This window comes from Pseudomonas sp. HR96, from assembly GCF_034059295.1.
Classification (GTDB): Bacteria; Pseudomonadota; Gammaproteobacteria; order Pseudomonadales; family Pseudomonadaceae; genus Aquipseudomonas.
Window position 1 is genome coordinate 2,943,527 of sequence record NZ_CP139141.1, and the last position, 115,343, is coordinate 3,058,869.

Consider the following 115,343-nt stretch of genomic DNA (forward strand, 5'->3'; position numbering starts at 1 on the left):
TGGCGAGCACGCCGGACATGTTGGCGATGGTCTGCTCCAGGGGTAGGTCCTTGCCGGCGATGCAGGTGCTGGCCTGGCCGGCCTGCTGCGGCATCAGCAGGGCCTGGGCGTCGGCGTCGAGGTTGTCGACTTCCTCGATGATGAATTCAGGGCCGGCCTGGACCACTTTCTTTACCGTGCAGCGGTCGATCGAGCGCAGGATGCCCTGACGGTCCTTGGCCGAGATATCGGCGGGCAGCTCGACCTGGATCTTGAAGATCTGGTTGTAGCGGTTCTCCGGGTCGACGATGTTGTTCTGCGACAGGCGGATGTTGTCGGTGGGAATGTTGCGGGTGTCGCAGTACAGCTTCACGAAGTAGGCGGCGCACAGCGCCGAGGACGCGAGGAAGAAATCGAAAGGTCCTGGCGCCGAACCGTCGCCCTTGTAGCGGATGGGTTGGTCGGCGACCACGGTGAAATCGTCGAACTTGGCTTCAAGTCTGAGATTGTCGAGAAAATTGACCTTGATTTCCATGCGGGATGAACCTGATAAAAGACGCAAAAAGTGCCGTCGATTATCCCGGTTTTGCCGAGCAAAGTCTTGCTTGCAGGCCGGCGCCCGTCGACGCCGGCCAAGGCGTTGCCGTTCAGGCGAGCTGTTCGAGCCACTTGGCCACGTCGTCGCCGCTGCTCAGGGCCGGCTGCACCAGGCCGTCGACCATGAAGGTCGGCGACACGTGGATGCCGTTCTGGCGGGCGTATTTGGTGTGCCACTTCATCGCGTGCTGCAGCTGAGGGTTGGCAAAGGCTTCGGCCAGGGCCAGGCCACTGTAACGCTCCAGGCGGGCGATGATGTCGTTGGGCGTGGCGTCCATGTTCGGCCCGGCGGCGTGCTGCTCGAATTCGAACTCCTCGCGGTGGGCCGCCACCGCCGCCATCACCGCTTTGGCGCTGTCCTTGCCGCCAGGCAAGGTCGCGGCGGCGAGGATGGCCCGCACGATGACCGGCGAGAACAGGTGCCAGGGTTGCGAGTGCAGGACGATCCTGAGTGTCAGCCGGTCCTCACCGGCCTGGGCCAGCAAGGTATCGAGCTTGAGAAAGGCCTTGACCGAGAATGGGCAGGTGGGTTCGAGGAAGACTTCGAACAGTCGAGGGCCATGGCCCCAGGTGAGTACATTGGCAGGCATGGTGGATAGCTCCTGGGATCGGCATTGGCGATCGGTATGGGTGAGGGTCACAGCTTAGCAACCCAGCCGGGCTCCAGGGAGGCTACGCAGGCTCCTGCACTGAGCCGGGGTGCGCCACAAATCGCGTAGGCGCCGGCGAAGCTGGCGAGCGAAGCACCTCCGCACGCCAGGCTTGATTGGCCATGGGCTGCGATTCCGGCAAATGATCCGTCCGGCCTTCGAGGTGATGCCCTCGCCAGCTGCGCCGGCTCCTACACGGCTCCGCGATGCCCCACAGGTCGCGTAGGAGCCGGCGAAGCTGGCGAGCGAAGCACCTCCGCACGCCAGGCTTGATTGGGAATGGGCCGCAATACCGACAGATGATCCGTCCGGCCACCGAGGTGATGCCCTCGCCAGCTGCGCCGGCTCCTACACGGCTCCGCGATGCCCCACAGGTCGCGTAGGAGCCGGCGAAGCTGGCGAGCGAAGCACCTCCGCACGCCAGGCTTGATTGGGAATGGGCCGCGATACCGACAGATGATCCGTCCGGCCACCGAGGTGATGCCCTCGCCAGCTGCGCCGGCTCCTACACGGCTCCGCGATGCCCCACAGGCCGCGTAGGAGCCGGCGAAGCTGGCGAGCGAAGCACCTCCGCACGCCAGGCTTGATTGGGAATGGGCCGCGATACCGACAGATGATCCGCCCGGCCACCGAGGTGATGCCCTCGCCAGCTGCGCCGGCTCCTACACGGCTCCGCGATGCCCCACAGGCCGCGTAGGAGCCGGCGAAGCTGGCGAGCGAAGCACCTCCGCAGGCCAGGCTTGATTGGCCATGGGCCGCAATACCGACAGATGATCCGTCCGGCCACCGAGGTGATGCCCTCGCCAGCTGCGCCGGCTCCTACACCGCTCCGCGATGCCCCACAGGCCGCGTAGGAGCCGGCGAAGCTGACGAGCGAAGCACCTCCGCACGCCAGGCTTGATTGGCCATGGGCCGCGATACCGACAGATGATCCAACCGGCCACCGAAGTGATGCCCTCGCCAGCTGCGCCGGCTCCTACAAGGCTCCGCGATGCACCACAGGCCGCGTAGGAGCCGGCGAAGCTGGCGAGCGAAGCACCTCCGCACGCCAGGCTTGATTGGGAATGGGCCGCGATACCGACAGATGATCCGTCCGGCCACCGAGGTGATGCCCTCGCCAGCTGCGCCGGCTCCTACACGGCTCCGCGATGCCCCACAGGCCGCGTAGGAGCCGGCGAAGCTGGCGAGCGAAGCACCTCCGCACGCCAGGCTTGATTGGGAATGGGCCGCAATACCTACAGATGATCCAACCGGCCACCGAGGTGATGCCCTCGCCAGCTGCGCCGGCTCCTACACGGCTCCGCGAAGCACCACCGCACGCCAGGCTTGATTGGGAATGGGGCGCGATACCAGCAGATGATCCGTCCGGCCACCGAGGTGATGCTCTCGCCAGCTGCGCCGGCTCCTACAGGGATCGGGGTGCGCCACAGCTGGCGGGGAATCCACCCAGCCACCGAAGGTATGCCATCGCCACGCCCGATGCTTTGAGCAAGCCGACTGGACCGACGCCAGCGCTCTAGCCTGCGGCATTGGGCCTACCGTGATGATCAAATGGCCCCCAAATTGCTTCGATTGATATCAGATTGCTACATCTGCTGAATCTATCTGGAGTTTGATACATGTTGCGCAGTGAATCCATGCCCTTGTCGCCCTCGGAAAGAAGCTGGCTGCCCTAGTGGGGCAGCACGGGCAAGTTGAGCATGGGCTGGTTCTGCCGGGTCAACCGCAGTCAGTACCCGGTGATCGAGCAGACGTTCGAAGGCATCGCCCAGACGCGGGTCAAGCTGCTGCAAGCCTGGGCCCAGGAGTATTGGGACCATCTGGCCGAACTGGCGCTGGGCGTGTGCCTTTGCCCTTCCCGCTTTGCCATGCGAACGAAGCGGGCGGCGGCAAAGCCTACCAGAGGCCGTCAGGCCTGCCTGATTCCTTCATTTGTCGCTTCAAGTGCACAGTTGTACACTCGGATTTTTCGTCACCGAGCCCCTTGCAATGCTCTACCTACTGCGCCTTCTGCTGCTGGCCGTGCACTTCGTCGCGGTCGGCATCATCGGTCTGCTGATCGGCCTGTGCCGCCCGTTTCATGTCGACAACACCCGCCGCTTCGCCCGCCTCTATGGCCTGGCCACCCGCCACATTCTAGGTATCCATGTGCGGGCCGAGGTCGAGCCCCTGCATCGCCTGCCACCCGGCTACGTCATCGTTGCCAACCACCAGTCCAACCTCGACCTGTTCCTGATGGGCCGGCACATCGCGCCGCGTACCGTGAGCATGGGCAAGAAAAGCCTGAAATGGCTGCCTTTGTTCGGGCAATTGTTCTGGCTGGGCGGCAATGTGCTGATCGACCGCAGCAATGCCTACCAGGCCCAGCGTGCCTTGGCCACCACCAGCCGCGCGCTGGCCGAGCAGCACACCAGCATCTGGGTGTTCCCGGAAGGCACGCGCAACCGCGGGCCACGCTTGCAGACGTTCAAGAAAGGCGCTTTCCAGATGGCCGTGGACGCCGGGGTGCCGATCATCCCGGTGTGCATCAGCCGTTACGCCGGCAGCTTGCGGCTCAACCGCTGGGTCAGTGGGCAGGTGCGGATCAAAGCGTTGCAACCGATCGCGACGTCAGGGCTGACGCGCAAGGACGTGCGTGCACTGGCTGAGCAGTGCCAGCGGCAGATGCAGGCCTGCATCGACGGCCTGCAGGATCAGGCCCCAGATCGGTGATGGACAAGCAGCTGGCACGGTCCGGGCACCTGACGCGCCCGGACCGTGCCGCCAGCCTTACACGAGGTTGGCGATGACCACGTGCGGCTCGACGTCGGCCTCGTAATCGACACCTTCGACTTCAAAGCCGAAAAGGCGCAGGAACTCGGTCTTGTAGCCGGCGAAGTCGGTCAGCGTGTTGAGGTTGTCGTTGTTGACCTGCCCCCACAGCTCGGCCACCTTCTGCTGCACCTGGGGTTGCAGCTCCTTGTAGTCGGCGCGCAGGCGACCTTCTTCGTCGAGGATCGGCTGCGGGCCGTACAGGCTGTCCTTGAACAGGCCGTAGACCTGCTCGATGCAGCCTTCGTGGGTACCCTGCTCTTTCATTACCTTGAACAGCAGCGACAGGTACAGCGGCATGATCGGGATGGCCGAGCTGGCCTGGGTGACCACGGCCTTGAGCACCGAGACGCGGGCATCGCCGCCGTGGCGGGCGAGTTTTTCGCGGATGCTGACGACCTTCTGGTCCAGGTCCTTCTTGGCCGCGCCAATCGAGCCGTTCCAGTAGATGTCGTGGGTGATCTTCTCGCCCAGGTAGGTGAACGCGGTGGTCTTGGCGCCGTCGGCGAGCACGCCGGCGGCGTCCAGGGCGTCGATCCACATCTGCCAGTCTTCACCGCCCATGACCGCCACGGTGCCGGCAATCTCGGCCTCGGTGGCCGCTTCCAGGGTGGTGTGCTTGACCACTTCCTTGTCGGTGTCCAGGCCCAGCTGGGTCACCGACTGGCCAATCGGCTTGAGGGTGGAGCTGAGCACTTCACCGGTCTTGGGGTGGGTACGGCGTGGCGCGGCCAGGCTGTAGACCACCAGGTCGATCTTGCCCAGGTCCTGTTTGATCAGGTCGATGGTTTTCTGCTTGATCTCGTCGGAGAAGGCGTCGCCATTGATGCTCTTGGCGTACAGGCCTTCGGCCTCGGCGAATTTGTGGAACGCTGCAGTGTTGTGAAAGCCCGCCGTGCCGGTCTTGCCCTCGACGCTTTCGCGCTCGAAGAACACGCCCAGGGTCTTGGCCCCGCCCGCGAACGCGGCGGTGATGCGCGCGGCCAGGCCGTAGCCGGTGGAAGCACCGATCACCAGGACGTTTTTCGGCGCATCGCTGATCGCGCCTTCGCGCTTGACGTAGTCGATCTGATGTTTGACGTTGGCTTCACAGCCGACGGGGTGCGTCGTCACGCAGACGAAGCCGCGAACGCGCGGTTTGATGATCATGCAAGAGCTCCTCTTTATATAGGCCCCCGCCACGCAGGGCCGGGGCCATCCAGACTGACAAGGTGTAGACGCCAAAACCGCCGCGGCGTCACGCCACCTGCGCCAAAGGCCGCCATTCTACCGGGAAAACTGCCGTTGCACCGCTGCGGCATATCGACTGCGCCCTGGCGCCGGCCGGTCACGGGCAACTGTTGGGCTTTTGCAGCCACTTGTAGACCACCGGCCACTGCGGCCGCGACACGCCGTTGACCGGCTCGATGGCCACCGGGTCCTTGCCCCACCAGGGGCCGGCGGCCCAATAGGCCAACGGCACGCAGTGGTCGTGCAGGTAGGACAGCAGGTTGTCCATGGCGGTCAGGTAGCGCGGGTCGTTGTCTGGCACACCGAATTCGCCGAACTGGCCGCGTTTCTTGTTGCGCGCCAGCCATTCGACGAAGGGCTTGGCCCGGTTGACCCCGATCATCGGGTCGAAGGTGCCGGTAATGGGCTTGGCATAGGCGCCGGCGCTGCCCTCGTCGAGGTACAGGTGCGCCGAGTAGATCAGGTTGTTGGCCGGATCCTTCAACAGCAGCAGGTCGCCGTTGAGCGTGGGGTACTGGGTGGTGCTGGAGAAGCCGCGCCCGTCGACGTAGATGGGGTGCACCTTGTCGTAGGCGCGCACGCCATTGATGCCGGCCTGGGCATTGGCCCCCCAGTACTTGTCGGCGTCGCCGTAGGGTTCGTTCATCAGGTCGTAGCCGTGCAGGCCCGGGTTGTTGCCCCAGCGCTGGGCAATGCGCGCCATCAGGTCCTGGTAGGCCGAGGTCGGCACTGCGCTGGTGCCGATGATCTTGTTGTAGTAACGCCCATAGTTGTGCACGTCGATGATCACGCCCATGTCACGCGCCGCGGCCTGGGCCAGGAAGGTGTCGAGGCGCTGCGCGTAGGTGCTGGCGAACGCGCCATTGGCGGTCGGCTGCAGGCGTTCCCAGAGAATGCCGAAGCGGATCACGCGAATGCCCGCTTTCTGCCATTTGTTCAGGTAGCTGGCGTCGGGGAAAACATAGTTGCGGTTCTCGATGCCCGGTATTGCCGTACCGCCCCAGCCGGCGGCCGCGACGTTGAGGTGGATCAACGGCGCGCCCTTGCCGTCGGTGAGTGGCTGGGCGGCTTGGGCTGGGAGCAAGGCCAAGGGCAAGGAAAGACAGGCGGTTGCCAGGGTGATGGCTTTCAGCAGATGTCGCATGCGCAGTTTCTCCTCAAGGTTTGACCACAGTCATTGACCATAGCAGGTCGGGTTTTGCGCCCGCGTGCCGGCCGACGCCGTGGCAGCCTCGCCTTGGGTGGGGCGACCTTGTTGCCGGTTCACCGCCGGCCGAGGTTCGCACCCAGGCGCGCCAATCTCGGGTACAGGTCCCGCAGCCGTGGGTAGAGATCGGCATAGACCCCCAGCAGTTCCTGATGAAAGGCCCGCAAGTCAGGGTTGGGTTCGAAGGTTTCACCGCCCTGGGTCATCGCCCCGGCCGCTTCGGCAAAGCTGGAGTACCACCCTGCCCCGACCGCTGCGGCGATCCCGGCGCCCAGGCTGGAGGCTTCCTGGGTAATGGCGCGGATCACCGGGCGGTCGCTGACGTCCGCCATGATTTGGCACCACAGCCGCGAACTGGCGCCGCCGCCGATGGCGATGAAGGCCTCTACCGGCTGCCCGGTGGCGGCGACCACCGCGCGGGTGGCCACGGCCTGTTCCAGAGCGATGCCTTCGAGCAGCGCGCGGTAGATGTCGCCGCGGCCATGGTCGGGCGACAGGCCCAGCAGGCAGCCGCGGGCATGGGCGTCCCAGTAGGGGTTCATCACGCCGTTCCAGTACGGCAGCAGGATCAGGCCGTTGCTGCCGGGCGCCACCTGCTCGGCCAGCGCCTCGAGTTCCAGCAGGCGCTCGGGCGTGGCGGCCACGTCGATGTCGAAGAACTGGCGCAGCAGGCTGTTGACCAGCAAGGTGCCGGCGCGCAGCGAAGTCTCGAGGATGTAGCCCTCGCCCGCCACTGCGCACATCGTGCGAAACGCCTGGGAAATCTGCACGGTCTCGGCGTACACGCCGGAAACGATGGCCGTGCCGATGTTCAGGTAGGCCATGCCCGGGTGCACCACGCCGATGCCCAGGCCGCCGGCCTGGCCGTCGCCGCCACCGGCCACCAGCGCCACCCCGGCCGGCAGCCCGGTCAGCGCGGCGGCCTCTGGCGTAATGCGGCCCAGCACCGTGCCGGGCGCCACCGGCGTGGCAAAGCAGCCCGCCGGCAACGGCGTGGGCAATGCCTGCAGGACCGCGTCGGCCCATTCATGGCGGTGCAGGTCGAAGGCGCCGAAGGGGTCGGCGCTGGCCCAGCTGGTGGCGAACTCGCCACTGAGCTGGCGCACCAGCCAGGCGTGGGGGTCGTAGACGTGGCGCACCCGGGCAAACAGCTCGGGTTCGTGGCGGGCCATCCACACCAGGCTGTAGATCGCCGGCGCCCAGTCGTGGGGCTTGCCGGTCAGGGTGTGCAGCGCGGTGTCGCCGAGCACCGAGGACAGGCTGTCGACCTCACCCTTGCGCCGCTCGTCGAGCCATAGGAAGGCCGGGCGCAGCAGGCGGTCATCGGCGTCGGTGACCGCCACGGTCTCGCGCTGGTTGGCGATGGCCACGGCCTGTACGGCATTGCCGTCGATCTGCCGGGTCAACGCCTGCAATGCCGCCTGGGCGGCGCGCCACCAGTCGTGGGGATCCTGCTCGTAGGCGCTGGCCTGCGGCCGGCTCATGCTCAGTGGCGAGCGCGCCTGCGCCAGCAGCTGGCCCTGGGCGTCCCAGGCGATGGCCTTGCAGGTGGTGGTGCTCAGATCGATACCGATGACGATTGGCTGCATGGGGAAGTCGACTCTTGTTATAGGTGTTGTAGTGCTCAACGAGGTGCCTGCTGCTGAGCCTAGCTCAGCCGTTTGCCGGTGCTGGCGGGTGTGCTACCGTCAGCGCAACGTCCAGTATTCGCCGAGCCCATGAGCAAAAAAGTCCCCGTCACCGTCAGCGACATCGCCCGCCGCGTCAACATGACCTCGCAGACCGTGTCCAGGGCCCTGAACAAACCCGACCTGGTCAAGCCGGCAACCCTGGCGAAGATCCTCAAGGTGGCCCAGGAGCTCGACTATGTGCCCAACGCCTTCGCCCGCAGCCTCAAGCGCAGCGAGAGCCTGATCATCGGGCTGATCACCGCCTCGGTGGACAACCCCTTCTACAGCGAGATGATCAAGGCCATCTCGCGCGAGGCCAAGAAGCACGACTACACCATCATGCTGATCGACACCGACGGTTCCGAAGCGCTGGAGAGCAAGGCGGTCGACACGCTGCTCGGTTACCGGGTGGCGGGTATCGTGCTGTCGCCGGTGTCCGACGAGCCGCATTACCAGCCGCCCTACCTCGGCCGCCTGAGCAACGGCGACATGCCGGTGGTGCAGCTGGACCGCGCGCTGCAGGGCAGCCCGTTCAGCCACGTGGTGCTCGACAATTACGAGAGCGGCTTGAAGGGCGGGCGCTACCTGCTGGCCTGCAAACCCGAGCTGCGGCGCCTGCTGGTGTTGACCGGGCCTGCCCGCTCGCAGATTTCCGAGGAGCGTCTGCGAGGGGTCGAGGCGGCGCTCCAGGAGGCCGGCCGACCGGTGCAGCTGACCGTCTGCGCCGGCGACTACACCCTGGAGCCCTCTTACGCCAGCACCTTGGCTTACCTGCAGGGCGAGGGGCAACCGGACGCCATTTTCGGTTTCAACCAGCTGATTACCCTGGGGGCCATGAAGGCCCTGCGTGATCGCGGCATCGCTCATGAACAGGTGGCCATCTGCGGCATCGATCGGCTGCCGTTTGCCGACATCTTCGGTATCCCCATCGCCTGCATCGCCCACGACGCGTCACGCGCCGGCAGCCAGGCGGTGCAATTGCTGCTGGCACGGATTCAGGACCGCAGCCTGCCGCGCAGCCAAATAGTGATCGGCGGCGAGCTGGAGAATGGGCTGCCCGCCGCCTAGGTGGCGCCCACACGCACCTCGCCCCCGCTCTTACCTTCACCGACTGGTATAGCCCCCGTCGATCGGCAGCGACACGCCGCTGATCATCGACGCTGCGTCGCTTAGCAGGAACAGGATCGGCATGGCCACTTCCACCGGCTCGGCGAAGCGCCCCAGCGGTATCCCGGCCAGCGCCGGGTCGCGTTTGGCCGGGGCGCTCCACACCTGCACGGCCATGGGCGTCAGGGTGACAGTGGGGTTGACGCTGTTGACCCGGATGCCATGGCGCCCCCATTCGCCGCACTGTACCCGGGTCATGGCGTCCATGGCGGCCTTGGACGCGCAGTAGGTCAGGTGGTCGTCGAGCGCCACCAGTGCCGACTGGCTCGAGACGTTGACCAGGCTGCCGGCGATACCGGCGGCAATCATGCCCCGGGCGACTGCGGCGGCGACCTGCGCGGCGGCGCGCACATTGACCGCCATGACGTGATCGAAGCCTTCGCTGCTGAAGGCGCTGGCGGCTTCGATCAGGGCGATGCCAGCGCAGTTGACCAGGCCGTGCAGCGCCGGCAACCGCTGCAACTCTGCGTCCAGCGCGACGCTGTCGGCCATGTTCACCCGAACCGTATGGCAGCCCAGCGCCGCGAGGTTTTCCAGAGCCTGGGGGTCACGGCCCATGGCCCACACCTCGGCGCCGGCGGCCAGCAGCGCCTGGGTCACTTCCCAGCCGATGCCGCTGCTGGCGCCGGTGACCAATACCCGCTGGCCGTTGAAGTCGAACGTCGGCTGGCTCATGAGGCGGCCTCCTGCAGGTCGTGCATGATGGGTTTGAGGGCCGGGTACAAGGCCACGTAATCCTGGTACAGCCGCGAGTACAGGGCCACGCGTTCGGCCTGCGGCTCGGCGCGCGGACGCAGCCGGACCCAGCCGCGATGCACCTGCGCTTCGTCCACCAGGCCGGCGCTGTGGGCCGCCAGCAGGGCCGCACCGAGGGCCGCCTCGACTTCCTGAACGATGGTGTCCACCGGGTAGCCGGTGATGTCGCTGATGATCTGCATCCACAGGTCCGAATGGCTGGCACCGCCCACCACGATCAGTCGCCGGTCCAGGCGCTGGGCACCGCGCTGGCCCGCCTCGATATTGTGGCGCAGCGCAAAGCCGACCCCTTCGAGGACCGCGCGGTACAGGTGGATGCGGCTGTGATACAGGCTCAGGCCGACGAAACTGCCGCTGGCGCGGTCGTCCCATACCGGGCTGCGCTCGCCCATCAGGTAGGGCAGAAACAGCAGCCCGTCACTGCCGGCGGGGACCTGCACGGCGGCGCGCTCGAGAATGACGTGGCTGTCCTCGCCGCTGTCGCGGCCCTGTTGCGCCTCGGCCTGGCAGAACTGCTCGCGAAACCAGCTGACCGAAGCGCCGGCGGTGATCGCCCCGCCAAAGATGTACAGGTCGCGCGCGCCATTGAACACGTGGGGGAAGCTGACCAGGCCGTGGCGCGCGTCCACCTGCTGGTTGAGGTAGCCCCAGCACATGCTGGTGCCGATCATCGCCACATGGTTGCCCGCCCGGGTCACCCCGGCGGCGAAGGTGGCCATGGCTGCGTCCACCCCGCCCGCCAATACCGGCATGCCCGCCGCCAGCCCCAGCCGCTGGGCCCACGCTGGCAACAGGCCGCCGACCACCTCGCCCGAGTGCAGCAGGCGCTCGGGCATCAAGCCGGGCTCGATGCCCAGCGCCTCGAGCATCGGCCGCGACCATTCGCGCGCGGCCATGTCGTAGACACCGCCGATGTTGCCCGCCGAGCTGTGGTCCACCGCCAGCTCGCCGGTCAGGCAATGGTTGACGTAGCTGTTGGGCGGCAGCAGATAGCGCGTGCGCGCCCACACCTCGGGACGCTGCTGCTTGAGCCAAAGCATCTTGGTGAAGCCGTAGTAGCTGTCCACGCCGTTGCCGGTGATGGCGTACAACTGCTGCAGGTCGACGTGTTGGCGGACCCACTCGACCTGTTCGCCGGCGCGCCGGTCCATCCAGATCAGGCAGGGGTGCAGCGGCTCGATCTGCGCGTCCACGGCAATCCCGGAACCACCGTACAGGCTGCTGATGCACAGCCCCTTGATCCGCTCGGGCGCCACGCCCGCGCTGCGCACACATCCCGCCACGCACTGTTCGACCGCCTGCAGCCAGACCTGCGGCCACTGCTCGGCCCAGCGCGGCCTGGGGGTGTCGACCTTGTAGCCGTGGCTGTGCTGGGCGACGATGGCGCCCTCGCCGTCCACCAGCAGGGCCTTGGTGCTCTGGGTGCCGATGTCGACCCCGATGACGTAATCCATAGCTGCGTTCTCTTGTTATGGTGGTCACGCTTGACTTAGCGGCCACGGCCGGCCGCGGCATCAGGCGGGCTTGAGCAGTACCTTGATCGAGCGCGTCGAGTTGGCCAGTTCGAACGCCTCGGCGTAGTCGTCCAGACCGAAGTCGTGGGTGACGATGCCCTTGGAGGTCACCAGCCCGCGCTCGAACAGGTCAATGGCCACCGGGTAGCAGTACGGACCCAGATGGGCGCCGCGCACATCCAGCTCCTTGCGGTCACCGATGATCGACCAGTCGGCGCTGGTCTCGGCGCCGAACACGCTGAACTCGACGAAACGGCCCAGCTTGCGAATCAGCTCCAGGCCCTGGGTGACGCCCACCGGCACGCCGGTGGTTTCAATGTAGACGTCGCAGCCGTAGCCGTCGGTGAGGCTGTGGATGATCGCCTTGGCGTCGTCGCGGCCGGGGTTGATGATCACGTCGGCACCGTATTGCCGGGCCAGCTCCAGGCGCTCGTCGACCATGTCGATCACCACCAGCTTTTTCGGCGTTTTCAGCGCCGCCACCTGCACCATGCACAGGCCCAGGGTGCCGGCCCCGGCGATCACCAGCACGTCGTCCAGTTGCACGTCACCGCGGTTGACGGTGTGGATGGCGCAGGCCATCGGTTCGATCAGGGCCGAGTCCTCCAGCGACACCGACTCGGGAATGCGGTGCACGATGGCGGTTTTCGGAATGCGCATGTACTGGGCCATGCCGCCTTCGGCGACGTCCTTCTGAAAGCCGAAGATGTTGTGCACCTCGCACATCCAGTATTTGCCGGACTTGCAGAAGCGGCACTTCTCGCAGGGCACGATCTGCTCGGCGATCACCTTGTCACCCAGCGACACCCCGAAATGCTCCTCGGCGCCCTCGCCGACCTGCTCCACGTAGCCGAAGAACTCGTGGCCGGGAATCACCGGCGCCTTGACCCAGGGGCTGTCACCGCCCCAGAACATCGCCGCGCCCGAATGGCACTTGCAATCGCTGGCGCAGATGCCGCAGGCGCCGATGCGGATCACCAGTTCCAGAGCGCGCGCCTGGGGTTTGCCGATGCGCTCCAGGCGGTAGTCCTTGGGGGCGTGGCAGACGACGGCTTGCATGCTGTTGTTGTTGTTGTTGTTGTTGTGGTCTTGCATGTCGATTCACCTTTTTGCGGACGAAGGAAGGCCCGGTGGCCGGGCGGGCCACCCTGGGCGAGCAGCGTGTTACTTGTGGCGTTGCCGGCTGATGAAGATCGCCAGCAGGATGATCGCGCCCTTGATCACGCTCTGTACGTAGGGCGAGACGCCGAGCATGTTCAGGCCGTTGTTGAGCACCCCCAGCAGCAGGGCACCGACCAGGGTGCCGACGATCACCCCGCGGCCGCCGGCAATGGACGCTCCGCCCAGCACCACGGCGGCGATGGCGTCGAGCTCGAAGCCGACCCCGGCGTTGGGCTGGCCGCTCATCAGCCGCGACGACAGCACCAGCCCGGCGATGGCCGCAGTCAGGCCGCTGATGGAATACACCAGCAGCTTGAAGCGCGATGCGCGCACTCCGCTCAGGCGCACGGCTTCCTCGTTGCCGCCAATGGCATAGATGTAGCGGCCGATGCGCGTGTGCTGCAGCAGCACCCAGGCGAGGAAATAGGTGGCGAGCATGATCAGGATCGGCACCTGGATGCCCCACAGGGTGCCGCGGCCGAACCAGGCGAACCAGTCGGGCATGCCGGCGATCGGGTAGCCGTCGGTGTACATCAGGCCCAGGCCCCGGGCGATGCCCATGGTCGCCAGGGTGACGATGATCGGCGGCATTTTCAGGTAGGCGACGAACACGCCGTTGCCGACGCCGAAGCCGACGCCTACCAGCAGCCCCACCAGCATGGCGATGGGCGCCGGCACCCCGGCCACCATCAAGCCGGTGGTCAGGGTCCCGGCCAGGGCCATGACCGGCCCCACCGACAGGTCGATGCCGCCCGTGAGGATCACGCAGGTCATGCCCACGGCGATGATCGCGTTGATCGACACCTGGCGGGCGATGTTTTCCAGGTTGGCGCCGGTGAGGAACTTGTCGCTGGCGAAGATCATGAACAGGGTCACCACCACCAACCCGACGAAGGGGTAGAAGGCCGGCGAGCGGATCAGCTGCGCGAAGTCCTTGCGCAGGCCATGGGCGGCATGGCCGGCGGGCTTGGCCGGCGCATTCTTAATGGACGTGAACACTGTGGCGACTCCCGGTGGCGTGACGCATCACCTCTTGGGGGTTGACGTTGGCGGCCTCGAGTACATCGACGATGGCGCCCTTGTTGAACACGGCGACGCGGTCGCACATGCCGATGATCTCCGGCAGCTCGGAGGAGATCATGATGATGGCGAAGCCCTGCTCGGTCAGCCGGCGCATCAGCGTGTAGATTTCCGCCTTGGCGCCGACGTCGATGCCGCGGGTCGGCTCGTCGAAGATCAGGATGTCGCAGTGATGGTTGATCCAGCGCGCGATCACCACCTTCTGCTGGTTGCCGCCACTGAGGTTGAGCACCCGGCTTTCGCAGGTCGGCGCCTTGATCGCCAGCTGCTTCATCAGCTCGGTGGTGGTCAGGTCTTCCTTGCGCCGGTCGAGCAGGTGGCCATGGCCCTCGTACTTGCCCAGGTTGTTCAGCGAGATGTTCTCGCGAATGCTGAAGTCGACGATCAGCCCTTCGCTCTTGCGGCTCTCGGGCAGCAGGCCGATGCCGTTGGCCAGCGCCTGGGCCGGGTCGCCCAGCTGCACCGGCAGGCCGTGCAGCAGCACCTCCTTGCTGACCACACCCAAGGCCCCGATGACGCCCAGGGCCAGCTCGGTGCGCCCGGAGCCCACCAGCCCGGCGAAGCCGAGGATCTCGCCGCGGTGCAGTTTGAAGTGATTGTGCGGGCCGTTGCGCACCAGCTGGATGTCGCGCACTTCCAGTACCACCTCGCTGCTGGGGGTGCTGGTCTTGGCCGGAAAGCTGGCCTCCAGGCGCCGCCCGACCATCATCTCGACCAGGGTGTCGATGTCGCTGTCGGCCACGGTCAGGGCGCCGACGTTGCAGCCGTCGCGCAGCACGCTGATGCGGTCACAGACCTGGAAGATCTCCTCCAGGTGATGGGAAATGAAGATCACCGCCACGCCCTGGCTTTTCAGCTCGCGCATGATGTCGAACAGCAGCGCCGCCTCGGTGGGCGTCAAGGTAGCGGTCGGCTCGTCGAGGATCAGCAGACGCGCCTCCAGGGCCAGGGCCTTGGCGATCTCGACGAACTGCTGCTCGGCCACGCTCAGGTGCTGCACCGCGCAGTCAAGGTCGATCTGCACGCCGAGGCGGTCGAACAGGGCAATGGCCTTGTCGCGCATCGGCTGCTTGCGCAGCAGGCCGAAGCCGTTGACCAGCTCATGGCCCAGGAAGATGTTTTCCACGGCATTGAGGTAGGGGATCAGGCTGAATTCCTGAAAGACGATGCCGATGCCGGCGGCGATGGCCTCATGGTAGGTCGCGAAATGCTGCTGCGCGCCGTCGATCAGGATGCTGCCCTGGTCCTGGTGCTCGACGCCGGCGAGGATCTTCATCAGGGTCGATTTGCCCGCGCCGTTCTCGCCGAGCAAGGCGTGGATCTCGCCGCGCTCGACCCTGAGGTTGATGGATTTGAGCGCCTGCACGCCCGGGTAGCTCTTGCAGATGTTGTCCAATTGCAGAAGGCTGCTCATAGGCACCTCGTCGAACCGCAATCGTGGGGATGGCGCCCGCCAGCCGAGGCGGCAGGCGCAGCGGGCTTACCAGCTGAAGGTCTTGGCCTTGGCCTGGTCGACCAGCAGGATGTCCACCGGGATGGCCTTGGGCACCTGGGCGCCCCACTTCCTGGCCAGCGCCACGCCGAGGGCCAGGCGCACCTGGTCACGGGGATACTGCGCGGAAGTCGCGATGAACTTGCTGCCCGGCTTCTGGATTTCCTTGATGGCTTCCGGGGCGCCGTCGACGCTGGTCAGCTTGACGTCCATGCCGCTGGACTCGATGGCGGCCAGGGCGCCCAGCGAGCCGTTGTCGTTGACGCTGAACAGGCCCTTGAGGTTGGGTTGCGCCTGCAGCATGTTCTCGGTGACGCTGAGGGCCTGGTCACGCTCCTGCTTGCCGTTCTGGATGCTGACGATCTTGATGTCCGGGTACTTGCCCAAGGCGTCCTTGCAACCGCGCACCCGTTCCAGGATCGGCACCACGGCAATGCCGTCGAGAATGCCGACATCGCCCTTGCCGCCGATGTTTTTGGCCAGGTAGTCGCAGGCCTGCACGCCGGCGTCGTAGTTTTTCGAGCCGACGAAGGAATCCAGCGGGCCATCGGCCTGGGCGTCCACCGCGACCACTACCACCCCCTTGTCGTGGGCCTGCTTGACCGCCGACTGCACACCGACCGAGTCGGTGGGGTTGATGATGAGGATATCGATGCCCTTTTGCAGCATGTCCTCGATGTCGCTCAGCTGCTTGGAGACGTCGTGGCGCGCGTCGGTCACCAGCAGGTCGGCGCCGATGCTCTTGCTGGCATCCTGCAGGGCGTCCTTCATGGTGACGAAGTAGGGGTTGTTGATCTCTTGAAACGACACGCCGATCTTGTACGGCCCGCTCTTGCTGGCGTCGGCGGCCTGTACGCAGGGCGTGGAAATCGCGGCAACGGCTACGGCGAGGGAACAGACGGCGGCACGAAGGCCGTGGGGCAAGCGGATTGTCATGGCGAAGATCCCGTTTTTGTTATTTTTAAGCGGAAATGTCATCGTTAACATTCTGGAAATTAGCAGAGAAATATGTCAGGTGCAATGGCCTCATTGGACATCAAGCCCAGCACCTTCCAGACTGCTGAAAAAACAATAGCTCCCGCAGAGGCCCCTCCCCCCCATGAAAAAAATCATCAACGACCCGCAAACCGTCGTCGGCGACATGCTCGAAGGCCTGGCGCTGGCCAACCGTGACCTGGTGCTGCTGGAGGGCCAGCACATCATTGCCCGCCGCGATTTCGCCGAGCGGGCCGCAGCGGGCCAGGTGGCGATCATTTCCGGCGGGGGCGCCGGGCATGAACCGGCGCATGCCGGCTATGTCGGCCCGGGGCTGCTGACCGCCGCAGTGGCGGGCGAGGTTTTCACCTCGCCCAGCGTCGATGCCGTGCTCAGTGCGATCATGACCGTGGCGGGGCCGGCCGGGGTGCTGTTGATCGTCAAGAACTACACGGGCGATCGCCTCAACTTCGGCCTGGCGGCGGAAATCGCCCGGGCTGCCGGGGTCGCCGTGGAGCTGGTGGTGGTCGGCGACGATGTCGCCCTCGACGACAGTGGCTCGGTGGGCCGGCGCGGGATTGCCGGCACGGTGTTCGTGCACAAGGTCGCCGGGGCGGCCGCCGCGACCGGACAGCCTCTGGCGGCGGTCCAGGCTGCCGCCGAGCACGCGGCGGCCGGGCTGTTCAGCATGGGTCTGGGATTGGGCGCCTGCACGGTGCCAGCGGCTGGCGAACCGGGCTTCAGCCTTGGCGCCGACGAGGTGGAATATGGCCTGGGCATTCATGGCGAAAGCGGCGTGCGCCAGGCGCCGCTGGAGCGAGCCGAGCGGATGGTCAAGGCCCTGCTTGACCGCATCGTGCTGCGCGCTGGCCTGCAGGCGGGTGAGCGCGTGGTGGTGATGGTCAACAACCTCGGTGGCACGGCGGTGCAGGAGCTGGACATCGTCGCCCGCCAGCTGTTGCTGGGTTGCCGCAGCCAGGGTTTGCAGGTCGAGGGGGTAATGGTCGGCACCTTTCTGACCGCGCTGGAGATGCCCGGCGTCTCCATCAGCCTGCTGCGGGTCGACGATGCCACCCTGGCGCTGCTCGATGCGCCGACCCAGGCCGCCGCCTGGCCGGGGCTGACCCGCCCGGCGGCGAGCCTGACGCGCCAGCCGACGGTGTCGGTGCCGGCCGAGAAGCTGCCCGCCGGCGCGGCCTGGCGCAAGGGCGACCTGCTGCGCAAAGTGCTGCTGAACGTCTGCAAGACGCTCAAGGCTCAGGAGTCCCCTCTTACCCAGCTCGATTCGCTGGTCGGCGACGGCGATCTGGGCATCAGCCTGAGCCGCGGCGCCACGGCCATCGAGGCGGCCATCGACAGCTTCGACCTGGAGCGCCCGGCGCTGGCGCTGCAGCAGGTCTCGGCAGTTTTGCGTCGCTCGCTGGGCGGCACCTCGGGCCCACTCTATGCGATGTTTGTGTTGAGCGCCGGCACTCACCTGGCCGGGGCCCAGGTCACCCAGCTGGCCGCCTGGAGCCGCGCCTTCCAGGCCGGCTGCGACGGCGTGATGCGCCTGGGCGGTGCCCAGGCCGGTGAACGGACCATGCTCGATGCCCTGCTGCCGGCCGCCACCGCCCTGCGCAACCGCGGCCAGGCCACCGATGCTGCGCAGTGCGCGGTACTGGCGGCCAACGCCGCTGCCCAAGGCGCCGAAGCCACACGGCAAATGCTGCCGCACAAGGGGCGCTCGTCGTACCTCGGCGAACGCGCCCTGGGCCATGTCGACCCGGGGGCGTTTGCGGTGGGCTTGTGGCTGGCGGCGGTGGCCGAGGCCCTGGCCTGAGCGCCAAGCCTTGGATCAATGCCCTTCGGAACCCCCGAACATGGTCTTGGCATAGATCAGCCCCAGGCCATAGGCGCCGCCATGGGCAATCGAGGTCTTCACAGTTTCATCGTAGGTTTCACCGCGCGCCCAGTCGCGCTGCAACTCCAGCAGGTACTGCAGCGAAGTCATCGGCCGGGCGCCCAGTTGGACCATGCGCTGGATGGCCATTTCATGGGCTTCCACGGAAACGTCGCCGCAGGCGTCGGCGATGAAGTACACCTCGAAGCCCTGGTCCAGCGCCGACAAGGCCGGGCCGACGATGCACACCGAGGTCCACAGCCCGGCCAGAACGATCTTGGGCTTGGCGTGGCGATTGACCTCCACGGCGATGCGCGCGTCTTCCCAGGTGTTCATGCTGGTGCGGTCGATGACCTTGAGGTCGGGGAACACCGATTTGATTTCGTCGAAGATCGGCCCGCTGAAGCTTTTCTCGGCGACGGTGGTGAGAATGGTCGACACGCCGAACTCGCGGGCGGCCTTGGCCACCAGGGCGGCGTTGTTGCGCAGGGTCACGGCGTCGATGGATTTGGTGGCAAACGACATCTGCGACTGATGGTCGATCATGATCAAGGTGTGATCGAGCGGGCTGAGCAGGGTTTTGCCGGGGACGGCTGAGGCGACAGGCATACTGGGTAGCTCCAATGACATAGGTGGATGACCCGGTCATTGTCGCCCTGGGCTGGGCGGGCGGCTTGCAGCCTTGTGCTCGGTAACTGGCCTCGCGTGCTCCGAGGAGCGGAACACGGAGAAAAAATGGCAGGGGCGGCTGGATTCGAACCAACGCATGGCAGGATCAAAACCTGCTGCCTTACCGCTTGGCGACGCCCCTGTGATGCGGTTGTTGCCGATGCTGCCGGCCTTTGCAGGCGTTGCAGCAAGGAACGGGCGAGAATTTAACAGCTTTTGTTACAGCAGAAAAGCACCTTGGCAAAAATTTTTCGCCAAAACAGCCACTTATCGAGTCAATGCTCGACTGCGGCGGCGGTCGCCTGCTCATTGGAGGCGGTGATCACGCAGCCGGCGCAGGCAATCACGATGCCGACGATGGCCGCCCACTGCGCCAGGCCAAGGTGCTCGCCCAGCACCACCAGGCCGATCAGCGCGGCCACTGCCGGCTGGGCGCTGCTGAGCAGGCCGAAGACCTTGGGTGGGGCATTGCGCAGGGCGACCATGTCCAGGCTGTTGGGCACGATGCTCGACAGGCAGGCGATGCACAAGCCGGCCAGCAGCACCGCCGGCTGAATCAGCAACGCGCCGCTCTGCGCTAAGCCCATGGGCAGGGCGATCAACGCGGCGACCAGCATGCCCCAGCTGACGGCACTGCTGGCGTTGTGTTTGACCCGGTTGCCGAAGACGATATACAGCGCCCAGCAGGCCGCCGCGCCGAAGCCGAACAGGATGCCCACCGGGTCGAGCGGCGCGCCGCCGGTCTCGCTGGGCAGCAGCAGGGACAGCGAAGCGATCGCGACAATCAGCCAGACGCCGTCGACCCAGCGCCGCGAGGACAGCATCGACACCGCCAGCGGCCCGGAGATCTCGATGGCCGAGGCCACCCCCAGCGGCAGGCGCTGGAACGCCTGGTACAGGCACAGGTTCATCCCGGCCAGCATCACCCCGTAGATCAGCACATAGCGCCACTGCTGGGCATCCAGGCGAAACCGCCAGGGCCGCACCACCGCCAGCAGCAGCAACGCGGCCAGGCCGATGCGCAGGGTCGCCACGCCAGAGGTCCCGACGCTGGCGAACAGGGTCTTGGCCAGCGCCGCGCCGGCGTTGGCGGAAAACTGCGCGGCCAGCACAGCAGAGCTGGCGGCGAGCGGCGAGAGTGTGGTTTTGGTGGAAGTCATGGCGGCCGAGCATACCGGGGCAGACCGGGGCGAATCCAGCGCAATCATGCGCTAGTGATCAAGGGCTCGGCTGTACGACGGCGGCGCACTCTCGAACTTGCCCCAGACTCGCCGCAAGTGCCGGGCCGAGCCGAAGCCAGCGCGCTGGGCCACGGCTTCCATGTCCAGGGTCGACTGGGCGAGCAATTCACGCGCCAGCCCGACCCGCAGGCGGTGCAGGTAGTCCAGCGGGCTGGCCTGGGCGTGCTCGTGAAACACCCGCCCCAAGTGGCGGGCGCTGGTGCAGGCGATGGCTGCCATGCGCTCGACGCTCCACGGCTCGGCAGGTGCCGCCGCGAGTGCATCCTGCACCCGATGCAGCGCCGGGTGCAGGTGATTGCGGCCGCTGAGCCAAGCCGACAGCTGCGGGTCGGCGCCGGCGCGGCGCATGTACACCACCATGTCGCGGGCCACCGCGCAGGCGACCTGCGGCCCCACAAGGCCGGCCAGCAGATGCAGCATCAGATCGATACCCGCCGTGATGCCGGCGCTGCTGCTGATCGGCCCGTCGATCACGTAGAGCCGGTTGTCGAGCACCCGCGCCTTGGGCGCCAGCGCTTGCAGGGCGCCGCACAGGCTGTGATGGCTGGTGCATTGGCGCCCGTCCAGCAGCCCGGCACGGGCGGCCGTCAGGGCGCCGGCGCAGACGCACACCAGCTGCGCGCCGCTGGGTTGGTAGACATCGCGCAGCCACTGGCAGACCTGCGCCTGGGCCTGCTCGAACGCCGCCTGCTCGCCAGCGCCAAGCTGCGTTGTGGAACCCACCAGTACCACCAGGCTGTCGGCCGCCAGGGTCGCCGGCAAGGGCGCCAGGCCGCTCAGGGGCAGGCCGATGGAGCTGTGCACGCAGCTGACCGGGCTGACGTACTGCAGCTGGAAACCGACGCCCTGCCCCGCTCCCGACTGCGTCGCCAGGCGCAGGACCTCGGCAGGCCCGGCCAGGTCGAGCATCAGCACGTTGGGCAGCAGCACGAACAGCACCGGTATCGCCATGCTCAGCCCTCCAGTGCCTGGGCCACGTCGAGGATGCGGGCGAAGCGCCCTTCCAGCACCAGTTCGGTCTTCTCGCGAATCTCGGCCGCGCTGTAGCTGCGCCCGGACCGGGCATGAGTCATGGCGAAAGTCAGGGTCGCCTCGCTGACGAAATCTACCGCGTAGCCGGCGTCCGAGGCCTGGCGGGTGGTGGTCTCGCAGCATTGTTCGGTGCGAATGCCGCTGACGATCAGCCGGTTGATCCCTCGCCCGGTCAGCCAGGCGCCCAGCTCGGTGCCGGCCAGGGCGCTGTGGTGATGCTTGTGGAAGATGACTGCAGGTTCGATGCGCAATCCTTCCAGTGTGCGCACAAACCCCGCCGCCAGGGAAAAATTCCCCTGGTCTTCGACATGGAAGATCTGCACCACCGGGATGCCCTTGGCCACGCAGCCGTCGATCAACGCCTGCTGCCGGGCAAGGTAGTCGGGCAGGTCGGTTTCGGACCAGTAGGGCGAGTGGCGGAAAGACTGCTGCGCGTCGATCACCAGAAGGGCGGTATGGTTGGACATGAGGTTTACCTTGGCTGGGCCATGCAGTGGATGATGGTGCCATGGTAAGGGTCCTGCAAGTGCCGCGAGACACCTGCAGAGGACCGATGCCGGACCGATTCGGACATATCGCGCTCAGCCAGCGAAGCGCTGCTTGTACTGCTCATAAAACAGCAAGGTCGCCTGATTCTTGTGCTTGGCCTCGAACATGATGTCGAAACGATCAAGAAACTGCAGGGCATAGTCGTTGGTCCAGCGGTTCCACATCACCTCGCTGTGGCCGTACAGGTCGCGCTTGTTCAGCACCTTGAGCAGCTCGGCCATCTCCAGCTTGCGCTCGGCGGCGAAACCCAGTTCCTGCAGGCGTTCCTGGGGCTGCGAGTAGTGCATGGTCGGGCGCACGCCGCGCCAGCTGTCGATGATCCGCGCCACGCGCGGGTCGTGGGGGTCGATATAGTCGTTCTCGTTGACCCAGCAATGGTGAATATCCAGCACCACGGGGGCGAGATCGGCCAGGGCCAGGCAGTCATCGACGCCGTAGACCTTTTCCTCGTTCTCGAAGGTGATGCAGTGGCGCGCCACTTGCGACAATCGCGGCCAGACCGCCCGCACCCCTGCCCCTCCCAGGCGCCCGGCGATGTGCACATTGCACTTGAAGTCCTGAAAGCGCTGGCCGTAGCCCATCATGCGAATCATGTCGGCGTGGTATTCGAACTCGGCCAGGCTGTTCTCCACCACCTCGGGCTTGTCCGACCCCAGCACGCAGAACTGTCCGGGATGAAACGACAGCCGGATGTCGGCGCCACGCGCCAGCTCGCCCATCGCCGCGAACCGCTCCCCCAGCCACGCCTGCCGCTCGACGCCCTGATAGAAGTCGCGCACCCGCGGGTGGCTGTAGAACGGCAGCAGGTCACTGCTCAGGCGCAGCATGCGTAGCGCCGGCGGCAGCTCGGCGACATAGGCCAGCAGGCGCAACTGCGCCGCAAGGTTGTGGGTCACCACCTCGAGCAGCTTGTCCTGGGCGACCTGCGGTGAGACGCCATCCATCCAGCGCAAGGTCGTGGTCCGCGTGTTGCACGCGGTTTCCAGGACCTTGAGCTCAGCGAGGGAAAGGCTGCGGATGGCGTGCCGATACTGACAGGCGAAGCCGATACGAGGGTGGGTCATGGGAAGCGGGCTCTGGAAGTTGTCATGGGTGGACAACCGGGACAGCCCGATTTCCCAAATTGGCTCATGCCTGACCTCTCCAATGCCCTGCCATCCTCGATATCAAACCTCGAAGGCCACCTTGTCCGGATAGAACGCCACATGTTCACTGATTTCCGCCAGCGCCGGGTACGGAGCTTCGTAGCTCCATGCGGCGTTCTCGGCGGTCTCGCCGTCCACCACCAGGCTGTAATAGCTGGCATCGCCCTTGTACGGGCAGTGGCTGGTGTGTGGGGTGCGCGAGAAGTATTTGGCGTTGATGTGCGCGCGGGGCACGTAGTAGACCGGGGGGTAGTTGGCCTCCTGCACCACCAGGGTTTCGTCGGACTGGGCGATGACGGTGCCCTTGAATCGGACGGTCAGGCGCTGCGGCAGGGTCTGGAGGGTAATCGGGTGTTGGTCACTCGGCAGTTTCATAGGCGTGAGTCTCTTGTTGTGATGTCACCGGAATTCGCGCATCGGCGCACCCTCGCAAGATTAGTCCATACAGGCCCTTTGCATTCGGCCATCCAAACGGATAAAGTTGTCTTCTGAGTCAGGTTTTTCTGCCAGCGTTTCACCCCTCACCCGCAACGGCAAGGGTCTGCGCCTGCTCTCGAACCACAAGACGAAATCAAAACAATGACATGGGCGGATCCCGATACCGCTCAGAGGATGATGCATGTCCAACCGCGAACTCTCTCGGCGCTCCTTTTTGCAAGGAGGGCTGATCGCTGGCGTGACCGTGACGCTGGCACCCCTTGGCAGTCAGGCCATGGCGGCGCTCAAGGAAGGCAGCGTGGCCGCCCCCTCGGAAAAATGGATGGGCCATAACGGCAAGGCGCGCTCGCGTAACGACGCGCTGTCCAAGGTCTGCGGCAGCAAGGTGTTCTCCCGCGACATCCGCGCCATGGACATGCAAGGCTGGCCGCAGCAGCAAGGCCACGCCATGCTGCTCAAGATCACCAAGGTCGACCGCCTTTATGCAGGCTTCGACCTGTCGTGGCTGGGCAGCGAATTGCAGCCGGACCGCATCGTCACCGCCGACGACCTGAAAAAGGACGGCATCGTCTTTCCCGAGGAGCACGACCCGGACCCGCTGCTGCCGGTCGGGCAGATCCCCATGTTCATCGGCCACCCGGTCGCGATCCTGATCTGGCACGACTTCGAACGCTTCCGCCAGGCCAAGAACAAGCTCAAGTTCAACGACAAGGCGATCCGCTACGGCGACAAGGCGCCGCTGTACGAGCGCGACCCGTACGGCAGCTTCCGCTATGTCCGCGTGGGCGGCGCTACCTCGGCCGACGAGGACGAGTTCGCCAGCCTGAAAGACTCCATGCTCTTTCCGATGCTGCGCAACCGCCGCCCGGTCTGGGACTCGCAGCCCAACCTGCACGGCAACCTGACCGAGCGTGGCCTGTTCTACGCCGAGCGCATGCGCCAGCAGCTGGCCAGCCCGCCGGACAACTGGCTGATCTTCGACGAGCGCTACAAGACCCCGTCCATCGAACCGGCCGCACTGGAGCCGGACAACGGCAACGGCTGGTACGACCCGGCCAGCAAGACCCTGCACTTTGTGGTTGCGACCCAGTGCCCGCTGGAGGCGGCCACCGAAACGGCGAAGATGATCGCGCCGTCGCGCTTCGGCCTGAGCAATCTCAACATGCACCCCGGCTACACCGTCGGCTACGGCTCCAAGGACCACAACATCTTCGTCTACTACGCAGCCCTGGCCGCGTTGTACGGCGCGGGCGTACCGATTCGCCTGGCCAACGACCGCTATGAACAGTTCCAGAGCGGCATCAAGCGCCACCCGTTCGACATCCGCTACCGCCTGGCCGTGGACAAGAACGACAACAGCTTCAAGATCTTCCTCGCCGACATGGACGTCGACGGCGGCGGGCGCATCAACTACAGCCCCTCGGTGGCGGCAGTCGGGGCCACCGCCTCGCAGTCGATCTACTACATGCCGCAGAACGACCTGCAGGTTACCGCCTATTATTCGCGCGGCGTCGAGGCCGGCTCCATGCGCGGCTACGGCACGCTGCAGAGCATGGCCGCCACCGAGATGATGGTCGACGAGATCGCCGGCCGGCTGGGCGTCGACCCGCTGGAACTGCGCCGCCGCAACGCCATGCGCACCGGCATGAAGAACACCCAGGGGGCGATTCCTGCAGGTGCCCTGCGCCTGCACGAGATCCTCGACAAGGCTGCCGAGCACCCCGCCTGGAAGAACCGCGACGCGCTCAAGCTCGACCGCGAGGCCAAGGACCCTGACCACTGGCACGGCATCGGCTTCGCCATCTGCCAGAAGGACTTCGGCACCGGCTCCGAAGCGCCCATGGCCAGCATCGAGTTCAATGCCGACGGCCACATCACCCTGCGCCATATCGGTATCGAGCTGGGCACCGGCATGTCCACCTCCCAGGCCCTGGTGGTCGCCGATTTCCTCGGCCAGGCGGCCAACGAGGTCAAGACCGCTGTCACCGACTGGCCGGAGCTGCAGCTGATCAGCAGCGGCAACCCTTACATCATGAGCCAGAGCGACCAGGACAACCTGCTGCGCAACCCGCGCTGGGTCGGCAAGGTGGCGTCTGCCTCGTCGGCGACCAACTCGGCCTACTATTTCAGCCACGCCACCCGCGAAGCGGCACGCGTGCTGTTCAACAATGGCATCTGGCCGGCGGCGCTGGAAATCTGGGGCCAGGGCCCCTACGGCGGCTCGGCCAACCCCTATGTGCTGCGCCGCGAGGACGCCCACTGGGTCGACGGCCAATTGACCGCCGACGGCATGCAGCCGCTGCCGTTCGCCCAGCTGGCGCGCCGCGCCCATGAGCGCGGGCTGGTCACCGGCGCCACGGTGCACGGCTTCAACCGCTGGATGTGGGCACAGGCCGACTACAGCATCGACGGCGTCAAGGAGCGCCTGCCGCTGGACGGCCTGGCGGTGAAATACGGCGACGGTGCGCCAAGCGCGAAAAAGGCGCTGATGAGCACTGCCGGCTTCCACCTGCTGGACCGCCAGAACGTGCATTACCCCGACGTGCAGCTGAACAACGCCATGGTCACCTACTACAGCCCGGTGGCCACGGTGGTGGAGCTGCGGGTCAACAAGGGCTCCCATGAAGTGCAAGTGCTCAACCACCACTCCTGGGTCGAATGCGGCCGGGCGCTGGTGCCCGAACTGGTCAAGGGGCAGCTGGAAGGCGGCATCGCCATGGGCATCGGCCACGCGTTGACCGAGGAAATGCCGCTGTACGAGGGCGGCCCCGGTGAAGGCGACTGGAACTTCAACCGCTACCGCCTGCCCATGGCGCGGCATGTCGCGGTGTGGACGCAGACGTCGGAGATCCTCCCGCCGCTGTCGCCCAGCGACCCCTCCAAGGGCATCGCCGAAGTGGTGATGATCCCCATCGTCGGCGCCATCGGCAATGCCGTCGCCCACGCCATCGGCAAGCGCGTGCGCGACCTGCCGATCACTTCCGCTCGCATCAAGGAGGCCCTCAATGGCTGACCGTCCGCTCAACATCACCCTCAACGGTCAAGCCACCGGCATAGTCACGGTGCCGGACGACCTGCCCATGGTCGACTTCCTGCACGAGTACCAGAACCTCACCGGCTCGCGCCTGGGCTGTGGCCAGGGCATCTGCCACGCCTGCGTGGTGATCGTCGACAACCCCGACGGCACCAGCGAGGAAGTGCGCACCTGCATCACCGGCGCGCACTACTTCGACGGCAAGAAAGTGCGCACCATCGAAGGCCACGCCCGCCGCGACGAGAGCGGCCAGGTGGTCGAGCTCAACCCGATCCAGCAGCGCTTCGTCGACGAGTTCGCCTTCCAGTGCAGCTACTGCGCGCCTGGCTTCGTCAACGCCGCCACGGTGCTGGTGGAAAAGCTGCAGCGCAAGCCAGTGGTCAAAAGCCAGCTGGAGCAGGTGATCGAAGAGAGCCTGGGCCACCACATCTGTCGCTGCACCGGCTACGTGCGTTACTACAACGCCACGCGCCTGGTGCTCAACGACCTCGGCCTGGTCACGGAGGGTTGAGCGTGAAGCCATTACTGTCCCGCCTCGCGTTGGCGGTGGCCCTGTGCGGCCCGCTGCTTTGTGCATCTGCCGCCGACAGCGCGCCCAGCGAACAGGTCAAGCGCGGTGAATACCTGGCCCGCGCCGCCGACTGCATGGCCTGCCACACGGCGGTCGGCGGCGCGCCGTATGCCGGCGGCCTGCCGATCGTCTCGCCGTTCGGCACCATCTATGGCACCAACATCACCCCGGACAAGGACTACGGCATCGGCCAGTACAGCGATGACGAGTTCTACGCTGCCGTGACCCGCGGCAAGCGCCGCGATGGCGCCAATCTGTACCCGGCGATGCCCTACGCCTCGTATCACCTGATGCCGCGCGAGGAGGTCGATGCCATCCATGCCTACCTCAAGACTGTGGCGCCGATCCACCGCCCTGCCCCGGAAACTCACCTGACCTTTCCGTTCAACGTGCGCCTGGGCCTGACCGGCTGGAACCTGATGTACGGCGACGCTTTGCAGCTGGCCCCGACCGAGGGCAAGACTTCGGCCTACCAACGCGGCCAGTACCTGGTCGAAGTGCTCGGACACTGCGGTGAATGCCACACCCCACGCGGCCTGTCCGGCGCCATGCAGCTGGACAAGCGCTTGACCGGCGGCATGCTCAACGGCTACCTGGCGCCCAACCTGCTGGCCCCGGAACTCGCCGCGCGCGGCTGGAACACCGACGACCTGAGCACCTTCCTCAAACATGGCATGAGTGCCCAGGGCAGCATGTTCAACGAAATGTTCCCGGTGTTCCATAACAGTACCCAGGGGCTCAACGACGACGACCTCAGGGCCATGGCCACCTACCTGCTCGGCGACAACCCGCCCGCGCCGCACAGCCCGGCGCCGGTGGCCATGCAGCAGTTGACCGCCAGCGCCCAGCGTGGCCGCCAGCAATACCTCAACCTCTGCGCCGGCTGCCACGCCCCTGAAGGTGACGGCAAGCCGCATATCGCGGTGGCCATGGTCGGCAATACCACCCTGCGCCTGGAGGCGCCGGACAACCTGCTGCGGGTCATCGAGGACGGCATCGGCGAACAGAAATTCCAGGGCTTCGAGCGCATGCAGCCGATGCCCGGGTTTGCCGACAAGCTCAACCACGAACAGCTCGCCGACCTGCTCAACTACCTGCGCCAGGCCTGGGGCGGCCAGCCCGGCAACCTCAACGCCGGTGACGTCGAGCGGCTGCGCGCCGACGCCCCGGCCACCGAGCACAAGGTGCATTGAGATGCAGCACCTGGACCTGCAGGTGATCGAACGGGCCGGGCACTGGCTCGCCGAGGGGCAGCCGATCTGGCTGTGCACGGTGCTCGCCACCTACGGCTCGGCGCCCCGGGCGCCAGGCTCGATGCTGACGGTCAACAGCGCCGGGCAGTGGCTCGGCTCGTTGTCCGGCGGCTGTGTGGAGGAAGATTTTCTCGCCCGGGTCGCCGACGGCGAGTTCAACGAGGCGGTCTGCGTGGTGCGCTATGGCGCCGGCGACGAACCGCGCACCCGGGTCAGACTGCCCTGCGGCGGCGTGCTCGATGTGCTGGTCGAGCGCCTGCCGGCCAACTGTGCCAGCCGTGAACATTTGCATCAATTGCAGTCGGCGCTGCGCGGCCAGGTGCGCTTGATTCGCCAGATCAACCTGGCCGACGGCGCGCTGCAGTTGCTTGCCGACCCAGCCCAGGGGCCGCGCATCGAGCGCGAGCCGCACAGCGTGCGGGTTCGCGTCGGCGCTGCGCAACGCCTGCTGCTGGCCGGTTATTCCAGCGTGGCGCAAATCTGCGCGCAGTTCGCCGTCAGCCTCGGCTTCGAAGTGATTTTGTGCGACCCACGGGACGAAGTCCTCGCCGGGGTCAGCCTGGAGGGTGTCGAGATCCGTCGAGAGCTGCCCTCGGTGTTCATTGCCCAGGGCGGTTGCCACCGCGACACCGCCGTGGTCGCCCTGACCCACGACCCGCGCATCGACGACCTGGCCATGATGGAGGCGATTCACACCGAGGCTTTCTATATCGGCGTGATGGGCTCGCAGCAGACCACACGCAAACGCTTCGAGCGGCTGCGGCGCATTGCCGGGCTGAACGATGAGCAACTGGCGCGCATCCACGCACCCATCGGCCTGAACCTGGGCAGCAAGACCCCCGCCGAGATTGCCCTCGCGGTGCTGGCCGATATCGTGCGAATCCGCAGCGGAGTGGCCCGCGACCGGGTTTGAGCTCACAGTCAAATGCTCACACCGCCCCACCGTGGGAGGGGCAACGCCCCGAGCTCTTGATTCTTTTGCAGACCACACCGGCCTGGCGCCCTATCGGGGTCGTCCCCCACCGTGGGAGGGGCAACGCCCCGAGCTCTTGATTCTTTTGCAGACCACACCGGCCTGGCGCCCTATCGGGGTCGTCCCCCACCGTGGGAGGGGTAACGCCCCGAGCTCTTGATCCTCCTGCAGACCACACCGGTCTGGCGCCCTATCGGGGTCGTCCCCCACCGTGGGAGGGGCAACGCCCCGAGCTCTTGATTCTTTTGCAGACCACACCGGCCTGGCGCCCTATCGGGGCCGCCCCCCACCGTGGGAGGGGCAACGCCCCGAGCTCTTGATCTTCCTGCAGACCACACCGGCCTGGCGCCCTATCGGGGTCGTCCCCCACCGTGGGAGGGGCAACGCCCCGAGCTCTTGATTCTTTGGCAGACCACACCGGCCTGGCGCCCTATCGGGGTCGTCCCCCACCGTGGGAGGGGTAACGCCCCGAGCTCTTGATCCTCCTGCAGACCACACCGGCCTGGCGCCCTATCGGGGTCGTCCCCCACCGTGGGAGGGGCAACGCCCCGAGCTCTTGATCCTCCTGCAGACCACACCGGCCTGGCGCCCTATCGGGGTCGTCCCCCACCGTGGGAGGGGTAACGCCCCGAGCTCTTGATCCTCCTGCAGACCACACCGGTCTGGCGCCCTATCGGGGTCGTCCCCCACCGTGGGAGGGGCAACGCCCCGAGCTCTTGATTCTTTTGCAGACCACACCGGCCTGGCGCCCTATCGGGGCCGCCCCCCACCGTGGGAGGGGCAACGCCCCGAGCTCTTGATCTTCCTGCAGACCACACCGGCCTGGCGCCCTATCGGGGTCGTCCCCCACCGTGGGAGGGGCAACGCCCCGAGCTCTTGATTCTTTGGCAGACCACACCGGCCTGGCGCCCTATCGGGGTCGTCCCCCACCGTGGGAGGGGTAACGCCCCGAGCTCTTGATCCTCCTGCAGACCACACCGGCCTGGCGCCCTATCGGGGTCGTCCCCCACCGTGGGAGGGGCAACGCCCCGAGCTCTTGATCCTCCTGCAGACCACACCGGCCTGGCGGTGATGCCTCAGCCCATCACCACCACTGCCTTGCCGATCATCTCCCGCGCCTCGATCCGCGCATGCACCTGGGCCACCTCGTCCAGGCGGTAGCGGCCTTCGATCTGCACCTGCAACGACCCATCCAGAATCGCCGCGAACACCGCGTCCGCCCGGCGTTGCACCGTGACTCCGTCGGCCATGTGATCGGCCAGCCGCGGCCGGGTGAGAAACAGCGAGCCGGCCTCGCCCAGCTCGATCGGGTCCAGGTCGCGGACCGAGCCCGACACATTGCCGTAATTAATGACCAGGCCCCGCGCCCGGCAGGCGCGAAAGCTCTCGCGCAAGGTGGCCTTGCCCAGCGAATCGAAGACCACATCCACCCCGCAGCCCCCGGTCGCCGCCAGCACCTGATCGGCGAAATGCTCGTAGCCCATGGCCTGCTCGGCGCCCAACCGCCGGGCGACGGCGCATTTGCTCGGGCTGCTGCCGGTGGCCAGCACCCGGGCCCCGCACCGATGGGCCAGTTGCACCAGCAACTGGCCAATGCTGCCGGCAGCGGCATGAATCAGACAACTGCTGCCCGGCGCCAGGCGGGCGATATCCTGCACCAGATAATGCGCGGTCGAGCCCTGGAAAATCGCCGCTGCCGCGACGTCATAGCCGATGCCGTCCGGGATCTTCGCCAACCGTGCGGCCGGCACGCTGACATACTCGGCGAAGCTGCCCCAGGCGATGCACCAGGCCACTCGATCACCGGGGCGAAAGTGCCCAGCTCCCTCCCCGACTTCGACCACCTCGCCAGCGCCCTCCATGCCCAGGGTGCACGGCAGGCGAACCGGGTAAGTGCGCGAAAGGGCGTATTTGCCCTGGCGCGTGTGCACGTCCATGAAATTGATGCCGGCGCAGGCCACCTTCACCAGCACATGCCCTGGCGCGGCGCCAGGTCGAGGCAGGTCGGTGCGCAACTGCACAACCTGCGGACCGCCATAGCGGTCGATATATAAGCCCTGCATCAAGCTCGTTCCCGTCTGATCAGCATTCGCAACTATGGTAGAGCGAACGCATCTGTACCAGAATTCCCCAATCGCGCACTTCATCCGATTGGAATCTCCCCGATGTTCGACTGGCAGGATCTGTACTTCTTCACCGTACTGGCGCGGACCGAGTCGCTGTCCGCCGCTGCCCGCGAGCTGCAGGTCGAGCACGCCACCGTGGGCCGGCGGCTCGATGCGCTGGAGCGTGACCTGGGCCTGCGCCTGGTCGAGCGCCTGCCCCGCAGCCGCCCGCTGACCGCCGATGGCCGCGCCCTGGCCCGCGTGGCTGGCGGCATGGCGGGCATCACCGGCGAAGTCAATCGCCTGGCCCGCAGCGCTTCGCTGAACCTCACCGGTACCGTCCGGGTGAGCGCCCCGCCGTCCCTGGCGACCTATTGCATCGCCCCACAGGTCGCCGCCCTGCGCCAACGCTACCCGCAGCTGGACCTTGTCCTGCTGCCGTCGACCACCCTGGCCTCACTGGACAAGGGCGAGGCCGACATCGCCTTGCGTACCGTGCGCCCCGAAGAGCCAGCATTGGTACGGCGCAAGATCGGTGCGGTGCGTTTTGCCCTCTACGCCAGCGCCGCGCTGACGCAGCGACCTGCCGCGCAATGGTCGTTCGTGGCCTACGACGCCTCCCACGACCACCTGCCCCAGCAGGCCTGGCTGCACGAGCTGCGCGGCCAGCGCCCGATCCTGTTCGCTGCCAGCGACCTGGCCAGTCAGCAGATGGCCGCTCGCCACGGCGTCGGCGCCATCGTGCTGCCAACCCTGGTCGGCGACCAGGACCCGGTATTGCAACGCGTGGCTACCCCCACCCCAGCGCCGCTGCGCGATATCTGGCTGACCGTTTACCCGGACCTGCGCCGCGCGCCGGCGGTCAGGGCCGTCATGGAGTTTCTGATCGAATGCGTGGAGGGTCAGGCGCAGTTGGCGATTGAGGTCAGGCCAGAGGCAGATGGATTGTAGAGGGGGTGGGCAGGACTCGACGTGGCGTCTGCTCGCTTTGAAGGTGTGTCGACCAACAATCATACTGAACTCAATCCGGTGCAGTCCTGGATTCCAGGTCGATGTCCTCCGGCCACTTAACCTTGGGCGCCAGGCGTCGGGCGATATTCAAGGTGTCATCCTCGTTGTTCCAGTCGCGGGGCGGACGATCAAAGGCGGGGATGGCGTGTGGGCCCTGCTGCATGAACAGCTGGGCGATAGCCCAGTAGGATTCACCATCCTCCTGGCTGCCGGCAAACTTGAATCGATCCCTGGCAATATTGGTCCCGGGCTCACGGACAGCCAGCATGACGAACTCGATCTTGCCACCGCTTCCCATCGGGCCGTAGGCACTGCAGTACTCGGCGTGCAGGTCGTCCCAGTCGAAGACATCGACATGGACGCCCCATTCGGTGCGGCTGAATAATCTGAAGGCGTTGCTGCGGAAGCGGTAGACATAGACTTTGCGGCGTACTCGATTGAAGCGGATGGGCTCGTCTCGAGGGCATTCGGTGTCGAGCCGCCAGCCCCAGATCGCGGTCCCAGTAGCAAGCAGTAATAAACAATGAACAAAAAGACTTATAGTCAGCCCCTCGAAACTTCGAGTGCAGAACAACAGAGCATCGAATAAAAAAGCTCCTGCTACTGTCAAAAACACCATCATGACAATGGATATAATTGCTAAAGGTCCGCGAAAATTTAATGTACCTCGTGGTAATTCCAGATAAATTTCGTCAAAATAATTAGGTGGGTTGGAAATGAATTCGGTAGAAAACACTTTGCCAGGTAGCTCGTTCGGCGCTGAGAGGTCTTTCTTCCAGCCCGGGTGCCGGGGATGTAATAGCGGTTGCTTTTTGATGCGCATCAAGGTGCTGTCCTCGATTCAAAATCGATATCTTCCGGCCACTTCACCTTGGGCGCCAGGCGACGGGCGATATTCAAGGTGTCATCCTCGTTGTTCCAGTCGCGGGGCGGGCGGTCAAAGGCAGGGATGGCTTGTGGACCTTGCTGCATGAACAGCTGGGCGATGGTCCAGTAGGACTCGCCATCTTCCTGGCTGCCGGCAAACTTGAATCGATCCTTGGCGATATTAGTCCCGGGTTCGCGGACGGTCAGCATGACCATCTCGATCTTGCCACCGGTTCCCATGGGGCCGTAGGCGCTGCAGTATTCGGCATGCAGATCGTCCCAGTCGAAGACATCGACCTGCACGCCCCATTCGGTACGGCTGAATAATCTGAATGCGTTGCTGCGGAAGCGGTAGACGTAGACTTTGCGGCGTACTCGATTGAAGCGGATGGGCTCGTCTCGAGGGCATTCGGTGTCGAGCCGCCAACCCCAGATCGCGCTGCCGGCGGTGAGCAGTAATCCACTCAAAAACATAAGGTCGGCAATGAGGTATTCAAGGCTTGGGTAGTCTAATTCCAGCGTAAGAAAATATAATGCTGTTCCTAACACAAAAAGTATCATCAGGCCAATGGCGAGTATTGCTATGGGTCCGCGAACATTCAAAGTTTGGCGCGGTAGTTCCAAGTAAATTTGGTCGAAACAATTCGGCGGATTCGATATGTATCTTGTGGTCACCACTTCGACAGGTTTATCGTTTGGCGCGGCGAGGTCCTTTTTCCAGCCGGGAGCACGAGGGTGCAATAACGGCCTTGCTCCGTTAACTGTCATGGAGCCGTCCTTGATTCGATGTCGATATCCTCAGGCCACTTAACCTTGGGCGCCAGGCGTCGGGCGATATTCAAGGTGTCATCCTCGTTGTTCCAGTCGCGGGGCGGACGATCAAAGACGGGGATGGCTTGTGGGCCCTGCTGCATGAACAGCTGGGCGATGGCCCAGTAGGATTCACCATCCTCCTGGCTGCCGGCAAACTTGAATCGATCCCTGGCGATATTAGTCCCGGGTTCGCGGACGGCTAGCATGACGAGCTCGATTTTGCCACCGGTTCCCATGGGGCCGTAGGCACTGCAGTACTCGGCGTGCAGGTCGTCCCAGTCGAAGACATCGACATGGACGCCCCATTCGGTGCGGCTGAATAATCTGAAGGCGTTGCTTCGGAAGCGGTAGACATAGACTTTGCGGCGTACTCGATTGAAGCGGATGGGCTCGTCTCGAGGGCATTCGGTGTCGAGCCGCCAGCCCCAGATCGCGCTGCCGGCGCCGACTATCAGCAGACTCAGCATTATTAGATCTGCAATCAGAAATTCAAAGCTGTGAATAGGGAGTGCCATGACGAAGAAAAACAGTGCCGCCGTCACGAGAGTTATCATCATCATGATTATCGATGAAATGGCTACAAAACCCCGGGAGTTCAGGGTCGCGCGCGGTAGTTCCAGGTAGATGTCGTCAAAGTAGTTGGGTGGGTTCGATATGAAGCATGTATAGAGTAACCTACCAGGTTCATCGTTTGGGCCGGAAAGATCTTTCTTCCAACCCGGGTGGCGGGGACGTAATAGTGGTGCCTTCATGCTCCTCATTATGGCGCCGTCCGCGATTCCAGATCGATATGCTCAGGCCACTTCACCTTGGGCGCCAGGCGACGGGCGATATTCAGGGTGTCATCTTCGTTGTTCCAGTCGCGGGGCGGGCGATCAAAGGCGGGGATGGCGTGTGGGCCTTGCTGCATGAACAGCTGGGCGATGGCCCAGTAGGATTCGCCATCCTCCTGGCTGCCGGCAAGCTTGAATCGATCCTTGGCAATATTGGTCCCGGGCTCGCGGACGGCCAGCATGACCATCTCGATCTTGCCACCGGTTCCCATAGGGCCGTAGGCGCTGCAGTATTCAGCGTGCAGATCGTCCCAGTCGAAGACATCGACATGAACGCCCCATTCGGTGCGGCTGAACAACTTGAAGGAGTTGCTGCGGAAGCGGTATACATAAACTTTGCGACGCGCTCGGTTGAAGCGAATGGGTTCGTCTCTGGGGCATTCGGTGTCGAGTCGCCAGCCCCCAAGTGACCAGCCGACGCCCATCAACATTGAGCATAGAGCAAGGAAGCAGGGAATGAAGTCACCGAAATTTCTGATGTGGACAATGAGGACGTACATCACGAAGGCGGCCCCTAATATACAAGATATCAAGAGGATCATGGAAAGGATGGCTATGGGGCCGCGGAAATTCAACGTTGCACGTGGAAGCTCCATGCAGTGTTCGTCAAAAAAATTGGGAGGATGGGATATGAATTTTGTAATAAGTAAGTTTGTAGGTGAGGAGTTTGGGCCAAGCAAATCTTTCTTCCAGCCAGGGCTGCGAGGGATCAATAATGGTTTTCTGGACGCCATGGGTACTTACCTTGGAACAACTGTAAGCGGCCACCCTACCCCATTGAACAAGGACGGAGGCCTTGGTAGTGAAATCAGTTTGGCCAGCGAGATTGCGAAATTATCGCCGCGTAGCTATCGGCGTCACTTCTATCCGGCCAATATGTCAGCGTAATCGTCACTGCTTCGACCGCTGGTCTGCTTTTTGAGGGGAGCAACTCGATCGTGCCGCGAAAATCTTTCGTGCTAGGAGAATGAGCGTCCTTAGTATTCAACGCTCGAATCGAAGCTATCTGTGATTTGGAGTTTAGATAATAATCGACATTCTTCGGAAAGTTCGCTTCAAGTCGTTGTAACCACTCACTCGGTGGTGTTACTACGTCCAAAGCAAAAAATTGTTCCTGGAGAATTGGCTCTCCAGCGATGTATTCGCCGAGTGACTGATCACGCCCCCGATGCAGCACAATGGTCCAACTATAGGCTGAGTGAGCCTCATCGAAGAATGGCAATCGAATCGCGTATTCCCAAGTGCGAGTTGCAGTCGGAGGGGCTGTACGGACAAGCCCTCCAAGGTGAAGCATCCCGCTGTCGACAATCTTTGTCCGCCGGGTAATGTCTAGCGTCATACCAAGCGTTGCAGCGTTAAGCTCACCCAATGCAATGGCGGCATCTTCAGCCTTGATCCAGTGAACCTTGGGGTTTTCATTGGCGATACCGAAAAAGCTACGTCTTGCCCAGGTTTCAAACACATCAGATTCCCCAGCTCCTGCGGCTTTGAAAAGTGCGTACGCGACGATGCTGAAAACAATCGCAGCCCCTAATGGCCCTGCTAACACAGAGCTCAAGGACTTCGCAGCTGTTATCCCGAACCAAGCGCCCCATCCCGCACTGAATGCAGATGCGGCGTATAGAACGGAAGCAAACCTGTCACCTCGATTCCAGACTTGGTAGCTAGCTAAGGCTGCTTTCATCGCATCGAACACACCACCGACGGCTATGATCACCGCCCCAGCCCGCTGCAAATACAACCCGGCGTCCAAAGCAATTTTCACCCCAGGCCCCACTATCAACCCGGACTTCTGCACTCCTGTAGCACCACTCTTCAAAGCCAACCCCACCATCTCCACGCCACCGCCAAGCACCCCCAGCATGCTCCCCTGAAGCGCAATCAACGCTTCCGCCGACTTGTCCCCAACCGTCTCTTCCGCCGACTCAAGGCTCTTGCTCAGCGCATCGCCCATCAGATACATCGAGCCAATCGCTACCAGCAGCTCCGCGCTTGCAGCCACTCCGCGCAGCCCGGCAAAGCTGGTTCTGACCCAGCGGCTGGCCTGCCACGCCGGGACCTTGAAGTGGCTGATGCCCCTGACCACCTGCGGGTCCAGGGTGCCGAGGCCGACGGTCACCATGCTCAGCGCCGAATACGCGGCCACCGAGGAGTAGTCGCCCGACACGGGCTTGTCCTTGTCGCTGTTCATGGCCGCCATCAGGTCGTCCGCCGTGCCTTCGAACCACAGCGATACCTTGACCATCAGGTCGGCGAGCTTGGGGTCCAGGACCACCAGGCTGAGCACGCCGCCCTGGATCATCGGGCGAATCTTCGGCCGGGTGCCGGCCACCATCCGGTCGGCGCCGTTGGCAAATTTATGTTGCAGACTGCGGACCACATCCGATTGCAGGGCGTAATACTCGCGAAGCTTCATCTGCACGTTCAGCTCGATCAGGCTGATGCGGTTGTACAGCAGCTGGCTGGCGGTATTGACCCGCGAGATGGCGAAGTTCACCCCAGGTCCGACAAGGTCCTTGAGGCGGGCCTGGGCGCCGTTGACGGCACCCAGCAGCTGGGCGATGGCTTCCTGCAGCGGCGCCTGCATCAGGCGTCTGCTTTCGTCGCTGGCGATGGTCCGGGTCAGCAGGTCGTACAGCCTGAGGCTGTCGTTCCAGGTGGTGGACTCGCTGAAACTGGGCAGCAGGGCCGCCAGCAAGGGCGAGTCGCGCCGCAGCAAGGCCTGATAGGCATGACTGTGCGGATCCTGCAGTAGGGTCTGCCATAGCTGTGCCGTGGCGCCGCCGGGGTTGTCGGGCGCCTCGCTGATGCCGCCGCGCAGGCACAGGGCCATGGTCTTGCTGTAGGCCTCGCCCGACTCTTCGTCGGCACCGTCGTAGTCGTGGGTCATGGCGACTTGGAAGTCACGGGTCAGGAAGGCTTCGGCGTACAGCCTGCCGTAACGATCGATCTCCTGCTGGTAGGCCTGCAGGGTGGTTTCATGAGCCTGCTGGAAAGCGGCGCGTCGGGGTTCGTCGTAGCGTTGCTCCAGCCGCTGGTTGGCGTCCAGGGTGTGGCTGTCGACCACCCGCTGGCGCTCGATTTCGGGGCTGACGAACACCGGCGGGCCGTCGCCGCTCATGGGCTCGAACGACGGCACCCGGTGTTCGGCCCACTGCCGATGCATGGCCCGGATCGCCAGGAGGATCTGCGAAGTCTGCTGCTGGTAGGCCCGCTCCGGCTCTTCCAGCCATGCCTGCCGGGCATGCGCCCAGCTGGCACGCAGGCCGTTGTACTCCTGGACCAGGCCGATGGGGTCGTCGATGTCGATCATCAGCACGCCTTGCCGGCCATCCGCGCCCGGCGCCATGTTTTGCAGGTAGTTGCGCAGGGCCAGGCGCGAGCGACCGCGGCTGTGGAAGGCGTGCACGCTGTCGAAGCCGGGCACGAAAGCCTCGTATTCGTAGACTTTGTGGTGCACGAGCGGCTGCTCGGCGGTGAGGAAGTCGCCCAGTTTGCCGGGGTTCTGCTGGGCGGTGGTCAGGTCGAACATCTGCATGCGCTCGATGTTGTTCAGCGCCTTGTAGGAGTCGAGCACACTCCTGGGCCAGGGGTCGCTGGCGAAGGCCATGGAGACGGTCTGGTATTTGTCGGTGTCGATGTTGATGAAGGACGCCGGGATGTGGTGGTCGGCGTTGACGCAGGCCCAGGGCAGCAGGCGTGTGTTGGCGGCCGGGGGTTTGTAGGGGTTGAACTGGCGCAGGTAGCCGTCCGGGGTGACCTGATAGGCATGCCAGACCTTGTCGTCCAGCAGCAGGTAGACGTAGCCGGCGCGCAGGGTGCGCAGGCCGAGCTTCATGTCGGTGAGCTCGGGTTTGGGGCGGTGGTAGGCGGTGTGGGCCTTGGGCACCAGCGCCGTGCGCACCAGCAGGATGGGCAGCCCCTTGCGCTCGCAGAGTCTGCAGTCGCCGTGGGAGAAGGCGTTTTCGGCGATGCGCACGGCCATTTGTTCCCTGAAGTTCATTGGGCGGCTCCATGATCGAGCAGCAAATGAAGGCACGCTTCGTGTGCAGGGAGGGCGATCATGAGGGCTGATGCCGGATGGCGATTCATGACGCTTTACCTCGGTAGCACTGGAATCGTGCCACAGGGGCGTAGCGCAGTTGTGCTGGTCGTGCCATGGAATCCCGTCCATTCTTTTATTTTTGACGTCGGGAAAATGACATACCTGTAAATGGGTTCCAGCCGAAAATTGTAAGTAATTGAGAAAAGTACGTTAATTCAGGTAGATAGTCGGCCACCCGGAATCAGAAGCTCGCGGCTTGCCCGCTGGGGCCCTTCTGGTGAATCACCCGCATAGCGGTCACAAATCAACCGCATTGCGGACACCCACCCATCAGCGCTACCCTGACACACCTTCCCCACCTGGCCATACCCATGCGACTCGACCCCCGCAGCAGTTCGTTCACGCTCTTCCTTGGGGTGCTCGCCGCCCTGCCGCCCGTGGCCACAGACATGGCGTTGCCGGCGCTGGCCGATATAGGCGCCAGCCTGCAGGCCAGGGCCGGGCTGGCCGGGTTGACCTTGAGCCTGTTCATGGCCGGGTTTGCCTTAAGCCCGTTCTTTTATGGGCCGCTTTCGGATCGCTATGGGCGTCGCCCGGTGTTGCTGGTCGGGTTGCTGCTTTTCGCCGTCAGCGGCGTGGCGGCGACGCTGGCGCCGAACATAGGCCTGCTGCTCGCCGCCCGGCTGGTACAGGGCATGGGGGCTGGGGTGGGCATGACGTTGGCGATGGCCATGGTCCGCGACCTGTTCCATGGCCGCGAAGCACAGGCGCGGTTGACCTTGATCACCATCGTGATCAATACCGCACCCATGCTGGCGCCGGCAGTGGGCGCCGAGGTCGCGGGTTGGCTGGGCTGGCGTGGCATCTATGCGGCCATTGCCCTGTGGGGGCTGGCGAGCCTGGCGGCGGCGTGGCTGTGGCTCGGCGAGACCGCCACCCTGCCCCAGGGTCCGCAGCCGCCGCTGCTGGGCGCTGTGCTGGCGGGCTATCGACGGGTGCTCGGCCATGGCAGCATCATTGCCCACGTGTTGCTCAACGCTTGCGGGTTCGGCTGGATGTTCGCCTACGTCGCCGCCTCGCCCTGGTTGCTGATCGAGACCTTGCACGTGGCGCCGGGGTTGTACGCGGTGCTGTTCGCCTGCACCGGCGGCGGCATCGTGCTGGGCGCCATGGGTGGCGGGCGTCTGGTCAAGGCCGGGGTAGCGCCGCGCAAGGTGCTGCTGGCGGCGGTGCTGCTGGCCCTGGCCAGCACCCTGGTGCTGCAGGCGCTGGCGGCCAGCGAGCACATCTCTGTCGCCCGCTGCATGCCGCTGCTGGTGCTGGCCACCGCCGCCTTCGGCATGACCGCGCCCACGGCAGCGGCCGGCGCATTGGCGCCGCTGCCAGAGCTGGCCGGAGTGGCTGGCGGGCTGCTGACCTCCTTGCAGATGCTGGCCGGAGCGGCCGCCAGTGCGCTGGTGGCCATGCTGTTTCCTCATCTGGGCGTACAGGCCATGAGCCTGACCATGGCTGGCTTCGCCATCGTCGGCGGCCTGCTGGTGCTGTGGATCTGGCTGGGCGATACCGCCAAACGCGCCGCTCGGCAAGCGGCCTAGGCGCTGCCCGGCGAAGCCAGCCGCTGCAGGCACTGCTCGCGGCAGGCCAGCAGCGCCTCGCTGATGGCCGGCAGCACGGCATCGAAGCGAAACGCCGGCACCACCACGGAAATCGCGTAGGGCCGCAGGCCGGGCACGCTGATGCTGGTGGCGATGGCGCAGACCCCCGGGGCGTGCTCTTCGCGGTCGCTGGCGATGCCTGTGGCGCGCACCTGCTGCAGTTCGCGGGCCAGTGCGCTGCGCGAGGTCAGGGTGTGAGCGGTCAGAGCCTGGAGGCTGGCTGGCAACAAGCGCTCGACTTCCTGTGGCGCCTGGCAGGCCAGGATCGCCTTGCCGTTGGCCATGGCATGGGCGGCGAAGGGTCGGTCGAGCATCGGCACCACGCGCACTTCCTGATCGGACACGAAGCGCTGCACAAAGCGCATCTGCGCCCCTTCCAGCACCGACAGGTCGACCGTCTCGCGGGTTTGCTGGAACAGCGCCTCGAGCGGTTCGCGCAGCTGGCTGACGACGCTGTCGGCGACGCAGTCGCCCAGCTCCTTGAGCCCCCAGCCCAGGCGCACCCCGCCCTCGCCGGCTTCGAGCAGGCGCTCGGCGACCAACGCATCGACGATGCGCTGCACGGTGGAGCGCGGCAGCCCAGTGCGCCGGGCCAGCACGGCCAGGCTCAGGGTGTCGCCGCCCAGGCAGCGCAGCAGGTGGGCGGCGCGGGCGATGACCTGAATGCTGCTGTTGTCGCGGGTGGGCTTGGCGGTGTCTTGCGGCTGGTTCACGTCAGGCGGCTCTTGGCGCAAAGCGTCGATCATAGCACCGCCAGAGGCCCAGGCTATCGATCGGCATCCTGCGGCAGGTCGCTGCCCTGGCGCTCGGCCTCGGGCACCACGCTGGTGTCGATGCTGACCACCACCGACATGCCCGGGCGCAGGCGCTGCGCCTCGGGCTGCCCGGCATCGACGCTGATGCGCACCGGGATGCGCTGGGCGATCTTGACGAAATTACCGGTGGCATTGTCGGCCTGCAGCAAGGCGAATTCGGAACCTGTGGCGGGCGCGATGCGCTCGACGTGGCCGTTCAGGCGCAGGTGGTCGAGGGCATCGACGGTGAAGCTGGCGGGCTGGCCGACGCGCACATCGTCCATCTGGGTTTCCTTCATGTTGGCGATCACCCAGTGCACCTGCGGCACCAGCGCCATCAACTGCGCCCCGGAGTTGACGTAGGCCCCCAGGCGCACGCCGATCTGGCCCAGCTGGCCGTCACGCGGGGCGGTCACCCGGGTGTTGCTCAAGTCGATGCGCGCCAGTTCCACAGCGGCCTCGGCGTTGGCCACCGAAGCTTCCAGCGAGGCGCGGTTGACGATCACGGTCTGCAGGTCCTGGCGGGCGATCTCGACGGCCGCCTTGGCTTGATCGAGCGCCGCCACGCTCTGCGCGTTGGCCGCGCGGACCACGTCCAGGTCGCGTTTGGACACCGAGCCGTCGGTGATCAGCTCCTCGTTGCGCTTGAGGTCGGCGGCGGCCTTGCGCACCTGCGCCTGGTTGTCGGCCACCGCGGCCAGGCGCTGGGCGATGGTCGCCTCGGCGCTCTTGCGCTGCTGGATATTGTTGGCCAGCGCGGCCTTCTGCACCGCCACCTGGGCCACCGCCTGGTCCAGGCGCTGGCGGTAGATGCGATCGTCCAGGCGCACCAGCAGGTCACCGGCCTTGACGTGCTGGAAATCCTGCACCGGCACTTCGAACACATAGCCGGCCAGTTGCGGGCCGATCACCGTGACCTGGCCACGGACCATGGCGTTCTCCGTGCTTTCGATGGCGCTGCTGAACGGTGGCAGCTGCCAGGCATAGAGCACGACGAAGATGCCCAGCAGGGCGATGGCCGCGAAGATCAGCGAGGACAGCACCTTGACCCGCAACGAGCGCGGCTGGGTGCTGGCGGCCGGCGGCGGGGTCACACCCTCGGGGGTCGAAACGATGGCATTGGTGGTGGTCGTGCCGGTCTGGGTGTTCGGGTCGGTCATTTTGCGGTCGCTGCCTGGGTGGTACTGCGCAGCCACAGGCTGCGGATGAATATCCAGATCATGGTCACGACGGCGATCGCCGCCATCAGCATGAACACATCGTTATAGGCCAGCACGTTGGCCTCGCGGGTGGTCGCGGTGGCCAGCGACTGTATGCCCAGGGTGTTGCGCAGGCCGCTGTCGGCGATGACCCCGGCATAGCCGGCGCCGCCGCTCTGGATGCGGGCTGCGACCAAGGGTTGGCTGAGGGCCATCTGGTCGGTGAGGATGCTGGAGTGAAACTTCTCGCGCACGATCTGATAGGTGCCCAGCAGCGCCGAGCCGATCAGCCCGCCCAGGTTGTTGGCGATGCCGAACAGCACGGAAAAACTCACCAGGTTGCGCGGGTTGGTCACCACGTTGCGCGTGCCCAGGGCCATGGTCGGGCCGAGAAAGAAGGTGCCGCCGAAGGCCAGCAGAAACTGGCTCAGGTACATCTGCGCCGGCCGTGTGAGGTTGTTGGAGAAAGCGTCCATGCCGGCGCCGGTGGCCATCAGCGCCAGGGAAATGATCAAGGGCATGAACAGATGCTGCGGGTTGATGGTCAGGGCACTGACGGCCAGGCCGGCCACCGCGCCGGCGAGCATCACCCAGTACAGGCTGCGCATCTGCTCCTGGCTCATGTTCAGGGCCTGCAGGAAGCCGACGGCGCCGGTGGTCTGCTCGGACAGCACCATGCGAATGAGGATCACCGCCAGGCCCAGGCGGATCGCCACGCCGCTGCCCAGCCAGCGGGTCATCAGCATCGGGTTGCTGCGGTTGTGTTCGATGCCCAGGCCGAGCAGGATCAGGCCGATCGACGCGGCGCTGGCCACGCCGATCCAGCGCGCCTCCAGCCACCAGTCGATGCGCCCCAGCGACAGCACCGCGCACAGCAGCGCCACGCCTGTGAACAACACGCCGAAGGTGAGGAAGTCGAGCGGCTCGAAGGTCCGAAAGCGGTCACCCGGCGGCAGTTTGAGCATAAAGACGCAGCCCAGCGCGGTCAGCGCCAGGCCCAGCTCGAACAGGTACAGGCCGCGCCACTCGCCGATCTGCAGCAGGTCTTCGGAAAAGATCCGCGCCAGCGGCAACGCCAGCTGCGCCGCGCCCAGGCCGAGCACCAGCGCCTTGAGCCGCCACTTGGCCGGGAACGCCTGGATCATGTAGTACAGCCCCAGCGAACTGAGCGCGGCGCCGACCATGCCATGGGCGGCGCGCACGGCGATGGCCGAGCCCAGGTCATTGACGAACAGGTGGGCGAAAGTCACCAGCGCGTAGAGCACCAGAAAGACCTCGGTGAAGGCGCGCAGGCCAAACTGCTGGCGAAATTTCACCAGCAGCAGGTTCATGGACACGTTGGTCATCACGTAGGCCGCCGGCAACCAGGCCATTTCCGCCGTGGTGGCGCCGAGGGCGCCTTGCAGAAACAGCAGGTTGGCGGTCACTAGCGCGTTGCCCAGCCCGCCGGTCAGGGCCACCAGCAGCCCCACGGCGGCGTAGGCGAAACGCTTGTGCGTCGGGTGCCAGGGGGTCGACGGCGACCCCGGCAGGCTCGGCCGCTCTTCGGGTTGCCACGGGTGCGGGGCGTAGCGATCCATCGAATATCCTGAGTGCGCTGGAGGTGTGGCTGCTGGCTATGACTCCATAGTGGCACAAAGGTTTGCAATCGGCAGTGCAAAGCACCGTGGCAGTTCCCGCCCCCTTTACGCCGCCGCGCTGTAGCGTAGCAAACTGGGTCGGCGCAGGAGCCGGCGACTGCCGCTACGGCACCAGCACCACCTTGTCACAGGCCCCGCTGTTGACCTCGGCGTAGCGCGCCAGCCCTTCGCTCAGCGGCGCCTGGACCACGCCTTGGGGCAGCGGCAGGCGGCCTTCGTCGAAGTAGCGGCCCACTTGCTCGAGCATCCGCGCGCAGGCGGCGCTGTCGTACAGCAGCGAGTTGACCCCCACCACCGAACCGCCCTTGCGGTACAGCGCCAGCGCGGGCAATTGCACCTGGCCGTCCAGCGGCGCGGCGATGATGGCGATGCGACCAAACTGGGCGAGCCCGGCAACGGCCGCAGGCAGCCAGAAACCGGTGGTGTCGAAGATCACCTCGGCGCCGCCGGCGAATACGGCCTGCACCTGCTCCCCGAGCGCCTCCGGTGCTTGCAGGACCAGCGCCTGGAAACCTTGACGGCGAAGGGCCTCGGCCTGTTCGGCGCGGCGCACTGCCACCAGCACCTGGGCGCCACGCACCTGCGCCAGGTTCAGTGCGGCCAGGCCCACGGCGCCAGCGCCGATCACCAGCACCCGGGTGCCTTCGCCGACCTGGCTGCGCTGCAGCGCATCCCACGCCGTGGTGTAGGGCACGCCGAGGCTGGCGGCCTGAGCGAATGACAGGCTCTGCGGTTTCAGCGCGACGCCGGTGGCCGGCAAGGTCAGCAGGCTGGCGTGTGAGCCATCACGAAAGAACCCGGGCTCCTTGCCGGTGCCCCAGACTTCCCGCCCGACCAGCTCGGCAGGCCCCTGCACGACCACTCCGGCGAAATCACGACCGGGAACCCGCGGCAAGGTGGTGTAGGGAAAACGACCCAGCACGTTCTTGACGTCCGAGGGGTTGAGGCCGGCGGCCTTGACCTGGATCAGCACTTCGCCGGCGGCGGGCACCGGGTCGGGCAGTTCGACGAGCTGCAAGGCGGCGAGGTCGCCGGTACGAGAAAATTGCAACGCTTGCATGGCTTGGCTCCTGGGGAAGGTGGTGGGGCCAGTCTAGCGGCGCCTAGCCAACAGGATCGGCCAAAGGCTTCTGTTTTTCGGCCATGCCTGCGACATACCTCGACGGTGCATAGCCGAACTCCCGGCGAAACATGTCGGTGAAGCTGCTGGGCGAATAACCCAGCGACAAGGCGATGCGGTTGACCGGCATGCCTTGGATCAACTCCGCCAGCGCCGTGGCCAGTTGCACCTGCCGGCGCCATTCGGCGAAGCCCATGCCCAGCGCCGCGCTGAACAGCCGCGACAGGGTGCGCACGCTGGCTCCGGCCTGTTCGGCATGCTGCTCGAAGGCGATATCCAGGCTCGGCTGGGCCAGCACCGCCTGGCACAGGCGGCTCAGGCGCCGATCGGAACCGTCCGGCATCGGCACCCGCGCCTGGCTGCGCGGTGCGCGCTTGAGCTCGAGCAAGGTCAGGCTGGCCAACGCCTGGTAGTAATCGCCAGAGGTCGCGGCGCCCTGCTCCACCAGGCTGACGATCAACTCGCGCAGCAGCCCGCCCACCTCGATCACCTGCGCCTCGCCGTGCAGCTGGCGGGCCAGACTGGGGCGCAGGTAGATGTTGCGCATCTGCAGGTCGCTGACCACGCGGATGCCATGGGGGACCCCGGCCGGCAGCCACACCGCGCGTTGCGGCGGCACCACCACGGCGTATTCGGGCATCTGCACCCACATGACCCCGCTCAGCGCGTACAGCAGCTGGCCCCACTCGTGCTGGTGCGGTTCGATGAACAGCCCGCGTGCATAGGTCCGCGCCAACGGCGTCAGGGTGGCGCCGGGAAGCGTCAGGTCGGGGGGTGCGGCCAAGGCCATGGCAAGGGCTCACGAAGGCTGGAAAGCGCCATGATAGCGCGCCGCGTTTTGACTCGCAGGCGCCAAGCTGCTAACACTGCCAGCAGTCATTACCCTTCACCCTTCTCGCCAGCATTCGCCGGAGCGCCAACTGATGAACCTCGTCAATGCTCGTCTTCGCCATCAACCCGGCTTGCACACCCTGCGCTGGTCGGCCCAGCGCATCACCGCCATCACCACCCAGCCCGCCGCCATCGAGGCGCTGCCCGGCGACCTTGACGCCCGTGGGCAGCTGGTGATCGCGCCGCTGGTGGAACCGCACATCCACCTGGATGCCACCCTGACCGCCGGCGACCCGCAGTGGAACATGAGCGGCACGTTGTTCGAAGGCATCGAGCGCTGGGGGCAACGCAAGGCCACCATCACCCATGACGACACCAAACAGCGCGCCCATACCACCATTCGCATGCTTGCCGAGCATGGCATCCAGCACGTGCGCACCCACGTCGACGTCACCGACCCGACCCTCGGCGCGCTCAAGGCCATGCTCGAGGTGCGCGAGGAAGCCCGGCCGCTGATCGACCTGCAGATCGTCGCCTTTCCCCAGGAAGGTATCGAGTCGTTCGAAGGCGGTCGCGCATTGATGGAACGTGCCATCGCCATGGGCGCCGACGTGGTCGGCGGCATCCCGCATTTCGAGAACACCCGCGAGCAGGGGGTCAGCTCGATCCACTTTCTGATGGACCTGGCCGAGCGCACCGGCTGCCTGGTGGACGTGCACTGCGACGAGACCGACGACCCGCATTCGCGCTTTCTCGAGGTGCTGGCCGAGCAGGCGCGGGTGCGCGGCATGGGTCCGCGGGTCACGGCCAGCCACACCACGGCCATGGGCTCCTACGACAACGCCTACTGCTCCAAGCTGTTTCGCCTGCTCAAGCAGGCCGACCTCAACTTCGTCTCCTGCCCTACCGAGAGCATCCACCTGCAAGGGCGCTTCGACACCTTCCCCAAGCGCCGCGGCGTGACCCGCGTCGCCGAGCTCGACCGGGCCGGGCTCAACGTCTGCTTCGGCCAGGACTCGATCAAGGACCCTTGGTACCCGCTGGGCAACGGCAACATCCTGCGGGTGCTCGACGCCGGCCTGCACATTTGCCACATGATGGGCTTCGAGGACCTGCAACGCAGCCTCGACCTGGTCACCGACCACAGCGCCCGCACCCTGAACCTGGGCGAAGGCTACGGGCTGGCCGTCGGGCGACCGGCCAATCTGGTGGTGCTCAATGCCGAGAACGACTACGAGGCCGTGCGCCAGCAGGCCAAGGCGCGCATTTCGGTGCGTGGCGGGCAGGTGCTGATGACCCGGGAGCCGGAGCGCATCGAGTTCCCCGGATTGTGAGGCTCAGCCCTGCCGCCCCAGCCGCTGGACCACGAATTCGACGAAACAGCGCAGCTTGGGCGAGCGATAGCGATCCTGGCCATACAACAGATGCACCGGCCGCGCCGGCAGCTGGAACTGCTCGAGCAGGGCCACCAGCCTGCCAGCCGCCAGGTCATGCTGCACCAGTGCATCGGGCAACATGGCGATGCCCAGGCCACCCAGCACGACGTGGCGCAGACCGGCCGCGCTGTTGGCCTGCAGCCGGCCGCTGATGTCGACCACCACCTCGGCGCCGTCTGGCCCGCGCAGGCGCCAATGCTTGCCGGACCAGCGCCAGTCGTCTCCGGCCTGGTAAGCGAACGACAGGCACTCATGCTCGCCCAGTTGCTGCGGCTGCTGCGGCCAGCCATGGCGTTGCAGGTAGGCGGGCGCTGCGCAAAGCGTGAGGCCGTAATCCACCAGAGGCCGGGCGATCAGGCTCGAGGGTTCCAGCGCCCCCAGGCGTATCACCGCATCGAAGCCCTCCTCGATCAGGTCCACCAGCCGTTCGGTCAGCACTACATCGAGCTTGACCTGCGGGTAGCGCTGCATGAATTCGGGCAGCAAGGGCATCAGTGACTCGCCGCCGAAGGTCGGCGGCGCGCTGATGTGCAAGGTGCCGTGAGCCTGGGTCTGCTCCTGCTGGGCCAACTGCTCGGAGTCGTTGACCAGCCCCAGCACCTCGACGCAACGCTGGTAGTAGCTGCTGCCGAATTCGGTGAGGTTCTGCCGGCGGGTGGTGCGCTTGAGCAGGCTGACGCCCAGGCGCTGCTCCAGGGCGCGCAGGTGGTTGCCGACCATGGTAGTGGAGATCCCGCTCAGCTCGGCGGCGCGGGTCAGGCTGCCGGATTCGACCACCCTGACGAACACATTCATTGCCTGGAACAGATCCATTATCAAGCCCTGCTGACAAGTCTTCAAAGCCGGGCAAGGTTTATCCCGGCAGCCTGGCTAACGATACTGGAAAAAACCCGCCACATGGAGTGCTCCGCCAATGTCCGCCGCCAGCCTGATGCGCACCTACAATCCTCTGCCACTGACCTTCGCCCGAGGCCTGGGCTGCCGCCTGTGGGACACCGAGGGCCGCGAGTACCTGGATGCCACTGCGGGCGTGGCGGTGACCGGCGTTGGCCATGCGCACCCGCGCATCGTCGCGGCGATCCGCGAGCAGGCCGGCCTGCTGCTGCACACCTCCAACCTCTACGGCATCGAGTGGCAGCAGCGCCTGGGCGCCCGGCTGGCCGGGCTGAGCGGCCTGGATCGGGCTTTTTTCAACAATTCCGGGGCCGAGGCCAACGAGACCGCGCTGAAACTGGCCAGGCTCTATGGGCGCCATCGCGGCATCGAGCGACCGCTGATCGTGGTCATGGAAAACGCCTTTCATGGCCGCACCCTGGGCACGCTGGCCGCCAGCGACTCGTCGTCGGTGCGCCTGGGCTACCAGCCGTTGCCGGGCGAATTCGTAAAGGTGCCGTTTGGTGACCTCGATGCCCTGGCCCAGGTCACCCAGGCGTTCGGCCAGCGTATCTGCGCGCTGCTGCTCGAGCCCATCCAGGGCGAAAGCGGCGTGCGCCCGGCCCCGCCCGGTTACCTGCGTGCCTTGCGCGACTGGTGCAGCCGGCATGCCTGGCTGTTGATGCTCGACGAGATCCAGACCGGCCTGGGTCGTACCGGGCAGTGGTTCGCCTACCAGCACGAGGACATCAGGCCCGACGTGCTGACCCTGGCCAAGGCGCTGGGCAATGGCGTACCGATCGGCGCCTGCCTGGCCCGCGCGGCGGTCGCCGACCTGTTCACCCCGGGCAGCCACGGCAGCACTTTTGGCGGCAACCCGCTGGCCTGCCGGGTGGCCTGTACGGTGCTGGACATCATGGCCGACGAGGACCTGGTGGCCAATGCCGCGCAGCGTGGCGAGCAGCTGCTGGGCGCTCTGCGGGCGCGTTTCGGCGCCGACCGGCGGGTGCGGCAGATTCGCGGCCAGGGCCTGATGGTCGGCATCGAACTGGCCGAGCCGGCCCGCGACCTGATGGCCCGGGCGGCGCTGGAGCACGGCGTGCTGATCAACGTCACGCGCGGCACGGTGATCCGCCTGCTGCCGCCGCTGACCATCGATGCGCAGCAGATCGAGCTGCTGGTCGAGGGCCTGGCCGCGCTGCTGCAGGGTTCAGTCCCTGAGGAAGCCGTCCACCAGCCGGGCGAACGCCTCTGGCCGGTCGCTCATGATGAAGTGCAAGGCGTTGGCGATGCGCACCCGCTTGACCCCCGGCAGGCCGCGGTAGCCTTGCGACCATAATTCGTCGACCTGGTCGGCCGGGCGCCCGGCATCGGTGTACACCGCAGTCACCGGCGTGGTCATGTGCGGCAAGGCTTCTCGCACGTCGGTGAGCATGGCTTCACGCAACGCGGTGGCCACCGCATGGCGGTCGCTGGCCAGCGACCATTGCACGATCTGCTGCTGCATGCCGACATCGCGGGTCATGCCCTGGGCCACCAGGGTCTGCCGGTCGCGGTAGGTGTTGTCATCCAGCGCGAGGATTTCCGCCGCCGCCTGCTCGGCCAGCGGCCGCGCCTGCTCCACCGTGGTGCCGGGGTAGAGCAAGGCGCTGTAGAACGGCAGGGTCTCGACGGTCATCACCCGGCCAACGTCCTGTGCATGGGCCTGGGCCAGCATCAGTGCGCACAGGCCGCCCAGCGAATGGCCGATGATGGCCGGCGCCCTGAGGCCGTTCTGCTGGATGTAACGGTCCAGTTCCTCGACCACCGGCTGCAGGAACGGCTCGTCGGCATGCCACCAGGGCTCGCCGGCGAACCCGGCCAGTTGCACCAGATGCACCCGGTAATGGGCCGACAGCCCATTGGCCAGCGGCCGCCAGACTTCGCGGGACGAGGCCAGGCCCGGGATCAGGATCACGTCGGGACCGCTGCCCACCACTTCCACACTCAGGCGGTCGGAAAGGAAAGTGGCTTCGTCGGCGCGGGCCGCACTGGCGAACATCAGGGTCAAGCTGGCGAGCAACAGCAGCGCCAAGCGTTTGAGCAGGGTGGTCATGGTTGGGCTGGGTGTTCCTGGCAGGTCGGCGGGCGATTGTAACCTGCGCCGTGATATTGAGAATGTTCGCGGTGAACTTTGCGCCGAGGCGGCCCTATCGGGCATCAAGCGGGCCGCCTCACGGCAGATAGCGCACATGCACATGGGGCACCCGGCTGACCTCGGCGCGCACGCCATACACCTGGGCGATCAACGCCGGGGTCAGCACCTGGGCCGGGCTGCCGCAGGCCACCAGGCGGCCCTGGTGCAGCACCGCCAGCTGGTCGCAGAACATCGCCGCCAGGTTCAGGTCATGCAGGGCCATCACACAGGCCAGCGGCAGCTGGCGGATCAGCCGCAGCAGTTCCAGCTGATGGCCGATGTCCAGATGGTTGCTCGGCTCGTCCAGCAGCAGTTCGCTGGGTTGCTGGGCCAGGGCGCGTGCGATCTGCACGCGCTGGCGTTCGCCGCCCGACAGGCTGTGCCAGCGGCGCTCGCGCAGGGCCAGCAGGTCGGTCTGGCGCAACACCTGCTCGACCACTCCATCGGCGCCTGCGCCCTGCAGCCAGCCGGCATGGGGGGTGCGCCCGAGGGCCACCACGGCCTCGACGCTGATGTCCAGCTCGGTGCCGCTGTGCTGCTCGACCAGCGCCACGCGCCGCGCCAGCGCGCGGCGGCCAAGGCCACCCAGGGCCACGCCGTCGAGCGCCACCCTGCCCTCATCAGGCCGGCGCAAGCCGGCCAGCAGGCGCAGCAGCGAGGACTTGCCGCAGCCGTTGGGCCCGATCAGCCCCAGCACCGTGCCCGGGGCCAGTTGCAGGCTGACGTCATCCAGCACCAGGCCGCCGCCGGCACGCCAACGCACATTGTGCGCCGTCAGGCTCATGGCCGGCTCCGGGTGCGGTAGAGCAACAGGGCAAACAGCGGTGCCCCCACCAGTGCGGTGACCACGCCGATCGGCAGCACCTGGCCGGGCACCAGCAGGCGCGAGGCGATGTCGCACAGCACCATGAAGTGCGCGCCCAGCAGCGCCGCCACCGGCACCAGCCGCCGGTGCCCGGGGCCGAACAGGCGGCGCGCGGCGTGGGGCACCACCAGGCCGACGAACCCCACCGCCCCGACCACGCCCACCAGGGTGGCGGTGATCAACGCGGTAAGCACGAACAGCCCCAGGCGCAGCGGTGCCACCGGCACGCCGAGGCTGGCGGCGGCGTCATCGCCAAAGGTGAAGGCGTCCAGGGCGCGCCGGCAGCCCAGCACCATCAGGCCCCCTGCACCGACCACCCCGGCCAGCAGGTAGACGTCCGGCCAGCGCACCCCGGCCAGGCTGCCGAGCAGCCAGAACATCACGCTGCGGGCCTGCTCGGCGTTGGCCGAAGTGCTGACGATGAACGCCGTCAGGGCGTTGAACAACTGCGAGCCGGCCACGCCGGCGAGGATGACCTGGCCGGCCGCCCCATGCACGCCGGCGGCCAGCAGCAGCACCAGGGCGAACGCCAGCGCTGCGCCGAGAAAGGCGCCCAGGCTGATGCCGACCACCCCGCCGCCCAGGCCGAGCAGCATCACCAGCACCGCGCCGGTGGAGGCGCCGGCGCTCACGCCCAGCACATAAGGTTCGGCCAGAGGGTTGCGCAACAGCGCCTGCAGCACCACCCCGCACAGGCTCAGACCCGCGCCACAACAGGCGGCCACCAACGCCCGGCTCAGGCGGTATTCCCAGACCACGCCCTGCTGCAGTCGGTCGACGGCGAAGTCGGCCCAGCCCAGGCCGTTCAACACCGCCTTGGCGGTCACGGCCAGGGGAATGCGCATCTCCCCCAGCGAGGCCGCCAGGGCGATCACCAGCGCCAGGCTGGCCAGCCCGACCAGGGCCAGCAGGACCCCGGCAGGTTTCACGGGGTCGCCAGCCCGGCCGAGATCTGTTCGATGGCGTCGACCACCGCCATGGACGGGTTGAGGGTCTGCGCATCGACAATGATCAGACGGTTGTTGCGCACCGCCTTGAGTTGCCGGGTGACCGGGTCGCTGCGCAGAAACGCCAGCTTGCGCTCCACGTCATCGGCCGGGTACAGCCGGCGCTGCATGCGGGTCAGCACGATGACGTCGGGGTCGCGGGCGGCAATGGTCTCCCAGCTGACGGCGGGCCATTCTTCATCGCTGTCGACCACATTGCGCAGGCCCAGCACCTGGGCGATGTAGCCGGGCGCGCTGTGCCGCCCGGCAACCCAGGGGTCGCCGGCGAGACGGCTGCTGGAGAACCAGTACAGCACCGAGAGCGGCCGGTGCTGCTGGCGTGCGGCGCTGGCCTGGGCGTCGGCCACCCGCTGGCGCAACCTGGCCGTCAGGCGTTCGCCCGCAGGTTCCACATCAAATATCGACGCCAATTCTTTGATTTCTTTGTAAACCAGATCCATCGAGAACAGCTGGTCGCGGCTGCCGTCGGCGTTCGACGTGGCCGTCACGGCCTTGCCATCGCAATCGGCTGGCGACACATACGCCGGTATGCCCAGGGTGCCCAGTTGCTGCGGCGTCGCCACTTCGCCGGTGGGGCCGATGTGATAGGTGTACTGGGCGACGACCATGTCCGGCCGGGTACTCAGGACTTTTTCCAGGCTCGGGGCGTTATCGGCCAGGCGCGGCACCTGGGCGCCGGACGCTTGCAGTTCAGCCGGCAAGGCGCCGAACCAGACGCCGCTGCCGACCATGCGCGGTCCCAGGCCCAGCGCCAGCAACAGCTCGGTGCTGGCCTGGCCCAGGCTGACCGCGCGCTGCGGCGGCGCGGCAACGGTGACGGCCCGGCCGCAGTTGTTCAGCGTAAGGGGGTAATGCGCGGCGGCCTGGGCGGCCCCCGACAGGGTGAGGGCAATGGCGCCCGCGAAAATCAAGCGGCGAATCATGAGTACTGCTCCCTGGATGGCGCGTCCGTGGAATCGGTGATCGGAACGGGGAGCAAGGTCTGGCTTTCGACCGGGTCAGGTCGATCACAGTGGCGCGACCGCGCCGGAGTTGCACCGGCTTCCTGCTGCCCGCAGTTGAAGGCGGCAGACGGTAGGGCAGTTGCCGGCAAAGATCAACTTGCAATGTGTTGCCGTGCATACCATATTGCGACCGAAATATAATAGGGAAGCCGCTCCATGACCGCCACCGATGCCCCTGCCAAGTTGTACCTGGACGACCTCAAGGTCGGTGATCGTTTCACCAGCGCCAGCACCACGCTGGATGCCGCCCAGATCAAGGCATTCGCCAGCCAGTTCGACCCGCAACCCTTCCACCTGGACGAAGACGCCGCCGCAGCCAGCTTCTTCGGCGGCCTGGCCGCCAGCGGTTGGCATACCGCTGCCCTGACCATGCGGCTGCTGGTGGACAGCGTGCCGCTGCACGGCGGTCTGATCGGCGCCGGCAGCGAGATCAGCTGGCCGCAGCCGACCCGCCCTGGCGATCGCCTGCACGTGCAAAGCGAGATTCTCGACATCACCCCTTCGCGCTCCAAACCGGACCGCGGCCTGGTCACCTGCCAGACCCTGACCCTCAACCAGCACGGTGAAGCCGTGCAGCGCTCGCTGGCCAAGCTGCTCGCGTTTCGTCGCCCGCCGCAGGCCCAGGCCACGACCTAGAGCACTTTCTTGGGCAAAGCGGGTCATTCTCTCTATGCTTGAATATTTCGCTGGCTAGGGAGTCATCCATGAAAGTCGGACTTATCGGCCTGGGCAACATGGGCAGCGCCATCGCGCTCAACCTGATCAAGGCAGGCCACAAGGTCAGCGTCTGGAACCGTTCGCGCGACAAGGCCGACGCGCTGCTCCAGGCGGGCGCGACCTGGGCGGCCAGCCCGGCGGAAGCCGGCGAGGCCGAAGTGGTGTTGAGCATGCTGGCCGACGACACGGCGCTGCAGGCCGTGGTCTTCGGCGCCGCCGACCCGCAGGGCAATCCGCTGCCGGGCACCTTGCAAAGCAAGGCGCCGGCCTTGCACCTGTCGCTCAGCACCATCAGCATCGAACTGGCAGACCGCCTCGCGCAAAGCCACGCCGAGGCTGGGCGCGGCTTCGTCAGCGCGCCGGTGTTCGGCCGCCCGGCGGCGGCCCAGGCGGCCAAGCTGTTCATCGCGGCTGCCGGCAACCCGGCGCATCTGGCCCTCTGCGAGCCGCTGTTCGACGCCATCAGCCAGCGCGTGTTCACCATCGGCGAGCGGCCGTCCATGGCCAACGTGGTCAAGCTCAGCGGCAACTTCATGATCATGGCGGCGGTGGAGGCCATGGCCGAAGCCATGACCCTCTGCGAGAAGTCCGGGGTCGCCAAGAGCACCCTGTTCGACGTGCTGACCAACACCCTGTTCAATGCCCCGGTGTACAAGACCTACGGCGAGATCCTCGTGCAGGGCCGCTATCGCCCGGCCGGCTTCGCCGCGCCTCTGGGCCTCAAGGACATGACCCTGGTCAGCAGCGCCGCCCAGCGCAGCGGTACGCCGATGCCGGTGCTGGGGGTGGTGCGCGACCATCTGATCGAAACCATCGCCTGCGAAGGCGAGGACATCGATTGGTCCGGGGTCGGTATCACCGTGGCCAAGCACGCCGGCCTGTAGCGCCATTGAGCCGCTCAATCGGCCGATCAAAACAGCCGATTGGCGATCCGCAAGGCCAGGCAGTACCTTGTGCGCATCGCTGCGACAGATCAGCACAGCCCGCCCTGCCCCACGGATTGCCTTCAAGAGATCGGAAGCTCACCTGGCCCTCGCCAGGCATGACTGGCGCCTGCGCGCGAGTCGTCGAGCGCTGTCCCTTTACGCAAGCAGAGCCCGAACCATGTCCTTGAACACCCCGCAACAAATCGCCGAACTGGCCGTCGAAGCCGGCAGCAAGAAAGCCGTGCTGCCGGTGCCGGCCATCATCATCCTGGGTTTTCTCGCCGGTGCCTTCATCGCCCTGGGCTTTCTGCTCGACATCCACGTCAGCACCATGATTCCGGCCGACTGGGCGTCGTTCGGCAACCTGCTGGGCGCTGCGGTGTTTCCGCTGGGCCTGATTCTGGTGGTACTGGCCGGCGGCGAGCTGCTGACCGGCAACATGATGACCCTGCCCATGGCCTTGTTCGCCGGGCGTATCGGGCTCGGTCAGCTGCTGCGCAACTGGTTGCTGGTGACCTTGGCCAACCTGCTGGGCGCGCTGTTCGTGGCCTACTGCTTCGGCCACCTGGTGGGTCTGACTGAAGGGCCGTTCCTGGCCAAGACCCTGGCCATCGCCAACGCCAAGGTCAGCGCCGACTTCGAACACGCGTTCATCTCGGCCATCGGCTGCAACTGGCTGGTGTGCCTGGCGGTGTGGCTGAGCTACGCCAGCAAGGACGTGGTCGGCAAGGTGGTGGGCATGTGGTTCCCGGTAATGGCCTTCGTCGCCATCGGTTTCCAGCACGTGGTGGCAAACATGTTCGTCATCCCGGCGGCAATCTTCGCCGGCGCCTTGAGCTGGAGCCAGTTCGCCGGCAACTTTATCCCGGTATTCCTCGGCAACGCCGTGGGCGGCGCGGTATTCGTGGGGCTGGCGTACTATGTGTCGTACGCCAATGCCGCAACTGGCGCGTCGTCGCTGTCCAAAGAGGCAGACACGTCAATCATTCAGCCGTAAAGCAGTCGGTAGAGGTTCAGATGGCACAGCGTACGTTGCAGGACAGCTTTTCGCGCAAGGTCGATTACTTGCGGATGTCGGTGACCGATCGCTGCGATTTCCGCTGCGTGTACTGCATGGCCGAGGACATGACCTTCCTGCCGCGGGCACAGATCCTCACCCTCGAAGAGCTCTATCAGGTGGCCAGCAGCTTCGTTGCGCTGGGTACCCGCAAGATCCGCCTGACCGGCGGCGAGCCGCTGGTGCGCAAGGGTATCGTCGAGCTGTGTGGCAGGATTGCCGCGCTGCCCGGCCTGCAGGAGCTGTGCATGACCACCAACGGCTCGCAGCTGGGCAAACTGGCCCAGCCGCTGCACGATGCCGGGGTCAAGCGCCTGAACATCAGCCTGGACAGCCTGCAGCCGGCCTTGTTTCGTGAACTGACGCGCACCGGCGACCTGGCTCAGGTGATCGCCGGTATCGATGCGGCTGGCGCCGCCGGTTTTACCCGGACCAAGCTCAACTGCGTAGTGATGCAAGGGCGCAACGATGGCGAGGTGGCGGATCTGGTGCAGTTTGCCATCGATCGTGGCCTGGACATCTCCTTTATCGAGGAGATGCCCCTGGGGCATATCAGCGAGCACAGCCGCCGCGAGACATTCTTCTCCAGCGAGCAGATCCGCCAGCGCCTGGCCGAGCGCTTCACCCTGCTGCCCTCGACCGAATCCACCAGCGGGCCGTCGCGCTACTGGCGAGTGGCTGGAGCGGCGGACAGCCGGATCGGCTTCATTTCACCCCACAGCCAGAATTTCTGCGCCACCTGCAACCGCGTGCGCCTGACCGTCGAGGGTCGCTTGCTGCTGTGCCTGGGCAACGAACATTCGGTGGACCTCAAGGCCGTGCTGCGCGCCCACCCCGGGCAACCCGAGAAGCTGGAGCGCGCCATCGTCGAGTCGATGAAGATCAAGCCCTGGAGCCATGATTTCCGCCTGGATGACCAAGTGCAGGTGGTGCGCTTCATGAACATGACGGGCGGCTGATGTAGCACGGCCCAGCCCTGGGCCTCGCCGCCACACCCCTCACGACCTGGCCATGCAGCGCACCCTGCGCTCGTCCACCCGCTGGGCGAACCAGGCGGTGGTCAGGTGGCGGGTGATCTTCGGGCTTTCCAGGGTGATGCCCGGCAGGATCGCCCGGGGCAACGGCCGCCCGGCCACCTGCTCGGCAAGGGCGAAGACCCGCCGGTAGACCTCGGTGTCCTCGAAGCTCAACTGTTCGCCCTGGGTCAGCGCGTCGTGGATCTGGGCGTCGCTCATGTTCAGGCGCGAGCCCAGCGAGCGTACCGCCAGCTCGGTCTGCCCGGCGGCGCTCGAAGCGTAATCGACCAGGTCGCCGTCCAGCGCCAGCCGCGTCTTGACCAGGCGGTTCAGCGCTGCCTGAAACGCGGCGTTGCGGCTGGCATAGTGGCCGGCATTGTAATCGGCGAAGCGGTACACCAGCTGCGGATAATGGGTCGGGTAGCCCAGCAGATGTGCGGTGCCGTAGAACACCCCGCCCTGCCGGCTGAACACCTCCTGGCGCACCGTGCCGTCACGGGCATAGGGATAGGCGCGGCTGTGCTGCTCGGCAAAGGCCACTGCCACCTGCATCGGGCCGCCGGTGTGCACCGGGTTGAAAGTGCCGAACAACTGCTGGCCGAGCGGCGCCATGCCGATGAAGTCGTCGAACACCGCGCTCAGTTCTCGCTCGGTGCGCACGCTGGCGATGCGCTGGGCGTAGGTCTTGCCGGTCGGCGAATCAAGGCTCAAGGCGGCGTCGACGACAAAACCCGGGACGTGCAGCCGCGCCGCACGGCGATCGATTTCCTGCCGGGCGATGCGGCCCAGCCCGGGTACCTGCGGGTCGGCCTGAAAGTTGGACTCCTGCTCGATGACCGCGATCACCGCACACAGGTTTTCGGTGCTCGGCTTGAGCGCCTGGGCCTCGAACGCCACCTGGATGTCGGCCGCCCAGCCGCGGCGGTCGCTGGCCGAGGGCGGCAGCAACCGCTCGATGTCGGCGCGGGTCTGCTCGGGGGTAGGCCCGGCAGGCTGCGGCTGGTGACTGCAGGCGGCAAGAGCAAGCAGGGTCAGGGCCAGGCCCGTGCGCCTGGAGGCGCGCACCTTGAGCGTTTTATCGGCCATCACTGGCCCCAGTGACATCAAGAGAAGGGCCGTTTATCAACATCCGGGGGTGGTTCACGGGATGCTCCTTGCAGGGAAAAGAACCGAGGGATAGACATTCAACCGATGATGATCGTGCCGCAGGCGATCACCACGCAGGCCAGCAACTTGCGCAGGCTCAGGCTTTCGCCGAGAAAGAAATAGCCGATCAGGGCGGCGAACAGCACGCTGGTTTCGCGCAACGCCGAGACGGCGCCCATGGGCGCGGCGGTCATGGCATAGATGACAATGGCGTAGGCCAGCAACGACACCAGCCCGCCGCCCAACGCCGTGCACAGGCCCGGGCGCGGCTGCAGCAGGCTGCGCACGTCGCGCAGGGCGATGTAGACCAATGGCATCAGCACGCCCCACATCACGCACATCAGCGCTGTATAGGCCATGGGGGCGGCGGACAGGCGCGCGCCTATGCCGTCGGTGACGCTGTAGGCGGCAATGAAACAGCCCGTGCCGAGCGCGTAAGGCAGGCTCGGCACCGTCAGCCGGCGGCCATTGAAGGCCAGCGAGATGATCCCCACAGACACCAGCGCGATGCCCAGCAGCGCCCCCGGGCCAACCCGTTCACCGGCGAACAGTGCCGCCCCCAAAGCGATCAGGATGGGTGAGGCGCCACGGGCTATCGGGTAGGTCTGGCCCAGGTCGCCGGTTCGGTAGCTGCGCACCAGAAACAGGTTGTAGCCCACATGCAGCAAAGCCGACAGCAAGGCGTAGCCCCAACTGGCCCGGGCCGGCGTGCCGAGGACTGCCAGGCCCAGCGCGCTGGCGACGGCCACCGCCACGCACATCATGGTCATCGACCACAGGCGGTCGTCACCCCCGCGCAGCAGGGCGTTCCAGCTGGCATGCAGCAGAGCGGCGAACAGAACCAGCAAGATGATCGGAATGGGCATTGCGCCATAGTAGCCACCCTTGGCCCGGGAATTAAAGGAAAGTTGCAGGGGATGTGCGAAGAGCGGGTTCAGATGGTGGATCAGGCAAAGAGCAGAGCCCGAGCTGTCGAGAGCCAGGATCACGCGCTCCACGCTACCTGCACCCTGAAATCGGTTACAGTTGGGTCATCCCCGACCGGAATCACTTCAGCATGCCCGCCGAGCCCCTCGCCGACCCTGCGACCGACAAGATCACCCGCGCCAGCGCCGTGTTCCGTGCCATAGCCATCTGCATGACCCTGGCCGGGCTGTCGACCTTTGCCTTGATGAACTGTGTGCAGCCGCTGATGCCGCTGTTTACCCAGGCTTTCAATATCAGCCCGGCCCAGGCCAGCCTGTCGCTGTCGATCAACATCGGCGTGCTGGCCTTGCTGATGCCCTTTGCCAGCCTGGTGTCCGAGCGCCTGGGGCGCAAGCCGGTGCTGGTCGCCTCGCTGCTGAGCTCGGGGGTGATCTGCATCGCCTCGGCCAGCGCCGACAGCTGGAACACCTTCCTGCTCTACCGCGCTTTGCAGGGCGCGGCGTTCAGCGGCGTGCCGGCCATCGCCATGGCCTATATCGCCGAGGAGATCGCCGCGTCGGACGCCGGCTATGCGGCGGGCGTTTATGTCAGCGGCGCGGCCATCGGCGGCATGTCCGGGCGGGTGCTGGCCGGGTTCGTCGCCGACGCCTGGGGTTGGCGGGTCAGCCTGATCGCCATCGGCCTGGTCGGCGCCGCCTCGGCGCTGGCGTTTACCTGGCTGCTGCCGCGCTCGCGGCATTTCACCGCTCAGCGCACTGGCCGGGCAGCGCTGCTGGCCAGTTACCGAGGCCATGTGCGTAACCCTGCGCTGCGGCGCGCCTATGTCACCGCCTTCCTGATGATGGGCAGCCTGGTGATGGTCTACAACTTCCTCGGCTTTCGCCTGGGGCAGGCACCCTTCAACCTGAGCTCGACTTTCGTCGGCTCGCTGTTTCTGACCTATCTGGCGGGGATCTACGCGTCCACCTACGCCGGCAAGCTGGCCGACCGGCATGGCGCTCGGGTGGTCAGCCGCGCCACCCTGGCCCTGTGCGCGCTGGGTGGCCTGCTGATGAGTACCCCCTGGCTGGCGCTGGTGGTCATCGGCTTGATCGCCTTTACCGTGGGCTATTTCGCTACCCATGCGGTGGCCAATGGCTCGGTGTCGAGGCATGCGGGGGCCGGCAAATCCCAGGCGTCGACCTTGTATTTCATCGCCTACTACGTCGGCGGCGCGGCGCTCGGCTGGGCCGGCGGTGTGGTCTGGCTGCACTTCGCCTGGCCCGGGGTGACCCTGGTGCTGATGGCGGCCATCGGCCTGACCTGGCAGTTCGGCCTGAGCACCCAGCCCCAGGCGCGCTAGCGCGTCAAGCGATGCCCGTCTTCGCCTGCTGCTCGAGCTGCACTTGCAACGTCGGCGCCAGTTGCAGGGCGGCCGCCAGGGCATCGAGGTAGTCGCGCTCGGCGGGGGCCTGGGCGTCGACTACCAGCACGCTGGCCAAGTACATCTCGGCAGCGATGGCCGGGTCGCTGGCGGCCTGGGCCACCTCGTGCGCGTCCAGTGGCTTGGCCACCTCGGCGTTGAGCCAGGCCTGCAGTTGCGGTTCGTCGCTGTGCCGGGCGATCTCGGCGCCGATCAGCTGCTGCTCACGCTCGTCGATATGGCCGTCGGCCTTGGCAGCGGCAATCAGTGCGCGCAGGATGGCATGGCTGTGCTTCTCCACGTCTGCTCCGTCGAGGGTATCGACTGTGCTCAGGGCCTGCTGCGGCGCGCTGGGCTGCTGCTGTTGCCAGGTCCGGTAGGCCTGGAACGCGAGCATCCCCAGCGAGGCCAGCGCGCCATACTTGCCGCCGCCGCGCAAGGCGCCGCCAGCGTTGCCAGCCAATAGCCCGCCCAGCAAGCCGCCCAGCCCTCCTCCGGCATTCTGGCCGGCGCGACCCGCAGCAGCGCCCACCAGGCCGCCCAGCAGACCGCCGAGGCCCCCGGCGCTGGAGCTGCGTGCATTCGGGCTGGCGCCGCGCAACAGCTGTTCAAGCAGATCGGTGCTTTTCATCGCGCAGGCTCCCGCCAGGTCATGGTCTGCAAACCATAGCGCCCTGCGAAGAAACCGCCATGGCCGTCCGGCTGTGCGGGCTTTTTCAGCGGCTCAAGGCTGGACCTTGATTTTCAGCACCTCATAGGGCGGCGTGCGCAGGTCCTTGCCGCCGTGCAGGCCCGGGGCTCTCTGCCATTGACCGATGCTGACGTAGAGGTAGCCGCTGCGGTAATACAGCCCGTCCGGCCAGATCAGCCGCCCGTCCTGGGCCACCGTGGACCATTGTTCGGCGCCGTCCTTGCGCAAGATGGCATAGTGCGATGCGTCGCCGACATACAACCGGCCCTGTTCATCGACGGTGATGCCGCCGCTGGAAGACGTCTGGCCTTCGAAATGAATGGCCTGCTGCAATTGCGCTTCGCTCAGGCTGAAATCGCTGAGCAGGCGCGTCGGCAGGCTGTAGTAGTTCGGGTTGGTCGGCGTGGTCCAGTACAGGGTCTGGTGGTCCGGCGACAGCTCGATGCCGTTCACCCCGCCCTGCGGCATGCTCGGCTGCTCGGCGCTGTAGGCATGGGGCTGGCCCTCGACCCAGGTCATGAAACCGGGCGCTGGCGACACCTGGGGCTGGTTGTGGAACAGCTCACGCAGCCTGCCGCTGGCGATGTCGACCACGATCAGCGAATTGTCCGGTTTATTGAAGCCGTTATTGGAAATGTAAATGGTACCTTGCGGGCCATGGCTGGGGTCGACCCGCAGGTCATTGAGTTGCTGAGTGTCGCGCAGCGCCGGCGGGTCGATGCCGATCGTGCGAGTCACCTGGCGACTGGCGATATCGATCGCCACCAGCTTGGCCGCGCCCGCAGGGATGCCATCGATGCCGGCGCGCTTGCCCTCGTCGAGCACCCAGAGGGTGTTACCGGCCAAGGTCAGGCCCAGCGGCGATACCAGCCACTGGTCCAGCGGTCTGTTCGAAGGCACAGCGTGCGCCGTATCGGGAAAGGCCACCGGCTCGCCGTTGACGATTTCCACCAGGGCGGGGTCGGTGTGGTTGACACCCACTCGCGGCAGGGTAAGGAACATCCGGCCATCGGCGGTCACCACCACTCCCGAGGCTTCATCCTTTTGCAGCGAAGCGGCCACCTGCACCTTGGGGTCTGCGGGCGGCACAGCGGCCAGCGCCGGGGCAGCAAGACAAGCGAGGGTCAGCGCGGCGATCTACGGTTGCATACAGGCTCCTTGGGCTCAGGGTTGGGCGTTGTATTCAGGGGTGCCGGCCAGCGGCGTGCGCACCAGCAGGTACGGCGGCTCGCGGGTGTCGACGCCCTTGCCCATGCGGCTCCACTGGCCGAGCGTGACGTACACCGACTGGGCGCCGACGAACAGGCCGTCGGGCCAGACCAGCCGCGGGTCGCGCAGCACCACATCGAAGTGGCCGTCGGGCCAGCGCCGCAGGATCTGGTGGTGTTCCGAATCGGTCAGGTAGAGCCGGCCCTGGCGGTCGATGTCCATGCCGTCGGTCATCACTTTTTCGCCCTCGTCGCGGATCTGCGCCGCCAGCTGCGCATCGCTCAGGCGGCTGTCGGCCAGGGCGGCGGTGGGCAGGCTCCACAAGTGCCGGCTGGTCAGGGCCGCGTAATATAGCCGGCTGCCGTCCGGCGTCAGGGCCAGGCTGTCGACGCCGCCATGAGGAAACTTGCTGTTCTTGCCGTCGTAACGCATGGGTACGCCGTCGAGCTGGGTGACGAAATCCTTCTGCGCCAGCACCGAGGGGTCGTGGGCCAGCACTCGGCGCTGCTTGCCGCTGGCCAGGTCGACCACCACCAGGGCTGGCGATTCGCCGAACGAAGAGTCCGACACGTAGGCGGTGCCCTGGCTGCCATGGGTCAGGTCGATGCGCAGGTCGTTCATGTGGCTGTCCTGCAGCAGCGCGTCCTTGAGCACCACCGAGCTGACGATGCGGTTGCTTGCCAGGTCGATGCCCACCACTTTCGCCGCCCCGGGGGCGATGCCGTCGATGCCGGCGAGCTTGCCGTCGTCGATCAGCCACAGCCGGCCCTGGCTGTCCAGGGTCATGCCATGGACCGAGATCAGGCGCTCGGCATTGCCCAGATTCGAAGGCTCGCTGACCGCTGCCGATGGGTACGGCAGCAACTTGCCGTCGACGATCTCGCCGAGGGTCATGCCCTTGTGGTTGATCGCATGCCGCGGGAAGCCGACAAAGGTGCGCCCTTGGGGGGTGACCACGATGCCCGAGGGCCCAGGCCCCTGAAAAGCGGCCACTTCATCCAGCGAGCCAACCGGCAGCTGACTGCGGTCGATGGTCTCGGCACCCGCTCTCCAGCTCATGCCGGCCAGCCCGATGGCCATGGCGGCGGCCAACCCTGCGTGTCTGATCATCGTTCGTGCCTCCTGCGCTGAGATAGCCTGCCCGTTGTGAAACCGGTTTCAGCACTGGCAACGCGGGCTGGCGGGGAGTTCCATGGCACCGGATGAAATCGCTCTGAAGGGCACCCGATAAACAAAAGAGACAGCGCAGAAATGTCCTGTTACATTACGACCGTCATTGAAAACACTCAGTGGCTTTCTCTTCCTCAGCCTTGCGGAACGCCTCATGGTCTCGACGGTTCTGGCGGCATCCCTGTCGCGTCGCAAAATCCACTACAGCTGGGTCGCCCTGGCCGTAACCTTTCTGACCATGCTGGTCATGGCCGGGGCCATGGGCGCCCCCGGCGTGCTGATCACCCCGCTGCGCAGCGAGTTCGGCTGGGACACCGCGCAGATCTCCGCCGCGCTGGCCATCCGTTTTGCCCTGTATGGCCTGATCGGCCCGTTCGCGGCGGCGCTGATGAATTACTTCGGCGTGCGCCGGGTGATGCTGGCGGCGTTGCTTATCGTCGCCAGCGGCATGGGCCTGTCGCTGTTCATGACGCAGTTCTGGCAGCTGGTGGTGCTGTGGGGGCTGGTGGTAGGTGTGGGCACCGGCCTGACCGCCATGGTGCTGGGGGCCACCGTGGCGACCCGCTGGTTCGCCAAGCGTCGCGGGCTGGCGGTGGGCCTGCTGTCGGCCAGCTCGGCCACCGGTCAATTGCTGTTCATGCCGTTCATGGCCAGCCTGACCGAACACTACGGCTGGCGCTGGGCGCTGACCTTCGTCTGCCTGGCAATCGGCCTAGTGGCCGTGGCGGTACTGGCACTGATGCGCAACCACCCTGCCGACCTGCAGTTGCCGCTGTATGGCGCCGACACCGTGGAAACCCCGGCGGCGGCGCCACGGGATATCCGCCAGATGCTGCTGTCGCCCTTGGCGGTGCTGCGCGAGGCGTCGCGCACCTGGACCTTCTGGGTGCTGTTTCTGACCTTCTTCATCTGTGGCGCCAGCACCAACGGCCTGGTGCAGACTCACTTCGTCAGCCTCTGCGGCGACTTCGACATCGCCGCCACCACAGCCGCCGGGGTGCTGGCGGTGATGGGCATCTTCGATTTCTTCGGCACCGTGGGCTCGGGCTGGTTGTCCGACCGCTACGACAACCGCTGGCTGCTGTTCTGCTACTACGGTTTGCGCGGCGTGTCGCTGATCCTGTTGCCGTTCACCGACTTCACGGTACTCGGTTTATCGGTGTTCGCCCTCCTCTACGGCCTGGACTGGATCGCCACCGTGCCGCCTACCGTCAAGCTCTGCGCCCAACGCTTCGGCCCGGCCAAGGCCAACGTGGTGTTCGGCTGGGTGTTCGCCGGCCACCAACTGGGCGCCGCGTTCGCCGCCTACGGGGCGGGCTGGACGCGGACCCATTTCGCCAGTTACCTGCCGGCGTTCTTCATCGCCGGGCTGCTGTGCGTGATCGGCGCGCTGATCGCCTTGTCGATCAGCGCGCCGGCCAGGCCCAAGGCACTGTAGGCGGGGCCTTCAGCGCACCGTGCAGGGGACCTTGGTCATCCATGGATGGCCCGGGCCCCGAGTCGAGGTCCGGGCATTTGTCGCGGCTGTTCCACGCTTGTCGATAGTCCCTGATTGCACTTTGCGCTCGCTGTGCCCAGATCAGCGGCGGTCCAGCGAGAAGCGCCCTGCCCCGGTCACACTGAGCAACCACAGGCCGCCAATGATGCTCATGTTCTTGAAGAACTGGATGGTATTGGCGGACTTGTCCGGCTCGACCATGTTCCAGAAATGATGGCCGATGATCGCGGTGCCCAGTACGAACAGACTCATCAACAGCGCCAGGGGCCGGGTGTAGAAACCCAGCACCAGGGCCAAGCCAACGAAGAATTCCATGACAATCGCCACCGCTGCCGCAACCTGTGGCAGCGGTGCGCCGATGGCGCTGAAGTAGCCGACAGTGCCGCTGAAAGCGGTGAGTTTGCCCCAGCCGGCGGTCACGAAGAGGATCATCATCAGGATACGGGCCAGCAGGATGATCAGGTCTTTCTGGCGGTCGAGCAGGTTATAGCGCATGGCGTCAGCCTCTAAGTGGGTATGGCGCCATTATTTATCGAATAAATCGTTTTAAATAGCGGAAAAATCCGTGAATATCTATCGATAAAGTCGATACTTACACCACATGCGCGGGCGCCAGCGCGCAGGGCTGCTCCTGATCGCCGCGTTCCACCTGCACAGTGGCGTGGCCGATGGCGAAACGCTGGTTGAGGCCTTCGCAGAGGCTCTGCAGGAAGGCGTCATCCTGGCCGTGCTGCGGCCGGACCAAATGAGCGGTGAGCGCCGTTTCAGTCGTGCTCAGGGCCCAGATATGCAAGTCGTGGACTTCCGCCACCCCGGGCAAGGCTGCCAGCCAGGCCTGCACCTGGCCGGCGTCGATATGTTCCGGGACTTTGTCCAGAGCCAGGTTGACGCTGTCGCGCAACAGGCCCCAGGTGCTGATCAGTATCAGTGCGGCGATGCCCAGGCTGACCAGCGGATCGAGCCAGCTCCAGCCGGTGAGCATGATCACCAGGCCCGAGACCACCACCCCCGCCGACACCGCCGCGTCGGCGGCCATGTGCAGGAAGGCGCCACGCACGTTGAGGTCGCCCTTGCGCCCGCGGGCAAACATCCAGGCGGTCAGGCCGTTGATGGCAATGCCGATGGCCGCGACGATCATCACTGTCTGGCCCCCCACCTCGCCCGCAGGCACCCCTTCGATCAGGCGTCGCAGCGCTTCGAACGTAATGCCACCGACCCCCACCAGCAGCACCACAGCGTTGGTCAGGGACGCCAGGATGGAACTGCGGCCCAGGCCATAAGTGCGGCTGCGGGTCGGCTGGCGCCGGCCCAGCGACACCGCCCACCACGCCAGCAGCAGGCCCAGCACGTCACCCAGGTTGTGCGCGGCATCCGCCAACAGAGCCACTGAGTGGGCGCTCAGGCCGAAGACGATTTCGCCGATGACGAATGCCGCGTTGATCGCCGAGCCAATGGCGAAGGCCCGGTCGAACCCGGCAGGTGGCGTGGCATGTTGATGCCCGGCGTGGCCATGGTCGTGGCCCTTGTGGGCAGGATCATGGTCGTGATCGTGGCCGTGGTGAGGCTCGGTCATGCGTTATTCCTAGAGGCCTGCCAACGGCGAGGCGATGGGTCGATTGAGGGCGCGCAACAGCACCTGGTCCTGGCCGTAGACATCAGGCTTGTAGGCCACGCGGCCCTGCTCGCCGAGGTCCACGGTCCAGTAGGCAAGCAGCACGGGGACCTTTACCGGCAGGTGGATGTTGGTGGTCTTGCCCGTGGCCAGCTGCGCCTGAATCGCCGCCGCGTCCCAGTGCTCCGGGTCGTTGAACAGCAGCTCCACCAGCTGCAGCGGATGCTCGACACGGATGCAGCCAGAGCTGGTCGCGCGCATCTGGCGGTTGAACAGCTCGCGGTGCGGTGTGTCGTGCAGATAGATGGCATAGGGGTTGGGAAAGCGGATCACCACTTGGCCAAGAGAGTTTTCGGGGCCGGCGTCCTGGCGCAGGGTCAGGCCGTGGGCGGTCTTCCAGTCGACCGTGGCGGGGTCCACGGTCATGCCCTGGCGGTCCAGCACGCGGATATGGTTGCTGGCCAGGTAATTGGGGTTCTTGAGAATCTTGGGCAGCACATCCTGAGTGAGGATGGTCGGCGGCACGGTCCAGGTCGGGTTGAAGGTGACGTAGGTGATCTGCGACTGGAACATCGGCGTGTTGCGCACCGGCTTGCCGACCTGCACCCGCGAACGCCACACTGCCTTGCCGTCACGATACAGGGCGACCTTGTAGCCGGCGATGTCCACGACCACGAAGGTCCCTTCCAGCTTGTACAGCAGCCAGCGGGCACGTTCCATGTTGACCCGCACCTGGTCGATGCGCTCGGACACCGGAATGTTCAAGGCCACCAGGGTGTCGGCGGTCACTCGGCCGTTGGCGGGCAGATACTGCTCGCTCTGAAATTTGCGCAGCGCCGTCGCCAGGCCGCTATCGAAGGTGCTGCTCAAGGCCTTGCGCGGGTCGCCCTTGGCCTTGGGTGGTGCCAGGTAGCCGCCGGCGATCAGGCGCAGGCGCAAGGCCTTGACCGCTGGCTCGTCGCTGCCGATGGCCAGTTCGCCGGGCGTGCCAATGGGCGCCCAGCCGCCGTGCTCCTGGACCGCGCGCAGACGGGCCAAGGCCTGGCGCAGGTTGGTGTAGAGCGGATCCTGCGGCGGCGCCAGGGTGAAGGCCTGGCTGACCTGATGGCTGTCCAGGGCGGCCAGCATGTCTTTGACGTCTTCACGTGGGTCGACGCTTGCCGGGTCCTTACTGTCGCCGTTCCAGGCCATGTCCAGGCGCACCGGGTCGACCTTGCCGCGGCGCAGCGCCAGCAAGGCTTGCAGATAGGTTCGCGTGGCCGCCAGGTCGAATTGTGCGCGCTGCGTCGGGGTCACCCCGGGCTGCTGCAGCTGCGCCTGCAGGCGTACCAGTTCGGGGGTATGGAAATCTTCCGGGTTGAGGCCGTCCAGCGGGGTGGCCGCCAGGCCCGCGAGCAACTGTTGCACGTCGGCATCGCTGCCCCAGGCACTGGCAAAGCCGCGCTGCAGATAGAAATCGAGCATGGCTCGATTGACGTCGACCCGACCATGCACCGCCACAGGCGCTGGCAGCGGGGCGCTGACGGCGGCGACATCCGTCGCCAGCTGGGTTGGCGCGTCATTGGACGGCACGGGCGCCAGCGCCGCAGGGACCGGCGGCATCAGAATCTTCTGAATGGCCTGTGCCACTGGGTCGGTTGGCGCTCCATTGTTCAGTGGTTGTGGTACGGTTGGCGGCGCGTCGGGCAAGGTATCTGCGTGGCAATACCCGGTACCGACCGCCAGAACCAGAAAAGCGGCGCCCAACAAGGGAATGATTGCCGATGTTCGCATCGTGACGGGTCGTGTGCCCCGGTGTCCGATCGCCCAACTGCGCATGGCCAAAGTCTGCATGGTGACGCCCCTGATCCGTACCCGGAATAACTGAAGTCTAGAGTCGTTCGAGACCGAGCCTAATGAAATACACCTTGTTCGCCGCGCTGGTCGCGAGCGCCCCGCTGGCCAATTCAGCATACGCCGATTCCCTGCAAGCCGCCCTCGTGCGCGCTGCGCCCGACGCCAACCCGCAGGTCATTGCCCTAGCGCTGCGCGCCGCTCAATGCCGCAAGGCGCATTTCGAAGCCCCGGCCCGCCGCCTGGCGGTGATCGACTATTCATTGCCTTCGACCGAGCAACGCCTCTGGGTGTTCGATCTACAACGTAAAACTTTGTTGTTTCACGAATGGGTCGCCCATGGTCGCAACAGCGGCGAGAACATGGCCAACCAGTTTTCCAACCAGAACGAGAGCATGGCCACCAGCCTCGGGCTGTACCGCACCAAGGCCACGTACCTGGGTCACAACGGCTATTCGCTGCGCATGGACGGCCTGGAGCCGGGATTCAACGACAATGCCTTCGATCGCGACATCGTGATTCACGGTGCGCCCTATGTCAGCCAGGACTTCGCCCGTTCCAACGGCCGCCTCGGCCGCAGCCTCGGTTGCCCGGCGGTGCGCCCGGAAATCGCGCACAAGCTGATCGACTCGATGAAGAACGGGCAGTTGCTGTTTTCCTATTACCCGGATCCGCAGTGGCTGAGCGAGTCGTCGATGATCAATTGCAGTGGCGCGATGACTGCGGGCAACCAGCCGGTGGCGGGGCGCCATCGACGCTGAGAAAGGAGGGGGGGTCAAACATTGCGCGGGGGCAGGAAACGGCCGCACGGGCGGCCGGTGGTAGCCAATTTGAACGGTCAAGCGAACAGCTTCAGGAGTCCTCGAGCGCCTTCACCGCCAGCGGCTTGTGCTGCCCTGCCCGTTCGTTCTGGATCGGGATCTCCACATCGTGCTCGTCATACAGCTTGCCGTCCTTGAAGTAGTCGCCATCGCGCAGGGCGGCGACGTCACGGAACTGCAGACCGCGCTCGGTGCCGGCAACGATCACCGACTGCTGGTCGGAGTTGCCTGCCGTGAAGTGGTTGAATGCCAGGTTGAGGACAATGGCCATGATCGCCGACGAGCTGATGCCCGAATGGAAGATGGTCGATACCCAGCTGGGAAAGTGATCATAGAAGGTCGGCGCAGCGATCGGGATCATGCCAAAGCCCAGCGAGGTGGCGACGATGATCAGGTTCATGTTGTTGTTGTACTTGACCTTGGACAGGGTACGAATACCGCTGGCCGCGACCGTGCCGAACAATACGATGCCTGCCCCGCCCAGTACCGAGGTCGGTACAGCGGCAATCACCCGGCCCATCACCGGCAGCAGGCCGAGCAGGATCAGGAATACCCCACCCGTGGCCACCACGTGTCGGCTCTTGACTCCGGTCACCGCCACCAGGCCGACGTTCTGGGCAAACGCGCTCTGGATGAACGAACCGAAGATCGGCGCCAGCATGCTCGAGAGCATGTCGGCGCGCAGACCGTCCCCCAGTCGACGCGAATCGACCTTGGTGTTGATGATCTCACCGACCGCCAGGATGTCCGCCGACGTTTCCACCAGGGTCACCATGACCACGATGCACATCGACAGGATCGCTGCAATATCGAAGATCGGCGTGCCGAAATGAAACGGGCTGGGGATGCCGAACCAGACGCCCTCTCCCACCTTGGAGAAATCGGCCAGACCCAGCGCCCAGGCAATCAACGTACCGAGGACCATGGCCAGCAGGATCGACAGCCGCGAGATCGCCGAGCTGCCGATCTTGCTGAGCAACAGCACCAGCACCAGGGTCACGGCCGCCAGGCCGATGTTGCTCATGCTGCCGAAGTCCGGCGCGTGGTTGTTCCCGCCCATGGCCCAGCGCGCTGCCACCGGCATCAGTGTCAGGCCGATGGTGGTGATGACGATGCCGGTGACCAGCGGTGGAAAGAACCGAGTGATGCGCGAGAACATCGGGGTAATCAGCAGGCCGATCAAGGCCGACGCCATGACCGCACCCAGTACTGTCTGGATACCGATCTGGCCGCTGCTACTGCCCGCAACGATGGCACCCATGGTGGCTACGCCGGCGAACGACACGCCCTGCACCAGGGGCAACTGGCAGCCGAAGAACGGGATGCCGAGGGTTTGCAGCAAGGTGGCCAGGCCACCGGCGAACAATGAAGCGGTGATCAACAAACCGATTTCCGTACCGCTGAGCCCGGCCGCCTGGCCAATGATCAGCGGTACCGCGACTAACCCACCGTACATGGTCAAGACATGTTGCAGCCCATAGGCCAGGTTGGCGGTCGCTCCGAGATTCTGATCCTCGGGGCGTTGCTGGGATGGTGCGGGAGTATTCATGTCGAGCAATTCCCTGTTTTTGTTGTGTGAACACTGTATCCATTACAAAGACGTATTGTCCATAGTCTTGTATACAATGTTCGACTCAGGTGAATTCTCGTCGCCGGACGCTGGAAGCCAGCGCCGCTAGAGCCCCTCGATGACCCTTTGTAGTTGACGCAACCGCTCTGGCACGAGCCTCCAAGGCAGACCTTCGCGCAGATCCTGCTCCAGCCGCCCGGCCGAATCGGTCAGCACCGAAGCGCTCATCATCAAGGCTGAACCGTGTAAGCGATGGCTGTGGTGGATTGCCGCAGGGCGATCCTGGCGATCAACGGCCCGCGTCAGTTGTGCACAGTCTTCCAGGCAACAGTCGATGAACAACCGGCGCAACAGGTCGCTGTCCGGGGTGTCCATCACTGCCACCCCTCGAACTGGCTGCGACTGTTGAACAGCTCATTGTTGTTGCGCAGGCCCAGCTTGCGAAATGCCGACTGCTTTTGCGCGCTGATGGTCTTGACGCTGCGCGAGAACTTTTCGGCGATGTCGGTGACTGATTGCCCTTGCAGACAGCAGCGCAGCACCTCGTGCTCGCGCATGGTCAGCACCGAGGGCTTGATGCGCGGCAAGCCTGCGCCCATGGGCGGCACGCTGTCGACCAGGTCCTCGACCTCGACATCGTTGTCGGCCAGGCGCTCGGCCATGGCCGGATGCACATAGACCTGGCCGCTGGCGACCTTGCGGATGGCCATCGGCAGCACCTCGGCATCCAGCTCCTTGCCGACGAAGCCGCTGGCACCGCAGCGCAGGGCCAAGGACACGGTAGAGGGCGTGTACAGCGAGGAGATCACCAGAATACGCGCCTGTGGGCAGCGCAAGCGCAGGCCGCGCAGCAGGTTCAGGCCATCCAGCTCGCCAGGGCGCAGGCAGTAGTCCATGACCACCACGTCGACCGTCTCGCGGGACAAGGCAGCGAATAGTGGCTGAGTGTGGGTGTAACTACCGAGCACGCGTATATCGCTATGGGCCGAAAGCGTCAGGCAGATGCCATGCAGAATGAATTCATGGTCGTCGAGCAACATGACGTGAAGCGGGCGACTGATAAGGGTCGTCATAGGGAGCAGGTCCTGTGTAGTGCCGCCGGCCCGAATGACCGGCTGTGCATCGACCCGACATCAGCGTCGGGCCCGGCAATTGGCGACTACTCTAGAAACCGAAGTAACACTTAGACATGGGAAAAGTCCGAAAACACCAGCGAATTTTCCCACGCCTGCCGTCAGGCCGGCCGTGGACCGGCCGATTCCTCCTCCAGTGCCTGCAGTGCCTGCAATGCCTGCGCCAGGCCCTGCCGCGCGCTGTCGCGCTCGTTCTGCAACTGACCCAGCTGGCTGCTCAGCCCGGCGATCTCTCGACGATGGCTGTGCTCAAGCGTCAAGGCCTGATCCAGCCGAGTACGGCTGTCCGCCAGCTGGCGCAGTACTTCCTGATGGCCGCCTTCCACCCGAGCAAGTGCCTGCCCGGCCACACTCAGGCGCTCGGCCTGCTGCATCAACTCGGCCTGCAGCGACTGCTGCGCGGCGAACGCCTGGCGATGCTCGACCAGCAGGCGCTCGTTGTCACGATTGAGCGAGGTGGCTTCCTGCTGCTTGACCTGCAAGGTCTGCTGCAACTGGCGCACCTCCAACTGCTGGGCCTGCAGCTGGGCCTCATGCCGACGCAACTCCTGCTCGCGCTGCTCCTTGATCGATTGCCGGTAGTGCTCCAACGCATCGCGGGCGTGCTGATGCTTCTCCTCGAGAGAGGCAATGTGTTCGTCCTTGTCCTTGAGCCGCACCTGCAGGTCGTCCGCCGCCTGATCGAGCCGGGCGCTGCGCGTCTGCTCGCTCTGCAACAAGGTCTGGCAGGCCAGCAATTCGCGGGTCTGTGCCTGCAACGCCTGGGTCTGGATCCCGTGGGCCTGCTGCAATTGCGCCAGTTGCTGTTCAATCGTTGCCAAGGCGGCCTGAGCCTGCGCCAGCGCCTCGTCGAACTGTTCCCTGGCCTGGGCCACCCTGACTTCCCCCTCCTCCTCCAGACGCTCGGCCAACCGCCTGACCAGGCTGGATAGCTCTTCGCTCATGCCCCGAGCGTGAGTGGCCGGGGCCGGGGTGCGCGCCTCCAGCTCCTTGAGATAGCGATGGATTGTGGTCTTGGAACCGGTGTTGCCCATCTCGATACGCACAGCGTCGATGGTCGGGTTGTCGCCTCGAGCCAATACAGCCTGGCGGGCAGCGCTGACCACTGCCTTGTTGATGCCTGCACGGGCCATGGGCCCTCCGTCGATTACGTACTGTGCTATGTATTATGCAATGTAACGTATCAGAGCACAAATTATCACCTGAATTTTTTCGATTTATTGGGTTTGGTAATAGAGCATTATCGAATGTGGTTGGGCATAAGCAGGGATGGGGCGCTGACGATCGGCCTTGGTTTTTCCGAACTTCAGCTACATATAAGGAAGACTACTGAGGATGAGGCCTGTCATGACTACACAAACCGAAACCGCACTACTTGCCGGCGGCTGCTTCTGGGGCATGCAGGACCTGCTGCGGCGCTACCCTGGCGTGCTGTCCACGCGCGTCGGCTATTCAGGCGGCGACGTCGCCAACGCTATCTATCGCAACCACGGCACCCATGCCGAGGCGATCGAGATCGTCTTCGATCCAGCGCGCATCAGTTATCGGCAGATCCTGGAGTTCTTTTTCCAGATCCATGATCCCAGCACCAAAAACCGTCAGGGTAACGACCAGGGTTTGAGTTACCGTTCGGCGATCTTCTATTTGAATGAAGAGCAAAAGCGTGTGGCCGAAGAGACCATTGCCGATGTCGATGCTTCGGACTTGTGGCCAGGCAAGGTAGTGACCGAGGTGGCACCCGCGGGGGCGTTCTGCGAAGCTGAACCTGAACATCAGGATTATCTGGAGCGGATACCGAACGGTTATACCTGTCACTTTATCCGCCCTGACTGGAAACTGCCGAAGCGCCCTTGAACCCTGCCGCCGCAGCGGTGGCGGGGTTTACTTGTTTTAGATATTGCTTCGGCTCTGACTCCAGCTTTGGCTTTGGCTTTGGCTTTGGCTTTGGCTTTGGCTTTGGCTTTGGCTTTGCTTTTGATCTTGATCTACCGCGACTTCAGCAGGCCGAACGGAGCAGCGCGGGAGTGGTGGCGCGAGGCAGGAGCCGAGCGAGCGCCGCGCGGCCAGGGACGGCCGCTCGGCGCGTACGCCACGGAGCGATGTGGAGTGAGGGAACCCGGAGCGCAGCGTAGGGCCAATGAACGGAGCGGAGGCCTTTTGGTTACTTTTGGGCCTTTCCAAAAGTGACTCGCCGTAAGGGCGAAAAGGTGATTTCGCGCCACCCTAGCAAATGGATCAGCCCGCTGGGTACAACGTCGCCACAAATGATTTTCCAGCATGTCCAGCATCTCAAGTGGGGCTAAGGGCCCCTTTCGCTCTTACAGCGACTTACTTTTGGAAAGTCGGAGTGCCGGAGCACCTGTACGGACCGGACACATCGTGGACACACGTGCGAAGACATGGTTGACGCATTATCGGTGTAGTCGTGCTGGTCGATATCGATCGTCAGCAGCAGGTGATGACAGAAATACACGTCAAACATGCTCCTACCCCTTACGTTGGGGCGTATGACCACATGCTTGCCCAGCAACCCTTTGGCGATGCTGAAGTCACGCCTCTTCTCAGGTCCCGCGTGGCCTAGCGCTTCGTGGCGGCCTTCTTTCAGACTCATGGCATCTTTCGTGTTCCAGGTCATGGTGGGATTCCGGCGAAGTGGCTCGCTGGAAGTGTCCACCATGTCCCCGCACACCCGTCAACCATGTGTCCGGTTCGTACAGGTGGTCCGGCATTCCGGCTTTCCAAAAGTGACTCGCCGTAAGGGCGAAAAGGTGATTACGCGCCACCCTAGCAAATGGATTAGCCCGCTGAGTACAACGTCGCCACAAAGATTTTCCAGCATATCCACCATCTCGAGTGGGGCTAAGGGCCCCTTTCGCTCTTACAGCGACTTACTTTTGGAAAGGCCCAAAAGTAAGCAAAAGGCCTCCGCTCCATTCATTGGCCCTGCGTTACGCTGCGCTCCACTCCGGGTTCCCTCCTTACGCATCGCTCCGTGGCGTACGCGCCGAGCGGCCGTCCCTGGCCGCGCGGCGCTCGCTCGGCTCCTGCCTCGCGCCACCACTCCCGCGCTGCTTCAGTCGGCCTGCTGAAGTCGCGGCAGATCAAGATCAAGATCAAGATCAAGATCAAAAGCCAGAGCCAAAGCCAGAGCCAGAGCCAGAGCCAGAGCCGGAGCCGGAGCCAGAGCCGGAGCCAGAGCCAGAGCCGGAGCCGGAGCCAGAGCCGGAGCCAGAGCCAGAGCCAGGATCACAAGATCGGGGGCTTTGCCCCCTCCCACGCTTGAATGCGCATGTCTATATTTGTCTGCACAGGCGCCAGGCCGGCTTGGCCCGTCACGGCTGCTCGCGCGTGCCGCGCAACACCTCTCGCACCACATACCGCGGCCGCTGCTTGGCCTCCAGATAGATACGCCCGATGTACTCCCCCAACACGCCAATCCCGATCAACTGCACCCCGCCCAGAAACAGAATGGCCGTCATCAGCGATGGATACCCCGGCACCGGGTTGCCGTAGAGAAACTTGTCCAGCACCGTCCAGCCCGCGTAGACCAGCGAACCCAGCGACACCACGCCGCCAATGTAGCTCCACAGCCGCAGCGGCAAGGTGCTGAACGAAGTGATGCCTTCCAGGGCCAGGTTCCACAGCTTCCAGCCATTGAACTTGGAGCTGCCGGCCGAGCGCGCGGCGCGCTCGTAGTTGACCACCACGGTATTGAAACCCACCCACGACAGCACACCCTTCATGAACAACACGTGCTCAGGCAACGTCTTGATCGCTTCCACCACCTTGCGATCCATCAGGCGGAAATCGCCCACGTTGGCCTCGATCTTGGTCGAGGCAATGCGGTTGTGCAGGTAATAGAACATGGCCGCGAAGCCACGCTTGGCCAGGCCATCGCTGGAGCGGTCCTGACGCTTGGCGAGGACCACTTCGGCGCCTTCCTGCCAGGCGGCGATCAACCGCGGCAGCACGTCCACCGGGTCTTGAAGGTCGACGTCCATGGGAATCACCGCGTCGCCACTGGCGTAGTCGAGGCCAGCGAACAGCGCCGGTTCCTTGCCGAAGTTGCGCGAGAAATTGATGACCACCACCTGCTCGTCCTGCGCGGCCAGGGTGCGCAGGATGGCGGCGGTGGCGTCGGTGCTGCCGTCATTGATGAAGAGAATTTCAACCTGATGTTGCGCCAGGCTTGGCTCGGCTCGCACCGTGCGATGGAACAGCTCGATGGTCTGTGCCTCGTTGAACACCGGCACAATCAGGGAAATTTTCATGCTTTACGGGTCCTGAAGACAAAGAGCGACGAGTAGCAGAAACCCACCACCAGGCTGATGGCGGAAAATGCCACCAGGGTGACCAGCGCATGCAACTGCAAGCGGTCGCCGATATAGCCCACCAGCCAGCTGCACAATCCCATGAAGCCTATGAACAGCACGTAGCGCAGGCCCGTCGCCTGGGCCTGAAAGGTATAACGCGCATTGACGTAGAACGAAAAGGTGGCCGCCACGCAGAACGACGCCAGGTTGCTGCGCGCCTGATCCAGGCCGCCGGCCAGGTGCAGCAGGGAGAACACCAACCAGTGCAAGCCCGTGTTGAGCACACCGACAGTGGTGTATTTGGCAAACAGTTTGAACATGAAAACTTCCGCAATACTTGATTCATTACCGGCATGGGCGCCGCCGCGTAGTATACGTGCCCCCTGCGGATTCGGCAGGCTGGTGTTCCTGTATAATTTTCGCCAATTTCGCTTTGTCTCAGCTGCCGTTCAGCTGGGCTTTCCGCTTCGAGGGCGCACCATGCATTCGGTTGACCGCTACCTGCAGGCCGGAACCCGGGACAACACCCGGCGCAGCTACCGTGCGGCGGTCGAACATTTCGAGGTCAGCTGGGGCGGCCTGCTTCCGGCCACCGCCGACAGCATCGCCCGCTACCTGGCCGATCACGCCGGGCAACACTCGATCAACACCCTCAAGCAACGTCTGGCAGCACTGGCGCAATGGCATATCAGTCAGGGTTTTGCCGACCCAACCAAGGCGCCACTGGTGCGCCAGGTGCTCAAAGGCATCCGCAGCCTGCACCCGGCGCAAGAGAAACAGGCCACGCCGCTGTCGATCCTGCAACTGCAGAAGGTCGTCGCCGTGCTCGAGGGGCGGGCTGCCCAGGCCCAGGCCGGCCACGATCTGCCCGCGCTGCTGCGGGCCCGGCGCGATCTGGCGCTGCTGCTGATCGGCTTCTGGCGCGGCTTTCGCGCCGACGAACTGGCGCGCCTGCAGGTGGAGCACATCGAGGTCGAGGCGGGCGTGGGCATGAGCCTCTATCTGCCCCACAGCAAGGGCGACCGTCAGCACCTGGGTACCCGCTACCGCGTCCCGGCCCTCAAGGTGCTGTGCCCGGTACAGGCCTATGTGCAGTGGATCGGCGTGGCCGGTCTGGCCCGCGGCCCGGTGCTGCGCAGGCTCGACCGCTGGGGCCACCTGGGCGACGAGGGCCTGCACGGCAACAGCCTGGGTCCGCTGATCCGACGTATCTTCGACCAGGCCGGCCTGACCGACCAGGTCTATTCCAGCCATTCGCTGCGCCGGGGGTTCGCCACCTGGGCCACCGCCAACGGCTGGGATGTCAAGTCGCTGATGAACTACGTCGGCTGGAAGGACCTCAAGTCGGCCATGCGCTACATCGACCCCGCTGCCTCGTTTGGGCAATTGGCGCTCAGCGTCGCGGCGCCTGTGCCGATGATTGAATGAACTGTTCGGTATCGTTCGAATGAGTGCATGAATCAACCGCACTCCAAGGCGCTATACCCCTAGAGAGGACAAATTTTTTCCCGCGTTGCCGATAGCATAAGGACCGAGCCCGCAGCGCCCTGCTCTGCCTTGAGCCTGGCGTTGCCACCCACAACAATAAATTCAGGGTGATGCACACGTGAACGACTATGCCCCGCTACGCCTGCATGTCCCGGAACCCTCCGGGCGTCCCGGCTGCAAAACCGACTTTTCCTACCTGCACCTGAGCGACGCTGGCACGGTGCGCAAACCGCCCATCGATGTCGAACCGGCCGCCACCGCCGACCTGGCCGACAGCCTGGTGCGCGTGCTCGACGAACAGGGCAACGCCCTTGGCCCCTGGGCCGCAGATATCCCCATGAGCGCCCTGCACGACGGCCTGCGGGCCATGCTCACCACACGCCTGTTCGACAGCCGCATGGTGTTGGCCCAGCGCCAGAAGAAGATGTCCTTCTATATACAGAGCCTGGGCGAGGAAGCCATCGGCAGCGCCCACGCCCTGGCGCTGGCCGGCGGTGACATGTGCTTCCCCACCTACCGTCAGCAGAGCATCCTCATCGCGCGCAAAGTGCCGTTGGTGGAGATGATCTGCCAGTTGCTTTCCAATGAGCGCGACCCGCTCAAGGGGCGACAGCTGCCGGTCATGTACTCCTACAAGGACTCCGGCTTTTTCAGTATTTCCGGCAACCTGGCCACGCAATTCGTCCAGGCCGTAGGCTGGGCGATGGCCTCGGCGATCAAGGGTGACACCCGTATCGCCTCCGGCTGGATCGGCGACGGCTCTACCGCCGAGTCGGACTTCCATACCGCCCTCACCTTCGCCCATGTCTACCGCGCCCCGGTCATCCTCAACGTGGTCAACAACCAGTGGGCGATCTCCAGCTTTCAAGGCATCGCCGGGGGCGAAGCGACTACGTTCGCCGGTCGTGGTGTGGGCTGCGGCATCGCCTCGCTGCGGGTCGACGGCAACGACTTTCTCGCCGTATACGCCGCTTCGCGCTGGGCCGCCGAGCGGGCCCGGCGCAACCACGGGCCGACCCTGATCGAATGGGTCACCTACCGCGCCGGCCCTCATTCCAGCTCCGACGACCCGTCCAAATACCGCCCGGCCGACGACTGGCAGCACTTCCCGTTGGGTGATCCGATCGCCCGTCTCAAGCAGCACCTGATCACCATCGGCCAATGGTCGGAGCCTCGGCATGAGGCGCTGGTGCGAGAGATCGAAGAACAGATCGCCACGGCGCAGAAGGCCGCCGAACAACACGGCACCCTGGTCAGCGGCCAGGTCGCCAGCGCCGCGACCATTTTCGAGGACGTGTACAAGGACATGCCGGCGCACCTGCGCCTGCAACGCCAGCAGATGGGAGTCTGAAACATGAACATGCACACCGACCCTGTGGCGGGCGCCAGCAGCGAGCAGGCCGAACCGGGCACCACCCTCATGACCATGGTCCAGGCCCTGCGCTCGGCGATGGACGTGATGCTTGAGCGCGACCCCAATGTCGTCGCGTTCGGCGAAGACATCGGTTATTTCGGCGGGGTGTTCCGCTGCACCGAAGGCCTTCAGGCCAAGTACGGTCGCTCGCGGGTGTTCGATACACCGATCTCCGAAAGCGGCATCGTCGGGGTGGCCGTGGGCATGGGGGCCTACGGCCTGCGCCCGGTGGCGGAAATCCAGTTCGCCGATTACGTCTACCCGGCCTACGACCAGCTGGCCTCGGAAGCGGCGCGCCTGCGCCATCGCTCGGCAGGCGACTTCAGCGCGCCGATCACTGTGCGCATGCCCTGCGGCGGCGGCATCTATGGCGGACAGACCCACAGCCAGAGCCCTGAGGCCATCTTCACTCAGGTCTGCGGCCTGCGTACGGTGATGCCGTCCAACCCCTACGACGCCAAGGGCCTGTTGATCAGCGCGATCGAGAACGACGACCCGGTGATCTTCCTCGAGCCCAAGCGCCTGTACAACGGCCCGTTCGACGGCCATCACGAGCGCCCGGTGACCCCTTGGTCGAAACATCCGGCCAGCGTGGTGCCCGAGGGCTACTACAACATTCCCCTGGACAGCGCCGCCATCGTCCGTCCGGGCAGCGAAGTCACCGTGCTGACCTACGGCACGACGGTCCATGTCGCCCTGGTGGCGTGCGAGGAAACCGCCATCGACGCCGAGGTCATCGACCTGCGCAGCCTCTGGCCGCTGGACCTCGATACCCTGGTCGAGTCGGTACGCAAGACCCGCCGCTGCGTGGTGGTGCATGAAGCGACACGCACCTGCGGTTTCGGCGCCGAACTGGTGGCGCTGATCCAGGAGCATTGCTTCTACCATCTGGAGGCGCCCATCGAGCGGGTCACCGGCTGGGACACGCCTTACCCGCACGCCCAGGAATGGGCTTATTTTCCCGGCCCCGCGCGGGTCGGTGCGGCCCTCAAACGTGTGATGGAGGCCTGAATGGGCACGCATATCATCAGAATGCCGGACATCGGTGAGGGCATCGCCCAGGTCGAATTGGTGGAATGGTTCGTCAAGATCGGCGACCGGGTCGGCGAGGACCAGATTCTCGCCGACGTGATGACCGACAAGGCCACGGTGGAAATTCCCAGCGCCGTCGCCGGCACCGTGATCGCCCTCGGCGGCCAGCCGGGGGAAGTGATGGCGGTCGGCGCCGAGCTGATCCGTATCGAAGTCGAGGGCCTGGGTAATCTGCGCGCAAGCGACGCGCCGCAGCTGACGCCGCCGCCCGCCGCCGCCGTCACGTCACCCGCCGCCGCCTCTGCTGCTACCCCACCGGCTGCCACTGCACGCACACAAGCCCCCGCCGGGCCTGGCGCATCGGCTGGTGGTCAGGAGCAACGTCCGCTGGCCTCGCCCGCCGTGCGCCGGCGCGCCTGGGATGCCGGCATCGAACTGAGCGCGGTGAGCGGCAGTGGCCCGGGTGGCCGCGTGACCCATGACGACCTCGACGCCTTCATCGATCGCGCACAGACTCCACCTGCACTCGCCGCCGGCTATGCCCCACGCACCGACAGCGAACAGATCGCGGTGATCGGCCTGCGCCGCAAGATCGCCCAGCGCATGCAGGAAGCCACGCGCAATGTCGCGCATTTCAGCTATGTCGAGGAGATCGACGTCACTGAGGTCGAGCAACTGCGCCGTCACCTCAACGGCCGCTGGGCCGAATCGCGCGGGCGCCTGACCCTGTTGCCCTTGCTGGTGCGCGCCATGGTCGTGGCCCTGCGCGATTTTCCGGGGCTCAACGCCCACTATGACGACCAGGCCCAGACCCTCACCCACCATGGCGGCGTCCACGTGGGCATCGCCACCCAGAGTGACAGCGGCCTGATGGTACCGGTGCTCAGGCACGCCGAAAGCCGTGACCTGTGGGGCAACGCCGCCGAGATCACCCGGCTGGCCCACGCGGCGCGCAGCGGCAAGGCGGCGCGCGAAGAATTGAGCGGCTCGACCATCACCCTGACCAGCCTGGGCGCGCTGGGCGGCATCGCCTCGACCCCGGTGATCAATCAGCCGGAAGTGGCCATCGTCGGCGTCAACCGCATCGTCGAGCGGCCGGTGGTACGCGACGGCCAGGTCGTGGTGCGCAGCATGATGAACCTCAGCAGCTCCTTCGATCATCGGGTGGTGGACGGCATGGATGCGGCGCGCTTCATCCAGGCTGTGCGCAGCCTGCTGGAACAACCTGCCACGCTGTTCATCGACTAAGGGGCGCCCATGCAGACTATCAAGACGCAATTGCTGATCATCGGCGGTGGCCCTGGTGGCTATGTCGCCGCCCTGCGCGCTGCGCAACTTGGCCTGGACACCACGCTGGTGGAGCGCCAGGCCCTGGGGGGCACCTGCCTCAACGTCGGTTGCATCCCCTCCAAGGCGCTGATCCACGTGGCCGAGCAGTTTCATCAGGCCAGCCGCCTGGCTGAGGGGTCGCCCCTTGGGATCAAGGCCGCGGCGCCAAGCCTGGACCTCGCCACCAGCATCGGCTGGAAAAACGCCATCGTCGATCGTCTCACCAGTGGCGTGGCCGGCCTGCTGAACAAGGGCAAGGTCCGGGTATTGCACGGCGAGGCGCAGATTCTCGATGGCAAGCACATCGAACTGGCGGGACAGGCCATTCGGGTGGAATGCGAGCATCTGTTGCTGGCCACCGGTTCCGAGACCGTACCATTGCCCAGTCTGCCTCTGGGCGGTGCAGTCATCTCTTCCACCGAGGCCCTGGCGCCGACGCAACTGCCCCGCCATCTTTGCGTGGTCGGTGCCGGCTATATCGGCCTGGAATTGGGCACTGCCTATCGCAAGCTTGGCGTGCGGGTCAGCATCATCGAGGCGCTCGAGCACATCCTGCCCAGCTATGACCCTGAACTGACTCATCCTGTGGCCGCCAGGCTCAAGGCGTTGGGTATCGACCTGTATCGGCAGCATCGGGTGCAGGGGTATGACCCTGGCACCCGGACCTTGCACGCCACGACGGTCGCCGGCGATACGCTCCAGGTGAGCTGCGATCAGGTGCTCGTGGCCGTGGGCCGCAAGCCGCGGACCGCCGGGCTCGAAAGCCTGCAGCTGGCGATGCACGGCAACGCGGTGGCGGTGGATCGGCAATGCCGCACCAGCATGCGCAATGTGTGGGCGATCGGCGACCTGACTGGCGAGCCGATGCTGGCGCACCGCGCCATGGCCCAGGGCGAGATGGTCGCCGAGATCATTGCCGGCAAGCGCCGCGAGTTCGTTCCGGCGGCAATCCCCGCCGTATGTTTCACCGACCCCGAACTGCTGGTGGCGGGCTTGACCCCGGCACAGGCGCAACGGGCTGGGCTCGACTGCATCAGCGCCCAATTCCCGTTCGCCGCCAATGGCCGGGCGATGACGCTGGAGGCGTCAAGCGGCTTCGTGCGGGTGGTAGCGCGGCGCGACAATCATCTGATCGTCGGCTGGCAGGCAGTGGGGGTGCAGGTGTCGGAGTTGGCGAGCGCTTTCAGCCAGTCGCTGGAGCTCGGCGCGACACTGGAGGACATCGCCGGCACTGTCCATGCACATCCGACTCTGGGCGAGGCGGTACAGGAGGCGGCGCTACGGGCGTTGGGGCGGGGATTGCATTTGTAGTGCCTGCCTGGCTGGCCCAGCACCACCCATTGAACTCCACTGGCACCTGGCGCCAAACCGCGCTATGACACAGTGTTCAAGCTGCTGGCGGCGTTGGATGTGCAGCTGTCGGTGCGCGTTCCTGAACCCAAGCTGTCGCCTTGAATGAAATTCCTGTCACAACGCCATCAAGCATTTACCGGATGTTTCCTCGGCGGTATGCTTCGCGCGTTTTCATCAACCGCGGAGTCCCCAGTGGGCACTAGTTCGAGTGACAGTAGTCGGCCGGTACGGTCTACCGGCACACCCTCGACGAGATAACGCGCAGTCTTGTGCCGTCATCTCGCTCGATGCGAGAGACGGCATCCCTGATGCGGCCAGGCGGCTGCACCTTCGATACCCTCTTCCGACTCCATACAACGTCATGCCAGCGTCCTCATCGCCTGGACGATTGGCAGCGAACCCTTCGGGCTGCTTTGCCGTTGCGCAAAGCGCCCGGATGAGCGTGCCTGCGCGAGGGTTCCGGGGGCTTCGATCCCGGAGGGTACTGCCATGCGCATCAAAGAGTTCTTCGCAGGTTTCCTGCGCACCCGTCACTTCGCTCGGCATTTCCGCCGCTTGGCGCTGTTCGAAAGCCTGCCGCAGACCGATGTCGCCCGCGAGGTGCCGCCGACCCTGGCACAAAGCCTGATCGCCGCCGCTCTGCAGCAATCCCCCGAGCTGCTGGCGCGTTTTGCCAGCCATCAGGATGGCCTGCGCGAAGAGCAGGCCGATGCCGTGCGCGACCGCGTCGGCCTCAACGAGGTGGAACACGAACAGCCGCTGCCCTGGTGGGTGCACCTGTGGCATTGCTACCGCAACCCTTTCAACCTGCTGCTGACCCTGCTGGCCTTTGTCTCACTGGTGACCGACGACTTCAAGGCCGCCACGGTGATCGGCTCGATGGTGCTGCTGTCCACCGTGCTGCGCTTCTGGCAGGAGTCGCGCTCCAATCAGGCCGCCGACGCCCTCAAGGCCATGGTCAGCAACACCGCAACGGTGCGCCGTCGCCAAGGCGACAGCCACGTGCGCATCGAGCTGCCGATCAAGCAGCTGGTGCCCGGTGACCTGGTGGTGCTGTCGGCCGGCGACATGATTCCGGCTGACTGCCGCGTGCTCAACGCCAAGGACCTGTTCGTCAGCCAGGCGGCCATGACCGGTGAATCCATGCCCGTGGAGAAGTTCGTGCGCCAGAGCGATGTGGCCACGCGCAATCCGCTGGAGCTGGACAACATCCTCTTCATGGGCACCAACGTGGTGTCCGGCGCCGCCCTGGCGCTGGTGATCGCCACCGGCAACGACACCTATTTCGGCGCCCTGGCGCAGCGGGTCGGCGCCACCGACCGCGGCGAGACTTCGTTCCAGACGGGCGTCAACAAGATCAGCTGGCTGCTGATCCGCTTCATGCTGGTGATGGCGCCGCTGGTGCTGTTCATCAATGGTTTCACCAAGGGTGACTGGACCGAGGCCGTGCTGTTCGCCCTGTCGATTGCCGTGGGGCTGACCCCGGAAATGCTGCCGATGATCGTCACCTCGACCCTGGCCAAGGGCGCCGTGTTCCTCTCGCGCAAGAAGGTCATCGTCAAGCGCCTGGACGCCATCCAGAATTTCGGCGCCATGGACGTGCTGTGCACCGACAAGACCGGCACCCTGACCCAGGACCGGATCTTCTTGGCCCGCCATGTCGACGTCTGGGGTGACGAGTCCGACGACGTGCTGGAGCTGGCCTACCTCAACAGCTACTACCAGACCGGCCTGAAGAACCTGCTGGACGTGGCCGTGCTCGAGCATGTGGAAGTGCACAGCCAGCTGCAGGCCGCCACCGCGTTCGCCAAGGTCGACGAGATCCCGTTCGACTTCAACCGCCGGCGCATGTCGGTGGTGGTCGCCGAGCACGACGGCCCGCATCGGATCATCTGCAAGGGCGCAGTGGAGGAGATTCTCTCGGTGTGCAACCAGGTGCGTCATGGCGAGGCCGTCGAGCCGCTGACTGCCGACCTGCTGACGCGCATCCGCGAAGTCACCGCCGAACTCAACGCCGAAGGCCTGCGCGTGGTGGCCGTAGCCGCCCGCGAGCAAGCCGCCGGGCAGCAGGACGTGTATGGCCAGAGCGACGAGCGCGACCTGATCCTGATCGGCTACGTGGCCTTCCTCGACCCGCCCAAGGAGAGCACCGCCCCGGCACTGCGCGCGCTGGCCGCCCATGGCGTGGCGGTCAAGGTGTTGACCGGCGACAACGAGCTGGTCACCGCAAAGATCTGCCGCGAGGTGGGCCTGGCCCAGCAGGGCCTGCTGATGGGCGGCGAGATCGAGGACATGAGCGACGCGCAACTCGCCGTGGCCGTGGAGACCACCAACGTCTTCGCCAAGCTGACCCCGGCGCACAAGGAGCGTATCGTCCGCCTGCTCAAAGCCAATGGCCATGTGGTCGGCTTCATGGGCGACGGCATCAACGACGCCCCGGCGCTGCGCACCGCCGACATCGGCATCTCGGTGGACAGCGCGGTGGACATCGCCAAGGAAGCGGCAGACATCATCCTTTTGGAAAAAAGCCTGATGGTGCTCGAAGAAGGCGTGCTCGAAGGGCGTCGCACCTTCGCCAACATGCTCAAGTACATCAAGATGACCGCCAGCTCCAACTTCGGCAACGTCTTCTCGGTGCTGGTCGCCAGTGCGTTCATCCCGTTCCTGCCGATGCTGCCGATGCACCTGCTGGTGCAGAACCTGCTGTACGACATCTCGCAGATCGCCGTGCCGTTCGACAACGTCGACGAGGAGCTGCTCAAGCAACCGCAACGCTGGCAGCCAGGTGAAGTGGGCCGCTTCATGCTGTTCTTCGGGCCGATCAGCTCGGTGTTCGACATCCTCACTTTCATCATGATGTGGTACGTGTTCGGCGCCAACAGCCCGGAACACCAGACCCTGTTCCAGTCCGGCTGGTTCGTCGTCGGCCTGCTGACCCAGACCCTGGTGGTGCACATGATCCGTACACCGAAGGTGCCGTTCCTGCAGAGCCGCGCGGCGTGGCCGCTGATGGTGATGACTGCGGTGATCATGGCCATCGGCATCTTTCTGCCGATGGGTCCGCTGGCCCATTACTTCAAGCTGCAGGCGCTGCCGCCGCTGTACTTCGTGCTGCTGCCGGTGATTTTGCTGGCGTACATCGGCCTGACCCAGGCCATGAAGCGCTTCTACATCCGGCGCTACGGCTGGCAGTAAGCCACCCTCCAGGGGAACCTCCCCGGTGGCGCTTGAGTCGGACATCTAGACCAGTAAAGGTCTTGCTGTCCGACCCAGGAGCTCGCCATGACCCCACCCAACCTTCGGCCCCTGCCCGAAGAAGCCCCTGCCGTGCGGGTGCTGCGGGTGCTCACCGTCAACACCCACAAGGGTTTCAGCCCGCTGAACCGGCGGTTCGTACTGCCCGAGCTGCGCGAGGCCGTACGCACCCTCGGCGCCGACGTGGTGTTTCTCCAGGAAGTGCTGGGCGCCCACAGCGGCCACGGCGAGCGCTACCCCAACTGGTCCCAGGTGCCGCAATACGAGTTTCTCGCCGACAGCATGTGGCCGGTGTTCGCCTACGGGCGCAACGCGGTCTACCCCGAGGGTGACCACGGCAACGCCCTGCTGTCGAAGTTTCCTATCCTGCGCCACGACAACCGCGACGTCTCCGTGCACGGCACCGAGCAGCGCGGCCTGCTGCACTCGGTACTGGCAGTGCCTGGCCAGCCGGAGGTGCACACGATCTGCGCCCACCTGGGCCTGCGCGAAGGGCACCGCCAGCAGCAGATGCAGCTGCTGTGCGAATTGATGGACAGCCTGCCCGCCGACGCCCCGGTGATCGTCGCCGGCGATTTCAACGACTGGCGCCAGCGCGGCGACGCGATCCTGGCGCGCTGCGGCCTGCGCGAAGTGTTCAGCGAGGCCCAGGGTCGCCCGGCGCGCAGCTTTCCGGCACGCTGGCCACTGCTGTGCCTGGACCGCATCTACCTGCGCAACGCCCGGGCGGTGGCGCCGCAGGTGCTGTCGCGCAAACCCTGGTCGCACTTGTCCGACCATGTCCCACTGGCTGTGGAGGTGCATCTGTGAACGCCCCTGTCACCGAAACGGCCAAGGCCGATGAGTCGCCCTTCACCGAGCAATGGCGCACCAACAATCAGGTGCAGCTGTTGATCAACGGCGAGGAGTTCTTTCCCAGCGTGTTCGAAGCCATCGGCCGGGCCCGCGAGGAAGTGCTGCTGGAGACTTTCATTGTCTTCGAAGACAGCGTTGGCAAGGAGCTGCAGGCGGTGCTGGTGGCCGCCGCTGCGCGCGGGGTCCGGGTCGAGGTGCTGGTGGACGGCTATGGCACCGCCGAACTGAGCTCGGCGTTCGTGCGCCATATGGTCGAGGCCGGGGTGCATGTGCAGGCCTACGATCCGCGGCCCAAAGTCATGGGCATGCGCACCAACCTGTTCCGCCGCCTGCATCGCAAGATCGTGGTCATCGACGGTGAAGTCGGCTATGTCGGCGGCATCAATTACAGCGCCGACCACCTCGCCACCTTCGGCGCCATGGCCAAGCAGGATTACGCGGTGAAAGTGCTCGGCCCCATCGTCGGCGACCTGCACCGCGCCACCCTCAACCTGCTCGATCAGACCAGCGCGCTGCCCCGGCAGCGGGCGGCGTGGCGCAGCCGTGGCGAACCGATCAACGCCGACACCGCCACCGCCCAGATACTGCTCAGCATCCGCGACAACGACCGGCACACCAGCGACATCGAACAGCACTACCTGCACGCCATCGAGAAATCCCGCGAGCGGATCATCATCGCCAACGCCTACTTCTTCCCCGGTTACCGCCTGCTGCGGGCCCTGCGAGACGCGGCGCGCCGGGGGGTCAAGGTGACCCTGATCCTGCAGGGCATGCCCGACATGCCACTTGTGCGTCTGTGTTCGCGCCTGCTGTACAACTACCTGCTGCGCGACGGCGTGGAGATCCGCGAGTACTGCGACCGGCCGCTGCACGGCAAGGTGGCCATCGTCGACCGTGACTGGGCTACGGTGGGTTCCAGCAACCTTGACCCGCTGAGCCTTTCGCTGAACCTGGAAGGCAATCTGGTGATCCGCGACGCGGCGTTCAATGCCCGGCTCTACGAGCACCTGCGCGAGCTGGCGCGGCACAGTTGCAAGTCGATCAGCCTGCAGCGGGTGCTGCGTGGCTACTGGTGGCGCGCGCCGCTGATCTTCCTGACCTTTCACTTCCTCCGGCATTTCCCGGCGCTGGTCGGCTTCATCCCGGCCCACTCGCCCAAGCTCAAGCCGCTGCTCGACGTGCAAGCCACCTGCCCGCCTCGGCGGCCTCCCGAGGAACCCAGCCCGTGAGCGAGACCATGAATGACCGCGCTGCGCCCACGCCGGCCAAACGCACGAGTCGCTGGGTATGGGCCCGGCGCGCGATGAACCTGGTGTTCTTCATCATGGTGCCGGTGTTTCTGCTGATGCTGTTTCGCAACATGGACTGGCAGGAAGTCAGCCGCGGACTGCGCGCCTACGCCGTCAGCACGCTGGCGCTGGGAGCACTGATCGCGCTGGTCAGCTACCTGGTGTTCGCCAGCTACGACCTGATCTCGCGGCGTTACACCGGCCATCATCTGCCCACCCGGCAGGTGTTGCCGCTGGCGTTCGTATGCTACGCCTTCAACCTCAACCTGAGCTCCTGGGTCGGCGGCATTGCTCTGCGCTACCGGCTGTACGGCAAACTGGGCCTGGACGGCCCGACCATCACCAAGATCCTCAGCCTGGGCCTGATCACCAACTGGCTGGGCTACCTGTTGATCGGCGGGACGGTATTCGCCATGGGCCTGCCGACCCTGCCCGATAGCGTCAAACTGGGCGCCACGGGCCTGCGTCTGATCGGCGTGGCGATGATTGCTGTGGGCCTGCTCTACCTGCTGGCCTGCCGCTTCGCCAAGAAGCGCACCTGGCAGGTGCGCAGCAGCGAGATCCACCTGCCCTCGCTGCGCCTGGCGCTGTTGCAGGCGACTCTGGGCGCACTCAACTGGAGCCTGATGGCCGGGCTGATCTTCCTGCTGCTGCCCGCCAAGGTTGGCTTCCCGACCGTGCTGGCAATCCTGCTGATCAGCAGCATCGCCGGTGTGATCACCCATATTCCGGCGGGCCTGGGTGTGCTGGAAACCATCTTCGTCGCCCTGCTGCAAGGGCAGTACAGCAAAGGCACCCTGCTGGCCGCGCTCATCGGCTACCGGGCGCTGTACTTTCTGATGCCCCTGGCGATTGCCTGCGTGATCTATCTGGTGCTGGAGAAGCGCGCAGCGACGGTGGCAAAGGGCCGCGAGCAGGTCGGCTGAACGACCTGCACCTGGCTAGGTTTCCTACACGCCGGACCGCCATGTCCTACAAATCGTAACGCCTGATCGAGGTGTGAGCCGCTGTGGCGAGGGTTCAAGATGAACGACTTGCCCCGGATTCAAGGACGTATCCCATGCGTTTGACCAACCTCAACCTATTCCTGCCGCGCTGGACCCAGGCCCTTTTGCTGGGGGGCCTGCTCGGGGTCGCCACCCTGTATGCAGGCATGGCCCTGCACCATCATTTGATGCTCGCCAAGCTAGAGCAGTCAGTCGACGTAGCGCTCGACCGCACCTGGGCGGACATCGAGCAACTGCTCATGGAAGCCCGCGACACCCTGACGATGATCACGCCGCTGGCCGGGCTGCGCTGCGAGCCCCGGGTGCTGGACGCCATGCGCCGCGAGGTCGACCTGCGCCAGGGCATCCGCGCGGCGTTCATCATGCGTGATAACGGGCTTGGCTGCAGTACCTACGAAGGCGCATTCGAGGTCACGACACCTGCGTCAGGCGCTGAGCAGAGCGGACTGCGCGTCATGGCCAGCGATGCAACCGCCGCGCCCCCGACGCTGGTCCATACCCTGGTGAGCGAGCGCTACAGCATCAACAGCGTGGTCTCCACCGAGGCCCTCACCCGGGCACTGCGCCGATCCAGCGAGGGTGTGGAGATGGTGTTGCAGGCGGGCGATGCCTATCTGGATGAAACGGCGCGGGGCTGGGAGCGCCGACGAGCGCTTGACCTGGCCTTGCACCTTGACCGGCACTCACCCGATCAACCGCTGACATTGCATGGCGGCCTGCCCACCGCACACCTGATGCAGGTACAGCAACGCGAGCTGACCATGGTGCTGGGTCGGTTGATGTTCATCAGTGTGCTGGTGACGGGTCTGGTCTTCACGGCGCTCTACAACGGCGCCTGGCTGGGCGGCCGCCAACCTCAGGCAGGCTGAGCTGCCAGCCTGCGGTTGGCGGTCACCCAAGGCCGGTCACTCGGTGCTCAACACCCCGCGCTGCACCTGATCGCGCTCGATGGATTCGAACAATGCCTTGAAGTTGCCTTCGCCGAAGCCATCGTCGCCCTTGCGCTGGATGAACTCGAAAAACACCGGGCCCATCAGGGTCTGCGAAAAAATCTGCAGCAACAGCCGCGGGTCGCCGGTCGTGGTGGCGCCGTCGAGCAGGATCCCGCGCGCCTGTAGCTGATCCACTGGCTCGCCGTGCCCCGGAATGCGTCCTTCGAGCATCTCGTAATAAGTAGTGGGCGGCGCCGGCATGAAGCGCATGCCCAACGCCTTGAGCGCATCCCAGGTCTGGAGGAGGTCATCGGTGAGGAAGGCCACATGCTGGATGCCTTCACCGTTGAACTGCATGAGAAACTCCTCGATCTGCCCCGCGCCGCGGGACGACTCCTCATTGAGCGGGATGCGGATCATGCCGTCCGGCGCGGTCATCGCCTTGGACGTCAGGCTGGTGTACTCACCCTTGATGTCGAAATAGCGGATCTCGCGGAAATTGAACAACTTCTCGTAGAAGCCGGCCCAATAGGCCATGCGCCCGCGATAGACGTTATGGGTCAGGTGATCGATCAGCTTGAGCCCGGCCCCGGTGGGGTGGCGCTCGACGCCCTCCAGGTAATTGAAGTCGATGTCGTAGATCGAGTTCTGCTCGCCATAGCGGTCGATCAGATACAACGGCGCACCGCCGATACCCTTGATCGCCGGCAGCCGCAGCTCCATGGGCCCGGTGGCGATCTCCAGCGGCTGGGCGCCCAGCTCCAGGGCCCGGGCGTAGGCCTGCTGGGCGTTGCGCACGCGAAAGGCCATGCCGCACACCGACGGCCCGTGCTCGGCGGCGAACCAGGAGGCCAGGCTATGCGGTTCGTGATTGACGATCAGGTTGATGTCGCCCTGGCGGTAGAGATGCACGTCCTTGGAACGGTGCGTCGCCACCAGGGTGAACCCCATGATGCGCAGTACCGGCTCCAGGCTGCCCGGCACCGGCGAAGCGAGTTCAATGAATTCAAAACCCATGAGGCCCATGGGGTTGTCGAAGAGGTCGGCCATGACAAGGCTCCTGGTATCTCGAGTGATCAGTGCTTGAAAAGACTTCAGCTGATGGAGAACCGTGGAGCGGGAGGCGCGCAGGGAATGCCGCGCGTTGTGCGCGAGAGGAAGTCACCATGGAGCAGTGGGCAGCCGGACAGTTTCATGACGCGCATTCCCAGCGATGGGGCCGTGCGAAGCGCCGGCGCCCTTGTTGTTATGAACCTGCTCGCAGTCTACCGCCCGGCCGCGGTTTTGTCCCGTGGCGCCGTGTCAGGCGTCGACTCGCGTAGCGCTGCTCGGCCGGCTGTAGCGATAGGTGGCGGCGCAGCACAACAGCAGCCCCAGCACGGCCAGGCTGCCGCCGACATTGCCGACGTTGGCCACGCCCAGTTGCTGGCCCACCACGCTGCCGAGCAGGGCCCCGCCGCCAATGCCGATATTGTAGATACCCGAATGCAGTGACATGGCCACGTCGGTGGCGTCCGGCGCCAGGGCCAGCACCCGCGACTGCATGATCAGGCCGAAGCACATGATTGCCATGCCCCACACCACGCTCAGGCTGCCCAGCCAGGAGATCTGGTGCGACATCGGCAGCAGCAGGACCAGGCACATGGCCAAGGCGGTGATCGCAGTGATCATCAGCCCATTGGGGAAGCGGTTGTTGTACAGGCTGAAGACGATCGAACCGAGCACGCCGGCGCCGCCGAACAGCAACAGCAGCACGGTGGTCATCTTGCCGTCCAGATGGGCGACATGTTCGGCGAAGGGTTCGATGTAGCTGTAGGCGGTGAATTGCGCGGTGACCACCAGGGCGGTCAGGGCATATTGCGACATCAGCGCCGGGCGCTTGATCAGCATCGGCAGGCTGCGCAGCGAGCCCGAGTTCTGGCTCGGCAGCAGTGGCAAGGCGCGCGCCAGCACCAGCACGGTGACCATCGAGACCCCGGCAATGCCCAGGAAGGTCATGCGCCAGCCCAGGGCCTCGCCGATCACCCGGCCCAGCGGAATGCCGAGCACCATCGCCAGCGAGGTGCCGGTCGCCAGCAGGCCCAGCGCCTGCACCTGCTTGCCGGCTGGCGCCACGCGTACCGCCAGCGACGCGGTGATCGACCAGAACACCGCGTGGGCCACGGCGATGCCGATGCGGCTGACCAGCAATACGCCGAAGCTCGGCGCCATGCCCGACAGGATATGGCTGACGATGAACATGCCGAAGACGAACACCAGCAGCTTGCGCCGCTCGATGTTGCGCGTGAGCAGCATCATCGGCAGCGACAGCAGTGACACCACCCAGGCATACACGGTCAGCATCAACCCCACCTGCGCCGGCGACATCTGAAAGCTGCCGCCGATGGCGCTCAGCAAGCCGACCGGAACGAACTCGGTGGTGTTGAAGATGAAGGCAGCGAGGGCCAAGGCAATGACGCTCAGCCAGCTTCCGGGTGTCTCTGGGTGGGTGATGTTCATTTAGGGCTGTCGGGCGCTCGGGCAAGGGATGAAAGTGTTCTGAAACCGATACCAGTGCGACTCCGCACGCAGAGAAGCCCCGCCCGGGCAAGCCCGGACGGAGCGTTCAATGAGAGGAATTATTGTCGGTATGGAGGTACGGTCAGATGCTCGCGATTCTACCGAGCCTCAATCCACTGCACAACCGGGCCTGGGCTGCGGCATGGCGCCGCATCAGGCCGCAGGGCATCAGGATGGTGCAGCGGTTATTTGTACGCCTGCCATTGGCGGACATGCTTTAAAATCACCGGTGCCACCCACTCGAGGATGTTTGCATGGACAGCTCCCGCACCGATCAAATCGCGCCGCCCCAGCCCCGCGAAGACGGCCCCGCTGCGGCGTACGCCGCTGAACAGGCACGTGTCGCCTGGCGCCGCCAGGTCCTCGAACTGGGCGACGGCGACCGCGCCGGCTACCGGCCCTGGGCGCTGGCGCTGTCCGGCGGTGGCATTCGCAGCGCGACCTTCGGCCTGGGCGTATTGCAGGCGCTGGCGCGAGCCCCGCAAGCCCCGCAAGCCCCGCAAGCCCCGCAAGCCCCGCAAGCCCCGGCGCCGGGAACGGCAACACCTGCAGCCGACGACCCGGGCGCCCTGCTGCGCCAGTTCGACTATCTGTCAACGGTCAGCGGCGGCGGCTACATCGGCAGCTTCTTCGCCAGCCTGTTTCTCCCCGGACGCCTGCGACCCTCGAAGCTGCCCGCCGGCGAATCGGCCGCAGCCAAGGCGCGCGAGGCGGCAGACAACGCCTACGAGGTGCTGCGCTACGAGCCGCCAGGACGCATCAGCACCGGCATCGACTACCGCACACGCCCCATCGGCATGGCGCCCAGCGCCTGGCTTAGGGAAAACGGCCGGTACCTGACCCCGACAGGTTCCGGCGATCTGTTCTACGTACTGGCCATGAGCTGGCGCAACTGGCTGACGTTGCATTTCGTCATCGGCATGCCGGTGCTGGCCGTGCTGACCCTGCTGCTGGCTGGCAACCTCGGCCTGGGCCTGAGCCTGTACAACCTGCCCGCCATGGCCCTGCTCGGCTACGCCCTGCCCTGCGGCCTGGCCTATTGGCTGATTCTCGGCCCGCGCAGCCTCGACGACCGGCCCAACATTGGCAACTTCGCGTTTCTCGCCAACTTGGTCGCCGGCCTGACGTTGCTGGCGGCCAGCGCCATGGCCAGCCGGTTGCAGCAACCGCCGCTGGCCCTGCTCGCCTCGGCTTGCGCCCTGGTGGTGTTCGCCGCCATGCTTGCGGTGTGCCTGACCGTGCGCGGCATGGCCGCAAGCGAAGATGGCTCGAACAACTCAGTGCGCAACTACCGCGTACTGATCACCCGGCATCTGAGCCAGGCGACCATCCTGGTCGCCAGCCTGCTGTTCCTGGCGCTGGTGGTGGAGCTGTCGCAGGGCCTGTACCAAAGGCTGCACGGCTATCTGGCCGGCAGCACCATCAGCACCTTGGCTGCGGTGATCTGGCTGGTGCGCAAGCTGGCCCTGCTCAAGGACGAACAAAGCCTGCCGTCCTGGGCCCGCAAGTTGCCATTGGACATCCTCGCGCTGATCGCCGGCGTCTGCCTGGGCCTGGCGGTGTGCCTGGCCTGGGCCTTGCTGGCCTGGTGGGTGGCGGCTGATGGAGCGCGCGTGGCGCTGGCCCCTGAAGCCCTCTGGCGCCTGCTCCCGCTTGGCCTCACGGCGCTGGTCGCGACCCTGGTAACCGGGCGTTTTCGCGGCTTTCTCAACAGCTCGTCGCTGCAAAGCTTCTATGCCGCGCGCCTGGTCCGCGCCTACCTGGGCGCTTCCGACGGCCAGCGCTTTGCCGGGGACAGCCACCAGCGCCGCCGGTCGATGAGTGTCGCCGAGCCGCTGGCCGGCGATGACCTGACCCTGGGCGACTACTACGGCACGCGCACGGCCGGCCCCGTCCACCTGATCAATGTCACCATGAACCTCACGGTCGACCCCGCCGAGCAGTTGGTGCAGCGCGACCGCAAGGGCAAGCCGCTGTGCGTGGCCCCCAACTGGTATCCCGAGGGCGATCAAGTCGACAGCCTCCTGCATCCGCAGGTGTACATCCTCGATGGCGTACCCTACGAGCGCGGCGACGACCGCGGTCAGCCTTCGGAAATCAATCATCCACTGTCGCTGGGCCAATGGATCGGCATCTCCGGGGCCGCCTTCAGCACTGGCCTGGGCCGTGCCACGAGCCTGGGCACATCGCTGCTGCTGGGGCTGGCCAACATCCGCCTGGGCTACTGGTGGCCGAGCAATTTCAAGGAGCCGGGCGGCAGCGACTGGCGCCCGCGCGAACCGGCCATCGCACGCTGGCTGCCGACCCAGACCTACCTGTTCTACGAGCTGACCGCCCACTTTCATGGCCACCGGCGCAACTACCAATATCTCTCAGATGGAGGCCACTTCGAGAACACCGGCGCCTACGAGCTGCTGCGTCCGGGTCGCCACATGGAACTGATCGTGCTCGCCGATTGCGGGTGCGACCCAACCTATCGCTTCGACGACCTGGCCAACCTCAGCCGCCTGGCGCGCATCGACCACGCCCTGGACATCTGCGAGGACCGTGGCGTGCTGGCCGACCCGGTGCTGGGCGAAGTGTTCGCCAGCCTCGACCAGTTCAGCCAGCCCGTCTCCCCGACCGCGCGCCAATGCGCGGTGCTGCTCAATGTGTTTTCCCATCAAGGCACGGCCGCCGAACAGGCGCTGCCGGTGTGCCGCATCCTGCTGCTCAAGCCGCGCCTGATCGCCGGGGTAGCGCCCGACGTGCTCAATTATGCCCGGCAGAACCCGGCTTTTCCGAACCAGAGCACGGTCGATCAATTCTTCGACGAAGCCCAGTTCGAAAGCTATCGGCAGCTAGGCTTGAACATCGGCCAGGTGCTGTTTGGCGGTGGCGCCGACAGCGTGGAATCGGTAAGCGCGGCGCTGTGGCGCTATCTGGAGCGCACACCCCTGCGTGCGGTATGACATCATGGCCTGTCAGGTCTTGAGCGAGGTTGCCGCGAATGTCGTCCCTTTACCCCCAGACGCCCTGCGGGCAGGAACCGTTCAGCCTGCCCTCCGGGCAGGAACCATTCAGCCTGCCCTCCGGGCAGGAACAGCGTGAACGCTTCCTGCACGCAGCCGCAGCCGCTGGCGCCACGCTTGGCGAATATCGCCATCCGTTGAGCGGGCCGTTTGGCGAGGCGTTGTACACCGATGTGGCGCTGCTCGGCGACCCCGGCGCCAGCCGCGTGCTGGTGGCGCTGAGCGGCACCCACGGCATCGAGGGCTACTACGGTTCCGATTGCCAGACTGCCTGGCTCGAGCAACTGGCTGGGCGCGACCTGCCGGCCGACACTGCCGTGCTGATGATTCACCTGATCAACCCTTGGGGTACGGCCTGGCGCCGGCGGGTCAATGAAGACAATCTCGACCTGAACCGCAACTACCTGGACTTCAGCCAAGCCCTGCCGGCCAACCCGGCCTACGCCGAGCTGCACCCCATCTACGCCTGCACGCAACTGCGCGGGCCGCAACGCGACCAGGCCGACGCCCTACTGGCGGCGCGGATCGCCGACCACGGCTGGCAAGGGGTGATGTCCATTGTCGAAGCCGGCCAGTACAGCCACGCCGATGGCCTGTTCTACGGCGGCGCGGCGCCCAGTTGGTCTAACCGGACGTTGCGCAGCATCGTCCAGACCTACCTGGCCCACGCCCGGGTCATCCTCGGTTTCGACCTGCACACCGGCGCCGGCGAATACGGCCACCCCATGCTGCTGACCATCGCCCAGGCTGCCTACCCGGCGCTGGCCGATGCCCAAGCCATCTACGGTCCCTGGCTGTACACCCTGTTGACCGGTGCCGGCCAGCGCAGCGACACCGGCGTGGCCGCCACCGCCACCGGCTACACCTCCCAGGCCCTGCTCGAGGCCCTGCCCGACTCGCGCCTGATGCAGCTGGTGATCGAGTGCGGCACCTACCCCGGGCCGCAGGTGCATCAGGTGCTGCGCGACGACCACTGGCTGCACCTGCACGGCGACCCGCTGGACCGCACCGGCGCACAGATCAAGCAGGCGCTGCTGGAGCAATTCTACCCGGCCGACCCCGACTGGCGGGAAACCGCCTGGCTGCGCACGCGGCAGATCTGGGAGCGCGGGCTGCGGCAGCTGGCGGTGTTGTAGGTTGGGAAATGTACCTGGGGGGGGCGGTAATATGGCCACCACGCGCCCGCCACGAGGTTCAATATGGCCACCACCGGCCGCCCGCGCGGCCTATCGCCAGCTTCGCCGGCTCCTACATCTGTTTCGAGTTATATGCATCCAGTGGCATCTCCTATGACCGCCTTTGATGTTCGACGATAGACCGCCAAGCACCAAGGCGGTCATAGGTGGTCTGTCTGGAACGGCACATTCGAAACAAACGTGGGAGCGCGCGAAGCCCGCGATAGGCCGCGCGGGCGGCCGCTGGTGGCCGTGATTGAATCTCAAGCCGACCGCTTGTGGCCATCAAGCCTGCGACGCCGACGCGCGGATTGAAATCCCACTATATGGTCACCAAAATCACATATTGAAATATAACAACATCTCCACTAAGGTTAACCCCGCACACACCGCACCAACCATCTCGCCATAAACACATAAAAAGAGAGGTTCACATGCCCCACGCCAGCCTGGACGCGGGCCTGCACGCCAGCACCCTGAAACGGCTCAACCTCAAGTTGATCCCGTTCCTGATGCTGCTGTACATGGTCGCCTACATCGACAAGTCGAATATTTCCGTGGCCGCGCTGCAGATGAATGCCGAACTGGGGCTCACTGCGCGCATGTACGGCATCGGCGTCGGCCTGTTCTTCCTCACCTACATCCTCCTGGAGGTGCCCAGCAGCCTGATCCTGACCCGGGTCGGCGCACGGCGCTGGATCGCACGCATCATGATCACCTGGGGCATCGTTGCCGCCGGCATGAGTTTGGTGCAAAGCGCCAATCAGCTGTACGGCATGCGCCTGTTGCTCGGCGCCGCCGAGGCCGGGTTCACGCCGGGCATCATCTATTACCTGTCGCAGTGGTTCCCGCGCAGCGACCGGGCCAAGGCCATGTCGTTCTTCTACATCGGTGCGGCGCTGGCGTCGGTGATCGGCCTGCCGCTGTCGGGGGCCTTCCTGCACCTGGACGGCTATTTCGGCGTCAGCGGCTGGCGCTGGCTGTTCCTGCTCGAAGGTATTCCCGCTGTAGTGCTGGGCGTGGTGGTGCTGCGTTACCTGCCCGAATCGCCGGAGACCACGCACTGGTTGCAACCCGAGCAACGGGCCTGGCTGAGCCGCACCATCGCTGCCGAGCAGGCGGCCAGCCCGATTGCCGGGCACGCCGGCTGGCAGACCGCGTTTCGCAGCCGCCAGGTCTGGCTGTTGGCGCTGTTCTGGCTGCTGCAGGCGTTCGGCACCATCGGCATCACCCTGTTTTTGCCGTTGATCGTCAAATCCGTTTCCGGCCAGGCGTCGTTCACGGTCAGCGTGCTGTCGGCGCTGCCGTTCCTGTTCGCCTGCATCTTCATGTACTGCAACGGCCGGCACTCCGATCACAAGCGCGAACGCGGGGTGCACATGGGCGCGCCCTTGCTGCTGGCCGGCATCCTCCTGGCCTTGGCCGTGGCCAGCAGCAATGCCTGGCTGGCCTACGCGCTGCTGGTGACGGCCGTCGGCCTGAACTGGGCGGCGACGCCGGTGTTCTGGGCCACCACCACCGAATATCTGTCGGGCGCCGCAGCCGCCGCCTCGATCGCCCTGATCAATTCCATCGCCAATATCGCCGGGCTCGGCCTGCCGCCGGTGATGGGCTGGATCAAGGATGCCACCAACAGCTACGACTATGCCTTGCTGCTGGTCGCCGCGGCCCTGCTGGTTGGCGGCGTGCTGGGCATTTATATCGCCCGCGCGCCACGGCCGGCGCCCGCCACTGCCACTTCCACTGCCACCGTACGAGGTCTCGATGAAGTCCAGGCTCCTTAAGATTGCCCGCTTGCCGGCCATGCTCGACGAGCAACTGCACGCTCGGTATGAGGTCGTCGAAGCCGGCGAAGACGGCAGTGGCCTGAGCGCCGCCACCGATGACATCCGCGCCATGGTCGCCAACGGCGAGTCCAGGGTCAGCCGCGAGTTGATCGGGCGCTTGCCGGCCCTGCAGCTGATCGTGGTGTTCGGCGTCGGTTACGACGGGGTCGACGTGCAGGCCGCGCGCGAGCGCGGCATCCAGGTCACGCACACCCCTGACGTGCTCACCGATGACGTTGCCGACCTGGCCATCACCCTGCTGCTGGGCATCGCGCGCAACACCCGCCAAGCCGACCAGTTCGCCCGCTCCGGGGCCTGGGCCAATGGGCCCTTCCCGTTCAGCCGCAAGGTCAGCGGCGCGCGCCTTGGCATCATCGGCCTGGGCCGGATTGGCGCCGCCATCGCCCGCCGCGCGGCCGGCTTCGAGATGTCCGTGGCCTATACCGGGCGGCGTCCACAGGCGGTCGACTATCGCTACTACCCCTCGGCGCTGGAGCTGGCCGCAGCGGTGGACTTTCTGGTGGTGGCCGTGGGCGGCGGTGCCAGCACCTTTCATCTGGTCGATGCACAGGTACTCGAGGCGCTGGGCCCCGAAGGTTATCTGATCAATGTCGGGCGCGGCAGCGTGGTGGACGAAGCGGCCCTGGCCGACGCGCTGGCCCACCGGCGCCTGGCCGGCGCCGCGCTGGACGTGTTCGAGAACGAGCCGCACCCCCACCCCGGGCTGCTGGCATTGGACAACGTGCTGCTGGCCCCGCACATGGCCAGCGCCACCTGGAGCACGCGGCGGGCCATGTCCGACCTGGTGCTGGCCAATCTGCAGGCCTGGGCCGATGGCAAGCCGCTGCCGACCCCGGTCCCTGAGTGAGCAACAGGCTCAGAACACCAGCTTGAACCCGATCAGCAACAGCATGCCTGCCAGGCACGGGCGCAGCACGCTGTCAGGCACTCGCCCGGTCAGCTGGCTGCCGATGTAGATGCCCGGCAGCGAGCCCATCAACAGCAGGCCCAGCACCGACCAGTCCATGTTGCCCATGCCCGCGTGCCCCAGCCCGGCGACCAGGGTCAGGGGCACGGCGTGGGCGATCTCGGTACCGACCAGGCGCCGGGTCGGCAGGAACGGATAAAGGATGAACAACGCCACGGTACCCAGCGCACCGGCGCCGATGGACGTCAAGGCGACCATCACCCCGAGCACCAGCCCGGTGACCACCGTCAAGGCGTTGAGCCGGGCGCCGCTGGGTTGATAGGTGCCGCCCGCGCGGCGGTTGGCGAAGGCCAGCAGTTGGCGCTTGAAGAACACCGCCATCGCCGTCAGCAGCAGAACGATGCCCAGGGCCTGCTTGATCACCGCGTTCATCGCCTGGGGCGCGGTGTGCAGGCTGCTCAGGTACCAGAGGGTCAAGGCCACCGCTGGCACGCTGCCCAGGGTCAGCCAGCCGGTCACACCCCAGTCGATATTGCGGTTGCGGCTGTGCACCCAGACACCGCCCGACTTGGTCACCGCCGCGTACAGCAGGTCGGTGCCCACCGCCGTGGCCGGATTGATGCCGAACCACAACAGGATCGGCGTCATCAACGAGCCGCCACCCACACCGGTCATGCCGACGATGAAACCCACGACCAGACCTGCGACTACGCAACCTATACTGCCAAATTCCATGATGCCGCCCACTGCCAGCGCTGATAAAAAAATGCGCGGCAGCATATCGAGTTTTCGCGATGCGGCTATATATCGTTATGGTCTATGGTTATAACTGATGAGCCTGCTATAGCTGATGCGGCCACTCGGTCCTACGGGTTTGCTGCCCTAAGCCGCTCCTTGCGATATCACCGGCGCATCATGGCAGACCACACACAGCTTGTTGCCGGACGGGTCGCGGAAATAGGCGCCGTAGTAATGGGCGTGGTATTGCGGTCGCAGCCCAGGTGGGCCTTCGTCGCTGCCGCCCAGGGCGAGGGCCACGGCGTAGGCCTTGTCGACCACCTGACGATTGTTGGCCAGCAAGGCCAGCATCGCGCCGTTGCCGACGGAAGCGGGTTGCCCGTCGAAGGGCGCACAGATGACAAACAGCGGGCGCGCCACGTCCGGATCCTTCCAGCCGGCCCAAGGACGAGTCAGGTCAGTGAAGCAATTGTCCAGCCCGAGGATGCGCATCAAGCCGCGATAGAACACCAACGCCTGGGCGAAATCATTAACGCCGATGCAGGTATGCGAAATCATGACCGCTCCAATCCTGGGGACTTGCCCAACACTAGCAAGAAACCCGGCGAAACGGCATGGGGGAAATGGCTATTTGATAGCACATTTCGTCGGATAGTTCGCGATAACCCTTGGGGTTTCAGTCGTTTAAGTACTAAAAACTACAGTTCGTCACGCGCGTGGAATTTCTGACGCGCAGAGTAATCAGCTTATTACGTATGATTACTACGGCGGATGGAAAAATGCCTTCAACTCAACTCTATGTGATTGATTACAGCCTGCATGGGCAACCCAAAAGCTTCGTCATCCGTGCCGACCGCATGGACAACGCCGAGGCATGGCACTGGGCAAGTTGCGACGCCGGCGTCGGCCGGATCGGGCGCAACACGAGGGAAAAAATAAAGAAGACGTCACGGCCCTGGGCGGAGCGCTTCGGCATCACCGAAGTCAGCTGGCGCGCGGCCGCGACGGTGCCTCTCGAGCACAGTTGAAAGCTCCACCTGCAGGCATCTGTTGCAACCATGGCCGGGCCTCCTCAAGAGGCCCGGCTTTTTCCTGCCGGGGTGGCGAGCGCTCCCCTTAGCTCGCCTGGGACAGTGGTCTGGCCACCGTCTCCAGCGACTTGCCCTCTGCTGCCACCCCCCACACGCCCTGCACAACAGCCGCCAGCACCATCAGCCCAGCGCCGATCAGGTAGCCGATGAACACATTGCTGCGGTCGTGGCTCTCGATCAAGGCGCCGAACAGGCTCGGCCCGACAATGCCACCCAAGCCGGTCCCAAACGCATAGAACACCGCGATGGCCAGGGCGCGGATCTCCAAGGGGAAGGTCTCTGCCACCGTCAAATACGCGGAGCTGGCCGCCGCCGAGGCGAAGAAGAAAATCACCATCCAGGCGAGGGTCTGCTGGGTGGCATCGAGCAGCTGTTGCTGGAACAGATAGCCGCTGACGGCCAGCAGCACCCCCGAGATGGCATAGGTCGAGCTGATCATCACCCGCCTGCCCACCACGTCGAACAGGCGCCCAAGCAGCAATGGCCCGCAGAAGTTGCCCAGCGCGAACGGCAGCACGTACCAGCCGATATGATCGGCGGGCACGCCATAGAAGTCGGTGAGCACCAAGGCGTAGGTAAAGAAGATCGCGTTGTAGAAAAACGCCTGGGCGGTCAACAGGGTCAGGCCCACCAGGGCCCGCTGGCGGTGCAGCACGAACAATGTCTTGAACACCTCGCCCAGCGGCGTGTGGTCGCGCGCGTGCAGGCGCAGCGGTTTCTCGGTCACCGGCGGCAGCTGCGCCTGGTGCTCGAGAAAACGCTGTTCGATACCTTCGACGATGCGCGCGGCCTCTTCCGGCTGATTATGGATCATCAGCCAGCGCGGGCTCTCCGGCACCCACAGGCGCAGGATCATGATCAATAGCCCCAGGACCGCGCCGATGCCGAAGCACAGCCTCCAGCCCAGGTCGCCGCCGACCCACTGCGGGTCGAGCAGCACGATCGAACCGCCAGCACCCAGCGCTGCGCCTATCCAGAAGGTGCCATTGATGGTCAGGTCGACCCAGCCGCGAAAGCGCGCCGGGGTAAATTCCTGGATGGTCGAATTGATCGCCGTGTACTCGCCGCCGATGCCGGCGCCGGTAAGAAAGCGGAACAGCAGAAAGCTCCAGAGATTCCAGGAGAAGGCCGTCAGCGCGGTCGCCCCCACATAGACGAACAAGGTGATGAAAAACAGCTTGCGCCGCCCCAGTCGGTCGGTCAGCCAGCCGAAGAACAGCGCGCCCAGCACCGCACCGCAGATGTAGGCGCCGCCGGCCAGGCCGATGTCACTGTTGTTCAAGTGCAGGGCCGGGCTGGCCTTCAGGGCGCCGGAGACCGACCCGGCCAGGGTCACTTCCAGGCCATCGAGCAGCCAGGTGATGCCCAGGGCAAACACCAGCAGGGTATGAAAGCGCCCCCAGGGCAGGCGGTCGAGCCGCGCCGGCAGGTCGGTTTCGTAGATGCGCTCGTCCGAGTCCGCTTTAGTCGTGTCAAGCGCCGCAGTCGCCATGTCGATTCCTTGTTATTGTGCAGAGATCAGGGAGTCGATCGCCTGCAAGGCCCTGTCTGGCGTGAGAGTGACCCCTGGGCAATGGAGTTCAAACCCTGGCTGCCCTTAACCGTTTCACCCGCACGCGCAACGTTTTGCGCCTGGCCCTGGCGGCGATCTACTTGACTGCGGGCTTCTTCCATCTGTACGCCACCGCAGGCTTCGTCGCCATTGTCCCGGGCTGGGTGCCCTGGCCACACAGCGTGGTGATCGTCACCGGCATCTGCGAAGGGTTCGGCGCCCTGGGTCTGTTGCTGCCGCGTTGGCGGCGGCTGGCCGCCCTGCTGCTGGCGCTGTACGCGGTGTGCGTGTTCCCGGCCAACCTCAAGCACGCCTTCGAGCACGTGGCGCTCAACGGCCATGTGCTGGGCTGGGGCTACCACCTGCCGCGCCTGCTGCTGCAACCGGTGCTGGTGTGGTGGCCGCTGTTCTGCACTGGGGGGATCGACTGGCCGGCTCGTCGCGATGTGCCTGGCTGAGGTATCCTGCCGGTTTGACCACTGCTCTGGAGCACCATGAAAGACCAACTGCGCGCCGAACCCGATCGCGATCTGGACCTCGATCACCTGGACCTGCACGACGACCGTGGCCTGCGCCCGGGCCTGCGGCACAAACCGCGCAGCGCCAACTGGCTGGCCTGGCAGATTGCCCTGGGCATCGTCGTCGGCGGCAGTGCGCTGTGGGTGCTGGGCGCTTTGGTGTCGCTGGTGACCGCCAAGCTGATGCTGGGTGACCTGCAGATCAGCGTCCCGGGGCTGACCCACTGACAGCGCGAATGGCGAGGGCATCACTTCGGTGGCCGGGTTGGATCCTCCTCCGGGGTCGCGGCCAATGGCCGAGCAAGGCTGGCGTACGGTGTTGCTGCGCTCGCCAGCTTTGCCGGCTCCTACGCGACCTGAAGGCGTCGTATTGATATAACGTTATTCCAGCAAGATATTTATAGTTTCATTTTTATACCGATAGACTCTTTCACGATAAGGCGCAGCTTTTTCAGGCTGCTTTAGCTTGATCCCCATCCCGGTAGCGAAAATGAACCTGACCCGCAAATCCCCGCTTGCCGCGCTGCTTGCCGGCGCTGTGTTGTTTGGCACGCTGTCGAGCGTATCGGCGATGGCTGCCGGGTTGCTGGAAAAGGGCCGCAGCAGCGGCCTGACCGCCGGCATCGCCAACGAGCAGCCCTATGCCTACGTCGGCACCGACGGCAAGATCACCGGTGCCAATTACGAAGTGCTGATGGCCGTCCTTGCACCGTTGGGCATCACCAAGGTCGAGACGCCGATCAGCGACTTCGGTTCGCTGGTGCCAGGCCTGGCAGCCAAGCGTTTCGATCTGATCGGCGCGGGGCTGTTCATCACCCCGGCGCGCTGCAAGGTGATCGCCTACTCCAACCCGGTGACCCGCTCCGGCGGCGCTTTCGTGGTCAAGGCTGGCAACCCGCTCAAGCTGCACAGCCTCAAGGACGTCGCGGCCAACGGCAAGGCCCGCCTGGCCACCCAACCGGGTTCCAATCAGGTCCAGGAAGCCAAGGCCAGTGGCATCAGCGACGGCAATGTGTCGCTGTTCGACAAGGACACCGAAGCGCTCGCGGCCCTGCAGGCCGGGCGCGTCGACGTGGTGTACTTCCCCGACGCCGAGGTCATCGGCCTCTTGAAGAAAGCCAATGACCCGGCGCTTGAGCGCGCCCTGCCGTTCGAGCAGATTCCCGATGCCAATGGCCAGCCCAGCTGGAACTACCACGCCTACGGCCTGCCGAAGAACGATCCGGCCTTCATCCAGGCCTTCAACGAGCAACTGGCCAAGCTGCGCGCCTCCGGCCAGTTGCTGCAGATCCTGCAGAAATACGGCTACACCGAGAACGAACTGCCGGCCACCGACGTGACGGCCGAACAACGCTGCAGCCTCTAAGCACGCAAAAGCGACCTCAAACCCACACGAGTACAGGTCATGTTTGCTCAAGGCTTCACCGCTGACACCGCGCTGTTCATCGCCCGACAACTGGGACAAGGCGCCTGGGTCACCTTGCAGATCACCGCCATGGCGCAAGTCCTGGTGTTGCTGCTGGGTTTTGCCATTGCCCTGATGCGCCTGTCGCCCTGGCGACTGCTGCGCTGGGTGGCGACCCTGTACGTTGAAGTGCTGCGCGGTATCTCGGCGCTGGTGCTGCTGTTCTATCTGTTCTTCATCCTGCCGCTGTTCGGCGTCACCCTGGCGCCGATGACCACCGGGGTGATCGGCCTCGGGCTGACCTTTTCCGCCTACGCCTCGGAGATCGTGCGCTCGGCGCTGGTCAACGTCAGCGCCGGCCAGCGCGACGCCATCCGCGCGCTGGACCTGCCAGGCGGCGTGGCCCTGCGGCGGATCATCCTGCCCCAGGCCTTGCCATTCATGATTCCGCCGTTGGGCAATCAGCTGGTCGAGCTGCTCAAGACCACCTCGCTGGTGTCGCTGATCACTCTCACCGACCTGACCTTTGCCGGCAACCAGTTGATCACGACCCTGGGCCAGCAATCGCTGATCTGGAGCATTGTGCTGCTGTGCTACTTCGCCATGGCCTGGCCGTTGAGCCGGCTGGTGCGCTGGTACGAACAGCGCAGCACTGCGTGGCGCAGGACGGGGGGCTGAGCATGGACTTCGACTTTCAACTGGCCTGGTCGATCCTGCCGGACCTGCTCAAGGGCCTGGCGGTCACGGTGCGCGTGGTGGTGCTCGGTTTCGTTCTGGCGACCCTGCTCGGCGTGCTCGTCGCCCTGCTGCAACGCAGCCACCTGGGCTGGGTGCGGCGCAGCTGCGCGGCCTACCTGAGCTTTCTGCGCAACACCCCGCTGATGGTGCAGCTGTACGTGCTGTTCTTCGCCCTGCCCCAGGCCGGCCTGACGCTGCCGGCCATTTCCACCGGGGTGATCGGCCTGGGCCTGTACTACAGCGCCTACATCGCCGAAGCCTGGCGCGGCGCCATCGACGGCGTGCCCCGTGGCCAATGGGAAGCGGCTCGCGCGCTGGACCTGGACCGTTCCACCACCTGGCGCCGAATCGTCCTGCCGCAAGCGCTCAAGCCCATGCTGCCGGTGCTGGGCAACTACCTGATCGGCATGTTCAAGGAGACCCCGCTGCTGGCGGTGATCACCATTCCCGAACTGTTCCAGGCGGCCAAGCAGGTCGCCGGCCTGACCTATCACTACAACGAGCCCTACACCCTGATGGCGCTGCTGTTTCTGCTGATCAGCGTGCCCACTTCGTTGCTGTTCAAATACCTGGAAAACCGCCGCCATGCCGCCTGACCATTCAAGCCCCGCGCAGATTGTCCTCGACCAGGTGGTCAAGCGCTTTGGTGCCACCACCGTCATCGACCACATGGACCTGCGCATCGCCCAAGGGCAGAAAGTCGCGCTGATCGGCCCCAGCGGCTCGGGCAAGTCCACGGTATTGCGCCTGATCAAGGGCCTGGAAACCTATCAGCACGGCAGTATCGAAGTGGCCGGCGCGCCAGTGCCGCCCCCCTCCCGAGGTTGGCACTGGCCGCTGGCCAAGCAGCCAGCGCACGTACACCGGGTGGGGATGGTGTTCCAGCAGTTCAACCTGTTCCCGCACCTCAGCGTGGTGGAAAACGTCATGGAAGCACCCATCCAGGTGCTGCGCCTGAGCCGTGATGAAGCCCGCAGCCGCGCGTTGGACTACCTCGGCCAGGTCGGCCTGGCGCACAAGGCCCAGGCCTACCCGGCAAACCTGTCCGGCGGCCAGCAGCAACGGGTGGCGATCGCCCGGGCCCTGGCCATGCGCCCGCAGGTCATGCTGTTCGACGAGGTGACCTCGGCGCTGGACCCGGAGCTGGTCGGCGAGGTGCTGGAGGTCATTCGCAACATCGCCCATGCCCAGCAGATGACGATGCTGCTGGTGACCCACGAGATGAATTTCGCCCGGGATATCGCTGACCGAGTGCTGTTCCTCGAAGGTGGGCGAATCGTCGCGGACGGGACTCCCGATGAGATTCTGGTGAATCCTACAGAGGAACGTACGTTACGCTTTTTGAACAGGGTTAATTCAAGGTAATCAATTAGTTACCCCACTTATCTAAAGTGAACTCTTCAATCGTCAGGCTCACTACGGCGCGCCTGCCGTCCGTCGGGCATCGCAGTGATAATTCTCGATATTTGTCATAGACTTGCGCGCTTTACCTCAGAGCTTTTCTAGACACCTATGCGCATTCTTCAAACCGTTCTCGCCTGCCTGCTGTTCACCGCCCCCGTCCTGCACGCCGAAACCCGCATCGGCACCTGGAACCTTGAACACCTGAGCGTGCGGCCCAACAAGGACTTTCAGGCCATCGCCAAGGTGGCGGCCCAGGTCGATTTTCTCGCGGTGCAGGAGCTGATGACGCCCGAAGCCTTGACCACCCTGGCCGAGGCCCTGAGCAAACAGACCGGCCACCACTGGAGCGCCATGGCCTCCGACCGCGTCGGCCGCTCTACCTACAAGGAGATGTACGGTTTCGTCTGGCGTGATGACGCAGTGGCCTACGCCGACGGCGCCGTTACCTACCTCGACCGCCAGCAGGCCTTCGCCCGCGACCCCTATTCGGCGCGCTTTACCTCGCTGACCGATCACACCGATTTCGTCGTCGCCACCGTGCACATCAAGTACGGCAAGAACAAGGCCGATCGCGCCGGCGAAATTGCCGCACTGTCGCAGTACTGGACCTGGCTGGGCCAGACCTACGCCGGCAACAGCCGCATCCTGTTGATGGGCGACTTCAACAACCCGCCCACCTCGCCGGCCTGGGACAGCCTGGACGCCAGCGCCCGTCCGCTGTTCACCACCGGCGCCAGCACGCTGTCGACCACCGACGGCAAGTTCGCCAACCTCTACGACAACATGTTCATCGCCAAGGCCAGCAGCATTCAGGTCGACAGCGCCGAAGTGTTCGCCTACCCGCGCTTCCTGGGTTTGACCCATGAGCAGGCGCGGGCCAATGTTTCCGATCATGCGCCACTGTTCCTGCATGCCCGAATGGGTGGTTCACTGGCCATGAACGTACCGTCCGCCCGAAAGTAGTGGCGTAACGTTACCATCTGTCAGAGAAAGCTTTTGGTCCGCCGAATCCTTGAGAAAATGCGCGGATCATCAAAAGAGAACGCCCAATGCAGCAGCCCGAAATGACCTTGCCCATCAGCGCAGAAGATGAAGCCTGTGTGCGCATGCAGCGCGCCTACGTCGACGTCGCCGCCCAGATCCGCCACCAGGCGGCGACCGCGGGTATCCCCGTCAACGCCGCGGTGATCGGTCCCGACGTGTACTGCATCAGCGAGCTGACCGACGACCTGTTGATCTTCCCGGTGCACGACCTGGAAACCGGCCAGTTGCGCGATCTGCACCTGCCGCAGCACATCGAGGGCCTGAGCCATGACGACGTGGTCGAATACACCCAATTGGCTCTGGCCTGGCTGCAGGCGCCGGTCACTCTGAGCGTGCCTCAGGCGCTGGTGGACGAGCAGTATCGGTTGATGCTGGACGAGTGCGCAGCCGAGGCGGCCTAGGCGCTGGTTAGACGCACCGCCCGCCAGGCCGGTGCGTCAAATCAGGCGTCCAGCGAAGGCCCGATCAGCCCGGCCATCTGCTCATACACCTGCGGCGCCGCCACCAGCAGCGGATTGCCGGTGAGCAGGCCATCACCGCGCAGGAAGTCACAGCAGCGCCCGCCCGCCTCCTCCACCATCACCAGACCGGCCAGGCAGTCCCAGCTGTTGATGTGGGTTTCGTAGTAACCGATCAACCTCCCCGCCGCCACGTAGGCCGTCATCAACGCCCCCGAACCGTTGCGTATGAAGGTGCCGCCCTGTTCGAACAGGCGGGTCAGCACCGGTATGAAATGCTCGCGACCGTCGCGGTGGTTGGTGCCCATGCCCATCACCCCGTGGCGCACGTCCGGCACGTCGCGCACGCGCATGGGCTGGTCGTTGACCCAGGCGCCCTGGCCGCAGCAGGCGTGGAACAACTCGTCATGCACCGCGTCGGCGATCACCCCGGCCCAAGCCTTGCCGTCCACCAGCAGGCCAATGGACACGCACCAGGCGTGCAGGCCGTTGACGAAGCAACTGGTGCCGTCGATGGGGTCGACCACCCAGATGCAGCGCGCCTGCAGGTCGGCGCCACCGGTTTCTTCGCCAAGAAAGCCGTCTTCGGGAAAGTGCTCGGCCAGGGCCTGCTTGATGAAGGCCTCGGTCTGCTTGTCGACGACGCTCACCAGGTCCTGCAATTCGTCGCCTTTGTGCTCCACCACCAGGCTGTCGCGTTGCCGGTAGGCCAGTTCGGCGCTGCGCGCGGCCTCCTGGGCGATGCGCTTGGCGGTTTCATAGCGGCGTTGCAGGTCGGCGGGGTTGAGGGCTGCTGGCATGGGTCGGCTCCTTGAGGGTGAACGCCGAGCATAGCGTGAAAATGCTGCAGGTCTGCGAGGGGTTGAGCAGCTGGTGGCCTCCCGTATCGCTACACATGCGACCACTCGTCCGCCGCCGACCGACAGCAGGGAACTTGGCCCAATTCTGGCAAACATCGCCCCGGGAACGGAATTTTGTCGTTCGTCCATACCGTCCGACATTCGCTTATCGATACCGAGGTACAGATGTCCAGATCAGGAAGCAAAACCCGGGCGCGCGCCCTCAAGCGCAACCGTTATTGGCAATCAGCAGTCGGCATCGCCTGTACTTTCCTGATCGCGGGCGGTACCTGGTTGTACGCGGCCAACAGCGCGCCCACCTCGAGCAACGCCGCCACCGCCATGGCCGAGCAGATCCAGCACGACGACACGGCGTGGACCGAGCACGACTCGCGTTTCTCCAATTTTGTCGATGACCTGCGCGCAGGCCATGTCGCCGAGGCCGTCAGCGGCAACGAGCACCTTTACGTCACCCTCAAGGACGGCGCGCGCTACGCCATCGTCGACCAGCTGGGCCTGGCCGCCCGTCAGACCTATGACTTCGTGGCCAAGGACAGCACCCCGCGTTTCCAGTTTTCCGAACTCAAGGAAAAGGCCTCGGCTGCCTTCAGCGCCGGCTATGCCATCGACATGGCCATGCGCCTGTTGATCATTGGCGTGGTCCTCAGCGTGGCCTGGCCGATGGCCTGGGGTTTCATCACCAGCCACCTCAAGCGTCGCAAGAAAACCCGCATTACTTTCGACGACGTGATCGGCTGCGGCGAAGCCAAGCAGGCCCTGCTCGACATCGCCGCCGCCCAGCGCCACCCCGAGCGCTTTTCTGCCCTGGGCGCGCGGCCGCCGCGTGGCGTGTTGCTGACCGGCCTGCCCGGCACCGGCAAGACTCACCTGGCCAAGGCCCTGGCCGAGGAATGCGGGGTCAACTTCATCGCCGCCACCGGCAGCGATTTTTCCAGCATGTTCTATGGCGTGGGCATCATCAAGGTTCGCAACCTGTTCCGCCAGGCTCGGCGCAAGGCGCCCTGCATCGTGCTGATCGACGAAATCGATGGCATCGGCAAGCGGGCTTCCGAGCCGCGCATGGGTGAAACCGAGCAAAACCGCATCGTCAACCAGTTCCTCACGGAAATGGACGGCTTCAATGGCGCCGACGGCGTGCTGGTGATCGGCGCCACCAACCTGGCCGAGTCGCTGGACCCGGCCCTGCGCCGCGAAGGCCGCTTCGACCGGACCATCGCCGTGCCGCTGCCGACCCTGGAAGACCGCAAGGGCCTGATCAGCCTGTACCTCAAGAAGCTCAAGAACGTCGCGCCCATGGACATCGAGCGCCTGGCCGGCACCTGCATGGGCCTGACCCCGGCGGCCATTGCCTCGCTGGTCAACCAGGCGGCGATCTTCGCCGCCCGCGAACACGCCTCCAGCATCGAGGAGCGCCATGTGGTCGACGCCATCGAGACCAACCGCATTGGCGAACAACCGTCGGGTGTGACCCCGTTCACCGAGCACGAACGCCTGTGCATCGCCGTGCACGAGGCCGGCCATGCGCTGACCGCCGCGCGCCTGAAAATTGGCAAGGTCGACAAGGTCACCATCCTGCCCCGTGGCCAGGCCCTGGGGGTGACCCTGGTGATCCCGACCGAAGACAAGCGCCTGCACCGCAAGTCGGAGCTGGAAAACCGCATCGTCATGCTGCTGGCCGGCCGCGCCGCGGAAAAGATGTACTTCAACGAGGTTTCCTCCGGCGCCTCGATGGACCTGCAGGAGGCCACCAAGATCGCCCTGTCCATGGTCAGCGGCCTGGGCATGGGGCCCAGCAAGCACCTGGCGACGCTCAGCGTGCTGCGCGAAGCCGGGATCGAAGTCGAGCCGGGCCAGACCCTGGAACAGGTCAACCAGTTGCTGCGGGAGCAGGAAGCGGTGTGCGACGCCCTGCTCGAGGAACATCGCGACGCCATGGACTTCATTGTCGACCGCCTGCTGATGGAAGAGACCATCGACGGCGTCGAGGTCTACGGCGCTCTCGGGATGAACGTGCGCGCCCTGCACCCCCACGACTCCCAAGGGCTGGAACAGGCAGCGTTCACCACCGAGTGAACGAGGGCCCCCATGCGCCACATTCTGGCGTAGGAGCCGGCGCAGCTGGCGAGTGATGCGACTGCGGCGTGATGACGGACACGAACCGGGTCGATGCCCTCGCCAGCTTCGCCGGCTCCTACGCGGCCTAAGGGTGCGCTCTATTTTGGCGTAGGAGCCGACGCAGCTGGCGAACCATTCGTGGGACAGCCGTCACAACTGTGCTAATTCCTGGCGCCGGCTTTCCGGCATCCGACCTACGGCTGCTGGTCTTTTGCTATCACCGACTAAGCTGACTCTGAGGATCCAATCCCGGACGAACGGCCATCATCCGGTTGGATCCACAGCCGATACAGAGTGAGTCCCTCTGCGCTCGCCCTTTCTCAATCTTCATCCAGGCGACGTAGTGCTTCGGGGCAGCCCGTGACATTTGGAGGTCATTGATGAAAAGCCGGCATATCTATAGCTCAGCGATCCGTATTGCCCTGGAGCCCCGTCTGATGTTCGACGGCGCTGCGGTGGCGACCGCTGCAGCGGCGTTGACGGCCACGCCGCAACCTGCGGCCGCACCGGCGCCCGATCATGTCGCCGACGCCACTCATCACGACGCCTTGGCGCCCCAGCATGCCAATGCTGTCACGGCCGCTACCGCGGTCGTCGACCACGGCGCAGCGCCGGCGGCTGCGGCTGACCACGCGGCCAACGCCGACACCGACACCGATGCCAATCATCTGAACCATGCACTGACCGCCACCGCCCCGGCCCAGGAAACCGCCGAGCGCCAGGAAATCTATTTCATCGACGCCAGCCTGCCGGACCGCGCGACCCTGGTCGCCGACCTGCCGGCCCACGCCGAGATCGTCTACCTGGACCCCAACGCCAACGGCCTGACGCAGATCGCCGACGCCCTGCAGGGCCGCAGCAACATCGACGCCATCCACATCATCACCCACGCCGCCGAAGGCGAGCTGGAGCTGGGCAATGTGGTGGTCGATAGCGCCTCGATCAAGGGCGAGTTCGCCGACGTGCTGGCCGAGATCGGCCACCACATGAGTGCCGGCGGCGACGTGCTCATCTATGGTTGCGACCTGGCCGCCGGCGCCGATGGCCAGGCCACGGTGCAGGCCCTGGCCGATGCCTTGACCGCCGACGTGGCCGCCTCCACCGACGTCACCGGTGCCGGTGGCAACTGGACCCTGGAAGATCACGTGGGCGTGATCCAGACCCAGGCCATCCATGCCGAGAACTGGAATCATGACCTGCTGCTCTCGGTGCCGACCAACGACACCGCCACCGTGGCCTACAACACCACCGGCAACATCATCAACGTACTGGCCAACGACGTCATCGTCGCCGGCGCCACGGTGTCGGTCGGTGGTGTCACCCAGCCGCTGCATGGCACCGTCAGCATCAACGCCGACAACACCCTGTCCTACAAGCCGACGGCGGGCTACACCGGCAGCGACAGCTTCCTCTACACCCTCAAGGACAGCACCGGCCTTTCCCTGGGCACCGCCACCGTCAACGTCACGGTGATCGCCGACGCCCTGCCGGTGATCCACCTGCCGACGCTCACTACCCGTGGCGAAGACACCGTCACCACCTTCTCCAGCGCGCTGAACACCGCGATCACGGTGACCGACAGCGACACCTCGGTGGTCAAGGTGACCCTCTCCGTGCCTGCCGGCACCCTGACCCTGGCGTCCGTGGCCGGGCTCAGCTCGGTGTCGGGCAACGGCAGCACCAGCGTGGTCCTGCAAGGCACCCAGGCCACCATCAATGCCGCCATGAACGGCCTGACCTACACGCCGGTGGCCGACTACAACGGCACCGTCAACATGACCGTCAGCGCCACCGACCTGCTGGTGCCGGCCGTGACCAGCACCCTGCCGATCGTCATCACACCGGTGGCCGACACCGTCACCGATACCGTGGTCACCCCACAGAACACCCCGGCCAGTTTCAACGTGCTGGCCAACGACACCTTCGCCAACGCCGGGCGCGTCGTCACCGCCGTTGGCACCCCGGCCCATGGCACGGTGACCATCGACGCCCAGGGCAACGCGGTCTACACCCCCACCAGCGGCTACAGCGGCAGCGACACCTTCAGCTACACCGTGACCTCGGGCGGCGTCACCGAAACCGGCACGGTCAACGTCACCACATACATCAACTACCCGCCGGTGATCAGCGCGCCGGCCACGCAGACCTTCGCCGAAGACGCGACCAGGGTGTTCTCCACCGCCAACGGCAACGCCATCGTCGTCAGCGACGCCAATGGCGATCAGCTCACCGTGTCCCTGGCCTCGACCCACGGCAGCCTGACCCTGAGCCAGATCAGCGGCCTGACCTTCACCGTCGGCGATGGCACCGCCGACGCCGCCATGGTCTTCAAGGGCAGCATCAGCGCGATCAACGCCGCGCTCAACGGCCTGTCGTTCTCGCCGGTGGCCGACTACAACGGCGCCGCCGCCATCAGCGTGCAGGCCAGCGACGGCATCGCCGCCGTGCAGAGCGCCAACGTAGGCCTGACCGTGACCCCGGTCGCCGACGGCGTGACCCAGACCGGCACCACCAGCATTCTCACCCCGGTCAGCTTCACGCCATTGGCCAGCGATACCTTCGCCGCAGGTGCGGCGATCACCAGCGTTGGCAGCGCCGGCCATGGCGTGGTGACCTTCCTTGGCAACACCGTGACCTACACCCCGGCCATCGGCTTCTCCGGCACCGATACCTTCACCTACACGGTGACCTCGGGCGGCACCACCGAAACCCTGTCGATCAACGTCACCGTCGGCGACCGCCCTCCCGTGGGCACCAGCCTGGGCACCCTGGCCACCCTCGACGGCGGAGTCGTTTTGGTGCCTGCAGGACTAGCCTTCCGCGACCCGGACCTGCTCGACCTGCTGACCTACAGCGCCACCGGCCTGCCCGCCGGGCTGAGCATCGACCCGGCCACCGGCATCATCGGCGGCCTGGTCAACACCCACGCCTCCACCGTCAACGGCGGCGTGTACAACGTGGTGGTCACCGCCACCGACCTGGCCGGCCAGATCGGCACCAGCAACCTGCAGATCAGCGTGACCAACCCGGCGCCGATCCCGCTGCTGGGCCTGCAGATCGGCGGCACCCAGAACACCCTGCTGAACCTGGACATCACCGCCCTGGGCATCATCGACCCGGACGGCGATGCCCTGCACATCACCCAGGCCTCGGCGTTGCACGGCAGCGTCGCCATCCGCGCCGACGGCTCGCTGGCCTACACGCCCAACGCCAGCTACTTCGGCCTGGACGCCATCACCTACACCGTGGTCGACGCCGACGGTGGCAGCGCCGTGGGCACCGTGGCCGTGCTGCTGGCCGGCAACCCGGCATTGCCGACCCTGTCCCTGCCGAATATCCCGTTGCTGACCGAAGACACCCCGCTGATCTTCGCCAACCTGCTGGGCCAGACCCTTAGCGTCGGCGACATCAACGGCCAGGTGCTGGACCTGAAACTTTCGGTGCCCATCGGCACCTTCACCCTCGGTGAAACCGCCGGCCTGACCCTGGCCCAGGGCACCGGCGTCAACGACAGCACCCTGGAAATCCGCGGCACCGTGGCCGACGTCAACGCCGCGCTGAACAGCCTTATCTACA

The 115,343-nt window shown here is 65.4% G+C and carries 96 protein-coding genes, 1 tRNA gene, 2 pseudogenes and 1 riboswitch (2 of these 100 running past the window's edge); of the genes and pseudogenes, 45 read left to right on the forward strand and 54 right to left on the reverse strand.

Annotated elements, in window-relative coordinates; genetic code table 11:
• Window positions 1–514, reverse strand: the start of a protein-coding gene (locus SFA35_RS13195) for an OsmC domain/YcaO domain-containing protein (RefSeq protein ID WP_320570978.1). 1,679 nt of this gene lie to the left of the window's left edge; only the first 514 of its 2,193 coding nucleotides appear in the window; its start codon is at window positions 512–514; its stop codon lies beyond the left edge, outside the window.
• Window positions 515–626: 112 nt separating this feature from the next.
• Window positions 627–1,166 carry a thioredoxin domain-containing protein gene (locus tag SFA35_RS13200; protein ID WP_320570979.1) on the reverse strand — a complete coding sequence of 180 codons (540 nt, stop codon included), beginning with the start codon at window positions 1,164–1,166 and terminating at the stop codon, window positions 627–629.
• A 1,679-nt stretch (window positions 1,167–2,845) separates the two neighbouring features.
• Here SFA35_RS13200 and SFA35_RS26740 point away from each other — a divergent pair.
• Window positions 2,846–3,061 (forward strand): annotated as a pseudogene (locus SFA35_RS26740) (hypothetical protein); the annotation flags it as partial.
• A gap of 154 nt (window positions 3,062–3,215) precedes the next feature.
• Window positions 3,216–3,938, forward strand: coding sequence for a 1-acylglycerol-3-phosphate O-acyltransferase (locus SFA35_RS13205; RefSeq protein WP_320570981.1), 723 nt, complete (start codon window positions 3,216–3,218; stop codon window positions 3,936–3,938).
• 57 nt (window positions 3,939–3,995) lie between these two features.
• Here SFA35_RS13205 and fabV read toward each other — a convergent pair whose 3' ends face one another.
• From fabV to SFA35_RS13220, 3 genes are all read right to left on the reverse strand, one after another.
• On the reverse strand, window positions 3,996–5,186 hold the full coding sequence (gene fabV / locus SFA35_RS13210; protein ID WP_320570982.1) for an enoyl-ACP reductase FabV: 1,191 nt from the start codon (window positions 5,184–5,186) through the stop codon (window positions 3,996–3,998).
• A gap of 178 nt (window positions 5,187–5,364) precedes the next feature.
• Window positions 5,365–6,411: a glycoside hydrolase family 5 protein gene (locus SFA35_RS13215; RefSeq protein WP_320570984.1), complete on the reverse strand. Its 1,047-nt coding sequence runs from the start codon at window positions 6,409–6,411 to the stop codon at window positions 5,365–5,367.
• 119 nt (window positions 6,412–6,530) lie between these two features.
• Window positions 6,531–8,063, reverse strand: a complete 1,533-nt coding sequence (locus SFA35_RS13220; RefSeq protein ID WP_320570985.1) for a xylulokinase — start codon at window positions 8,061–8,063, stop codon at window positions 6,531–6,533.
• A gap of 129 nt (window positions 8,064–8,192) precedes the next feature.
• Here SFA35_RS13220 and SFA35_RS13225 point away from each other — a divergent pair, with 129 nt between their 5' ends.
• Window positions 8,193–9,212 (forward strand): LacI family DNA-binding transcriptional regulator, encoded by a 1,020-nt coding sequence (locus SFA35_RS13225; protein ID WP_320570986.1) that lies wholly within the window; start codon window positions 8,193–8,195, stop codon window positions 9,210–9,212.
• Window positions 9,213–9,248: 36 nt separating this feature from the next.
• Here SFA35_RS13225 and SFA35_RS13230 read toward each other — a convergent pair whose 3' ends face one another.
• The 6 genes from SFA35_RS13230 to SFA35_RS13255 form a co-directional block, all read right to left on the reverse strand.
• A complete protein-coding gene (locus SFA35_RS13230) occupies window positions 9,249–9,986 on the reverse strand; it encodes an SDR family oxidoreductase (RefSeq protein WP_320570987.1) in 738 nt (245 codons plus the stop codon).
• Window positions 9,983–11,521 carry an FGGY-family carbohydrate kinase gene (locus tag SFA35_RS13235; RefSeq protein ID WP_320570988.1) on the reverse strand — a complete coding sequence of 513 codons (1,539 nt, stop codon included), beginning with the start codon at window positions 11,519–11,521 and terminating at the stop codon, window positions 9,983–9,985. The genes SFA35_RS13230 and SFA35_RS13235 overlap by 4 nt, the downstream gene beginning before the upstream one ends.
• 60 nt (window positions 11,522–11,581) lie before the next feature.
• Window positions 11,582–12,676: an alcohol dehydrogenase catalytic domain-containing protein gene (locus SFA35_RS13240; RefSeq protein ID WP_320570989.1), complete on the reverse strand. Its 1,095-nt coding sequence runs from the start codon at window positions 12,674–12,676 to the stop codon at window positions 11,582–11,584.
• Between the two features lie 69 nt (window positions 12,677–12,745).
• Window positions 12,746–13,741, reverse strand: a complete 996-nt coding sequence (locus SFA35_RS13245; RefSeq protein ID WP_414058394.1) for an ABC transporter permease — start codon at window positions 13,739–13,741, stop codon at window positions 12,746–12,748.
• A complete protein-coding gene (locus SFA35_RS13250) occupies window positions 13,725–15,236 on the reverse strand; it encodes a sugar ABC transporter ATP-binding protein (RefSeq protein WP_320570990.1) in 1,512 nt (503 codons plus the stop codon). The genes SFA35_RS13245 and SFA35_RS13250 overlap by 17 nt, the downstream gene beginning before the upstream one ends.
• 66 nt (window positions 15,237–15,302) lie before the next feature.
• Window positions 15,303–16,250, reverse strand: a complete 948-nt coding sequence (locus SFA35_RS13255) for a substrate-binding domain-containing protein (RefSeq protein ID WP_320570991.1) — start codon at window positions 16,248–16,250, stop codon at window positions 15,303–15,305.
• Window positions 16,251–16,413: 163 nt separating this feature from the next.
• Between SFA35_RS13255 and dhaL the strand changes: the two genes are divergently transcribed.
• Complete coding sequence (dhaL, locus tag SFA35_RS13260; protein WP_320570992.1) at window positions 16,414–18,111, forward strand: dihydroxyacetone kinase subunit DhaL; 1,698 nt, start codon at window positions 16,414–16,416, stop codon at window positions 18,109–18,111.
• 15 nt (window positions 18,112–18,126) lie between these two features.
• Here the strand turns inward: dhaL and SFA35_RS13265 are convergent, their stop codons facing one another.
• From SFA35_RS13265 to SFA35_RS13295, 7 genes are all read right to left on the reverse strand, one after another.
• On the reverse strand, window positions 18,127–18,780 hold the full coding sequence (locus SFA35_RS13265) for a hydrolase (protein WP_320570993.1): 654 nt from the start codon (window positions 18,778–18,780) through the stop codon (window positions 18,127–18,129).
• A gap of 127 nt (window positions 18,781–18,907) precedes the next feature.
• Window positions 18,908–18,982 (reverse strand) — tRNA-Gln (locus SFA35_RS13270).
• A 133-nt stretch (window positions 18,983–19,115) separates the two neighbouring features.
• Complete coding sequence (locus tag SFA35_RS13275; RefSeq protein ID WP_320570994.1) at window positions 19,116–20,000, reverse strand: EamA family transporter; 885 nt, start codon at window positions 19,998–20,000, stop codon at window positions 19,116–19,118.
• A gap of 51 nt (window positions 20,001–20,051) precedes the next feature.
• A complete protein-coding gene (locus SFA35_RS13280) occupies window positions 20,052–21,032 on the reverse strand; it encodes a GlxA family transcriptional regulator (RefSeq protein ID WP_320570995.1) in 981 nt (326 codons plus the stop codon).
• Between the two features lie 2 nt (window positions 21,033–21,034).
• A complete protein-coding gene (locus SFA35_RS13285; protein WP_320570997.1) occupies window positions 21,035–21,580 on the reverse strand; it encodes an isochorismatase family protein in 546 nt (181 codons plus the stop codon).
• Between the two features lie 114 nt (window positions 21,581–21,694).
• Window positions 21,695–22,726 (reverse strand): UV DNA damage repair endonuclease UvsE, encoded by a 1,032-nt coding sequence (gene uvsE, locus SFA35_RS13290; protein ID WP_320570998.1) that lies wholly within the window; start codon window positions 22,724–22,726, stop codon window positions 21,695–21,697.
• 102 nt (window positions 22,727–22,828) lie between these two features.
• Window positions 22,829–23,182, reverse strand: a complete 354-nt coding sequence (locus tag SFA35_RS13295) for a DUF427 domain-containing protein (protein ID WP_320570999.1) — start codon at window positions 23,180–23,182, stop codon at window positions 22,829–22,831.
• Between the two features lie 244 nt (window positions 23,183–23,426).
• On the opposite strand from SFA35_RS13295, the gene SFA35_RS13300 reads away from it, so the two are divergent.
• Genes SFA35_RS13300 through SFA35_RS13315 form a run of 4 tightly spaced genes read left to right on the forward strand, consistent with a single transcriptional unit; the run spans window position 23,427 to window position 29,016 of the window.
• A complete protein-coding gene (locus SFA35_RS13300) occupies window positions 23,427–26,258 on the forward strand; it encodes a xanthine dehydrogenase family protein molybdopterin-binding subunit (protein ID WP_320571000.1) in 2,832 nt (943 codons plus the stop codon).
• Window positions 26,251–26,790, forward strand: coding sequence for a (2Fe-2S)-binding protein (locus SFA35_RS13305; RefSeq protein ID WP_320571001.1), 540 nt, complete (start codon window positions 26,251–26,253; stop codon window positions 26,788–26,790). The genes SFA35_RS13300 and SFA35_RS13305 overlap by 8 nt, the downstream gene beginning before the upstream one ends.
• A 2-nt stretch (window positions 26,791–26,792) precedes the next feature.
• Complete coding sequence (locus SFA35_RS13310) at window positions 26,793–28,043, forward strand: cytochrome c (protein ID WP_320571002.1); 1,251 nt, start codon at window positions 26,793–26,795, stop codon at window positions 28,041–28,043.
• Window position 28,044: 1 nt separating this feature from the next.
• On the forward strand, window positions 28,045–29,016 hold the full coding sequence (locus SFA35_RS13315) for an XdhC family protein (RefSeq protein ID WP_320571004.1): 972 nt from the start codon (window positions 28,045–28,047) through the stop codon (window positions 29,014–29,016).
• 1,136 nt (window positions 29,017–30,152) lie between these two features.
• Here SFA35_RS13315 and SFA35_RS13320 read toward each other — a convergent pair.
• On the reverse strand, window positions 30,153–31,139 hold the full coding sequence (locus tag SFA35_RS13320; protein WP_320571005.1) for a quinone oxidoreductase: 987 nt from the start codon (window positions 31,137–31,139) through the stop codon (window positions 30,153–30,155).
• Between the two features lie 102 nt (window positions 31,140–31,241).
• Here SFA35_RS13320 and SFA35_RS13325 point away from each other — a divergent pair, with 102 nt between their 5' ends.
• Window positions 31,242–32,132: a LysR family transcriptional regulator gene (locus SFA35_RS13325; protein ID WP_320571006.1), complete on the forward strand. Its 891-nt coding sequence runs from the start codon at window positions 31,242–31,244 to the stop codon at window positions 32,130–32,132.
• A gap of 70 nt (window positions 32,133–32,202) precedes the next feature.
• Here the strand turns inward: SFA35_RS13325 and SFA35_RS13330 are convergent, their stop codons facing one another.
• The 5 genes from SFA35_RS13330 to SFA35_RS13350 all read right to left on the reverse strand — a co-directional run bounded on the left by SFA35_RS13330 (window position 32,203) and on the right by SFA35_RS13350 (window position 38,708).
• Complete coding sequence (locus tag SFA35_RS13330; protein ID WP_320579010.1) at window positions 32,203–33,015, reverse strand: DUF6708 domain-containing protein; 813 nt, start codon at window positions 33,013–33,015, stop codon at window positions 32,203–32,205.
• Window positions 33,015–33,827, reverse strand: coding sequence for a DUF6708 domain-containing protein (locus SFA35_RS13335; RefSeq protein WP_320571007.1), 813 nt, complete (start codon window positions 33,825–33,827; stop codon window positions 33,015–33,017). The genes SFA35_RS13330 and SFA35_RS13335 overlap by 1 nt, the downstream gene beginning before the upstream one ends.
• Window positions 33,824–34,624 (reverse strand): DUF6708 domain-containing protein, encoded by an 801-nt coding sequence (locus SFA35_RS13340; protein ID WP_320571008.1) that lies wholly within the window; start codon window positions 34,622–34,624, stop codon window positions 33,824–33,826. The genes SFA35_RS13335 and SFA35_RS13340 overlap by 4 nt, the downstream gene beginning before the upstream one ends.
• Before the next feature lie 8 nt (window positions 34,625–34,632).
• Window positions 34,633–35,301 carry a DUF6708 domain-containing protein gene (locus SFA35_RS13345; protein WP_320571009.1) on the reverse strand — a complete coding sequence of 223 codons (669 nt, stop codon included), beginning with the start codon at window positions 35,299–35,301 and terminating at the stop codon, window positions 34,633–34,635.
• Between the two features lie 212 nt (window positions 35,302–35,513).
• Window positions 35,514–38,708: a T6SS effector BTH_I2691 family protein gene (locus SFA35_RS13350; RefSeq protein WP_320571011.1), complete on the reverse strand. Its 3,195-nt coding sequence runs from the start codon at window positions 38,706–38,708 to the stop codon at window positions 35,514–35,516.
• A 413-nt stretch (window positions 38,709–39,121) separates the two neighbouring features.
• Between SFA35_RS13350 and SFA35_RS13355 the strand changes: the two genes are divergently transcribed.
• Window positions 39,122–40,345, forward strand: coding sequence for a multidrug effflux MFS transporter (locus SFA35_RS13355; RefSeq protein WP_320571012.1), 1,224 nt, complete (start codon window positions 39,122–39,124; stop codon window positions 40,343–40,345).
• Here the strand turns inward: SFA35_RS13355 and SFA35_RS13360 are convergent.
• The 5 genes from SFA35_RS13360 to SFA35_RS13380 all read right to left on the reverse strand — a co-directional run bounded on the left by SFA35_RS13360 (window position 40,342) and on the right by SFA35_RS13380 (window position 45,948).
• On the reverse strand, window positions 40,342–41,118 hold the full coding sequence (locus SFA35_RS13360) for an IclR family transcriptional regulator (RefSeq protein WP_320571013.1): 777 nt from the start codon (window positions 41,116–41,118) through the stop codon (window positions 40,342–40,344). The two genes, SFA35_RS13355 and SFA35_RS13360, sit on opposite strands and share 4 nt — an antisense overlap.
• 53 nt (window positions 41,119–41,171) lie before the next feature.
• Window positions 41,172–42,359, reverse strand: coding sequence for an HlyD family secretion protein (locus SFA35_RS13365; protein ID WP_320571014.1), 1,188 nt, complete (start codon window positions 42,357–42,359; stop codon window positions 41,172–41,174).
• The gene (locus tag SFA35_RS13370) at window positions 42,356–43,978 is read right to left on the reverse strand and encodes an MFS transporter (protein ID WP_320571016.1); all 1,623 of its coding nucleotides are present in this window, start codon (window positions 43,976–43,978) and stop codon (window positions 42,356–42,358) included. Before SFA35_RS13370 ends, SFA35_RS13365 begins: the two co-directional genes overlap by 4 nt.
• 163 nt (window positions 43,979–44,141) lie before the next feature.
• Window positions 44,142–45,098 carry a zinc-binding alcohol dehydrogenase family protein gene (locus SFA35_RS13375; protein WP_320571020.1) on the reverse strand — a complete coding sequence of 319 codons (957 nt, stop codon included), beginning with the start codon at window positions 45,096–45,098 and terminating at the stop codon, window positions 44,142–44,144.
• Between the two features lie 43 nt (window positions 45,099–45,141).
• Window positions 45,142–45,948: a helix-turn-helix transcriptional regulator gene (locus tag SFA35_RS13380; RefSeq protein WP_320571023.1), complete on the reverse strand. Its 807-nt coding sequence runs from the start codon at window positions 45,946–45,948 to the stop codon at window positions 45,142–45,144.
• Window positions 45,949–46,081: 133 nt separating this feature from the next.
• Between SFA35_RS13380 and codA the strand changes: the two genes are divergently transcribed.
• On the forward strand, window positions 46,082–47,323 hold the full coding sequence (codA, locus tag SFA35_RS13385; protein WP_320571025.1) for a cytosine deaminase: 1,242 nt from the start codon (window positions 46,082–46,084) through the stop codon (window positions 47,321–47,323).
• Window positions 47,324–47,326: 3 nt separating this feature from the next.
• Here codA and SFA35_RS13390 read toward each other — a convergent pair whose 3' ends face one another.
• Entirely contained in the window at window positions 47,327–48,238 is a 912-nt protein-coding gene (locus SFA35_RS13390; protein ID WP_320571026.1) for a LysR family transcriptional regulator, read from the reverse strand.
• A gap of 100 nt (window positions 48,239–48,338) precedes the next feature.
• Between SFA35_RS13390 and SFA35_RS13395 the strand changes: the two are divergent.
• Window positions 48,339–49,502 (forward strand): annotated as a pseudogene (locus tag SFA35_RS13395) (aspartate aminotransferase family protein); the annotation flags it as partial.
• A gap of 6 nt (window positions 49,503–49,508) precedes the next feature.
• On the opposite strand, the gene SFA35_RS13400 reads toward SFA35_RS13395, so the two are convergent.
• From SFA35_RS13400 to SFA35_RS13415, 4 genes are all read right to left on the reverse strand, one after another.
• A complete protein-coding gene (locus SFA35_RS13400; protein WP_320571027.1) occupies window positions 49,509–50,393 on the reverse strand; it encodes an alpha/beta hydrolase in 885 nt (294 codons plus the stop codon).
• A gap of 118 nt (window positions 50,394–50,511) precedes the next feature.
• Window positions 50,512–51,258 carry an ABC transporter ATP-binding protein gene (locus SFA35_RS13405; RefSeq protein WP_320571029.1) on the reverse strand — a complete coding sequence of 249 codons (747 nt, stop codon included), beginning with the start codon at window positions 51,256–51,258 and terminating at the stop codon, window positions 50,512–50,514.
• A complete protein-coding gene (locus tag SFA35_RS13410) occupies window positions 51,255–52,268 on the reverse strand; it encodes an iron ABC transporter permease (protein WP_320571030.1) in 1,014 nt (337 codons plus the stop codon). Before SFA35_RS13410 ends, SFA35_RS13405 begins: the two co-directional genes overlap by 4 nt.
• Window positions 52,265–53,269 carry an ABC transporter substrate-binding protein gene (locus SFA35_RS13415; RefSeq protein WP_320571033.1) on the reverse strand — a complete coding sequence of 335 codons (1,005 nt, stop codon included), beginning with the start codon at window positions 53,267–53,269 and terminating at the stop codon, window positions 52,265–52,267. The genes SFA35_RS13410 and SFA35_RS13415 overlap by 4 nt, the downstream gene beginning before the upstream one ends.
• A gap of 57 nt (window positions 53,270–53,326) precedes the next feature.
• Window positions 53,327–53,392: riboswitch (cobalamin riboswitch) on the reverse strand.
• A 114-nt stretch (window positions 53,393–53,506) separates the two neighbouring features.
• Between SFA35_RS13415 and SFA35_RS13420 the strand changes: the two genes are divergently transcribed.
• The 4 genes from SFA35_RS13420 to moaA all read left to right on the forward strand — a co-directional run bounded on the left by SFA35_RS13420 (window position 53,507) and on the right by moaA (window position 57,009).
• Complete coding sequence (locus tag SFA35_RS13420) at window positions 53,507–53,986, forward strand: MaoC family dehydratase (protein WP_320571035.1); 480 nt, start codon at window positions 53,507–53,509, stop codon at window positions 53,984–53,986.
• A gap of 68 nt (window positions 53,987–54,054) precedes the next feature.
• Window positions 54,055–54,951 carry an NAD(P)-dependent oxidoreductase gene (locus SFA35_RS13425; protein ID WP_320571038.1) on the forward strand — a complete coding sequence of 299 codons (897 nt, stop codon included), beginning with the start codon at window positions 54,055–54,057 and terminating at the stop codon, window positions 54,949–54,951.
• A 220-nt stretch (window positions 54,952–55,171) separates the two neighbouring features.
• A complete protein-coding gene (locus SFA35_RS13430; RefSeq protein WP_320571039.1) occupies window positions 55,172–55,990 on the forward strand; it encodes a formate/nitrite transporter family protein in 819 nt (272 codons plus the stop codon).
• Window positions 55,991–56,010: 20 nt separating this feature from the next.
• A complete protein-coding gene (gene moaA / locus SFA35_RS13435; protein WP_320571040.1) occupies window positions 56,011–57,009 on the forward strand; it encodes a GTP 3',8-cyclase MoaA in 999 nt (332 codons plus the stop codon).
• Window positions 57,010–57,048: 39 nt separating this feature from the next.
• Here the strand turns inward: moaA and SFA35_RS13440 are convergent, their stop codons facing one another.
• On the reverse strand, window positions 57,049–58,152 hold the full coding sequence (locus SFA35_RS13440; RefSeq protein WP_414058395.1) for a DUF1615 domain-containing protein: 1,104 nt from the start codon (window positions 58,150–58,152) through the stop codon (window positions 57,049–57,051).
• Window positions 58,153–58,250: 98 nt separating this feature from the next.
• Window positions 58,251–59,078: a DMT family transporter gene (locus tag SFA35_RS13445; RefSeq protein ID WP_320571041.1), complete on the reverse strand. Its 828-nt coding sequence runs from the start codon at window positions 59,076–59,078 to the stop codon at window positions 58,251–58,253.
• 191 nt (window positions 59,079–59,269) lie between these two features.
• Here SFA35_RS13445 and SFA35_RS13450 point away from each other — a divergent pair, with 191 nt between their 5' ends.
• Window positions 59,270–60,481 carry an MFS transporter gene (locus SFA35_RS13450; protein WP_320571042.1) on the forward strand — a complete coding sequence of 404 codons (1,212 nt, stop codon included), beginning with the start codon at window positions 59,270–59,272 and terminating at the stop codon, window positions 60,479–60,481.
• Window positions 60,482–60,485: 4 nt separating this feature from the next.
• Here SFA35_RS13450 and SFA35_RS13455 read toward each other — a convergent pair whose 3' ends face one another.
• From SFA35_RS13455 to SFA35_RS13465, 3 genes are all read right to left on the reverse strand, one after another.
• Window positions 60,486–61,172, reverse strand: a complete 687-nt coding sequence (locus SFA35_RS13455) for a DUF533 domain-containing protein (protein ID WP_320571043.1) — start codon at window positions 61,170–61,172, stop codon at window positions 60,486–60,488.
• 93 nt (window positions 61,173–61,265) lie between these two features.
• Complete coding sequence (locus SFA35_RS13460) at window positions 61,266–62,321, reverse strand: L-dopachrome tautomerase-related protein (protein WP_320571044.1); 1,056 nt, start codon at window positions 62,319–62,321, stop codon at window positions 61,266–61,268.
• A 75-nt stretch (window positions 62,322–62,396) separates the two neighbouring features.
• Window positions 62,397–63,551: an SMP-30/gluconolactonase/LRE family protein gene (locus SFA35_RS13465; RefSeq protein ID WP_320571045.1), complete on the reverse strand. Its 1,155-nt coding sequence runs from the start codon at window positions 63,549–63,551 to the stop codon at window positions 62,397–62,399.
• 214 nt (window positions 63,552–63,765) lie between these two features.
• Here SFA35_RS13465 and SFA35_RS13470 point away from each other — a divergent pair, with 214 nt between their 5' ends.
• Window positions 63,766–65,049, forward strand: coding sequence for an MFS transporter (locus SFA35_RS13470; RefSeq protein WP_320571046.1), 1,284 nt, complete (start codon window positions 63,766–63,768; stop codon window positions 65,047–65,049).
• Between the two features lie 141 nt (window positions 65,050–65,190).
• Here SFA35_RS13470 and SFA35_RS13475 read toward each other — a convergent pair whose 3' ends face one another.
• From SFA35_RS13475 to SFA35_RS13485, 3 genes are all read right to left on the reverse strand, one after another.
• Complete coding sequence (locus SFA35_RS13475; RefSeq protein WP_320571047.1) at window positions 65,191–65,604, reverse strand: DoxX family protein; 414 nt, start codon at window positions 65,602–65,604, stop codon at window positions 65,191–65,193.
• A 97-nt stretch (window positions 65,605–65,701) separates the two neighbouring features.
• On the reverse strand, window positions 65,702–66,682 hold the full coding sequence (locus SFA35_RS13480) for a cation diffusion facilitator family transporter (protein WP_320571048.1): 981 nt from the start codon (window positions 66,680–66,682) through the stop codon (window positions 65,702–65,704).
• Window positions 66,683–66,691: 9 nt separating this feature from the next.
• Window positions 66,692–68,494, reverse strand: coding sequence for a L,D-transpeptidase family protein (locus tag SFA35_RS13485; RefSeq protein ID WP_414058396.1), 1,803 nt, complete (start codon window positions 68,492–68,494; stop codon window positions 66,692–66,694).
• A gap of 122 nt (window positions 68,495–68,616) precedes the next feature.
• Here SFA35_RS13485 and SFA35_RS13490 point away from each other — a divergent pair, with 122 nt between their 5' ends.
• The gene (locus tag SFA35_RS13490; protein ID WP_320571049.1) at window positions 68,617–69,315 is read left to right on the forward strand and encodes a murein L,D-transpeptidase catalytic domain family protein; all 699 of its coding nucleotides are present in this window, start codon (window positions 68,617–68,619) and stop codon (window positions 69,313–69,315) included.
• Between the two features lie 91 nt (window positions 69,316–69,406).
• Here SFA35_RS13490 and SFA35_RS13495 read toward each other — a convergent pair whose 3' ends face one another.
• From SFA35_RS13495 to SFA35_RS13510, 4 genes are all read right to left on the reverse strand, one after another.
• Window positions 69,407–70,924, reverse strand: a complete 1,518-nt coding sequence (locus SFA35_RS13495) for a nucleobase:cation symporter-2 family protein (protein WP_320571050.1) — start codon at window positions 70,922–70,924, stop codon at window positions 69,407–69,409.
• Window positions 70,925–71,050: 126 nt separating this feature from the next.
• Complete coding sequence (locus tag SFA35_RS13500; RefSeq protein WP_320571051.1) at window positions 71,051–71,320, reverse strand: Hpt domain-containing protein; 270 nt, start codon at window positions 71,318–71,320, stop codon at window positions 71,051–71,053.
• Window positions 71,320–72,018, reverse strand: a complete 699-nt coding sequence (locus SFA35_RS13505; protein WP_320571052.1) for a response regulator transcription factor — start codon at window positions 72,016–72,018, stop codon at window positions 71,320–71,322. Before SFA35_RS13505 ends, SFA35_RS13500 begins: the two co-directional genes overlap by 1 nt.
• Before the next feature lie 161 nt (window positions 72,019–72,179).
• Window positions 72,180–73,211: a DNA-binding protein gene (locus SFA35_RS13510; RefSeq protein WP_320571053.1), complete on the reverse strand. Its 1,032-nt coding sequence runs from the start codon at window positions 73,209–73,211 to the stop codon at window positions 72,180–72,182.
• Window positions 73,212–73,425: 214 nt separating this feature from the next.
• Here SFA35_RS13510 and msrA point away from each other — a divergent pair, with 214 nt between their 5' ends.
• Window positions 73,426–73,932: a peptide-methionine (S)-S-oxide reductase MsrA gene (gene msrA, locus SFA35_RS13515; RefSeq protein ID WP_320571054.1), complete on the forward strand. Its 507-nt coding sequence runs from the start codon at window positions 73,426–73,428 to the stop codon at window positions 73,930–73,932.
• A gap of 1,478 nt (window positions 73,933–75,410) precedes the next feature.
• Here msrA and SFA35_RS13520 read toward each other — a convergent pair.
• Together SFA35_RS13520 and SFA35_RS13525 are read right to left on the reverse strand one after the other, a co-directional pair.
• Entirely contained in the window at window positions 75,411–76,349 is a 939-nt protein-coding gene (locus SFA35_RS13520) for a glycosyltransferase family 2 protein (RefSeq protein WP_320571055.1), read from the reverse strand.
• Window positions 76,346–76,711 (reverse strand): GtrA family protein, encoded by a 366-nt coding sequence (locus SFA35_RS13525; protein ID WP_320571056.1) that lies wholly within the window; start codon window positions 76,709–76,711, stop codon window positions 76,346–76,348. The genes SFA35_RS13520 and SFA35_RS13525 overlap by 4 nt, the downstream gene beginning before the upstream one ends.
• Window positions 76,712–76,871: 160 nt before the next feature.
• Here SFA35_RS13525 and SFA35_RS13530 point away from each other — a divergent pair, with 160 nt between their 5' ends.
• The 10 genes from SFA35_RS13530 to SFA35_RS13575 all read left to right on the forward strand — a co-directional run bounded on the left by SFA35_RS13530 (window position 76,872) and on the right by SFA35_RS13575 (window position 90,282).
• Window positions 76,872–77,819, forward strand: coding sequence for a site-specific integrase (locus SFA35_RS13530; protein WP_320571057.1), 948 nt, complete (start codon window positions 76,872–76,874; stop codon window positions 77,817–77,819).
• A gap of 178 nt (window positions 77,820–77,997) precedes the next feature.
• On the forward strand, window positions 77,998–79,230 hold the full coding sequence (locus SFA35_RS13535; protein WP_320571058.1) for a 3-methyl-2-oxobutanoate dehydrogenase (2-methylpropanoyl-transferring) subunit alpha: 1,233 nt from the start codon (window positions 77,998–78,000) through the stop codon (window positions 79,228–79,230).
• Between the two features lie 9 nt (window positions 79,231–79,239).
• On the forward strand, window positions 79,240–80,304 hold the full coding sequence (locus tag SFA35_RS13540) for an alpha-ketoacid dehydrogenase subunit beta (protein WP_320579016.1): 1,065 nt from the start codon (window positions 79,240–79,242) through the stop codon (window positions 80,302–80,304).
• Window positions 80,305–81,573, forward strand: coding sequence for a dihydrolipoamide acetyltransferase family protein (locus SFA35_RS13545; protein WP_320571059.1), 1,269 nt, complete (start codon window positions 80,305–80,307; stop codon window positions 81,571–81,573).
• 9 nt (window positions 81,574–81,582) lie between these two features.
• On the forward strand, window positions 81,583–82,965 hold the full coding sequence (lpdA, locus tag SFA35_RS13550; RefSeq protein WP_320571060.1) for a dihydrolipoyl dehydrogenase: 1,383 nt from the start codon (window positions 81,583–81,585) through the stop codon (window positions 82,963–82,965).
• A gap of 531 nt (window positions 82,966–83,496) precedes the next feature.
• Entirely contained in the window at window positions 83,497–86,202 is a 2,706-nt protein-coding gene (mgtA, locus tag SFA35_RS13555) for a magnesium-translocating P-type ATPase (RefSeq protein WP_320571061.1), read from the forward strand.
• 87 nt (window positions 86,203–86,289) lie between these two features.
• Window positions 86,290–87,072: an endonuclease/exonuclease/phosphatase family protein gene (locus SFA35_RS13560; protein ID WP_320571062.1), complete on the forward strand. Its 783-nt coding sequence runs from the start codon at window positions 86,290–86,292 to the stop codon at window positions 87,070–87,072.
• Window positions 87,069–88,346, forward strand: coding sequence for a cardiolipin synthase ClsB (clsB, locus tag SFA35_RS13565; RefSeq protein ID WP_414058397.1), 1,278 nt, complete (start codon window positions 87,069–87,071; stop codon window positions 88,344–88,346). Before SFA35_RS13560 ends, clsB begins: the two co-directional genes overlap by 4 nt.
• An 8-nt stretch (window positions 88,347–88,354) precedes the next feature.
• Window positions 88,355–89,332 carry a lysylphosphatidylglycerol synthase domain-containing protein gene (locus tag SFA35_RS13570; protein ID WP_320579020.1) on the forward strand — a complete coding sequence of 326 codons (978 nt, stop codon included), beginning with the start codon at window positions 88,355–88,357 and terminating at the stop codon, window positions 89,330–89,332.
• A 134-nt stretch (window positions 89,333–89,466) separates the two neighbouring features.
• Window positions 89,467–90,282, forward strand: coding sequence for a CSS-motif domain-containing protein (locus SFA35_RS13575; protein WP_320571063.1), 816 nt, complete (start codon window positions 89,467–89,469; stop codon window positions 90,280–90,282).
• Window positions 90,283–90,318: 36 nt separating this feature from the next.
• Here the strand turns inward: SFA35_RS13575 and hppD are convergent, their stop codons facing one another.
• Together hppD and SFA35_RS13585 are read right to left on the reverse strand one after the other, a co-directional pair.
• On the reverse strand, window positions 90,319–91,395 hold the full coding sequence (gene hppD / locus SFA35_RS13580; protein ID WP_320571064.1) for a 4-hydroxyphenylpyruvate dioxygenase: 1,077 nt from the start codon (window positions 91,393–91,395) through the stop codon (window positions 90,319–90,321).
• Between the two features lie 252 nt (window positions 91,396–91,647).
• A complete protein-coding gene (locus SFA35_RS13585; RefSeq protein WP_320571065.1) occupies window positions 91,648–92,844 on the reverse strand; it encodes a sugar transporter in 1,197 nt (398 codons plus the stop codon).
• A 314-nt stretch (window positions 92,845–93,158) separates the two neighbouring features.
• Between SFA35_RS13585 and SFA35_RS13590 the strand changes: the two genes are divergently transcribed.
• The 4 genes from SFA35_RS13590 to SFA35_RS13605 all read left to right on the forward strand — a co-directional run bounded on the left by SFA35_RS13590 (window position 93,159) and on the right by SFA35_RS13605 (window position 99,784).
• Entirely contained in the window at window positions 93,159–95,855 is a 2,697-nt protein-coding gene (locus SFA35_RS13590; RefSeq protein ID WP_320571066.1) for a hypothetical protein, read from the forward strand.
• Window positions 95,856–95,893: 38 nt separating this feature from the next.
• Window positions 95,894–97,051 (forward strand): DUF2817 domain-containing protein, encoded by a 1,158-nt coding sequence (locus tag SFA35_RS13595; RefSeq protein WP_320571067.1) that lies wholly within the window; start codon window positions 95,894–95,896, stop codon window positions 97,049–97,051.
• A gap of 473 nt (window positions 97,052–97,524) precedes the next feature.
• A complete protein-coding gene (locus SFA35_RS13600) occupies window positions 97,525–98,874 on the forward strand; it encodes an MFS transporter (protein ID WP_320571068.1) in 1,350 nt (449 codons plus the stop codon).
• Entirely contained in the window at window positions 98,855–99,784 is a 930-nt protein-coding gene (locus tag SFA35_RS13605; protein ID WP_320571069.1) for a 2-hydroxyacid dehydrogenase, read from the forward strand. The genes SFA35_RS13600 and SFA35_RS13605 overlap by 20 nt, the downstream gene beginning before the upstream one ends.
• Before the next feature lie 9 nt (window positions 99,785–99,793).
• Here the strand turns inward: SFA35_RS13605 and SFA35_RS13610 are convergent, their stop codons facing one another.
• A complete protein-coding gene (locus tag SFA35_RS13610) occupies window positions 99,794–100,579 on the reverse strand; it encodes a sulfite exporter TauE/SafE family protein (protein ID WP_320571070.1) in 786 nt (261 codons plus the stop codon).
• Window positions 100,580–100,726: 147 nt separating this feature from the next.
• Window positions 100,727–101,140, reverse strand: a complete 414-nt coding sequence (locus SFA35_RS13615) for a VOC family protein (protein ID WP_320571071.1) — start codon at window positions 101,138–101,140, stop codon at window positions 100,727–100,729.
• Between the two features lie 221 nt (window positions 101,141–101,361).
• Here SFA35_RS13615 and SFA35_RS13620 point away from each other — a divergent pair, with 221 nt between their 5' ends.
• Complete coding sequence (locus tag SFA35_RS13620) at window positions 101,362–101,610, forward strand: DUF6555 family protein (RefSeq protein ID WP_320571072.1); 249 nt, start codon at window positions 101,362–101,364, stop codon at window positions 101,608–101,610.
• 88 nt (window positions 101,611–101,698) lie between these two features.
• On the opposite strand, the gene SFA35_RS13625 is transcribed toward SFA35_RS13620, so the two are convergent.
• Window positions 101,699–103,165 carry an MFS transporter gene (locus SFA35_RS13625; protein WP_320571073.1) on the reverse strand — a complete coding sequence of 489 codons (1,467 nt, stop codon included), beginning with the start codon at window positions 103,163–103,165 and terminating at the stop codon, window positions 101,699–101,701.
• A 134-nt stretch (window positions 103,166–103,299) separates the two neighbouring features.
• Here SFA35_RS13625 and SFA35_RS13630 point away from each other — a divergent pair, with 134 nt between their 5' ends.
• The 8 genes from SFA35_RS13630 (at window position 103,300) to SFA35_RS13665 (ending at window position 108,735) form a co-directional block, all read left to right on the forward strand.
• Window positions 103,300–103,683 carry a DoxX family protein gene (locus tag SFA35_RS13630; protein ID WP_320571074.1) on the forward strand — a complete coding sequence of 128 codons (384 nt, stop codon included), beginning with the start codon at window positions 103,300–103,302 and terminating at the stop codon, window positions 103,681–103,683.
• Window positions 103,684–103,719: 36 nt separating this feature from the next.
• The gene (locus tag SFA35_RS13635; protein ID WP_320571075.1) at window positions 103,720–103,971 is read left to right on the forward strand and encodes a hypothetical protein; all 252 of its coding nucleotides are present in this window, start codon (window positions 103,720–103,722) and stop codon (window positions 103,969–103,971) included.
• Window positions 103,972–104,239: 268 nt separating this feature from the next.
• Window positions 104,240–105,109, forward strand: coding sequence for an ectoine/hydroxyectoine ABC transporter substrate-binding protein EhuB (gene ehuB, locus SFA35_RS13640; protein WP_320579022.1), 870 nt, complete (start codon window positions 104,240–104,242; stop codon window positions 105,107–105,109).
• A 39-nt stretch (window positions 105,110–105,148) separates the two neighbouring features.
• Window positions 105,149–105,826, forward strand: a complete 678-nt coding sequence (gene ehuC / locus SFA35_RS13645) for an ectoine/hydroxyectoine ABC transporter permease subunit EhuC (RefSeq protein WP_320571076.1) — start codon at window positions 105,149–105,151, stop codon at window positions 105,824–105,826.
• A 2-nt stretch (window positions 105,827–105,828) separates the two neighbouring features.
• Window positions 105,829–106,482: an ectoine/hydroxyectoine ABC transporter permease subunit EhuD gene (gene ehuD, locus SFA35_RS13650; protein ID WP_320571077.1), complete on the forward strand. Its 654-nt coding sequence runs from the start codon at window positions 105,829–105,831 to the stop codon at window positions 106,480–106,482.
• Window positions 106,472–107,251 (forward strand): amino acid ABC transporter ATP-binding protein, encoded by a 780-nt coding sequence (locus SFA35_RS13655; RefSeq protein ID WP_320571078.1) that lies wholly within the window; start codon window positions 106,472–106,474, stop codon window positions 107,249–107,251. Before ehuD ends, SFA35_RS13655 begins: the two co-directional genes overlap by 11 nt.
• A gap of 147 nt (window positions 107,252–107,398) precedes the next feature.
• Window positions 107,399–108,253: an endonuclease/exonuclease/phosphatase family protein gene (locus SFA35_RS13660; RefSeq protein ID WP_320571079.1), complete on the forward strand. Its 855-nt coding sequence runs from the start codon at window positions 107,399–107,401 to the stop codon at window positions 108,251–108,253.
• Window positions 108,254–108,339: 86 nt separating this feature from the next.
• Window positions 108,340–108,735, forward strand: coding sequence for a hypothetical protein (locus SFA35_RS13665; RefSeq protein ID WP_320571080.1), 396 nt, complete (start codon window positions 108,340–108,342; stop codon window positions 108,733–108,735).
• Window positions 108,736–108,776: 41 nt separating this feature from the next.
• On the opposite strand, the gene SFA35_RS13670 is transcribed toward SFA35_RS13665, so the two are convergent.
• Window positions 108,777–109,592, reverse strand: coding sequence for an inositol monophosphatase family protein (locus SFA35_RS13670; protein ID WP_320571081.1), 816 nt, complete (start codon window positions 109,590–109,592; stop codon window positions 108,777–108,779).
• 225 nt (window positions 109,593–109,817) lie between these two features.
• On the opposite strand from SFA35_RS13670, the gene SFA35_RS13675 reads away from it, so the two are divergent.
• Window positions 109,818–111,725 (forward strand): AAA family ATPase, encoded by a 1,908-nt coding sequence (locus SFA35_RS13675; protein ID WP_320571082.1) that lies wholly within the window; start codon window positions 109,818–109,820, stop codon window positions 111,723–111,725.
• 422 nt (window positions 111,726–112,147) lie between these two features.
• Window positions 112,148–115,343, forward strand: the 5' end (the start) of a protein-coding gene (locus SFA35_RS13680; protein ID WP_320571083.1) for an Ig-like domain-containing protein. It continues 15,134 nt past the right edge of the window; the window shows 3,196 of its 18,330 coding nt (coding positions 1–3,196); the start codon lies at window positions 112,148–112,150; its stop codon lies off the right edge, out of view.

Coding starts and splice junctions, on each gene's coding strand:
- SFA35_RS13215 (WP_320570984.1), bottom strand. CDS start 6,411: ATGCGACATCTGCTGAAAGCCATCACCCTGGCAACCGCCTGTCTTTCC.
- moaA (WP_320571040.1), top strand. CDS start 56,011: ATGGCACAGCGTACGTTGCAGGACAGCTTTTCGCGCAAGGTCGATTAC.
- SFA35_RS13625 (WP_320571073.1), bottom strand. CDS start 103,165: ATGGCGACTGCGGCGCTTGACACGACTAAAGCGGACTCGGACGAGCGC.
- SFA35_RS13415 (WP_320571033.1), bottom strand. CDS start 53,269: ATGATTCGCCGCTTGATTTTCGCGGGCGCCATTGCCCTCACCCTGTCG.
- SFA35_RS13330 (WP_320579010.1), bottom strand. CDS start 33,015: ATGCGCATCAAAAAGCAACCGCTATTACATCCCCGGCACCCGGGCTGG.
- SFA35_RS13345 (WP_320571009.1), bottom strand. CDS start 35,301: ATGGAGCTTCCACGTGCAACGTTGAATTTCCGCGGCCCCATAGCCATC.
- SFA35_RS13315 (WP_320571004.1), top strand. CDS start 28,045: ATGCAGCACCTGGACCTGCAGGTGATCGAACGGGCCGGGCACTGGCTC.
- uvsE (WP_320570998.1), bottom strand. CDS start 22,726: ATGACCCACCCTCGTATCGGCTTCGCCTGTCAGTATCGGCACGCCATC.
- mgtA (WP_320571061.1), top strand. CDS start 83,497: ATGCGCATCAAAGAGTTCTTCGCAGGTTTCCTGCGCACCCGTCACTTC.
- SFA35_RS13375 (WP_320571020.1), bottom strand. CDS start 45,098: ATGCAAGCGTTGCAATTTTCTCGTACCGGCGACCTCGCCGCCTTGCAG.
- SFA35_RS13255 (WP_320570991.1), bottom strand. CDS start 16,250: ATGACAATCCGCTTGCCCCACGGCCTTCGTGCCGCCGTCTGTTCCCTC.
- SFA35_RS13250 (WP_320570990.1), bottom strand. CDS start 15,236: ATGAGCAGCCTTCTGCAATTGGACAACATCTGCAAGAGCTACCCGGGC.
- SFA35_RS13355 (WP_320571012.1), top strand. CDS start 39,122: ATGCGACTCGACCCCCGCAGCAGTTCGTTCACGCTCTTCCTTGGGGTG.
- SFA35_RS13295 (WP_320570999.1), bottom strand. CDS start 23,182: ATGAAACTGCCGAGTGACCAACACCCGATTACCCTCCAGACCCTGCCG.
- SFA35_RS13485 (WP_414058396.1), bottom strand. CDS start 68,494: ATGCGAACATCGGCAATCATTCCCTTGTTGGGCGCCGCTTTTCTGGTT.
- ehuC (WP_320571076.1), top strand. CDS start 105,149: ATGTTTGCTCAAGGCTTCACCGCTGACACCGCGCTGTTCATCGCCCGA.
- SFA35_RS13440 (WP_414058395.1), bottom strand. CDS start 58,152: ATGGCCGATAAAACGCTCAAGGTGCGCGCCTCCAGGCGCACGGGCCTG.
- SFA35_RS13420 (WP_320571035.1), top strand. CDS start 53,507: ATGACCGCCACCGATGCCCCTGCCAAGTTGTACCTGGACGACCTCAAG.
- SFA35_RS13450 (WP_320571042.1), top strand. CDS start 59,270: ATGCCCGCCGAGCCCCTCGCCGACCCTGCGACCGACAAGATCACCCGC.
- SFA35_RS13225 (WP_320570986.1), top strand. CDS start 8,193: ATGAGCAAAAAAGTCCCCGTCACCGTCAGCGACATCGCCCGCCGCGTC.
- SFA35_RS13480 (WP_320571048.1), bottom strand. CDS start 66,682: ATGACCGAGCCTCACCACGGCCACGATCACGACCATGATCCTGCCCAC.
- SFA35_RS13495 (WP_320571050.1), bottom strand. CDS start 70,924: ATGAATACTCCCGCACCATCCCAGCAACGCCCCGAGGATCAGAATCTC.
- msrA (WP_320571054.1), top strand. CDS start 73,426: ATGACTACACAAACCGAAACCGCACTACTTGCCGGCGGCTGCTTCTGG.
- SFA35_RS13405 (WP_320571029.1), bottom strand. CDS start 51,258: ATGAGCCTGACGGCGCACAATGTGCGTTGGCGTGCCGGCGGCGGCCTG.
- SFA35_RS13540 (WP_320579016.1), top strand. CDS start 79,240: ATGCACACCGACCCTGTGGCGGGCGCCAGCAGCGAGCAGGCCGAACCG.
- SFA35_RS13265 (WP_320570993.1), bottom strand. CDS start 18,780: ATGCCTGTCGCCTCAGCCGTCCCCGGCAAAACCCTGCTCAGCCCGCTC.
- SFA35_RS13655 (WP_320571078.1), top strand. CDS start 106,472: ATGCCGCCTGACCATTCAAGCCCCGCGCAGATTGTCCTCGACCAGGTG.
- SFA35_RS13530 (WP_320571057.1), top strand. CDS start 76,872: ATGCATTCGGTTGACCGCTACCTGCAGGCCGGAACCCGGGACAACACC.
- SFA35_RS13380 (WP_320571023.1), bottom strand. CDS start 45,948: ATGGCCTTGGCCGCACCCCCCGACCTGACGCTTCCCGGCGCCACCCTG.
- SFA35_RS13570 (WP_320579020.1), top strand. CDS start 88,355: ATGAATGACCGCGCTGCGCCCACGCCGGCCAAACGCACGAGTCGCTGG.
- SFA35_RS13445 (WP_320571041.1), bottom strand. CDS start 59,078: ATGCCCATTCCGATCATCTTGCTGGTTCTGTTCGCCGCTCTGCTGCAT.
- SFA35_RS13370 (WP_320571016.1), bottom strand. CDS start 43,978: ATGGATCGCTACGCCCCGCACCCGTGGCAACCCGAAGAGCGGCCGAGC.
- SFA35_RS13340 (WP_320571008.1), bottom strand. CDS start 34,624: ATGAAGGCACCACTATTACGTCCCCGCCACCCGGGTTGGAAGAAAGAT.
- SFA35_RS13280 (WP_320570995.1), bottom strand. CDS start 21,032: ATGGCGATACCGGTGCTGTTCGTGCTGCTGCCCAACGTGCTGATGCTC.
- SFA35_RS13465 (WP_320571045.1), bottom strand. CDS start 63,551: ATGATCAGACACGCAGGGTTGGCCGCCGCCATGGCCATCGGGCTGGCC.
- SFA35_RS13605 (WP_320571069.1), top strand. CDS start 98,855: ATGAAGTCCAGGCTCCTTAAGATTGCCCGCTTGCCGGCCATGCTCGAC.
- SFA35_RS13300 (WP_320571000.1), top strand. CDS start 23,427: ATGTCCAACCGCGAACTCTCTCGGCGCTCCTTTTTGCAAGGAGGGCTG.
- SFA35_RS13510 (WP_320571053.1), bottom strand. CDS start 73,211: ATGGCCCGTGCAGGCATCAACAAGGCAGTGGTCAGCGCTGCCCGCCAG.
- SFA35_RS13455 (WP_320571043.1), bottom strand. CDS start 61,172: ATGAAAAGCACCGATCTGCTTGAACAGCTGTTGCGCGGCGCCAGCCCG.
- SFA35_RS13200 (WP_320570979.1), bottom strand. CDS start 1,166: ATGCCTGCCAATGTACTCACCTGGGGCCATGGCCCTCGACTGTTCGAA.
- dhaL (WP_320570992.1), top strand. CDS start 16,414: ATGAAAAAAATCATCAACGACCCGCAAACCGTCGTCGGCGACATGCTC.
- SFA35_RS13335 (WP_320571007.1), bottom strand. CDS start 33,827: ATGACAGTTAACGGAGCAAGGCCGTTATTGCACCCTCGTGCTCCCGGC.
- SFA35_RS13365 (WP_320571014.1), bottom strand. CDS start 42,359: ATGACCGACCCGAACACCCAGACCGGCACGACCACCACCAATGCCATC.
- SFA35_RS13560 (WP_320571062.1), top strand. CDS start 86,290: ATGACCCCACCCAACCTTCGGCCCCTGCCCGAAGAAGCCCCTGCCGTG.
- SFA35_RS13545 (WP_320571059.1), top strand. CDS start 80,305: ATGGGCACGCATATCATCAGAATGCCGGACATCGGTGAGGGCATCGCC.
- SFA35_RS13240 (WP_320570989.1), bottom strand. CDS start 12,676: ATGCAAGACCACAACAACAACAACAACAACAACAGCATGCAAGCCGTC.
- SFA35_RS13430 (WP_320571039.1), top strand. CDS start 55,172: ATGTCCTTGAACACCCCGCAACAAATCGCCGAACTGGCCGTCGAAGCC.
- SFA35_RS13525 (WP_320571056.1), bottom strand. CDS start 76,711: ATGTTCAAACTGTTTGCCAAATACACCACTGTCGGTGTGCTCAACACG.
- SFA35_RS13590 (WP_320571066.1), top strand. CDS start 93,159: ATGGACAGCTCCCGCACCGATCAAATCGCGCCGCCCCAGCCCCGCGAA.
- SFA35_RS13470 (WP_320571046.1), top strand. CDS start 63,766: ATGGTCTCGACGGTTCTGGCGGCATCCCTGTCGCGTCGCAAAATCCAC.
- SFA35_RS13475 (WP_320571047.1), bottom strand. CDS start 65,604: ATGCGCTATAACCTGCTCGACCGCCAGAAAGACCTGATCATCCTGCTG.
- SFA35_RS13665 (WP_320571080.1), top strand. CDS start 108,340: ATGCAGCAGCCCGAAATGACCTTGCCCATCAGCGCAGAAGATGAAGCC.
- SFA35_RS13615 (WP_320571071.1), bottom strand. CDS start 101,140: ATGATTTCGCATACCTGCATCGGCGTTAATGATTTCGCCCAGGCGTTG.
- SFA35_RS13325 (WP_320571006.1), top strand. CDS start 31,242: ATGTTCGACTGGCAGGATCTGTACTTCTTCACCGTACTGGCGCGGACC.
- lpdA (WP_320571060.1), top strand. CDS start 81,583: ATGCAGACTATCAAGACGCAATTGCTGATCATCGGCGGTGGCCCTGGT.
- SFA35_RS13670 (WP_320571081.1), bottom strand. CDS start 109,592: ATGCCAGCAGCCCTCAACCCCGCCGACCTGCAACGCCGCTATGAAACC.
- SFA35_RS13390 (WP_320571026.1), bottom strand. CDS start 48,238: ATGGATCTGTTCCAGGCAATGAATGTGTTCGTCAGGGTGGTCGAATCC.
- SFA35_RS13575 (WP_320571063.1), top strand. CDS start 89,467: ATGCGTTTGACCAACCTCAACCTATTCCTGCCGCGCTGGACCCAGGCC.
- SFA35_RS13235 (WP_320570988.1), bottom strand. CDS start 11,521: ATGGATTACGTCATCGGGGTCGACATCGGCACCCAGAGCACCAAGGCC.
- SFA35_RS13490 (WP_320571049.1), top strand. CDS start 68,617: ATGAAATACACCTTGTTCGCCGCGCTGGTCGCGAGCGCCCCGCTGGCC.
- SFA35_RS13305 (WP_320571001.1), top strand. CDS start 26,251: ATGGCTGACCGTCCGCTCAACATCACCCTCAACGGTCAAGCCACCGGC.
- ehuD (WP_320571077.1), top strand. CDS start 105,829: ATGGACTTCGACTTTCAACTGGCCTGGTCGATCCTGCCGGACCTGCTC.
- SFA35_RS13500 (WP_320571051.1), bottom strand. CDS start 71,320: ATGGACACCCCGGACAGCGACCTGTTGCGCCGGTTGTTCATCGACTGT.
- SFA35_RS13600 (WP_320571068.1), top strand. CDS start 97,525: ATGCCCCACGCCAGCCTGGACGCGGGCCTGCACGCCAGCACCCTGAAA.
- SFA35_RS13660 (WP_320571079.1), top strand. CDS start 107,399: ATGCGCATTCTTCAAACCGTTCTCGCCTGCCTGCTGTTCACCGCCCCC.
- SFA35_RS13285 (WP_320570997.1), bottom strand. CDS start 21,580: ATGTCCAACCATACCGCCCTTCTGGTGATCGACGCGCAGCAGTCTTTC.
- SFA35_RS13400 (WP_320571027.1), bottom strand. CDS start 50,393: ATGACCACCCTGCTCAAACGCTTGGCGCTGCTGTTGCTCGCCAGCTTG.
- SFA35_RS13425 (WP_320571038.1), top strand. CDS start 54,055: ATGAAAGTCGGACTTATCGGCCTGGGCAACATGGGCAGCGCCATCGCG.
- SFA35_RS13595 (WP_320571067.1), top strand. CDS start 95,894: ATGTCGTCCCTTTACCCCCAGACGCCCTGCGGGCAGGAACCGTTCAGC.
- SFA35_RS13205 (WP_320570981.1), top strand. CDS start 3,216: ATGCTCTACCTACTGCGCCTTCTGCTGCTGGCCGTGCACTTCGTCGCG.
- SFA35_RS13350 (WP_320571011.1), bottom strand. CDS start 38,708: ATGAACTTCAGGGAACAAATGGCCGTGCGCATCGCCGAAAACGCCTTC.
- codA (WP_320571025.1), top strand. CDS start 46,082: ATGAACCTCGTCAATGCTCGTCTTCGCCATCAACCCGGCTTGCACACC.
- SFA35_RS13610 (WP_320571070.1), bottom strand. CDS start 100,579: ATGGAATTTGGCAGTATAGGTTGCGTAGTCGCAGGTCTGGTCGTGGGT.
- SFA35_RS13320 (WP_320571005.1), bottom strand. CDS start 31,139: ATGCAGGGCTTATATATCGACCGCTATGGCGGTCCGCAGGTTGTGCAG.
- SFA35_RS13520 (WP_320571055.1), bottom strand. CDS start 76,349: ATGAAAATTTCCCTGATTGTGCCGGTGTTCAACGAGGCACAGACCATC.
- SFA35_RS13620 (WP_320571072.1), top strand. CDS start 101,362: ATGCCTTCAACTCAACTCTATGTGATTGATTACAGCCTGCATGGGCAA.
- SFA35_RS13220 (WP_320570985.1), bottom strand. CDS start 8,063: ATGCAGCCAATCGTCATCGGTATCGATCTGAGCACCACCACCTGCAAG.
- SFA35_RS13585 (WP_320571065.1), bottom strand. CDS start 92,844: ATGAACATCACCCACCCAGAGACACCCGGAAGCTGGCTGAGCGTCATT.
- SFA35_RS13230 (WP_320570987.1), bottom strand. CDS start 9,986: ATGAGCCAGCCGACGTTCGACTTCAACGGCCAGCGGGTATTGGTCACC.
- SFA35_RS13505 (WP_320571052.1), bottom strand. CDS start 72,018: ATGACGACCCTTATCAGTCGCCCGCTTCACGTCATGTTGCTCGACGAC.
- hppD (WP_320571064.1), bottom strand. CDS start 91,395: ATGGCCGACCTCTTCGACAACCCCATGGGCCTCATGGGTTTTGAATTC.
- SFA35_RS13675 (WP_320571082.1), top strand. CDS start 109,818: ATGTCCAGATCAGGAAGCAAAACCCGGGCGCGCGCCCTCAAGCGCAAC.
- fabV (WP_320570982.1), bottom strand. CDS start 5,186: ATGATCATCAAACCGCGCGTTCGCGGCTTCGTCTGCGTGACGACGCAC.
- SFA35_RS13635 (WP_320571075.1), top strand. CDS start 103,720: ATGAAAGACCAACTGCGCGCCGAACCCGATCGCGATCTGGACCTCGAT.
- SFA35_RS13275 (WP_320570994.1), bottom strand. CDS start 20,000: ATGACTTCCACCAAAACCACACTCTCGCCGCTCGCCGCCAGCTCTGCT.